The organism is Pantoea sp. CFCC18177 (assembly GCF_059412425.1).
On sequence record NZ_JBNBPL010000017.1, the window covers coordinates 1 to 115,343 of the forward strand.

General features: G+C 54.0%; 105 protein-coding genes, 1 rRNA gene and 1 riboswitch (1 of these 107 running past the window's edge). Of the genes, 68 read left to right on the top strand and 38 right to left on the bottom strand.

Annotated features, from left to right (window positions below; translation table 11 throughout):
* Positions 1-217 precede the first annotated feature (217 nt).
* From rrf to aceK, 5 genes are all read left to right on the top strand, one after another.
* Positions 218-333, top strand: a 5S ribosomal RNA gene (rrf, locus tag ACPUC8_RS16925).
* 353 nt (positions 334-686) lie between these two features.
* A complete protein-coding gene (gene metA / locus ACPUC8_RS16930; RefSeq protein WP_039334212.1) occupies positions 687-1,616 on the top strand; it encodes a homoserine O-acetyltransferase MetA in 930 nt (309 codons plus the stop codon).
* 271 nt (positions 1,617-1,887) lie between these two features.
* A complete protein-coding gene (gene aceB, locus ACPUC8_RS16935; RefSeq protein WP_494926864.1) occupies positions 1,888-3,486 on the top strand; it encodes a malate synthase A in 1,599 nt (532 codons plus the stop codon).
* Between the two features lie 16 nt (positions 3,487-3,502).
* Positions 3,503-4,804, top strand: a complete 1,302-nt coding sequence (gene aceA, locus ACPUC8_RS16940) for an isocitrate lyase (protein WP_494926865.1) — start codon at positions 3,503-3,505, stop codon at positions 4,802-4,804.
* Positions 4,805-4,853: 49 nt separating this feature from the next.
* A complete protein-coding gene (gene aceK / locus ACPUC8_RS16945; RefSeq protein WP_494926866.1) occupies positions 4,854-6,587 on the top strand; it encodes a bifunctional isocitrate dehydrogenase kinase/phosphatase in 1,734 nt (577 codons plus the stop codon).
* On the opposite strand, the gene iclR is transcribed toward aceK, so the two are convergent.
* Positions 6,584-7,414 (bottom strand): glyoxylate bypass operon transcriptional repressor IclR, encoded by an 831-nt coding sequence (gene iclR, locus ACPUC8_RS16950; RefSeq protein WP_058973919.1) that lies wholly within the window; start codon positions 7,412-7,414, stop codon positions 6,584-6,586. The two genes, aceK and iclR, sit on opposite strands and share 4 nt — an antisense overlap.
* Positions 7,415-7,564: 150 nt before the next feature.
* Here iclR and metH point away from each other — a divergent pair, with 150 nt between their 5' ends.
* Complete coding sequence (gene metH, locus ACPUC8_RS16955; protein ID WP_494926867.1) at positions 7,565-11,296, top strand: methionine synthase; 3,732 nt, start codon at positions 7,565-7,567, stop codon at positions 11,294-11,296.
* Between the two features lie 83 nt (positions 11,297-11,379).
* Here the strand turns inward: metH and ACPUC8_RS16960 are convergent, their stop codons facing one another.
* From ACPUC8_RS16960 to pgi, 5 genes are all read right to left on the bottom strand, one after another.
* On the bottom strand, positions 11,380-13,470 hold the full coding sequence (locus ACPUC8_RS16960; RefSeq protein WP_494926868.1) for a YjbH domain-containing protein: 2,091 nt from the start codon (positions 13,468-13,470) through the stop codon (positions 11,380-11,382).
* On the bottom strand, positions 13,470-14,198 hold the full coding sequence (locus ACPUC8_RS16965; protein WP_494926869.1) for a capsule biosynthesis GfcC family protein: 729 nt from the start codon (positions 14,196-14,198) through the stop codon (positions 13,470-13,472). The genes ACPUC8_RS16960 and ACPUC8_RS16965 overlap by 1 nt, the downstream gene beginning before the upstream one ends.
* The gene (locus tag ACPUC8_RS16970) at positions 14,195-14,842 is read right to left on the bottom strand and encodes a YjbF family lipoprotein (RefSeq protein WP_039333988.1); all 648 of its coding nucleotides are present in this window, start codon (positions 14,840-14,842) and stop codon (positions 14,195-14,197) included. The genes ACPUC8_RS16965 and ACPUC8_RS16970 overlap by 4 nt, the downstream gene beginning before the upstream one ends.
* A 77-nt stretch (positions 14,843-14,919) precedes the next feature.
* The gene (gene yjbE / locus ACPUC8_RS16975; protein ID WP_034827112.1) at positions 14,920-15,168 is read right to left on the bottom strand and encodes an exopolysaccharide production protein YjbE; all 249 of its coding nucleotides are present in this window, start codon (positions 15,166-15,168) and stop codon (positions 14,920-14,922) included.
* Positions 15,169-15,684: 516 nt separating this feature from the next.
* Complete coding sequence (pgi, locus tag ACPUC8_RS16980) at positions 15,685-17,331, bottom strand: glucose-6-phosphate isomerase (RefSeq protein ID WP_494926870.1); 1,647 nt, start codon at positions 17,329-17,331, stop codon at positions 15,685-15,687.
* Between the two features lie 388 nt (positions 17,332-17,719).
* A riboswitch (Lysine riboswitch) is annotated at positions 17,720-17,915 on the top strand.
* Between the two features lie 111 nt (positions 17,916-18,026).
* On the opposite strand from pgi, the gene lysC reads away from it, so the two are divergent.
* From lysC to panS, 3 genes are all read left to right on the top strand, one after another.
* Positions 18,027-19,382 carry a lysine-sensitive aspartokinase 3 gene (lysC, locus tag ACPUC8_RS16985; RefSeq protein WP_039333987.1) on the top strand — a complete coding sequence of 452 codons (1,356 nt, stop codon included), beginning with the start codon at positions 18,027-18,029 and terminating at the stop codon, positions 19,380-19,382.
* A 264-nt stretch (positions 19,383-19,646) separates the two neighbouring features.
* Positions 19,647-20,339: an aquaporin Z gene (aqpZ, locus tag ACPUC8_RS16990; protein WP_494926871.1), complete on the top strand. Its 693-nt coding sequence runs from the start codon at positions 19,647-19,649 to the stop codon at positions 20,337-20,339.
* Positions 20,340-20,519: 180 nt separating this feature from the next.
* Positions 20,520-21,443 (top strand): ketopantoate/pantoate/pantothenate transporter PanS, encoded by a 924-nt coding sequence (gene panS, locus ACPUC8_RS16995; RefSeq protein WP_494926872.1) that lies wholly within the window; start codon positions 20,520-20,522, stop codon positions 21,441-21,443.
* 34 nt (positions 21,444-21,477) lie between these two features.
* Here the strand turns inward: panS and ACPUC8_RS17000 are convergent, their stop codons facing one another.
* From ACPUC8_RS17000 to ACPUC8_RS17015, 4 genes are all read right to left on the bottom strand, one after another.
* The gene (locus ACPUC8_RS17000) at positions 21,478-21,804 is read right to left on the bottom strand and encodes a DUF805 domain-containing protein (RefSeq protein WP_324609325.1); all 327 of its coding nucleotides are present in this window, start codon (positions 21,802-21,804) and stop codon (positions 21,478-21,480) included.
* Positions 21,804-22,235, bottom strand: coding sequence for a hypothetical protein (locus ACPUC8_RS17005; protein WP_494926873.1), 432 nt, complete (start codon positions 22,233-22,235; stop codon positions 21,804-21,806). The genes ACPUC8_RS17000 and ACPUC8_RS17005 overlap by 1 nt, the downstream gene beginning before the upstream one ends.
* Positions 22,232-22,819, bottom strand: coding sequence for a hypothetical protein (locus tag ACPUC8_RS17010; RefSeq protein ID WP_039333977.1), 588 nt, complete (start codon positions 22,817-22,819; stop codon positions 22,232-22,234). Before ACPUC8_RS17010 ends, ACPUC8_RS17005 begins: the two co-directional genes overlap by 4 nt.
* A 165-nt stretch (positions 22,820-22,984) precedes the next feature.
* Entirely contained in the window at positions 22,985-23,578 is a 594-nt protein-coding gene (locus ACPUC8_RS17015) for a YhgN family NAAT transporter (protein WP_039333975.1), read from the bottom strand.
* A gap of 207 nt (positions 23,579-23,785) precedes the next feature.
* Here ACPUC8_RS17015 and asd point away from each other — a divergent pair, with 207 nt between their 5' ends.
* Positions 23,786-24,895 carry an aspartate-semialdehyde dehydrogenase gene (gene asd, locus ACPUC8_RS17020; RefSeq protein ID WP_494926874.1) on the top strand — a complete coding sequence of 370 codons (1,110 nt, stop codon included), beginning with the start codon at positions 23,786-23,788 and terminating at the stop codon, positions 24,893-24,895.
* On the opposite strand, the gene ACPUC8_RS17025 is transcribed toward asd, so the two are convergent.
* Complete coding sequence (locus tag ACPUC8_RS17025; RefSeq protein ID WP_494926875.1) at positions 24,892-25,218, bottom strand: hypothetical protein; 327 nt, start codon at positions 25,216-25,218, stop codon at positions 24,892-24,894. The genes asd and ACPUC8_RS17025 overlap by 4 nt on opposite strands.
* A gap of 35 nt (positions 25,219-25,253) precedes the next feature.
* Here ACPUC8_RS17025 and glgB point away from each other — a divergent pair, with 35 nt between their 5' ends.
* From glgB to glgP, 5 genes are all read left to right on the top strand, one after another.
* Positions 25,254-27,440, top strand: coding sequence for a 1,4-alpha-glucan branching enzyme (gene glgB, locus ACPUC8_RS17030; protein WP_494926876.1), 2,187 nt, complete (start codon positions 25,254-25,256; stop codon positions 27,438-27,440).
* Positions 27,440-29,419, top strand: a complete 1,980-nt coding sequence (gene glgX, locus ACPUC8_RS17035) for a glycogen debranching protein GlgX (RefSeq protein ID WP_494926877.1) — start codon at positions 27,440-27,442, stop codon at positions 29,417-29,419. Before glgB ends, glgX begins: the two co-directional genes overlap by 1 nt.
* Positions 29,420-29,429: 10 nt before the next feature.
* Positions 29,430-30,713 (top strand): glucose-1-phosphate adenylyltransferase, encoded by a 1,284-nt coding sequence (glgC, locus tag ACPUC8_RS17040; RefSeq protein ID WP_039333966.1) that lies wholly within the window; start codon positions 29,430-29,432, stop codon positions 30,711-30,713.
* A gap of 74 nt (positions 30,714-30,787) precedes the next feature.
* Complete coding sequence (glgA, locus tag ACPUC8_RS17045; protein ID WP_039333965.1) at positions 30,788-32,221, top strand: glycogen synthase GlgA; 1,434 nt, start codon at positions 30,788-30,790, stop codon at positions 32,219-32,221.
* Between the two features lie 21 nt (positions 32,222-32,242).
* A complete protein-coding gene (gene glgP, locus ACPUC8_RS17050) occupies positions 32,243-34,690 on the top strand; it encodes a glycogen phosphorylase (protein ID WP_039333961.1) in 2,448 nt (815 codons plus the stop codon).
* An 88-nt stretch (positions 34,691-34,778) separates the two neighbouring features.
* Here the strand turns inward: glgP and ACPUC8_RS17055 are convergent, their stop codons facing one another.
* Both ACPUC8_RS17055 and ACPUC8_RS17060 read right to left on the bottom strand, forming a co-directional pair.
* The gene (locus ACPUC8_RS17055; protein ID WP_039337516.1) at positions 34,779-35,336 is read right to left on the bottom strand and encodes a DcrB family lipoprotein; all 558 of its coding nucleotides are present in this window, start codon (positions 35,334-35,336) and stop codon (positions 34,779-34,781) included.
* Positions 35,337-35,461: 125 nt separating this feature from the next.
* Complete coding sequence (locus ACPUC8_RS17060; protein ID WP_058972273.1) at positions 35,462-36,127, bottom strand: 7-cyano-7-deazaguanine/7-aminomethyl-7-deazaguanine transporter; 666 nt, start codon at positions 36,125-36,127, stop codon at positions 35,462-35,464.
* A gap of 190 nt (positions 36,128-36,317) precedes the next feature.
* Between ACPUC8_RS17060 and tusA the strand changes: the two genes are divergently transcribed.
* Positions 36,318-36,560 (top strand): sulfurtransferase TusA, encoded by a 243-nt coding sequence (tusA, locus tag ACPUC8_RS17065; RefSeq protein WP_494926878.1) that lies wholly within the window; start codon positions 36,318-36,320, stop codon positions 36,558-36,560.
* A 2-nt stretch (positions 36,561-36,562) separates the two neighbouring features.
* Here the strand turns inward: tusA and ACPUC8_RS17070 are convergent, their stop codons facing one another.
* A complete protein-coding gene (locus ACPUC8_RS17070) occupies positions 36,563-38,839 on the bottom strand; it encodes a zinc/cadmium/mercury/lead-transporting ATPase (protein ID WP_494926879.1) in 2,277 nt (758 codons plus the stop codon).
* 95 nt (positions 38,840-38,934) lie between these two features.
* Positions 38,935-39,564: a lysoplasmalogenase gene (locus ACPUC8_RS17075; RefSeq protein WP_039331735.1), complete on the bottom strand. Its 630-nt coding sequence runs from the start codon at positions 39,562-39,564 to the stop codon at positions 38,935-38,937.
* Between the two features lie 162 nt (positions 39,565-39,726).
* Between ACPUC8_RS17075 and ACPUC8_RS17080 the strand changes: the two genes are divergently transcribed.
* Positions 39,727-40,083, top strand: coding sequence for a DUF2500 domain-containing protein (locus ACPUC8_RS17080; RefSeq protein WP_039331734.1), 357 nt, complete (start codon positions 39,727-39,729; stop codon positions 40,081-40,083).
* Between the two features lie 27 nt (positions 40,084-40,110).
* Here the strand turns inward: ACPUC8_RS17080 and ACPUC8_RS17085 are convergent, their stop codons facing one another.
* Together ACPUC8_RS17085 and rsmD are read right to left on the bottom strand one after the other, a co-directional pair.
* Positions 40,111-40,380, bottom strand: coding sequence for a DUF1145 family protein (locus tag ACPUC8_RS17085; protein ID WP_039331733.1), 270 nt, complete (start codon positions 40,378-40,380; stop codon positions 40,111-40,113).
* Positions 40,370-40,969: a 16S rRNA (guanine(966)-N(2))-methyltransferase gene (rsmD, locus tag ACPUC8_RS17090; protein WP_494926880.1), complete on the bottom strand. Its 600-nt coding sequence runs from the start codon at positions 40,967-40,969 to the stop codon at positions 40,370-40,372. The genes ACPUC8_RS17085 and rsmD overlap by 11 nt, the downstream gene beginning before the upstream one ends.
* Before the next feature lie 230 nt (positions 40,970-41,199).
* Between rsmD and ftsY the strand changes: the two genes are divergently transcribed.
* From ftsY to rpoH, 4 genes are all read left to right on the top strand, one after another.
* Positions 41,200-42,750: a signal recognition particle-docking protein FtsY gene (ftsY, locus tag ACPUC8_RS17095; RefSeq protein WP_494926881.1), complete on the top strand. Its 1,551-nt coding sequence runs from the start codon at positions 41,200-41,202 to the stop codon at positions 42,748-42,750.
* A gap of 5 nt (positions 42,751-42,755) precedes the next feature.
* Positions 42,756-43,424, top strand: coding sequence for a cell division ATP-binding protein FtsE (ftsE, locus tag ACPUC8_RS17100; protein ID WP_039331726.1), 669 nt, complete (start codon positions 42,756-42,758; stop codon positions 43,422-43,424).
* Complete coding sequence (gene ftsX / locus ACPUC8_RS17105) at positions 43,414-44,400, top strand: permease-like cell division protein FtsX (RefSeq protein WP_039331725.1); 987 nt, start codon at positions 43,414-43,416, stop codon at positions 44,398-44,400. The genes ftsE and ftsX overlap by 11 nt, the downstream gene beginning before the upstream one ends.
* A gap of 239 nt (positions 44,401-44,639) precedes the next feature.
* Positions 44,640-45,497 (top strand): RNA polymerase sigma factor RpoH, encoded by an 858-nt coding sequence (rpoH, locus tag ACPUC8_RS17110; protein ID WP_039331724.1) that lies wholly within the window; start codon positions 44,640-44,642, stop codon positions 45,495-45,497.
* Positions 45,498-45,614: 117 nt separating this feature from the next.
* On the opposite strand, the gene panM is transcribed toward rpoH, so the two are convergent.
* The gene (panM, locus tag ACPUC8_RS17115) at positions 45,615-46,001 is read right to left on the bottom strand and encodes an aspartate 1-decarboxylase autocleavage activator PanM (RefSeq protein WP_494926882.1); all 387 of its coding nucleotides are present in this window, start codon (positions 45,999-46,001) and stop codon (positions 45,615-45,617) included.
* 405 nt (positions 46,002-46,406) lie between these two features.
* On the opposite strand from panM, the gene ACPUC8_RS17120 reads away from it, so the two are divergent.
* The 10 genes from ACPUC8_RS17120 to ugpQ all read left to right on the top strand — a co-directional run bounded on the left by ACPUC8_RS17120 (position 46,407) and on the right by ugpQ (position 56,626).
* Positions 46,407-47,534 carry a branched-chain amino acid ABC transporter substrate-binding protein gene (locus ACPUC8_RS17120; RefSeq protein ID WP_039331722.1) on the top strand — a complete coding sequence of 376 codons (1,128 nt, stop codon included), beginning with the start codon at positions 46,407-46,409 and terminating at the stop codon, positions 47,532-47,534.
* A 152-nt stretch (positions 47,535-47,686) separates the two neighbouring features.
* Positions 47,687-48,613, top strand: coding sequence for a high-affinity branched-chain amino acid ABC transporter permease LivH (gene livH, locus ACPUC8_RS17125; protein WP_034827036.1), 927 nt, complete (start codon positions 47,687-47,689; stop codon positions 48,611-48,613).
* A complete protein-coding gene (locus ACPUC8_RS17130) occupies positions 48,610-49,881 on the top strand; it encodes a high-affinity branched-chain amino acid ABC transporter permease LivM (RefSeq protein ID WP_039331715.1) in 1,272 nt (423 codons plus the stop codon). Before livH ends, ACPUC8_RS17130 begins: the two co-directional genes overlap by 4 nt.
* The gene (gene livG / locus ACPUC8_RS17135; RefSeq protein WP_039331713.1) at positions 49,878-50,645 is read left to right on the top strand and encodes a high-affinity branched-chain amino acid ABC transporter ATP-binding protein LivG; all 768 of its coding nucleotides are present in this window, start codon (positions 49,878-49,880) and stop codon (positions 50,643-50,645) included. Before ACPUC8_RS17130 ends, livG begins: the two co-directional genes overlap by 4 nt.
* 1 nt (position 50,646) lies before the next feature.
* Entirely contained in the window at positions 50,647-51,360 is a 714-nt protein-coding gene (gene livF / locus ACPUC8_RS17140; protein WP_039331711.1) for a high-affinity branched-chain amino acid ABC transporter ATP-binding protein LivF, read from the top strand.
* A gap of 345 nt (positions 51,361-51,705) precedes the next feature.
* A complete protein-coding gene (gene ugpB, locus ACPUC8_RS17145; protein WP_039331707.1) occupies positions 51,706-53,022 on the top strand; it encodes a sn-glycerol-3-phosphate ABC transporter substrate-binding protein UgpB in 1,317 nt (438 codons plus the stop codon).
* 60 nt (positions 53,023-53,082) lie between these two features.
* Positions 53,083-53,970 (top strand): sn-glycerol-3-phosphate ABC transporter permease UgpA, encoded by an 888-nt coding sequence (gene ugpA / locus ACPUC8_RS17150; RefSeq protein WP_039331705.1) that lies wholly within the window; start codon positions 53,083-53,085, stop codon positions 53,968-53,970.
* A complete protein-coding gene (ugpE, locus tag ACPUC8_RS17155) occupies positions 53,967-54,812 on the top strand; it encodes a sn-glycerol-3-phosphate ABC transporter permease UgpE (RefSeq protein WP_039331703.1) in 846 nt (281 codons plus the stop codon). The genes ugpA and ugpE overlap by 4 nt, the downstream gene beginning before the upstream one ends.
* Positions 54,813-55,886, top strand: a complete 1,074-nt coding sequence (locus ACPUC8_RS17160) for a sn-glycerol-3-phosphate import ATP-binding protein UgpC (RefSeq protein ID WP_039331701.1) — start codon at positions 54,813-54,815, stop codon at positions 55,884-55,886.
* Positions 55,883-56,626, top strand: a complete 744-nt coding sequence (gene ugpQ, locus ACPUC8_RS17165; RefSeq protein ID WP_494926883.1) for a glycerophosphodiester phosphodiesterase — start codon at positions 55,883-55,885, stop codon at positions 56,624-56,626. The genes ACPUC8_RS17160 and ugpQ overlap by 4 nt, the downstream gene beginning before the upstream one ends.
* On the opposite strand, the gene ACPUC8_RS17170 is transcribed toward ugpQ, so the two are convergent.
* The gene (locus ACPUC8_RS17170; RefSeq protein ID WP_039331699.1) at positions 56,623-56,898 is read right to left on the bottom strand and encodes a DUF2756 domain-containing protein; all 276 of its coding nucleotides are present in this window, start codon (positions 56,896-56,898) and stop codon (positions 56,623-56,625) included. The two genes, ugpQ and ACPUC8_RS17170, sit on opposite strands and share 4 nt — an antisense overlap.
* A 186-nt stretch (positions 56,899-57,084) precedes the next feature.
* On the opposite strand from ACPUC8_RS17170, the gene ggt reads away from it, so the two are divergent.
* The gene (gene ggt, locus ACPUC8_RS17175; RefSeq protein ID WP_494926884.1) at positions 57,085-58,836 is read left to right on the top strand and encodes a gamma-glutamyltransferase; all 1,752 of its coding nucleotides are present in this window, start codon (positions 57,085-57,087) and stop codon (positions 58,834-58,836) included.
* A 62-nt stretch (positions 58,837-58,898) separates the two neighbouring features.
* Here the strand turns inward: ggt and ACPUC8_RS17180 are convergent, their stop codons facing one another.
* A complete protein-coding gene (locus ACPUC8_RS17180) occupies positions 58,899-59,390 on the bottom strand; it encodes a GNAT family N-acetyltransferase (RefSeq protein WP_039331697.1) in 492 nt (163 codons plus the stop codon).
* A gap of 228 nt (positions 59,391-59,618) precedes the next feature.
* Positions 59,619-61,190 carry an AbgT family transporter gene (locus tag ACPUC8_RS17185; protein ID WP_039331695.1) on the bottom strand — a complete coding sequence of 524 codons (1,572 nt, stop codon included), beginning with the start codon at positions 61,188-61,190 and terminating at the stop codon, positions 59,619-59,621.
* Positions 61,191-61,586: 396 nt separating this feature from the next.
* On the opposite strand from ACPUC8_RS17185, the gene ACPUC8_RS17190 reads away from it, so the two are divergent.
* The 4 genes from ACPUC8_RS17190 (at position 61,587) to gntU (ending at position 65,465) form a co-directional block, all read left to right on the top strand.
* On the top strand, positions 61,587-62,282 hold the full coding sequence (locus ACPUC8_RS17190; RefSeq protein ID WP_058972261.1) for a pirin family protein: 696 nt from the start codon (positions 61,587-61,589) through the stop codon (positions 62,280-62,282).
* A gap of 167 nt (positions 62,283-62,449) precedes the next feature.
* Positions 62,450-63,445: a gluconate operon transcriptional repressor GntR gene (gene gntR, locus ACPUC8_RS17195; protein WP_039331691.1), complete on the top strand. Its 996-nt coding sequence runs from the start codon at positions 62,450-62,452 to the stop codon at positions 63,443-63,445.
* A 140-nt stretch (positions 63,446-63,585) separates the two neighbouring features.
* Positions 63,586-64,122, top strand: a complete 537-nt coding sequence (gene gntK / locus ACPUC8_RS17200) for a gluconokinase (protein ID WP_038649722.1) — start codon at positions 63,586-63,588, stop codon at positions 64,120-64,122.
* A gap of 2 nt (positions 64,123-64,124) precedes the next feature.
* Positions 64,125-65,465: a gluconate transporter gene (gene gntU, locus ACPUC8_RS17205; RefSeq protein ID WP_039331688.1), complete on the top strand. Its 1,341-nt coding sequence runs from the start codon at positions 64,125-64,127 to the stop codon at positions 65,463-65,465.
* Positions 65,466-65,592: 127 nt separating this feature from the next.
* On the opposite strand, the gene ACPUC8_RS17210 is transcribed toward gntU, so the two are convergent.
* The 6 genes from ACPUC8_RS17210 to ACPUC8_RS17235 all read right to left on the bottom strand — a co-directional run bounded on the left by ACPUC8_RS17210 (position 65,593) and on the right by ACPUC8_RS17235 (position 71,941).
* Positions 65,593-67,218 carry a Na/Pi cotransporter family protein gene (locus ACPUC8_RS17210; RefSeq protein WP_058972260.1) on the bottom strand — a complete coding sequence of 542 codons (1,626 nt, stop codon included), beginning with the start codon at positions 67,216-67,218 and terminating at the stop codon, positions 65,593-65,595.
* Between the two features lie 109 nt (positions 67,219-67,327).
* Positions 67,328-68,320, bottom strand: coding sequence for an ABC transporter ATP-binding protein (locus tag ACPUC8_RS17215; protein ID WP_039331684.1), 993 nt, complete (start codon positions 68,318-68,320; stop codon positions 67,328-67,330).
* Positions 68,321-68,322: 2 nt separating this feature from the next.
* On the bottom strand, positions 68,323-69,108 hold the full coding sequence (locus tag ACPUC8_RS17220) for an ABC transporter permease (RefSeq protein WP_039331682.1): 786 nt from the start codon (positions 69,106-69,108) through the stop codon (positions 68,323-68,325).
* A 3-nt stretch (positions 69,109-69,111) separates the two neighbouring features.
* Positions 69,112-69,960, bottom strand: a complete 849-nt coding sequence (locus ACPUC8_RS17225; protein ID WP_058972258.1) for an ABC transporter permease — start codon at positions 69,958-69,960, stop codon at positions 69,112-69,114.
* Positions 69,960-70,769 (bottom strand): alkaline phosphatase family protein, encoded by an 810-nt coding sequence (locus ACPUC8_RS17230; RefSeq protein WP_039331680.1) that lies wholly within the window; start codon positions 70,767-70,769, stop codon positions 69,960-69,962. Before ACPUC8_RS17230 ends, ACPUC8_RS17225 begins: the two co-directional genes overlap by 1 nt.
* Before the next feature lie 110 nt (positions 70,770-70,879).
* Complete coding sequence (locus ACPUC8_RS17235) at positions 70,880-71,941, bottom strand: ABC transporter substrate-binding protein (protein WP_039331679.1); 1,062 nt, start codon at positions 71,939-71,941, stop codon at positions 70,880-70,882.
* A gap of 224 nt (positions 71,942-72,165) precedes the next feature.
* Between ACPUC8_RS17235 and ACPUC8_RS17240 the strand changes: the two genes are divergently transcribed.
* From ACPUC8_RS17240 to ubiA, 4 genes are all read left to right on the top strand, one after another.
* Positions 72,166-72,864 carry a UTRA domain-containing protein gene (locus tag ACPUC8_RS17240; protein WP_494926885.1) on the top strand — a complete coding sequence of 233 codons (699 nt, stop codon included), beginning with the start codon at positions 72,166-72,168 and terminating at the stop codon, positions 72,862-72,864.
* Positions 72,865-72,987: 123 nt separating this feature from the next.
* Positions 72,988-73,344 carry a phosphate-starvation-inducible protein PsiE gene (psiE, locus tag ACPUC8_RS17245; RefSeq protein ID WP_494926901.1) on the top strand — a complete coding sequence of 119 codons (357 nt, stop codon included), beginning with the start codon at positions 72,988-72,990 and terminating at the stop codon, positions 73,342-73,344.
* Positions 73,345-73,432: 88 nt separating this feature from the next.
* Positions 73,433-73,951, top strand: a complete 519-nt coding sequence (gene ubiC, locus ACPUC8_RS17250; protein WP_494926886.1) for a chorismate lyase — start codon at positions 73,433-73,435, stop codon at positions 73,949-73,951.
* 24 nt (positions 73,952-73,975) lie between these two features.
* Positions 73,976-74,842 carry a 4-hydroxybenzoate octaprenyltransferase gene (ubiA, locus tag ACPUC8_RS17255; RefSeq protein WP_201023809.1) on the top strand — a complete coding sequence of 289 codons (867 nt, stop codon included), beginning with the start codon at positions 73,976-73,978 and terminating at the stop codon, positions 74,840-74,842.
* 35 nt (positions 74,843-74,877) lie between these two features.
* Here the strand turns inward: ubiA and plsB are convergent, their stop codons facing one another.
* On the bottom strand, positions 74,878-77,301 hold the full coding sequence (gene plsB / locus ACPUC8_RS17260) for a glycerol-3-phosphate 1-O-acyltransferase PlsB (RefSeq protein WP_494926887.1): 2,424 nt from the start codon (positions 77,299-77,301) through the stop codon (positions 74,878-74,880).
* A gap of 127 nt (positions 77,302-77,428) precedes the next feature.
* On the opposite strand from plsB, the gene ACPUC8_RS17265 reads away from it, so the two are divergent.
* The 4 genes from ACPUC8_RS17265 to ACPUC8_RS17280 all read left to right on the top strand — a co-directional run bounded on the left by ACPUC8_RS17265 (position 77,429) and on the right by ACPUC8_RS17280 (position 80,340).
* On the top strand, positions 77,429-77,797 hold the full coding sequence (locus tag ACPUC8_RS17265; RefSeq protein ID WP_039331667.1) for a diacylglycerol kinase: 369 nt from the start codon (positions 77,429-77,431) through the stop codon (positions 77,795-77,797).
* Positions 77,798-77,902: 105 nt separating this feature from the next.
* Positions 77,903-78,517 carry a transcriptional repressor LexA gene (gene lexA, locus ACPUC8_RS17270; protein ID WP_039331664.1) on the top strand — a complete coding sequence of 205 codons (615 nt, stop codon included), beginning with the start codon at positions 77,903-77,905 and terminating at the stop codon, positions 78,515-78,517.
* A gap of 124 nt (positions 78,518-78,641) precedes the next feature.
* Positions 78,642-79,967, top strand: coding sequence for an MATE family efflux transporter DinF (gene dinF, locus ACPUC8_RS17275; protein WP_494926888.1), 1,326 nt, complete (start codon positions 78,642-78,644; stop codon positions 79,965-79,967).
* A gap of 160 nt (positions 79,968-80,127) precedes the next feature.
* Positions 80,128-80,340, top strand: a complete 213-nt coding sequence (locus tag ACPUC8_RS17280; RefSeq protein WP_494926902.1) for a CsbD family protein — start codon at positions 80,128-80,130, stop codon at positions 80,338-80,340.
* Between the two features lie 68 nt (positions 80,341-80,408).
* On the opposite strand, the gene zur is transcribed toward ACPUC8_RS17280, so the two are convergent.
* Positions 80,409-80,930, bottom strand: a complete 522-nt coding sequence (gene zur / locus ACPUC8_RS17285; protein WP_039331658.1) for a zinc uptake transcriptional repressor Zur — start codon at positions 80,928-80,930, stop codon at positions 80,409-80,411.
* A gap of 453 nt (positions 80,931-81,383) precedes the next feature.
* On the opposite strand from zur, the gene ACPUC8_RS17290 reads away from it, so the two are divergent.
* On the top strand, positions 81,384-82,634 hold the full coding sequence (locus ACPUC8_RS17290; protein ID WP_058969688.1) for a conjugal transfer protein TraF: 1,251 nt from the start codon (positions 81,384-81,386) through the stop codon (positions 82,632-82,634).
* 120 nt (positions 82,635-82,754) lie between these two features.
* Here the strand turns inward: ACPUC8_RS17290 and ACPUC8_RS17295 are convergent, their stop codons facing one another.
* On the bottom strand, positions 82,755-83,648 hold the full coding sequence (locus ACPUC8_RS17295) for a LysR substrate-binding domain-containing protein (RefSeq protein ID WP_058969686.1): 894 nt from the start codon (positions 83,646-83,648) through the stop codon (positions 82,755-82,757).
* A 182-nt stretch (positions 83,649-83,830) separates the two neighbouring features.
* On the opposite strand from ACPUC8_RS17295, the gene ACPUC8_RS17300 reads away from it, so the two are divergent.
* The 6 genes from ACPUC8_RS17300 (at position 83,831) to pspG (ending at position 89,528) form a co-directional block, all read left to right on the top strand.
* Positions 83,831-84,691 (top strand): transketolase, encoded by an 861-nt coding sequence (locus ACPUC8_RS17300; protein ID WP_494926889.1) that lies wholly within the window; start codon positions 83,831-83,833, stop codon positions 84,689-84,691.
* A complete protein-coding gene (locus ACPUC8_RS17305; protein ID WP_494926890.1) occupies positions 84,688-85,692 on the top strand; it encodes a transketolase family protein in 1,005 nt (334 codons plus the stop codon). The genes ACPUC8_RS17300 and ACPUC8_RS17305 overlap by 4 nt, the downstream gene beginning before the upstream one ends.
* A 20-nt stretch (positions 85,693-85,712) precedes the next feature.
* Positions 85,713-86,570 (top strand): NAD(P)-dependent oxidoreductase, encoded by an 858-nt coding sequence (locus ACPUC8_RS17310; RefSeq protein ID WP_494926891.1) that lies wholly within the window; start codon positions 85,713-85,715, stop codon positions 86,568-86,570.
* A gap of 48 nt (positions 86,571-86,618) precedes the next feature.
* Positions 86,619-87,944 carry an MFS transporter gene (locus tag ACPUC8_RS17315; protein WP_058969679.1) on the top strand — a complete coding sequence of 442 codons (1,326 nt, stop codon included), beginning with the start codon at positions 86,619-86,621 and terminating at the stop codon, positions 87,942-87,944.
* Between the two features lie 92 nt (positions 87,945-88,036).
* Complete coding sequence (gene dusA / locus ACPUC8_RS17320) at positions 88,037-89,032, top strand: tRNA dihydrouridine(20/20a) synthase DusA (RefSeq protein ID WP_494926892.1); 996 nt, start codon at positions 88,037-88,039, stop codon at positions 89,030-89,032.
* Positions 89,033-89,261: 229 nt separating this feature from the next.
* Complete coding sequence (gene pspG / locus ACPUC8_RS17325; RefSeq protein ID WP_283228779.1) at positions 89,262-89,528, top strand: envelope stress response protein PspG; 267 nt, start codon at positions 89,262-89,264, stop codon at positions 89,526-89,528.
* A gap of 184 nt (positions 89,529-89,712) precedes the next feature.
* Here pspG and ACPUC8_RS17330 read toward each other — a convergent pair whose 3' ends face one another.
* Positions 89,713-90,696: a quinone oxidoreductase gene (locus tag ACPUC8_RS17330; RefSeq protein ID WP_039331653.1), complete on the bottom strand. Its 984-nt coding sequence runs from the start codon at positions 90,694-90,696 to the stop codon at positions 89,713-89,715.
* A 73-nt stretch (positions 90,697-90,769) separates the two neighbouring features.
* On the opposite strand from ACPUC8_RS17330, the gene dnaB reads away from it, so the two are divergent.
* From dnaB to ACPUC8_RS17355, 5 genes are all read left to right on the top strand, one after another.
* The gene (gene dnaB, locus ACPUC8_RS17335) at positions 90,770-92,176 is read left to right on the top strand and encodes a replicative DNA helicase (protein WP_039331652.1); all 1,407 of its coding nucleotides are present in this window, start codon (positions 90,770-90,772) and stop codon (positions 92,174-92,176) included.
* A gap of 128 nt (positions 92,177-92,304) precedes the next feature.
* Complete coding sequence (locus tag ACPUC8_RS17340) at positions 92,305-92,796, top strand: Lrp/AsnC family transcriptional regulator (protein ID WP_039331651.1); 492 nt, start codon at positions 92,305-92,307, stop codon at positions 92,794-92,796.
* A 229-nt stretch (positions 92,797-93,025) separates the two neighbouring features.
* On the top strand, positions 93,026-93,640 hold the full coding sequence (locus tag ACPUC8_RS17345; protein WP_039331650.1) for a YitT family protein: 615 nt from the start codon (positions 93,026-93,028) through the stop codon (positions 93,638-93,640).
* A 48-nt stretch (positions 93,641-93,688) separates the two neighbouring features.
* The gene (locus tag ACPUC8_RS17350; RefSeq protein ID WP_102136038.1) at positions 93,689-94,882 is read left to right on the top strand and encodes an amino acid aminotransferase; all 1,194 of its coding nucleotides are present in this window, start codon (positions 93,689-93,691) and stop codon (positions 94,880-94,882) included.
* Positions 94,883-95,068: 186 nt separating this feature from the next.
* Positions 95,069-95,425: an MmcQ/YjbR family DNA-binding protein gene (locus ACPUC8_RS17355; RefSeq protein WP_039331739.1), complete on the top strand. Its 357-nt coding sequence runs from the start codon at positions 95,069-95,071 to the stop codon at positions 95,423-95,425.
* Here ACPUC8_RS17355 and ACPUC8_RS17360 read toward each other — a convergent pair whose 3' ends face one another.
* Together ACPUC8_RS17360 and uvrA are read right to left on the bottom strand one after the other, a co-directional pair.
* Positions 95,426-96,490: an NAD(P)-dependent alcohol dehydrogenase gene (locus tag ACPUC8_RS17360; RefSeq protein ID WP_494926893.1), complete on the bottom strand. Its 1,065-nt coding sequence runs from the start codon at positions 96,488-96,490 to the stop codon at positions 95,426-95,428.
* A gap of 281 nt (positions 96,491-96,771) precedes the next feature.
* Entirely contained in the window at positions 96,772-99,600 is a 2,829-nt protein-coding gene (gene uvrA / locus ACPUC8_RS17365) for an excinuclease ABC subunit UvrA (RefSeq protein WP_039331645.1), read from the bottom strand.
* A 222-nt stretch (positions 99,601-99,822) separates the two neighbouring features.
* Between uvrA and ssb1 the strand changes: the two genes are divergently transcribed.
* Positions 99,823-100,374: a single-stranded DNA-binding protein SSB1 gene (gene ssb1 / locus ACPUC8_RS17370; RefSeq protein ID WP_039331643.1), complete on the top strand. Its 552-nt coding sequence runs from the start codon at positions 99,823-99,825 to the stop codon at positions 100,372-100,374.
* A 102-nt stretch (positions 100,375-100,476) separates the two neighbouring features.
* Here the strand turns inward: ssb1 and ACPUC8_RS17375 are convergent, their stop codons facing one another.
* Complete coding sequence (locus tag ACPUC8_RS17375; RefSeq protein ID WP_494926894.1) at positions 100,477-101,004, bottom strand: isochorismatase family protein; 528 nt, start codon at positions 101,002-101,004, stop codon at positions 100,477-100,479.
* Positions 101,005-101,130: 126 nt separating this feature from the next.
* On the opposite strand from ACPUC8_RS17375, the gene ACPUC8_RS17380 reads away from it, so the two are divergent.
* Together ACPUC8_RS17380 and ACPUC8_RS17385 are read left to right on the top strand one after the other, a co-directional pair.
* Entirely contained in the window at positions 101,131-101,961 is an 831-nt protein-coding gene (locus tag ACPUC8_RS17380; protein ID WP_494926895.1) for an AraC family ligand binding domain-containing protein, read from the top strand.
* Between the two features lie 72 nt (positions 101,962-102,033).
* The gene (locus tag ACPUC8_RS17385) at positions 102,034-102,987 is read left to right on the top strand and encodes a DMT family transporter (protein ID WP_039331637.1); all 954 of its coding nucleotides are present in this window, start codon (positions 102,034-102,036) and stop codon (positions 102,985-102,987) included.
* Between the two features lie 903 nt (positions 102,988-103,890).
* Here ACPUC8_RS17385 and ACPUC8_RS17390 read toward each other — a convergent pair.
* Positions 103,891-104,286 carry a transposase gene (locus ACPUC8_RS17390; RefSeq protein WP_039331635.1) on the bottom strand — a complete coding sequence of 132 codons (396 nt, stop codon included), beginning with the start codon at positions 104,284-104,286 and terminating at the stop codon, positions 103,891-103,893.
* Between the two features lie 527 nt (positions 104,287-104,813).
* Here ACPUC8_RS17390 and ACPUC8_RS17395 point away from each other — a divergent pair.
* Positions 104,814-106,070, top strand: a complete 1,257-nt coding sequence (locus tag ACPUC8_RS17395) for an MATE family efflux transporter (protein ID WP_494926896.1) — start codon at positions 104,814-104,816, stop codon at positions 106,068-106,070.
* Positions 106,071-106,078: 8 nt separating this feature from the next.
* Positions 106,079-107,029 carry an ATP-grasp fold amidoligase family protein gene (locus ACPUC8_RS17400; protein WP_039331628.1) on the top strand — a complete coding sequence of 317 codons (951 nt, stop codon included), beginning with the start codon at positions 106,079-106,081 and terminating at the stop codon, positions 107,027-107,029.
* A 55-nt stretch (positions 107,030-107,084) separates the two neighbouring features.
* Here ACPUC8_RS17400 and ACPUC8_RS17405 read toward each other — a convergent pair whose 3' ends face one another.
* The gene (locus ACPUC8_RS17405; protein WP_039331620.1) at positions 107,085-107,366 is read right to left on the bottom strand and encodes a YjcB family protein; all 282 of its coding nucleotides are present in this window, start codon (positions 107,364-107,366) and stop codon (positions 107,085-107,087) included.
* Between the two features lie 258 nt (positions 107,367-107,624).
* On the bottom strand, positions 107,625-108,053 hold the full coding sequence (soxS, locus tag ACPUC8_RS17410; RefSeq protein ID WP_039331615.1) for a superoxide response transcriptional regulator SoxS: 429 nt from the start codon (positions 108,051-108,053) through the stop codon (positions 107,625-107,627).
* A 100-nt stretch (positions 108,054-108,153) separates the two neighbouring features.
* On the opposite strand from soxS, the gene soxR reads away from it, so the two are divergent.
* The 4 genes from soxR (at position 108,154) to ACPUC8_RS17430 (ending at position 112,823) form a co-directional block, all read left to right on the top strand.
* Positions 108,154-108,630 (top strand): redox-sensitive transcriptional activator SoxR, encoded by a 477-nt coding sequence (soxR, locus tag ACPUC8_RS17415; RefSeq protein ID WP_039331614.1) that lies wholly within the window; start codon positions 108,154-108,156, stop codon positions 108,628-108,630.
* Positions 108,631-108,674: 44 nt separating this feature from the next.
* On the top strand, positions 108,675-109,337 hold the full coding sequence (locus tag ACPUC8_RS17420; protein WP_494926897.1) for a glutathione S-transferase family protein: 663 nt from the start codon (positions 108,675-108,677) through the stop codon (positions 109,335-109,337).
* A gap of 347 nt (positions 109,338-109,684) precedes the next feature.
* Entirely contained in the window at positions 109,685-111,034 is a 1,350-nt protein-coding gene (locus ACPUC8_RS17425; RefSeq protein ID WP_494926898.1) for an NCS2 family permease, read from the top strand.
* 139 nt (positions 111,035-111,173) lie between these two features.
* Positions 111,174-112,823 carry a Na+/H+ antiporter gene (locus ACPUC8_RS17430; RefSeq protein WP_039331609.1) on the top strand — a complete coding sequence of 550 codons (1,650 nt, stop codon included), beginning with the start codon at positions 111,174-111,176 and terminating at the stop codon, positions 112,821-112,823.
* 171 nt (positions 112,824-112,994) lie between these two features.
* Here the strand turns inward: ACPUC8_RS17430 and ACPUC8_RS17435 are convergent, their stop codons facing one another.
* The gene (locus tag ACPUC8_RS17435) at positions 112,995-113,897 is read right to left on the bottom strand and encodes a LysR family transcriptional regulator (protein WP_494926899.1); all 903 of its coding nucleotides are present in this window, start codon (positions 113,895-113,897) and stop codon (positions 112,995-112,997) included.
* A gap of 105 nt (positions 113,898-114,002) precedes the next feature.
* Here ACPUC8_RS17435 and ACPUC8_RS17440 point away from each other — a divergent pair, with 105 nt between their 5' ends.
* The 3 genes from ACPUC8_RS17440 to ACPUC8_RS17450 form a co-directional block, all read left to right on the top strand.
* The gene (locus tag ACPUC8_RS17440; RefSeq protein ID WP_039331607.1) at positions 114,003-114,428 is read left to right on the top strand and encodes a CidA/LrgA family protein; all 426 of its coding nucleotides are present in this window, start codon (positions 114,003-114,005) and stop codon (positions 114,426-114,428) included.
* Positions 114,421-115,116, top strand: a complete 696-nt coding sequence (locus ACPUC8_RS17445; RefSeq protein WP_039331603.1) for an LrgB family protein — start codon at positions 114,421-114,423, stop codon at positions 115,114-115,116. Before ACPUC8_RS17440 ends, ACPUC8_RS17445 begins: the two co-directional genes overlap by 8 nt.
* Positions 115,117-115,236: 120 nt before the next feature.
* Positions 115,237-115,343 carry the 5' portion of a YfaZ family outer membrane protein gene (locus tag ACPUC8_RS17450; protein ID WP_039331602.1) on the top strand. 439 nt of this gene lie beyond the right edge of the window, so only the first 107 of its 546 coding nucleotides appear in the window; its start codon is at positions 115,237-115,239; the stop codon falls past the right edge of the window.

The following is a 115,343-nucleotide window of genomic DNA, read 5'->3' on the forward strand; positions in this document are numbered from 1 at the left end:
GGCGTTTTTGAGAAGACGCAAAAGTAGATTTTCAGCTTAGTTCACCGGATTAAAGATTTAGTTTTGTTCTGCGGACATGAGTCCGAAGGATTTTGCGCTGAGGCAAGGCGGCAAGCGAGACGATGTGAAGGAGCATACATCAGTATGTGACTGAGCAGCGCGAACGCAGCCAACGCAGCAGCAGTGCAAAAGACACAGGACAGAACACCAAGATTTGCCTGGCGGCTTTAGCGCGGTGGTCCCACCTGACCCCATGCCGAACTCAGAAGTGAAACGCCGTAGCGCCGATGGTAGTGTGGGGTCTCCCCATGCGAGAGTAGGGAACTGCCAGGCATCAAACAAGTGAAAAAGCCCTGAACAGTAGTTCAGGGCTTTTTTACGTCTGCAGATCGCTGAAAGCAGACTAAATTCGATACGAAAAAGATCAAACCAGCCTAAAAGCCCCAATACCAGTGGCTAAATCTCCTCCAGTACTCCTCCTACATATGCAAAATAAGCATAAAGATCAGCACCCACTTGGTCAAAATGCGGGGCAAAGTGCCGTATTCACCTCTTAAATCTCGCTTTAAGCTGAAACATTTTCATAAACTGCATGAAGACTCGACATTCACCTAATGCCAGGCTAACCTCGGGCATCTGGATGTCTAAACGTTTATACGGTTATAAAAGTAAGAGGTAAGTAGATCATGCCAATCAGGGTCCCCGACGAATTGCCGGCAGTGAATTTTTTACGCAATGAGAACGTCTTTGTCATGGCCTCATCGCGTGCCAGTGTTCAGGAGATTCGTCCGCTCAAAGTGCTGATCCTTAACCTGATGCCGAAGAAAATCGAAACGGAAAATCAGTTCTTACGGCTGCTTTCCAACTCGCCATTGCAAATTGATGTACAGCTGCTGCGCATCGATAGCCGAGAGTCACGCAATACCCCGAGCGAGCATCTGAATAACTTCTACTGCAATTTTGAAGACATCGAGCACGACAACTTCGATGGATTGATTGTGACGGGTGCACCGCTGGGATTGGTGGATTTCAATGATGTGGCATACTGGCCACAGATTCAGCGTGTGCTGCATTGGGCAAAAGAACACGTAACCTCAACGCTATTTGTCTGCTGGGCTGTACAGGCGGCGCTGAACATTCTGTATGGCATTCCAAAACAGACGCGTCAGAACAAGCTTTCTGGTGTCTACGAGCATCAGATTCTGCACCCACACGCATTGTTAACCCGTGGATTTGACGACAATTTCCTCGCGCCACATTCACGCTATGCCGATTTCCCCAGCCAGTTAATTCGTGATTACACCGATCTGGAGTTGTTCGCGGAATCAGAGACCACAGGCGCCTATCTGATGGCGAGCAAAGACAAGCGTCTGGCGTTCGTGACTGGCCATCCGGAGTACGATGCCCTGACGCTCTCTGGCGAATACCATCGCGATTACGATGCTGGCTTGCACCCGGAAGTGCCCTTTAATTACTTCCCGCAAAACAACCCTGAATTGCCGCCACGTGCCACCTGGCGCAGCCATGGCAATCTGCTGTTCTCTAACTGGTTGAACTACTACGTATACCAGATTACACCTTTCGATCTGCGTCATATGAACCCGACGCTCGAATAGACCTGCGAACACATTCTCAAACGATCCTGCCGCGACAGCCTGGTGCTAGCGCGGCTTTTTTTTGCCTGTCATTCAGAAACTGGAATTTATTGCCTTTAATTTGAGAGATTAAATTACATATTAATCAATATGATGAATTCATATAAATTTAAAAATGGAAATAGTTTTTGAAAACAAAATAAAAATCATTATGCTTTGATCTTGCCGGTTATAAAACACCCTACACCCGGATCCGATCGCCCGGAGACGGATCAAAACAGGAGCAGCCCGCATGACAGACTCAGTAATCCACAACACGCTGACTTTCAATCAGCCCTTTACTCACGCGGAAAAGCAGCTGCTTACCCCGGAAGCCATCGATTTCCTGCACACGCTGGTCGCGCGTTTTGCACCGGAACGTGAACGTCTGCTGAAAGCACGCCTGCAGCGTCAGCAACGTTATGACCAAGGAGCGTTGCCAGACTTCGATTCGGAAACGACTTCCATTCGTGAAAGTGAGTGGCAGGTCAGACCTATCCCTCAACTGCTACGCGATCGCCGCGTGGAGATCACCGGGCCACCGGATCGCAAGATGGTGATCAATGCGCTGAATGCCAACGTCAACGTCTTCATGGCCGACTTCGAAGATTCGCTGGCACCGACATGGCAGAAATTGATGGAAGGTCAGCTGACACTGCGTGATGCGGTGAATGGCACGCTGAGTTTCACCAGTGAAGCCGGCAAGATCTATCAACTGAAATCCGATCCCGCGCTGTTGATGTGCAGGGTGCGCGGTCTGCATTTAAGTGAAAAGCATGTTGAATGGCGCGATCGTGCTATTCCAGGCGGGCTATTCGATTTTGCGCTCTATCTGTTCCACAACGTTGATGCGCTGCTGGAAAAAGGCCATGCCCCTTGGTTCTACCTGCCAAAAACCGAGCATGCAGCAGAAGTGGCATGGTGGCGTGAGATCTTCCGCTTCAGCGAAGATCGCTTCGATCTGCCACGAGGCACCATCAAAGCCACGGTATTAATCGAAACGCTGCCAGCCGTGTTCCAGATGGATGAGATCCTGTGGGAACTGCGCGATCACGTCGTCGGCCTGAACTGTGGTCGCTGGGATTACATCTTTAGCTACATCAAAACGCTGGCTCAGCACGGCGATCGCATCCTGCCAGATCGCCAACAAATCAGCATGGATCAGCCTTTCCTTGATGCGTACTCGCGCCTGCTGATCAAAACCTGCCACCGCCGAGGTGCATTGGCGATGGGCGGGATGTCAGCCCTGATCCCAAGCAAAGATGCGGAACGTAATGCGTGGGTGATGCAGAAGGTGCAGGAAGACAAAGCGCGCGAAGCGGGTAACGGTCACGATGGCACCTGGGTGGCGCATCCAGGCCTGGCGGATATCGCGATGGCGGTATTTGACCGTCAGCTCGGTGATCAACCCAATCAATTGTCTGTCAGTCGCGATCAGGATGGCCCCATCACCGCCGAACGGCTGCTGCGCCCTTGCCGTGGCCAGCGTACTGAGGCTGGTATGCGCGCCAACATTCGTGTGGCACTGCAATACCTTGAAGCCTGGATTGGTGGCAATGGCTGCGTACCCATTGACGGATTGATGGAGGATGCGGCCACGGCGGAAATCGCCCGAACCTCAATCTGGCAATGGATCCACCACAAACAGATTCTCAGTGATGGCCAACTGGTGACCACTGCATTGTTTGAGCAACTGCTGGACGAAGAGTTGCAGGCATTGCAGCACACCCTCGGTGAGGAGCGCTTCCGCCAGGGGCGCTTTGCAGATGCCGCTGCGTTGATGGCACAAATCACCACCGCTGACGAATTAGTTTCTTTCCTTACTCTGCCGGGCTACCGCCTGCTGCCTTGAACCTGGAGATAACGCTATGAATCGTAACCAACAGATTAAACAACTGGAATCGAGCTGGAACGACGCGCGCTGGGAGGGGATAACGCGCCCCTACAGCGCGGAAGATGTTATCAACTTACGGGGTTCGGTGAATCCGGCATGTACGCTGGCAGAGCGCGGTGCAACGAAGCTGTGGTCACTGCTTAACGGTGAATCCACTAAAGGTTATATCAATAGTCTGGGCGCTCTAACTGGCGGTCAGGCGATACAGCAAGCAAAAGCAGGCATTGAGGCGATCTACCTTTCGGGCTGGCAAGTGGCGGCAGACGCGAATATGGCCGGGCAGATGTATCCCGATCAATCGCTCTATCCGGCGAACTCGGTGCCGAACGTGGTTGAGCGCATCAACCAAAGTTTCCAGCGTGCTGACCAGATTCAGTGGGCTAACGGTATCTCACCGGAAGATGACGGATTTATCGATTATTTCCTGCCGATTGTGGCCGATGCGGAAGCGGGCTTTGGTGGCGTGCTCAATGCCTTTGAGCTGATGAAGTCGATGATTCAGGCCGGTGCGGGCGCCGTGCACTTTGAAGATCAACTGGCGTCGGTGAAGAAGTGCGGTCATATGGGCGGCAAGGTATTGGTACCCACGCAGGAGGCGATCCAGAAACTGGTGGCCGCGCGCTTGGCTGCCGACGTGATGGGGGTGCCGACCATACTGCTGGCGCGCACCGATGCGGATGCGGCTGACCTCATCACCTCCGATTGCGATGAGCGTGATGCGCCCTTTATCACCGGGCAACGTACCTCTGAAGGCTTCTTCCGCACGAGAGCCGGCATTGAACAGGCGATCAGCCGCGGCTTATCTTATGCACCTTATGCTGACGTGCTGTGGTGTGAAACCTCGACGCCGGATCTGGAGCTGGCACAGCGATTTGCCGATGCGATTCACGCGCAGTATCCGGGCAAATTACTGGCCTACAACTGCTCGCCATCGTTTAACTGGAAGAAGAATCTCGACGACCGCACCATCGCCCGTTTCCAGCAGGCATTGAGCGACATGGGTTATCGCTTCCAGTTCATTACGCTGGCCGGTATTCACAGCATGTGGTTCAACATGTTCGACCTGGCACATGCTTATGCGCAGGGTGAAGGGATGCGGCATTACGTTGAGAAAGTGCAGCAACCCGAGTTCGCCGCACGTGAAAAAGGGTACACCTTCTCCTCACATCAACAGGAAGTGGGCACCGGTTACTTTGACCGCGTCACCAACGTCATTCAGGGCGGCCAGTCATCCGTCACCGCATTGACCGGTTCCACGGAAGCCGCGCAGTTCTAAGTGCCTCACCTCCGCCCATGGATGGGCTCACTTTGCAGGAGCGTCGTCGATGACACCGAGAGAATCTCTGATCGCCCATACCATCCTGCAAGGCTTTGATGCGCAGTATGGCCGCTTTCTGGACATTACCGCAGGAGCTCAGCAGCGCTTTGAACAGGCTGACTGGCATGCCGTGCAGCAGGCGATGAAAGCGCGTATCCACCTTTATGATCACCATGTGGGATTGGTTGCAAACCAGTTGCGTATTCTCAATGATGTGTCGAACTGGGATGACGCTTTTTGGCTGCGGGTGAAAAGTCACTATGAGACGCTTTTGCCTGGCTATCCGCGCCACGAAATTGCCGAAAGCTTTTTTAATTCGGTCTACTGCCGTCTGCAAGGCCACAGCCATCTCGATCCCAACCGGTTGTTTATCTTTCCCTCGCAACCCTATGCGTCAGCGCCGGTGGCACAGCGTCCGCTGTCACGGCTTTATCGCCCACAAGGCAGCTGGCATGAATTACTGCGGCAGGTGCTGAATGACATTCCCCTGCGCTTACCCTGGCAGGATCTCACCCGTGATATCGGCTGGATTGTCCGTCATCTGCACGAGCAGTTCTCGCCAGCCCAGTTAGCAACCGCCACGCTGGATGTTGCCAGTGAGCTGTTTTATCGCAATAAAACGGCATGGATTGTCGCCCGCTTGCAGTTTAGTGATGGCATGGTGCCTTGCCTGTTGCCGATCCAACGCGATGAGGCCGGTCGCTTGTGGATCGACACCTGCTTAACCGACAGTGATGATGCCAGCATCGTGTTTGGTTTTGCTCGTGCTTACTTCATGGTGTACGCCCCGGTGCCTGCGGCGTTGGTGGCCTGGCTGCAACCGATTCTGCCCAGTAAAACCATCGCTGAGCGATATATGGCGATTGGCTGCCAAAAGCACGGTAAAACCGAGTGTTACCGCGAGTACCTGGATTATCTGGCTCACAGCCACGAGGATTTCACCATCGCACCCGGTATTCGCGGCATGGTGATGCTGGTGTTTACGCTGCCAGGTTTTGACCGCGTTTTCAAAGTGATTAAAGACCGCTTTGCGCCACAAAAAGAGGTCACGGATGCGCAGGTGCGCGACTGTTATCGCATGGTCAAAGAGCACGACCGTGTCGGGCGCATGGCGGATACGCAAGAGTTCGAGCACTTCGCCATACCGCTGGCACGCATTCCACACACGTTGATGGTGGAATTTGAGCGCGATATCCCGGAGAAAATTGAGCGGCGGGGTGATGTGCTGATCATCCGCCATTTGTGGCTGGAACGTCGTATGGAGCCGCTCAATCTATGGCTGGCACAGGCGACAGCCGAGCAGCGTCAACATGCGATTGGTGAGTACGGTGATGCGATTCGCCAGCTGGCGGCAGCCAATATTTTCCCCGGCGACATGCTGTTTAAAAACTTCGGCATGACGCGCCATGGTCGGGTGGTGTTTTACGACTACGACGAAATTCGGCCGATGACAGAATTGCAGTTCCGCGATGTGCCAGCTGCGCGCTACGAGGAGGATGAGTTACAGGCTGAACCCTGGTACAGCGTCGGGCCGGATGATGTGTTCCCAGAAACCTTCCGCTATGCACTCTGTAGCGAGCCGAGCACCGGAAAATTACTGCAAGCACTGCATCCACAGTTGTTTGATCCCCGCTGGTGGCGCGCGCTGCAAACGCGCATCGGGGAAGGGCATATTGAAGAGGTGATTGCGTGGCGCGCCTCGCAAAGCTTCAGCACGCGGTTCGCCACGGTGGCCGCTTAACGGCCAGAATAGGTCTGCGTAACCTGTTTGGCGGCACGGATCACCAACGCACCCAGTTCGGTGATGCGATCGTCCGTCATACGTGCTATCGGGCCGGAAATAGAGATTGCGGCGAACGGCTCACCGTGTTCGTCATAAATCGGTGCGGCCACGCAGCGCAGGCCCAACGCGTGCTCTTCATCATCGTGGGAAAAGCCCATTTTGCGGATCAACGCCAGGTTCTCTTTCAGGCTGTGCGGCGACATCAATGTTTTCGGCGTGTAGTGATGCAGCCCTTTTTGATGCAAGAGTGCGGTGACTTGCTCGTCGCTGAGATGAGCCAAAAAGGCTTTGCCCGCGCCCGACGCATGCATTGGCAACTTACCGCCAATCGGCGCTGACATGCGCATCAGTTGCGTACACTGCACCTGATCGACAATCACTGCCTGATAATCGCTGAGATCCAGCACCGCCAGATTGACGGTTTCTCCGGCATCTTCCATCAACTTGCGTAATACCGGATGCACAATCGCCAGCAGATTACGGCTTTGCAGGAAACTGCTGCCGACCACGAAAGCATGGGAGCCAATCGTCCAGAACCCCAGATCCCCAACCTGATTCACAAATCCTTGCTGTTGCATGGTTGAGAGCAGGCGATGAGTGGTTGAATTAGGTAATCCCGCCTGCTGCGCCAGCTCGGTCAGAGCCACGCTGCCATGCGATTCGGCAATCAGTTCAAGTAAACGCAAACCACGCGTCAGTGACTGGACTTGCCCACCGGCTGGCGCGCTGGTGGTTGTGGCGGCACGCGGTTTCTTACCACGCTTCGCTGGTACTGGGGTAGCCATAAGGTCTCCACTGTCGCATCAATGCTGGAAACCATTTTCGTTTTTAAACGGGTGAATGCAAACGCTGGCTTACTGGTCGGATGTGTGATGCTTTCGCGCTGAAAATGTCTCACCTGTACTGACTTTTGCTCATCAGAAAGTTATGCCAGTATGTTTGGCGGGCATATTAGCCAACGCAATGACGTGGACGGGGCAAGAGTGAGCGAGAAAATAGCAAGGCTGCATCAACAGTTGGCACAACGCATCATGATTCTGGATGGCGGCATGGGCACCATGATCCAGAGTTATAAACTCAGTGAAGCCGATTTCCGTGGGAGTCGCTTTGCCGACTGGCCTTCAGATTTGAAAGGCAACAACGATCTGTTGGTGTTAACCAAACCTGAGGTGATCCGCGAAATCCATGATGCTTACCTTGCCGCCGGCGCGGACATTCTGGAAACCAACACCTTTAACTCCACCACCATCGCGATGGCCGACTACCAGATGGAAGCCCTGTCGGCAGAGATCAACCTCGAGGCCGCTAAACTGGCCCGTGCCAGTGCGGATGCATGGACGGCGAAAACCCCCGACCGCCCGCGTTACGTCGCCGGGGTGTTAGGCCCGACCAACCGCACCTGCTCTATTTCGCCGGATGTGAACGATCCCGCCTTCCGTAACGTCACCTTTAATCAGCTGGTGGAGGCTTATCGTGAATCCACCCATGCGCTGATCGCGGGCGGTTCCGACCTCATCATGATTGAAACAGTGTTCGATACCCTGAACGCCAAGGCGGCGATCTATGCCGTGCAGGTCGAGATGGAGGCGATGGGCGTCAACCTGCCGCTGATGATCTCCGGCACCATCACCGATGCGTCTGGTCGCACGCTGTCCGGCCAAACCACCGAAGGTTTCTATAACTCACTGCGCCACGCCGAGCCGCTCTCTTTCGGCCTCAACTGTGCGCTGGGTCCAGACGAACTGCGTCAGTATGTGCAGGAGTTGTCACGTATTGCGGAAGGCTATGTCACCGCACATCCCAACGCCGGTTTGCCTAATGCCTTTGGGGAATACGATCTCGATGCCGCTACTATGGCTGACCAGATTGGCGAATGGGCGCGCGCGGGCTTCCTGAATATTATCGGTGGCTGCTGCGGCACCACGCCGGAACACATCGCAGCGATGGCAGCGGCGGTGGAGGGGGTGGCACCACGCTTACTACCAGAGATTCCCGTGGCCTGCCGTTTGTCCGGCCTGGAGCCGCTGAACATTTACCCCGATTCCCTGTTTGTGAACGTGGGCGAACGCACCAACGTAACCGGTTCTGCCAAGTTCAAGCGTCTGATCAAAGAAGAGAAATACAACGAGGCGCTGGATGTCGCGCGTCAACAGGTGGAAAGTGGCGCACAGATTATTGATATCAACATGGATGAAGGCATGCTGGATGCGGAAGCCGCGATGGTGCGCTTCCTCAACCTGATTGCCGGTGAACCGGATATTGCCCGCGTGCCGATTATGATCGACTCCTCTAAGTGGGAGGTGATCGAGAAAGGCCTGCAATGCATTCAGGGCAAAGGCATTGTTAACTCGATTTCGATGAAAGAGGGCATTGAGCCGTTTATCGAGCACGCGCGCAAAGTGCGTCGTTACGGTGCCGCGATGGTGGTGATGGCGTTCGATGAGGTCGGCCAGGCCGACACCCGCGCACGCAAAATCGAAATCTGTCGTCGCGCCTACCAAATTCTGACTGAAGAGGTGGGTTTCCCGCCAGAAGACATCATTTTTGACCCGAATATCTTCGCAGTGGCCACCGGCATTGAAGAGCATAACAACTATGCGATGGATTTCATCGGTGCCTGTGAAGACATTAAACGCGAACTGCCGCATGCGATGATCTCGGGTGGCGTGTCGAACGTATCCTTCTCGTTCCGCGGCAACGACCCGGTGCGTGAGGCGATCCACGCGGTGTTCCTCTATTACGCGATTCGCAACGGCATGGACATGGGTATCGTCAACGCCGGCCAACTGGCGATCTATGACGATTTACCCGCCGAGTTGCGTGATGCAGTAGAAGACGTGATTCTCAATCGTCGCGACGATGGGACCGAACGTCTGCTGGAGCTGGCCGAGAAGTATCGCAGCAGCAAAGGCGATGGTGAGCAGGAGAAGCAGCAGGCGGAATGGCGCAGCTGGGACGTGGTAAAACGTCTGGAATACTCGCTGGTGAAGGGCATCACCGAATTTATCGAACTGGATACGGAAGAGGCGCGTCAGGCCGCAGCACGTCCTATCGAGGTGATTGAAGGACCGCTGATGTCCGGCATGAACGTGGTCGGTGATCTGTTCGGCGAGGGAAAAATGTTCCTGCCGCAGGTGGTGAAATCGGCGCGCGTAATGAAGCAAGCAGTGGCCTATCTCGAACCTTATATCGAGGCCAGTAAAGAAGCCGGGCGCAGTAACGGCAAAATCGTGCTGGCGACGGTGAAGGGCGATGTGCATGACATCGGCAAAAACATCGTTGGCGTGGTGCTGCAGTGTAATAACTACGAAATCATCGATCTTGGCGTGATGGTGCCCAGTGACAAAATCCTTAAAACCGCGATTGCCGAGAACGCCGATATCATCGGGCTTTCCGGTCTGATCACCCCATCGCTGGATGAAATGGTCAACGTGGCCAAAGAGATGGAGCGTCAGGGCTTCACCATCCCGCTGCTGATTGGTGGCGCCACCACCTCGAAAGCACACACGGCGGTGAAGATTGAACAGAACTACAGTGGCCCAACGGTGTATGTGCAGAACGCCTCGCGCACCGTTGGCGTGGTCTCCTCGCTACTCTCCGAAACCCTGAAAGAAGAGTTTGTGGCACGCACGCGCAAAGAGTACGACACGGTGCGTATTCAGCACGCGCGTAAGAAGCCGCGCACGCCGCCGGTCAGCCTGCAAACCGCACGGGACAACGATTATTCTATCGATTGGGAAAGCTACACGCCGCCGGTGGCACATCGTTTGGGTGTCAGCGCGGTGGAAGCCAGCATCGACACGCTGCGTAACTATATCGACTGGACGCCGTTCTTTATGACCTGGTCGCTGGCGGGTAAATATCCGCGCATCCTGGAGGATGAGGTGGTCGGTGAAGAGGCCAAACGTTTGTTTGCCGATGCCAATGCCATGCTGGATATGTTGAGCGAAACGGGCACGTTGCATCCACGCGGTGTGGTGGGGATCTTCCCAGCCAACCGGGTAGGCGACGATATCGAAGTCTACAGCGATGAAAACCGCGATAAGGTGAAAATTGTTAGCCATCATTTACGCCAGCAAACGGAGAAAACCGACTTTGCTAACTACTGCTTAGCGGACTTTGTGGCACCGAAATCCAGCGGGAAAGCGGACTACCTCGGGGCCTTCGCGGTCACGGGCGGACTGGAAGAGGATGCGCTGGCCGAAGCCTATGAGCAGCAGCACGATGATTACAACAAAATCATGGTGAAGGCGATTTCAGACCGCTTAGCAGAAGCCTTTGCCGAGTATCTGCATGAGCGTGTGCGCAAGGTAATTTGGGGCTTTGCCGCCAATGAAAATCTCAGTAACGAAGAGCTGATTCGCGAGAATTATCAGGGGATTCGTCCGGCACCGGGTTATCCGGCGTGCCCGGAACACACGGAAAAAGCACAGATTTGGCAGCTGCTGGATGTGGAAACGCACACCGGCATGAAGTTAACCGAATCCTTTGCCATGTGGCCGGGTGCAGCGGTATCCGGATGGTACTTCAGCCATCCTGACAGCAAATATTTCGCTGTGGCGCAGATTCAGCGTGACCAGGTGGAAGATTACGCGGTGCGTAAAGGGATGGGCGTGAGTGAAGTTGAGCGTTGGTTGGCACCGAATCTGGGTTACGACGCGGATTGATGAGCCGATAGCGCCATAAATTGCGCCGCTACGGATGTCATGCCATCGGTAGCGGCGCGTTTCATCGCGCGTATTTAAAACGATTAATTAAATCGCGCATCCCGATCTGACGTCATGTCATACAGCTGATATTTACGACCCAGCATCTGGCCGCCATCACGCGTTAGCGGTACCCAATTCACCTGCGCACGACCACGGGTTGGCGTTACGGTAAACAGATCCATTGGAATCGAAATATAGAAGCCTTTGGTGAAATCGCCTTCGCCGTAATCCGCTGCGGAGACGTTGGTTTTGGTGGCATAAAAGCCGACCATCACACCGCTGTCGAAGCGTTTTGACACATCAACCGTGACGCCTTTGTCCTTCGCCAGATATTGCCCTACGCTGGCTTTCACCAACACATCCTGCATAAACCATGGACGCCAGTATGCGGTCAGATTCCCGGTTGGGGCTTTGTAGTCCGTGAACTGCATCATGTTGTCCCAGTCACGCTGCTTCACGTAGTTGGCATCAACCCCGAATGCCCAGTTGCTGTCCACCGGGCGGTAAAGCACTTCTCCGCCCACGCCACCGTACATGGTCTCCAGATAACCGCCGTACACCTGGCCGTAGAAACCGTTGCCGAGGTAGCCCATGTAGTTCGCTTGCAGGTCGTTAACGTAAACGTTGTTTTCGACGTAATCACGAATATGGGTACGCACGCGCGGCAGGGTAGAATCTGCGGGTGCGCCGTTGTAGTTAAATTTGTCATAGTTGTTGGCGAGGTTGCCAAACAGGCTGCCGCTCACCAGCAAGTGATTGGTCAGCGCGTAATCGACGCTCCCCATCACACCCAGTTGGTACATATAGAAGCTTTCGGGCCCGCCAACGGATTGATTGAGCACCGGAGCAAGATTGTAATTGAGGCGATCTTTGCGAATGAAGAAGCCCTGTTCGGTTGCGCCGGGATCGACTGGATTTTCACGCGTTTGCTGCAAGGGTTGTTCATGGCCCAACGGGTAACCGCTCAGCTCATTATGCAAGCTGGCCACATCCGTCCGGGTGGTGACCTGCGGCATATTGAAGCGCGACTCGGTGACATCAATGGTATCAATACCGGCAGGCAGATTGTTCATGATGATACGGTTCGCGCGATCGACGCCTTCACGCGTATCACGATATTTCGTCTGCTCACCAGAGACGTACAGCGTGCTGCCTTTGGTCTGAATACGTGGGCCGTTCAGCCCGGCGTTGTACTTCAGATCGGTCAGCTGGTTGGCCACCACCGTGGGCTGCAGCAGGTCACCCTGAGGCTGAGGGTGATAGTCAGGCTTGGCGCTGTCAATGTGCGACTGATGCAGATCGTTGAAGTTGGTGCGTACCGTCACCCCGAACATAAAGGTGTTGCCACGCTCATAGCTGGCGTTGATATCTGCCCAGTCAGTCAGGCGATAAATCGCGCCGACGTTGACCTTGCTGCGCTGTTCAAGCCGCCCGGCAAAGTCATCCTGATAATCGTTGCCTTCATATTCCAGCTTCAGGCGTAGCGGCTGCCATGGGGTTTGATACTCGACGCCGCCGAACAACGCTGCCGGGCCGTGGAACATTTGAGACCCATTAATCGCCCCCGCCGTGCCTCCGCCGGTGCGGGTACAGAAGCTGTCGCTGTAAGAACAGAACGGGTTTTTAATGCTGCCACTGTTGCCCAAATAGCCCCAGCCGATGCCCATGGTGAAATCAAACGGTCCCCAGGCTTTGGTCGCCACCAGATATTCGCTATCGAACAGCCCGGTGCCGCCCAAATCGCGCGAGCCCACCGCGACTTCTGGCAACCAATAACTCTCCTGCCACAGGCGCAGCTTCACATCGAACGCTTTGTCTTTATAACTCTGGTTGCCACTGAACCCCTCGACCGCGCTGTAACGGCGGGTACGCACATCGGTGTAACGCACGGTGGTTTCCAGCCACGGAAACAGCTGGAGCGAAGCAGAGTAGTAACGATATTGATCGTTATCGCGGAAGTTGAGGCTGAATTCGCCCTCTTTCGCCATACGTGCCGTCGGCGTTTGCATCAAACCGACGCCGCCGAAATCCGATTGTGATGGCCCAATAGGCTCAGGCCAGGTTTCCGCATGCACCTGGCAGGCCGCGGAGACAGAAACAGCCAACAGGCTGAGAAGTATTTGTTTATTCATCAGTCTGGAATCCGCTGTGTCAGAAGAGAAAGCATGCGCGCATTCAAATCAGCCTGGCCCCACGGCAGGCTCCATGAGGTAAAGCCCAGCCAGATGATGCTGCCAGGCTGGACTTCAATGTGGCGTTGATTCCAGTAGGCAATCGGCACCTGCTGGATCTGACCTGACGGAGCAATCACCGAGGCGACACTGCGTTCAGCACCCGACAGGCGATCGTGCCCCTCAAGGTAGTCGCGCACGGTGCGGCCCGGCTGCCAGCTCTCTTTACCCGGATTTTCAAGTGCGCCGAGCACCAGCACCTGCGTTGGCTGTGGCACTGTGTAAAGGTCATAGCTGCCCTGCAGTGTACGGTTAGCCTCAGGACGCAGACGCACCCAGTCAGGATCCAGCGAAGTGAACTGACGCCCGGTAACCTGTAGCGCACTAAGCTGGTGGATCACCGCACCGATGGTGCCCGCTAAAGCTTCGCCACTGTCCGCTTGCCAACGGTGTAAGTCTTCCAGCAATTGCTTCTGTTGTTGCTGCGCCACTGCGGTTGCGCCGCGCTCTGCGATCACCGTACCAGGCCACCAGCTATGCAGTGCCGGGTTCGTTAACAGCTGCGCCAGATTCTGCGCATGATCAATCTGCAGGTTGTTCTGGCCATGCACCGTAACCTGGCTATCAGCCAGCGCACTGCCTGCCGTAAGGAGTGCCACAGCGGCCAGCAAGGAAGGAGTTATTTTCATGATTTCGCCGGCTTCAGAATGGTGGTTTCAACAGGGAAGGCGTCTGCCGCCAGCATTTGATGTGACTGCAATACTGCGCCATCACGGTTATCGATCCAGAAAGTGTTCTGCCATTCCGCGCCCAGGCTCTCCATGCTAACGGTCTCGATCCATACGCGGCACGGCACGCGTTCACCGGCAACATTCAGTACCGTATCGTCACCACGCTGGAAGCGAGAGACTGCCGTGGCAGCGCGCACGTTTTCTTTCTCACGCCATTGCACCACGCGTGTCCAGCTGGCGTTATTTTGCAGATGCAGCGGGTCGGCTAGCGGGTCCTGCGCCAGATTACTCACCGCATCGAGGTTATCCACCAGTCCTAAGGTCTTCACCAGCCGGCCATGCTGCATCACCAGCATCGCTTTATCTTGGGTAACCCATTTCTGCTGGCCCTGTTCGTCATAGCCAAGCACCACGAAAATTCGCGGTCCTTCATTAATTCGGGCATACAAGCTGGCGTAGGGGAGGCTGGCGACCTGTTCATCGGTCACGGTGACGTCATCCGGGCCGTTAACGGCCAGCATGACGGTTTGTTCCAGGCCTTTTTGCGTTTGTGTACAGGCCTGCAGCAGCAGGCAAAGCAGCAGCAGAGGAAGTCGGCGCACTGTGTATATCCCTGTTAAAAATAAAACCAGGCAAAAAATAACCACACAGCTGTGTGGTTATGTTTAAAGGTGCTAGATCAACGAGTAGTGCTCGTTGTCGTGGTCGTTGTTGTACCGGTATTTGCCCCGTCACCGCCGCCAGCAGCAGCGATGCCGAGCCCTACCAACGCACCCAGTGCGCCGATACCCACAGCGGTGGTTGCACCGGTCGAGATTGCTCCCGCCTGTGCACCCGCTGCGGCACCGGCTTCCTCTGGTGCAGCGATCGCAGCAGAAGAAACGGCAACGTAAAGTAAGGCTGCACCGGCAACCATCAGTTTTTTCATAACAACATTTCCTGCATCTAAAAATGAATGAAGGATGTACCCCAATTTCGGGCGCGTTCAGTATAGGGCAACAAATTACCAGAGTTCAGCGACAGAAAAAGAGGGCGGAAAGTATGGGCATTTCTGGTGATAAATAAGGCGAATTGGCGATAGCTGCTTTTTTTAAATGAGGTTTTTTCTGCTGACGGAATAATCGTGGGGTTGCCAGAGTCGTGGCAGGATTTTTCACTTTTTCATTAAAAAATGGCACGGAATAAGAATAATCAGATTTTCCTGAGAGGGGGTAAATATAAATTATCTACCAATCAGTAAGATAGTTATTTATCTTGCTAAATTAGATCCATTTTAAATCGAGTATCGTTTAGGCGCGTTTGGCAAACTTCCGATTTTCCTTAGGTCATTTTAAGAATTATCTAACCCTATCGCGTGCGGAAATTAACAGAAATGGGCGTGTGATGGCATATTTGACAGAAATAAGGCGGCTATAGTGCCGCCTTATTCAGATTGGCAGGGAAATTAACGCCAGGATTTATAGCGATTAATTAAGCCATTGGTGGAGCTGTCATGACTGCTAATGGTCGCGTCATTTTCCAGTTCTGGCAGAATGCGATTTGCCAGCTGTTTGCCCAATTCAACGCCCCACTGGTCAAACGTGAAGATATTGAGAATCGCGCCTTGGGTGAAGATTTTGTGCTCGTACAGTGCAATCAGTGAACCCAGGCTGAATGGTGTGATTTCACGCAACAGGATGGAGTTCGTTGGGCGGTTGCCCTCGAAGACTTTGAACGGCACGATGTGTGCCACTGATTCGGCAGATTTACCGGCATCGGTAAACTCTTTCTCCACCACATCGCGGGATTTACCGAACGCCAGTGCCTCGGTCTGCGCGAAGAAGTTCGACAGCAGCTTAGGATGGTGATCGGTTAACACATTGTGGCTCTGTGCCGGTGCGATAAAGTCGCAAGGGATCAGTTTGGTGCCCTGATGAATCAGCTGGTAGAACGCATGCTGACCATTGGTGCCCGGCTCACCCCAGATGATCGGGCCGGTCTGATAGTCCACTGGATTGCCTTCACGATCGACATACTTACCGTTGGACTCCATATTGCCCTGCTGGAAGTACGCCGCGAAGCGGTGCATGTACTGGTCGTAAGGCAGGATGGCTTCGGTTTCCGCACCAAAGAAGTTGTTGTACCAGATACCAATCAGCGCCAGCAGCACCGGCAGGTTCTGTTCGGCTGGGGTGTTGGCGAAGTGGTTATCCATCGCATGCGCACCGCTCAGCAACTGCTCGAAGTTTTCAAAGCCGATTGACAGGATGATCGACAAACCAATCGCTGACCACAGTGAATAGCGTCCACCCACCCAGTCCCAGAACTCGAACATGTTGTTGGTATCAATGCCGAATTCGCCGACGGCTTTACCGTTGGTGGACAGCGCGGCAAAGTGTTTTGCCACGTGCTGTTGGTCGCCAGCCGTTTTCAGGAACCAGTCACGCGCGCTGTGGGCGTTGGTCATGGTTTCTTGGGTGGTGAAGGTCTTTGAGGCCACCAGGAACAGTGTGGTTTCCGGGCTGAGATCTTTCAGTGTCTCCGCGATGTGGGTGCCATCAACGTTGGAAACAAAGTGCATGTTAAGGTGGTTTTTGTAAGGACGCAGCGCTTCCGTCACCATAAACGGACCGAGATCGGAACCACCGATACCGATGTTCACTACGTCGGTAATGGCTTTGCCGGTATAGCCTTTCCACTCGCCACTGATGATGCGCCCAGAGAAGCCTTTCATCTTCGCCAGCACGGCATTCACTTCTGGCATCACATCTTTGCCATCAACCAAGATTGGCGTGTTGCTGCGGTTACGCAGGGCGACATGCAGAACGGCACGATCTTCGGTGCGGTTGATTTTCTCACCAGAGAACATGGATTTGATCGCGCCCGCCAGATCGGTCTCTTTGGCCAGCGCTTGTAAGGTATCGAGGGTTTCCTGGGTGATGCGGTTTTTTGAGAAATCCACCAGCATCTGATCATCGAAGGTGGCAGAGAATTTCGCAAAACGATCGGCATCCTGTGCAAACAGGTCGGCGATTTGCACCGATTTCATCTGATCAAAATGCTGCTGCAGCGCTTTCCAGGCTGCGGTTTGTTTCGGATTGATATTTTTCATGGCAACACTCTTGTTGAAATAAGAACCGTCATTCCATCCGGGCGCGTCCTGCTGGCCCGGCATGCTAATCTTGTGGCTTATACGCAACCGCGAACGGGTTTCAGTATGACCACAGTTGCAATCGAAGGGAAAAAATTTGTGACTGTGGCCGCACTGTTTCAGTTAAATCCGGCGCAGATTGTCGCTTTTGCGACATAAACATTCCCTGTGCCGCATCAGGATCTGGCCGCATTTTTCGCACCGTTAACTACTTTAGGCGGGCAGCGCGATCGGTGTTTGTTCAGTGATGCGCTGGCGAAAATCTAAAAAAGAATCATCCCGTTGCTACAAGGCTGGACAGCGGAAGAATTAATCAGTATTTTGTGCGCGCGACTTGCACCTCCGGGTGCAAGCCAGAAGAGGCGCGTCGCCCAGGCAGTGTGTTCAAGGAACCGTATCCGTTTGAGAACACATCAGGGGGTGTGACGCCGAGATGGCACAACACGCGGTGTGTTGAGCTGTCGGCTGCAGGGGCTGAATCCTCTGGGTTGTCACCAGAAGCGTCCGCAGTCGGACGTTTCGCAAGGTGAAGTGCTTTTGGTGACTCATCTCCTGATCTTGTCTGTCCAATTCTGCTCTTCTCTTGTGCCAAGGCTGAAATCACCTCTTCCGTTGCTGATAACGGGAGAAAGCTAATCTGACACGAGGTTCGTTACATGTCTCAAACTCTGATCGTGGCGAAATTTGGCGGCACCAGCGTTGCCGATTTTGATGCTATGAACCGCAGTGCCGATGTGGTGCTGTCTGATGCCAATACCCGTTTAGTGGTGCTCTCTGCATCTGCTGGCGTGACCAACCTGCTGGTTGCTTTGGCCGAAGGCCGGGAACTGGAGCAGCGTGCTCACCTGCTGGATGAAATTCGTAACATCCAATACGCCATCATTGATCGTCTGCAGTCGCCTGATGTGATCCGTCAGGAGATTGATCGCATGCTGGAAAACATCCTGATGCTGGCGGAAGCCACCGCTCTGGCGACCTCACACGCACTGACCGACGAACTGGTGAGCCACGGTGAGCTAATGTCGACGCTGCTGTTTGTCGAAGTGCTGCGTGAGCGTCAGGTGAATGCTGAGTGGTTTGACGTGCGTAAAGTGATGCGCACCAGCGATCGTTTCGGTCGTGCCGAACCTGAAATCGCCACCTTAAAAGAGTTGACCACCGCACAACTGGCTCCACGCGTTGCCGAAGCGCTGGTGATCACCCAAGGCTTTATTGGCAGCGAAAGCAAAGGCCGCACCACCACGCTGGGACGTGGCGGCAGCGACTATACAGCGGCACTGCTGGGTGAAGCGTTGCAAGCGGCGCGTGTGGATATCTGGACCGATGTGGCCGGTATCTACACCACCGACCCACGCGTGGTGCCTACCGCGAAGCGTATTGAAGAGATCACCTTTGAAGAAGCGGCTGAAATGGCCATCTTCGGCGCGAAGGTACTGCACCCAGCGACGTTGCTGCCAGCGGTGCGCAGTGATATCCCGGTATTTGTTGGCTCAAGTAAAGATCCAGCGGCGGGTGGGACACGCGTGTGCAACGAAACCAAAAACCCACCGCTGTTCCGTGCACTGGCATTGCGCCGTAAGCAAACGCTGATGACGCTGCACAGCCTGAACATGCTGCACGCACACGGCTTCCTGGCTGAAGTGTTTGCGATTCTGGCGCGCCACAATATCTCGGTTGATCTGGTTACCACTTCCGAAGTGAGCGTGGCACTGACGCTGGACACCACTGGATCTTCCACCACCGGTGAGAGTCTGCTGACGCAAGCGCTGTTGACCGAACTCTCTTCACTGTGCCGTGTAGAGGTGGAAGAGAATCTGGCGCTGGTGGCGATCATCGGTAACAACCTGTCGAAAGCCTGCGGTGTAGGTAAAGAGGTGTTTGGCGCACTTGAGCCCTTCAACCTGCGCATGATTTGCTACGGCGCAAGCAGCTATAACCTGTGCTTCCTGGTGCCAACGCCAGATGCGGAAGAAGTGGTGCGCGCACTGCATAAGAATCTTTTTGGTTCTTAAGGCAAATTTTTAGCGCAATAAATCAAGCCGGACATGGTCCGGCTTTTTTATTTATTAATATCGTTAAACAATTATTTAAGCCAAACGGCAGTCTGTTTTCCGCACCAACTATTGCTTAATAACCTTTTAATTATCAGCGTTATCCCCCTGTTTATGCACTGGAATTGTCTGCATATCGCACTACGATTCTATTCAGCGGTTGCGCCTTAATCGCTCTGAATGATAGTCCCATCGAGAAAACATTAAATTTTTGAGGGAGTGGCTATGCAAAGATTAGTGGCTGAAGGGGTAGGCACATTTGTTCTGGTTTTAGGTGGCTGTGGTAGTGCGGTACTGGCGGCTACCTTTCCGCAAACAGGAATTGGTTTTGCTGGCGTAGCGCTGGCATTTGGTTTGACGGTGTTGGTGATGGCGTTTGCCGTCGGCCCTATCTCGGGCGGTCACTTTAATCCCGCCGTGACCATTGGTTTAACTTTTGGCGGACGTTTCCCGGCAGCGCAGGTTATCCCCTACATCATTGCTCAGCTGATTGGTGCCGTGGCCGCCGCTGGCGTGCTCTATGTCATTGCCAGTGGAAAGCCTGGATTCGATGCCGCAGCCAGCGGTTTTGCTTCCAACGGCTATGGCGAGCACTCACCGGGTGGCTTTAGCCTGCATGCCGGGATGATTTGTGAGACGGTGATGACGGCCATTTTCCTGGTGGTCATCATGGGGGCAACCGATAAGCGCGCGCCAGCAGGTTTCGCACCGATTGCCATTGGTCTGGCGCTGACCTTGATCCATCTGGTGAGTATTCCGGTGACCAATACGTCGGTGAATCCGGCGCGGAGTACCGGTGTCGCGATTTTCCAGGGCGGTTGGGCACTACAGCAGCTATGGATGTTCTGGCTGATGCCCATCATCGGTGCAGCAATCGGTGGTGTGATCTACCGTGTTTTACTGGAAAAAGCAGAGTAATTTCTCCACAAATCGCGGATCGACCGCAGACGATCCGCATTTTATCCTGCCAGCGACTTCCCGCCTTACGTCACGATAATGAAATGTTATGATCCTGCGTCCGTCGCTGTGGTCGTTCCCCGCACGGCATTCATCTGTGGCATATGAAATAAATTAAAAAATATCTAAGGAAGTCTCCTCATGCTCGGCATGTTAACTCGTCTGTTCCCGCTCTGGGCCGTGCTGCTTTCGGTCGCTGCGTATTACTCTCCTGGCACCTTCACCGGTATTGGTCCATGGGTCACTTATCTGCTGATGCTAATCATGTTCGGCATGGGCGTCACTCTCAATATTGACGATTTCAAACGCGTGCTGGTACGTCCGGCACCGGTTATCGCCGGGACATTTTTGCACTATCTGGTGATGCCGCTGGCGGCCTGGGGTCTGGCAAAACTGTTCCAGATGCCACCGGATCTGGCTGCCGGTATGATTCTGGTTGGTAGCGTCGCCAGTGGCACCGCATCCAACGTGATGATCTATCTGGCGAAAGGGGATGTGGCACTGTCAGTGACCATCTCGTCCGTTTCAGCGCTGGTGGGCGTGTTCGCCACGCCGCTGCTGACGCGTTTCTACGTTGATACGCACATTCTGGTGGATGTGGTGGGCATGTTGCTCAGTATCGTTAAAATCGTGGTCATCCCAATTGGTCTGGGCCTGATTATCCACCACTCCATGAACAGCGTGGTGCGCCGCGTTGAGCCGTATCTGCCGGCGTTCTCAATGATCTGTATTTTGCTGATCATCAGCGCTGTGGTGGCAGGCTCTCAAGGCTTTATCGGTTCCGTGGGTCTGGTGGTGATTGCCGCGGTGATCCTGCATAACGCCATTGGTCTGCTGGGCGGCTATTGGGGCGGCAAGCTGTTCGGCTTTGACGAATCCACTTGCCGTACGCTGGCGCTGGAAGTCGGCATGCAGAACTCCGGTCTGGCGGCCACGCTGGGCAAACTCTACTTCTCACCGCTGGCGGCCTTGCCAGGCGCACTGTTCTCGGTGTGGCACAACCTGTCAGGTTCGCTGCTGGCCGGTTACTGGTCGGGTAAACCGATTGAGAAGAAGAAAAAGTAACTCTGCAAGCGGGAGGCCAACGTGCCGCCCGCTTTCATTGCTCCGCCGATGGGCGCGGCACGGAGGGTGGGAAGGCAAGAAAAGGGAACAACAAGAAGGGCGCAATCAGCAGCAACATAAACACGCCGCGCGAATAGCCCGCATCATTTACCCTGCGGCTACCGCATGACAGTGTCGGCAAAATAAACAGCAGTAGCGGCACAAAGCCAATCTCTGCATCCTGCGAGGCAAACTCTTTCAAATACAGGCAAAACCATGCAACCTGAAACATCACGAAAGTGATATACCGTGTACGCGTTTCCAGTCCACGATAATTGAACGAATTCAGGAAACCCCGCTTAATGATCTCAAACAGCGACATCAGCGCCATTTTTTACGAATCACTATAAATAAAATGAACGCAGCCAAGCTGGCGACCACATAAGTTAGTGCAATTTGCTGCGTATCCAGTTCAATGAGTTGGGTGGCACCATTTAATTCGTTACTGGTTTTCCACGAGAAAAATTTGGCGGACAGCAGCAGTAAAAAAACATTAGCGATTAAAAAGAGAGTCTGAAACACCACTTCTTTATTGGTTGCAAAACGTGATAATTTCTTAAAGGTTAAACTGCTGGCAATGTAATAAAGTAAATAGAACAGCGCAGTAAAGAGTGGCGCAATTAATACGCTACGAATATCGGCAACCGTACCCGCAAAGTTGCTAAGAAAAAAACTGACGGTTTCATTGTAAGAGAGATAACCGAAAATTAAAAAAAGTGCGCCGAACACAAGATGTGCAGCAGGAATTCTCATTTTATCGCTCGCAGGGAAGTTAACTGGCGCATCATGCCAGCCAGTTCATTGTTGGGATTGATCAATTTTAACTGCTTAGTCTTGTCGTTGTATTTCGCTGCTGCCGTCGGATCGTCCTTACCGCCGCTGCCCATGACAAACTTTGCATCCGGTCGGCCATACAGCGTGACCGTTGGAATCGGATCTCGGCCATAAGCCATAATTCTTTGCGTCGGCAAAGTATATTCTTTGGTAAGGAAATCCGGAATTTTTTTCGTTTTAAGTCCGCCAATCGAAACCGGTGTGCCCATAAAACGTGAACCGGCATAATCGAGCGCAAAACGCGTGATATTATCTGCCGAGTTCTGCTGCACTAATTGCGCACCGGAAAGAATTTGAATGCGTTGCCACAGCGAAGCGCTTTCCGGCGTAATTCTTTCGCCTTCCAATGAAACATCTTGCTTACGATAGAGTTGATATACCATTCGATGCACTTGCATCAGCGCTGTGCCAATACCGTGCCAGCTGGGGGAATCGCGGCTGTAGAGCCGTTCAACAATAATGAATATTCCCTCACCTTTGTAGGTGTCGATATTATCCGCCACAAATGACTCCCTGTTTGCCAGAGACCTTTTCAACAATTAGAACTATTTAACCCTCTAAGCGTCAGCAGGTTCTATGCGGATAAATCCTAAAGCCAGACAGTTTGCATGAATTATTTATGACGAAGAGTGGCCCTGATTAAGGGCCATCGCTGTTCAGGGAGGGGCTTACAGCTTGAGATACGCGCGTATCCCATCCAGAAACATCTGCGTTGCCAGCATAATCAGAATTAGCCCCATCAGGCGTTCCAGCGCATTGACACCTTTGTCACCGAGCAGGCGTAAAAACACGCCGGACAGCAGCAAAATCACCACCGTCACTCCCCAGGCGATCATCAACGCACCCACCAGATGGGTCATCTGATTGGGATATTGATGCGACAGCAGCATCAGGGTGGCCAATAACGACGGCCCAGCCACTAACGGAATCGCCAGCGGTACCAGAAACGGTTCCTCTCCGGCGGGTAATCCGCTGGTGCTGGTTTCACCGGAGGGGAAAATCATGCGGATGGCGATCAGGAACAAAATGATGCCGCCGGAGATCGACACCGTCTCGGTGCGCAAATTGAGGAACGCCAGAATGCGTTCACCGGCGAATAAAAACAGCAGCATCAGAATCAGCGCGATCAGCATTTCGCGCATCAGTACCACGCGGCGGCGCTTGGGCTCCAGATGCTTAAGCACCGACATAAAGATCGGCAGGTTACCTAACGGGTCCATAATCAACAGCAACAAGATGGTTGCGGATATCATCTCAGTCATTTTTAAAAACCACTCTTATTCGGAATTATTAGTTGTACTGCTGAAAAAGTTGATGCAATCGAATTAATTCACTTGCCAGAAAGCCTGCATTTTGTAGAGTTGGAGGTCGCAGGTAAACCTGATTATTACGCAGATCAACTGGATAATCCGGCTGGTCTTTCCTCGCACCACGAAGGGCACAGTGAAAACGCCCCGGACGGACAGAAAATGAAGAATGTAGGCTTTATTGGTTGGCGTGGCATGGTCGGCTCTGTGCTGATGTCACGCATGAGTGAAGAACGTGATTTTGATGTAATCAATCCGGTCTTCTTCTCCACCTCACAGCTGGGTCAGGCGGCGCCAACCTTTGGCGGTAAGTCGACCGGTGCGCTGCAGGATGCTTTTGATATCGAGGCGCTGAAGGCGCTGGATATTATTATCACCTGCCAGGGCGGTGACTACACCAGTGAAGTCTATCCTAAGCTGCGCGAAAGCGGCTGGCAGGGCTACTGGATTGATGCAGCATCAACGCTGCGCATGAAAGATGACGCCATCATCATTCTCGATCCGGTTAACCACAATGTGATTTGTCAGGGCCTCGACAACGGCATCAAAACCTTCGTTGGCGGCAACTGCACCGTCAGCCTGATGCTGATGTCATTGGGCGGCCTGTTCGCCAACGATTTGGTCGAGTGGGCGTCTGTGGCCACTTACCAGGCGGCATCCGGCGGCGGAGCGCGTCACATGCGTGAACTGCTGACGCAAATGGGCATGCTGCACGACCACGTAGCGAAATCCCTGCAGGATCCGGCTTCCGCGATTCTGGATATCGAACGCAGCGTCACTGATTTCACCCGTTCTGGCACTTTGCCGACCGACAACTTCGGTGTACCGCTGGCGGGCAGCCTGATTCCGTGGATCGACAAACAGCTGGATAACGGCCAGAGCCGCGAAGAGTGGAAAGGCCAGGCAGAAACCAACAAGATCCTGCGTACCAGTAGTGTGATTCCGGTCGATGGTCTGTGTGTCCGTGTGGGCGCGCTGCGCTGCCACAGCCAGGCGTTCACCCTGAAGCTGAAAAAAGATGTGCCGCTGAACGAAATCGAACAGCTGTTGGCTTCCCACAACGAGTGGGTGAAAGTGGTGCCTAACGACCGTGAGATCACCATGCGTGAGCTGACGCCAGCGGCCGTCACCGGCACGCTGACCACGCCAGTAGGACGTCTGCGTAAACTGAACATGGGGCCGGAATACCTTTCCGCGTTCACCGTGGGTGACCAGTTGCTGTGGGGCGCGGCTGAACCGCTGCGTCGCATGCTACGTTTGCTGATCGACTAAGCGCAGCGACAAACCAGACAGGCCGGGGTTTCCCGGCCTTTTTTGTAATCCAGGTTGCAAAACTTAACGCAAATTGCGCCTGACAAGTGATCCGCTTCCCCTTTTTGCTCGTCCGAGAAGATTTTTTTGCTTTCCCCCCTGGCAACTGCCAGCCCCAAGCTATGATTTAACAGTGATGTGCCGGTTGTTAACTGTTTTTGCTTTCGAACTGAATGGTTGTTGTACACGGCAAAGATCTTCCCCCATGGACGGTGTCCTCTCTCTTGCTGGTGTATGTATGGCTCAATGAAAAGCAGCGCACCAGAGGCGGCATTGTTGTCCACTCCGGTCGCCTGCGCAAAATCATAGGAAGAAAGTCATGTCAGAGCTTCCCGATCGCCAGGCGATCAATGCCCTTTTTGCCGGGAATTATGCCGATCCCTTCTCTTTTCTGGGGATGCACCAAACTGTCGAAGGCCTCGAAGTGCGCGCACTGCTGCCTGATGCCTCGGAAGTGTGGGTAATTGAAACCAACACCGGTCGCAAATGCGCTCAGCTTAAATGTCTGGATTCACGTGGTTTCTTCTGTGGTGTGATCCCACGCCGTAAAAACCTGTTTCGCTATCAGTTGGCGGTCACGTGGCATGGTCAGCAGAATCTGATCGATGATGCGTATCGCTTTGGCCCGCTACTGGCGGAGATGGATGCCTGGCTGCTCGGCGAGGGCACGCACTTACGCCCGTATGAAACCCTGGGCGCGCACGGTGCCACCATTGATGGCGTCAGCGGTACGCGTTTTTCCGTCTGGGCTCCTAACGCACGCCGTGTTTCCGTGGTGGGTGAATTCAATTTCTGGGATGGCCGCCGTCATCCGATGCGCTTCCGCCGTGAACTCGGTATCTGGGAATTGTTTGTGCCGGGCGCGGTAAATGGCCAGCTGTATAAATATGAAATCATTGATATTCATGGGCAGTTGCGCATAAAAGCGGACCCGTTTGCTTTTGAAGCGCAAATGCGTCCGCAAACGGCGTCAATGATCTGTGGTCTGCCGCCGAAAGTGGAGATGCTGCCACAGCGTAAAGCCGCGAATGCTTTTGATCAGCCGATCTCGATTTATGAAGTGCACCTGGGTTCATGGCGTCGTCATACCGACAATAACTTTTGGCTGAGCTACAAAGAGCTGGCTGAACAGCTGGTGCCGTACGTCAAAGAAATGGGCTTTACGCACATTGAGTTGCTGCCGATCAACGAGCACCCGTTTGACGGCAGCTGGGGCTATCAGCCGCTAGGGATGTACGCGCCGACCCGCCGTTTCGGCACGCGCGACGAATTTCGTCACTTTATTGCCGCGGCACACGATGCGGGTATCAACGTCCTGCTCGACTGGGTGCCAGGTCACTTTCCTAGCGATGATTTCGGTCTGGCGAAATTCGATGGTACTGAACTGTACGAACACAGCGATCCGCGCGAAGGCTACCATCAGGACTGGAACACGCTGATTTATAACTTCGGTCGGCGTGAAGTCAGTAACTATCTTTCCGGTAACGCGCTCTACTGGATGGAGCGTTTTGGCATTGACGGCTTACGCGTCGATGCAGTGGCTTCGATGATCTATCGCGATTACAGCCGCAAAGAGGGTGAATGGGTCCCCAACCACTTCGGCGGTCGTGAGAATCTTGAAGCGATTTCCTTCCTGCGCCACACCAACCGCACGCTGGGCCGCGCCGCGCCTGGCAGTATCAGCGTGGCGGAAGAGTCGACCGATTATCCCGGCGTGACGCGCCCCTCCGAAGATGGTGGCCTCGGCTTCTGGTTCAAATGGAATCTGGGCTGGATGCACGACACGCTCGACTACATGAAACTCGATCCGGTGCATCGTCGCTATCATCACAACCTGATGACCTTCGGTATGCTTTACAACTACACCGAAAACTTCGTGTTACCGCTGTCTCACGATGAAGTGGTACACGGCAAACGTTCGATACTCGACCGGATGCCGGGTGACGCTTGGCAAAAGTTTGCCAACCTGCGCGCCTATTACGGTTGGATGTGGGGCTTCCCCGGCAAGAAACTGCAGTTTATGGGCAACGAGTTTGCTCAGGGTCGTGAGTGGAATCACGATACCAGCCTTGACTGGCACTTGCTGGAAGGTGAGGACAACTGGCACAACGGCGTGCAGCGTTTAGTGCGCGACCTCAACCACAGCTACAAACACTTTACGCCGCTCCATCAACTGGATTTTGATGCGCAGGGTTTCGAGTGGCTGGTGGTAGACGACCATGAGAATTCGGTGTTTGTGTTTGTACGCCGCGATCGTGAGGGCAATGAAATCATCGTCGCCAGTAACTTCACGCCGGTGGCGCGCCACGATTATCGTTTCGGCGTCAATCAGCAAGGTGGCTGGCGCGAGGTGCTCAACACCGACCAGCATGATTATCACGGCAGCGACGTGCGTAATCACGGCATCGTTCACACGGATGCGATTGAGAGCCACGGTCGTGCACAATCAATCAGCCTGACTTTGCCGCCGCTGGCCACGATTTGGCTGGTGCGGGAGGGCGACTGATGCTGGAGACCGGGCAGCCGATGCCGTTGGGCGCCCACTATGACGGGCGCGGCGTGAACTTCACGCTGTTTTCCCGCCATGCCGAGCAGGTTGAACTGTGCTTATTTGACGCGCACGGCGTAGAGCGGCGCTTTCCCCTTCCGGCGCGTAGCGGCGATATCTGGCACGGCTATTTTCCCGCGCTTAAGCCAGGTCAACGTTATGGTTATCGCGTGCATGGCCCGTGGGCACCCCAGCAAGGTCATCGTTTTAATCCGGCCAAATTGTTGGTCGATCCCTGCGCCAAAGCGGTGGTCGGCGACATTCCCGATGATCCACGCTTTAGCGGCGGCGAGCAGCAGCCTGATAGTCAGGATAACGCCGCCATCGCACCGAAATCGCTGGTGATTGCCGAAGATTTCGACTGGGAAACGGATAAGCCCTTGCGGACGCCGTGGGGTAAAACGGTGATTTATGAGGCGCATGTGCGTGGCCTGACCCAGCAACATCCGGAAATTCCGGAAAGGCTGCGCGGGACTTATGCGGCGCTGGGCCATCCTGCTATGGTGAAGTACTTTCATCACCTTGGCATTACCGCGCTGGAGTTGCTGCCGATCGCCCATTTCGCCAGCGAGCCACGTTTGCTGCGGCTGGGGCTCAGCAATTACTGGGGCTATAACCCGTTTGCACTCTGGGCGGTGGACCCCCGCTATGCATCTGGCGAGCACGGTTTGACACCGTTGCAGGAGTTCCAGCAGGCCGTTAAAACGCTGCATGCGGCAGGTATTGAGGTGATTCTTGATGTGGTGTTCAACCACACCGCCGAACTGGAAGAGATCGGCCCTAACATTTCGCTGCGCGGCGTAGATAACGCCAGCTATTACTGGCTCGACGCGCAGGGTGAATATCAAAACTGGACTGGCTGTGGCAACACGCTCAATCTCAGCGATCCGCAGGTGATGGATTGGGCCTTAGAAGCGCTGCGCTACTGGGTGCGGGACTGTCATATCGATGGTTTCCGCTTTGACCTGGCGAGTGTGTTAGGACGCACGCCGGAATACCGTCAGGATGCGCCGCTGTTTGCTGCCATTAAGGCCTGCCCGCTGCTATCTAAGGTCAAGTTGATTGCTGAACCCTGGGATATCGGCCCCGGCGGTTATCAGGTGGGGAATTTCCCTGCTGATTTCGCTGAGTGGAACGATCACTTCCGTGATGCCGCGCGCCGATACTGGCTGCATGGTCAACTCAACAACGGTGACTTTGCCCGGCGCTTTGCGGCCTCCAGTGACGTATTCCAGCGTGACGGACGTCTGCCGCACGCCAGTATCAATCTGATTACTGCCCACGACGGCTTTACGCTGCGTGATGTGGTGAGCTTCAACAATAAACACAATCAGGCCAACGGCGAAGACAATCGTGACGGCAGTAGCAGCAACTTCAGCCATAACCATGGCAAAGAGGGGCTGCAGGTCAATTTCGATATTGTCGAACGGCGGCGGCGCAGTGTGCATGCGTTATTGACCACGCTCCTGCTGGCGCAGGGCACCCCGATGCTGCTGGCGGGGGATGAACGCGGTCACAGCCAGCACGGCAACAACAATGCGTACTGTCAGGACAACCCGCTGACCTGGCTGGCCTGGCAACAGGATGATTTTGGACTGGTCGACTTCACTGCCGCGTTAATCCGGCTGCGTCAGCGCATCCCTGCACTGACCGCTGATCGCTGGTGGCAGGAGGGCGATGGCAACGTGCGGTGGTTCAATGCCAGCGGCAAACCACTGGAGAATGAGGAGTGGGAACAGGGGGCGCACAGAATGCAGATCCTGCTCTCCGGCCGCTGGTTAATAACAATCAACGCCACGGAATCGGTGAGTGACCTTGCCTTACCAGACGGAGAGTGGCGTGCCATTCCTCCTTTCGCCGGGGAAGATAACCCCATCCTGACAACTGTCTGGCACGGGCCCGCACACGGCGTGTGTGTGTTCCTAAAGCAATCATAAGGAGTCAGACATGGTTAAATTAGATAGAACAGATCATCTGATGCTGGCGCGCCAGCTCCCTACACAAACGGTTGCCCTGATCCTTGCTGGCGGGCGCGGTACGCGCCTGAAAGATCTCACCGCAAAACGCGCCAAACCTGCCGTGCACTTCGGTGGCAAGTTCCGCATCATCGACTTTGCGCTGTCGAACTGCATTAACTCGGGCATTCGGCGCATTGGCGTGATCACGCAATATCAGTCGCATACGTTGACGCAGCATATCCAGCGTGGCTGGTCACTGTTCAACGAAGAGATGAATGAGTTTGTTGATCTGCTGCCCGCACAGCAGCGTGCGTCAACCGAGCACTGGTATCGCGGTACCGCAGACGCGGTGTCGCAAAACCTCGACATCATTCGTCGCTACAACGCCCAATACATCGTCATTCTGGCGGGCGATCACATCTACAAAATGGATTACTCGCGCATGCTGCTCGACCATGCTGACCGTGGCGCGAAGTGCACCATCGCCTGTTTGCCGGTGCCGCTGGCGGAAGCCACGGCGTTTGGTGTGATGGCCGTAGACGCGGAAAACAACGTGGTGGATTTTGTCGAGAAACCGCCTAAACCGCCGTCAATGCCCGGTGATGACAGCAAAGCCTTGGCCAGTATGGGCATCTATGTGTTCAATGCTGACTACCTCTATCAGTTGCTGGAGGAGGATTTGCTGATCCCTGAATCCAGCCACGATTTCGGTAAAGACCTGCTGCCGAAAATTGTGGCCAGCGGTGAGGCTTACGCGCACTCCTTCACCTTATCCTGCGTGCAGAACGACGAAAATGCTGAGCCGTACTGGCGTGACGTCGGGACGCTAGAGGCCTACTGGCGAGCCAATCTCGATCTGGCCTCGGTCACGCCGGAACTGGATATGTACGACCATGAATGGCCGATACGTACCCACATGGAGCCTCTGCCGCCGGCGAAGTTTGTGCAGGATCGCTCGGGCAGCCATGGCATGACGATGAACTCACTGGTGTCGGGCGGCTGCATCATCTCCGGTTCGGTGGTGGTGAATTCAGTGCTGTTCCCGCGTGTGCGCATCAACTCATTTTGCAATATCGACTCCTCGGTGCTGCTGCCTGATGTGGTCATTAACCGTTCCTGCCGTTTACGCCGCTGCGTGATTGATCGCGCCTGCGTGATCCCTGAAGGCATGGTGATTGGTGAAAACCCCGATGAAGACAGCCGCCGTTTTTACCGTTCAGAAGAGGGCATCGTGCTGGTCACGCGCGCCATGCTGGCCAAACTGGCTGGCTGACCGCGAAAGCAACGAGCAAGACACACAGGCAATCGTCGCGGGGAACGCGAGCGATAACATAATAGGGGTCCAGGATGCAGGTTTTACATGTCTGTTCAGAACTTTTCCCGCTGCTGAAAACCGGCGGGTTGGCTGATGTTGTCGGCGCTTTGCCTCAGGCCCAAATTGCAGGTGGAACGGATGCGCGGGTGCTGATTCCCGCGTATCCGGATCTGCGTAAAGGGATCCCTGACACGGAGATTGTTGCGGAATTAAACACTTTTGCCGGGCCGGTCCGTTTATTATTTGGACAATTCAACGGAGTTGGCATTTATTTAATTGATGCACCGGGATTGTATGAGCGCCCCGGCAGCCCGTATCACGATACATCGCAGTTTGCTTATGTGGATAACTATCTGCGTTTTGCGTTGCTTGGCTGGATGGGGGCCGAACTGGCAAGTGGGCTGGATACCTTCTGGCAACCCGATGTGGTGCATGCGCATGACTGGCACGCTGGCTTAACCTGCGCCTATATCGCCGCGCGCGGGCGTCCGGCGAAAACGGTGTTTACCGTGCATAACCTGGCGTATCAAGGGTTGTTCAATGCGCGCCATCTGGATGAGATTCAGATCCCGCGCGCATTCTTTAACATGCATGGGCTGGAGTTCTATGGACAGATTTCCTATCTCAAAGCGGGTTTATTTTATGCCGATCATATTACGGCAGTCAGCCCGACTTATGCTCTGGAAATCACCCGACCCGAATTCGGTTACGGCATGGAATCGCTGCTTGAACAACGTCTGAAAGAGGGGCGGCTGAGTGGCATCCTCAATGGCGTTGACCCCGGAATCTGGGACCCGGCACATGACTTGCTGCTGACGGCGCGTTACGACCGCGACACGCTGGAGAGCAAAGCCGAGAACAAGCGCCAGTTGCAGATTGCCATGGGGCTAAAAATTGATGAGAAAGCGCCGGTGTTCTGTGTCATCAGCCGTCTGACGAAACAAAAGGGGCTGGATCTGGTGCTGGAAGCGTTGCCAGGATTACTGGCGCAGGGCGGCCAACTGGTGCTGCTGGGCCAGGGCGACGCTGAGTTACAACAAGGTTTTCTGGCCGCCGCGGCTGAGCATCCTGGCAGCGTGGGGGTGCAGATTGGCTATCATGAAGCGTTTTCGCACCGCATTGTCGGCGGTGCCGATGTGATCATGGTGCCGAGCCGTTTTGAGCCGTGTGGACTCACACAGCTCTACGGTCTGAAATATGGCACGTTGCCGTTAGTACGCCGCACCGGTGGGCTGGCGGATACCGTGCAGGACAGTTCGCTGGAGAACCTCGCTGACGGGGTCGCAAGCGGTTTCAGTTTTGAAGACAGTAACGCCTGGTCGCTGCTGCGGGCGATTCGACGTGCTTTTGTTCTGTGGTCCCGTCCTTCGCTCTGGCGTTATGTTCAGCGCCAGGCAATGGGGATGGATTTTAGTTGGCAGGTGGCCGCACAAGCCTACCGCGATCTTTATCAACGTTTGCTGTAATCAGAGATTGGGATACTGGATATGAATGCACCTTTCACCTATGCCTCACCCACGCTAACGGTTGACGCACTGAAGCACTCAATCGCCTATAAACTGATGTTTACTATTGGTAAAGACCCCTCGATCGCCAATCAGCATGAGTGGCTGAACGCCGCACTGTTGGCGGTTCGCGACCGCATGGTGGAACGCTGGTTGCGCTCCAGTCGTGCACAGCTGTCACAGGATGTGCGTCAGGTCTATTACCTGTCGATGGAATTCCTCATGGGGCGCACGTTGGGCAATGCGTTGCTGGCGATGGGCATCTATGACGATCTCAATCAGGCGCTGGATGAGATGGGGCTCGACCTCAGCGAACTGATGGATGAGGAGAACGATCCCGGGCTGGGTAACGGCGGTCTGGGCCGTTTGGCCGCTTGCTTCCTGGATTCACTGGCGACGCTCGGCCTGCCAGGGCGCGGCTACGGCATCCGATATGACTACGGCATGTTCAAACAAAACATCGTTGACGGCCAGCAGCGTGAATCGCCGGATTACTGGCTGGAATACGGCAATCCTTGGGAGTTTCAGCGCTTTAACACGCGCTACAAAGTGCGTTTTGGTGGCCGTTTGCAGCATGAAGGGGCGCGCGTGCGCTGGCTGGAAACCGAAGAGATTATCGCGGCTGCTTACGATCAGATCATCCCCGGATACGACACCGACGCCACCAATACTTTGCGCTTGTGGAGCGCCCAGGCCAGCAACGAGATCAACCTGGGTAAATTCAACCAAGGTGATTACTTTGCGGCGGTGGAGGACAAAAACCACTCGGAGAACGTGTCGCGCGTGCTCTATCCCGATGACTCCACCGATTCAGGCCGTGAACTACGCCTGCGTCAGGAGTATTTCCTCGTGTCGGCCACGGTGCAGGACATCCTTAACCGCCACTGGCAGATGCATGAAACCTGGGACAATCTGGCAGATAAAATCGCCATCCACCTGAATGATACGCATCCGGTGCTGGCAATCCCCGAGTTGATGCGCTTGTTGATCGATGATCACAAGTTTACCTGGGACGATGCCTTTGAAGTGACCTGCCAGGTGTTCTCCTACACCAACCACACGCTAATGAGTGAAGCGCTGGAAACCTGGCCGGTGGATATGTTTGGCAAGATTCTGCCGCGTCACCTTAGCATCGTGTTTGAAATCAACGATTACTTCCTGAAAACCATCCAGGAGTATTACCCGGATGACTGGGATCTGATGGCGCGTATCTCGATTATTGATGAGAACAACGGCCGTAAGATCCGCATGGCCTGGCTGGCGGTGGTGGTGAGCCACAAAGTGAATGGCGTGTCAGAGTTGCACTCCAATCTAATGGTGCAGTCACTGTTTGCCGATTTTGCGCGCCTGTTCCCCGGGCGTTTCTGCAATAAAACCAACGGTGTAACGCCACGACGCTGGCTGGCCTTGGCTAACCCGGCGCTGTCGGAGGTGCTGGATGACACCATCGGCCGCAACTGGCGTACCGATCTCAGCCAACTCAGCGAACTGACCCCGCACGTTGATTACCCGGCATTTATTGAGCAGATTAGTGATGCCAAGTTCGCCAACAAAAAGCGGTTAGCGGATTGGGTAGCGAAGAACATGGATATTGTGCTGGATCCGCACGCTTTGTTTGACGTGCAGATCAAACGTATTCACGAATACAAACGTCAACTGCTTAACGTGTTGCACGTTATCACTCGTTACAACCGTATCAAGGCCGATCCCACCGCAGACTGGGTGCCACGCGTCAATATCTTTGCCGGCAAAGCGGCTTCCGCCTATTACGTAGCGAAGCACATCATTCATCTGATCAACGATGTCGCCAATGTGATCAACAACGATCCGCAGGTGAAGAACAAGCTGAAAGTGGTGTTTATTCCCAATTACAGCGTGAGCCTGGCGCAGATCATTATTCCGGCGGCGGATCTCTCTGAACAGATCTCCACGGCAGGTACGGAAGCTTCCGGCACCAGTAATATGAAGTTCGCGCTCAATGGCGCATTAACCATTGGTACGCTGGATGGTGCTAACGTCGAGATGCGCGAGCACGTGGGTGCGGAGAATATCTTTATCTTTGGCAACACCACGCCGCAGGTTGAGAAACTTCGTCAGGATGGCTACAACCCGCGTAAGTACTACGAGGAAGATGCCGAACTGCATCAGGCACTGACACAAATCGCCAGCGGCGTGTTCAGTCCTGGGGATTTAGGGCGCTATCGCAATCTGTTTGATGCGCTGGTGAACTTCGGTGACCACTATCAATTGTTGGCCGATTACCGCAGCTATGTGGATACTCAGGATAAGGTGGACAAGCTTTATCGTCAGCCAGATGAGTGGCAGCGGTGTGCGGCGTTGAACATCGCTAATATGGGGTACTTCTCAGCGGACAGAACGATTCAGGAATACGCTGATGAGATTTGGCATATTTCGCCGGTGAGGTTGTAAGGAGCACATTCTGTAGCGGCGCAATTCATTGCGCGTCCCTTTGTAAGAATACGCGCGATAAATCGCGCCGCTACGGTTGATGCGTGCTCTATTTCAATGTGATGCTTTTCACAATGGCATCAGCATCGCTCTGCGCCTGCTGCTGATTGTCTGCTGGCAGGGTGATCTGCAGGGTCAGCAGTTTGCCATCCACTTTTGCCAGAATCACGGAAGACCATGAGGTCTGATTGTTGGCAGAAATCACCGTATCCAACTGCTGAGCTGGCTGGTCTTTCAGCGTAATGGCTTTGTTAGACACCACTTGCAGCTGCGGGTCGCGATTGCGTTGCTGCTGCTCCAGGCGCTGAGAGAGTGCATCCAGCGCTTCGTTGGTGGGATCGCCGGCAATCACGATAATCGCGCGCTGGCCGGTTTCATCGGCGTAAACGTGCATATTAGTGGATTCCGAGCCGAGTTTGCCGCTCTTATCAGACATGCCCGCAGGCAGATTGAAGCTTAGCTTGCCGTCCATCAGGTTGACGGTCTGAGCGGACTGACTGGCGCTGGCACCGTTACTGCCTGCTGCCGCATCATCTTTCTTCTGGTCACAGGCCGCGAGACCCAACACCAACAGACCAATACCCGCATATTTCACTAAATTACGCATTCTTTTCCCTTTATTGATTCCAGTCTGGTGCTTTCCATCCGCTATAAAAACGGAATCGGCGGTTAAAAGCAACCGCCGTACTGTCAGGAAATCTTAGCGCGCTGCGGCGTTTCGTCTATGTGCAATTAGCCGAAATTCATCTGGCGCTGTGCAGAACGTTCAGCCAGGCGTTTCAACATGCTGTTAAGCAGTACACCGTACGCGGGCAGGAAGAAAATCATGCAGATCAGCACTTTGAAGCTGTAATCCACCATGGCAATCTCCACCCAGTGGGCTGCCATAAACGGGTCTGGACTCTTATAAAAAGCGATGAAGAAGAAGGCCAGCGTATCGCTGATATTACCGAGGAACATGGCGGCTGCCGGGGCGATCCACCACTGGGGTAAACGACGCAAACGGTTAAAAACGTGGACATCCAGAATCTGACCCAGCGCATAAGCCATAAAGCTGGCGCTGGCGATACGGGCGACAAACAGGTTCACCTGTTCCAGTGAAGCCCAACCCTGCCATTCTCCCTGATAAAACACACAGGAGACCACATAGGAGATAAACAGTGCCGGGATCATCACCGCCAGAATAATGCGACGGGCTAAAGGCGCGCCAAAAATGCGCACGGTGAGGTCGGTAGCGAGGAAAATAAACGGAAAGCTAAACGCGCCCCAGGTGGTGTGGAAGCCGAAAATCGAGACCGGCAGCTGTACCAGGTAGTTACTGGAGGTGATCACCAGCAGATGGAATAGCGATAGCCAAAACAGCGCATGCATGCGCTGACGTGCAGAAAAATCAATCATTGTGAGCCTTTTTAATGTAGGGGTGAGGGAACCCATAGAGCCGAGCTGTACAGCCATAAAATGAAAACGGCGGCATCTTAGCGCGTTGCGCAATTTAAGCAATGGTTAATTTTAACGCAATCGTTATCGCCTTGCGCTGGAGATTGAGCGCGCTAGAATGAGCGCCCACCACGAACAAAGACAGAGAATCATGAGCGATCCCTTTTCTGCGCCGGACCACACGCTTGATGCTTTGGGGTTACGCTGCCCTGAGCCGGTGATGATGGTGCGCAAAACCGTACGCACCATGCAGGCGGGTGAAACCCTGCTGATCATCGCTGACGATCCCGCTACCACACGCGATATACCGGGATTTTGCCGCTTTATGGAACACCAGTTGCTGGCACAGCAAACGGAAACGCTGCCGTACCAGTATCTGATTCAGAAAGGCTAGGCTTAACGCTGACGCAGCAGCCGCAGTGCGTTAGCCGTGACTAACGCCGTGGCGCCGGAGTCTGCCAGCACCGCTAACCACAAACCGGTGAAGCCGAGCAGTGTGGTGATCAGGAAAATCCCCTTCAAGCCGAGCGCAATCGCAATGTTCTGACGAATAATGGCGCGCGTGCGGCGTGCCAGTAATACCGTGCGCGGTAACAACGTCAGACGGTTTTGTGTTAAGGCGGCATCGGCGGCTTCCAGTGCCACATCGGTGCCGCTGCCCATCGCGATGCCCAACGTTGCCGCTTTCATCGCGGGTGCGTCGTTAATGCCATCGCCGACCATCGCCAATGACTGCGCTCCACCTAACTTGCGTACCGCCTCGACTTTATCGGCGGGCAGCAGCCCAGCGCGATAATCGATGCTGAGTTCAGCCGCAATCGCCGCCGCGGCTCGCGGGTTATCGCCGGTCAGCATCAGGCTTTTGATACCTAACGCTTTCAACTGCGACACTGCCGTCATCGCCTCTTCTCGCAGTTGATCCTGCAAGGCCAATGCGCCGAGCACTGTCTGTTCTTGCAACAGCACCACCACCGTCTGGCCTTGCGCTTCTCGTTGCGCAATCAGTTGTTGCTGATCGTCAGTGAGAACATTGACATCGCGCGGGGCCAGAAGCTGATAACTCACTCCATCAACCCGGGCGCGGATACCGCTTCCGGCCAATGCTTGTTGATGTTGTGCTTGCGGTAACGCCAGTTGGCGACGTTCGGCTTCACGCACAATCGCCAGCGCCAAAGGATGGCTGGAGCCTTGTTCAACGGCAGCCGCCAGGCTGAGCAGCGCGTTCTCTTGCTGTGTGCCGAAGACATCTATCTGTGTGACCTGTGGTTTGCCTGCAGTTAAGGTGCCGGTTTTATCGAAGGCCATGGTCTGGATGCGGCTCAGTCGCTCCAGTGCCGCACCGCCCTTAATCAGCGCACCCTGTCGTGCCGCGGCGGCTAAACCAGAGGTGATCGCCGCCGGTGTTGAAATCACCAGGGCACAGGGGCAGCCAATCAGTAGCAACGTCAAACCTTTATAAATCCACGGCAGCCATGCAGCACCCGCCACCAATGGCGGCAAAAGCATCACCATGAGTGCCAGCAGCATAATGGCGGGGGTATAAATGCGGCTGAAGCGATCGATAAAGCGTTCAACCGGGGCGCGATGGGTTTCGGCCTCTTCAATCAGTTGCAGAATGCGGTCAATGGCACTTTGGCCCGGCTGGGAGATGACTTTCAGGGTCACCAGACGATCTACGCTGGTGGCACCAGCCATCACCGTTTCACCAGGCTGGCGCACAACTGGCACAGATTCACCAGTTAGCGCGCTTTCGTCAAAGCTGGCGCTGAGGTTCAGTAGCTCAGCATCGGCCGGTAAACGCCCACCAGCGGCGACTTCAATCTTGTCGCCGGGGTGTAAGTCTTCCAGCGCCACCTGCTCACGCTGCGCGCCATTCACACGGGTGGCGGTAGCAGGGCGCAGGGCCATCAAGGCGGTTACGCCCCGACGCGCACGGGTGGCGGCATAAGATTCCAGACGTTCACCCAGTTGGAACAGCATCAGCACCATGGCCGCTTCAGCGTGGGCGCCGATCAACAGCGCACCGGCGGCAGCGAAAGTCATCAGGGTTTCGATGCTAAAGGGCGAGCCACCGCGCAGCAGTTTCCAGGCGCTGCGGGCAATCGGTGCCAGGCCAATCAGCGTGGTCACCACGAACAGGCGATCGCCCCACAGCGGTGAAATCTGGCTGAGCAGCCAACTGGCCAGCATCAGCAGCGCCAGCACGACGAGGGCAGCATTTTCGCGCCAGCGGTTAGGTGCAGCGGTCTGCGCTTGCGGATCGTTTGAAGTGAGCGTAAAGCCGACATTTTTCACGGCTTGCTCTACGGCTGAGCGAATATCCTGGTCGGCATCCACGACCAGTTTTTCACTGGCGAAAATAACGCGGGCTGCGCTGACCTGCGGGATCTGTTGTACCGCGCTTTCAATTTTGCGCGCACAGCTGGGGCAATCCATGCCGGCGATTTGCCAGCGGAACTGATGGGAAGAGGAGCCGGGCCTGTCGCTTTCGGCGTCGCTTTCACCGCCAGGGCTGGCGCTGTCGTTGTCGCAGCAGCCGCAACCATTTTCCGGTGTGGCGGGCAGGGCGGCAGAGATTTTCAGCGTGGTGGGCGATGCGCTGCGAATGGCGCACAGCGGTTGAGGCTTGCTATGGGATTTCCCACAGCGGCAAGAATGAGTATGTGCGTGCATGTGACCTCCGGTATCAGGTGCGGGCCACTGCCCGCAACCTGAATGCTACACTTTGGAGTCCACTCCAGAGTCAAGCGTTAAAGGTCATTATTTCTTCAGTAGAGCCACAGTGAGCGCACAATCATAAAGTGACCGGCAAAGTAGCAGGCAGCCACAATGGCGCTATCAGCACTGAAACGGCGGCGATAATGACTGATAAACCAGACAATATTGGCCAACAGCAATAGTCCTGCACCCACCAGCAGCGAAAAGCTGAAGTCAGTCGGGCGGAAGAAGTAGTTTTCCGCTGCCATCCAGTTCATCACCAGCGTCATGCCAATCAGCGTACAGATCGGCCAACGCAAATCTTCGAGTTTTGACCAGATGATGCCCATCACCACGGCACCTATCACCAGCAGGGTCACCGGGATCGGCCAGAAGAAGCTCATGGTCATGTGGGCGGCAAAGCTGATGGTATACAGCAGGTGTGACAGGAAGAATGCGCCCAGCGCATAGAGCATTTGCTGACGTGGCAATAACGTCAGCGCATCGCCAACCAATGTGGCAACCAGCCCAGCGAGGATCAAATAGTCGGTGGTGTTGAGCGTTGGTGCCTGCCAGGCCCAAGCCACCAACAGCAGTAAGGTGACGGGTTTGAACAGCCAGCGCTGCCATTGCGGGCCACGGTACGAAGCATCAACGTAGAGCCAACCGGAAAAAAGTACGGCAAGAAAAGACCAAAGCATGTTTTCTCCCTTTTCTGAACACGCAGCTCAGAGTATTGAATTTTCCCAAAATCGCGATCCCAGTGTAAGTTACCGGCGGCGAATGTGACAATCGGTCAACTCTGGTTGTATGCTTTGTCGTCTTTATTTGTTCTATTATCAACGCAAAGCACGAGAGAAAACATGAGCAAACCACCGCTACTCTTTTTTATCGTTCTGGCGATTATTGCCGTTTTGGCGACCCGTCAGTTTATCAAGCAACGCCGTGAAACTGCGGTCAATGACGCTTCCCCGGTTCGTTCTCTCAGCGTGGAAGTCAAAACCAAACGTGAGTATCCGTCGCCCAATCGCCGTTCACGCCAGCGTGAAGAGATTGTGGCTGAAGACATGAAGTATGAAGCCCTGTTTCATCCGCTGAATGGTGCAAGTGACATCAAAGTGGTGGTCAGCGCCAACGATTATCATCAAATCGATAAGGGTGCGAAGGGGGAGTTGAAGATGAAGGGCAGTCGCTTTGTCAGCTTTACCCCCGCGCAATAAAATCGGCCGCGATGGCGGCCGATTTCTCTACATCTTTGGATAATGCTTCTTCTGCCACGCCAGCAGTTCAAACACGCCGAAAAAGAAAATCTTCGCCTGCGTTGCGCCACTGAGCTTTGGTGCTTCTTTAGGCTGGGTCGCGCGCAGTAATACCAGCTGCAAGCCATGCATAATCACCATGAAGAACAAGGCAACATGGACAAAGTAACGCAGCGGCGTCGGGAAAGGGTGCACCAGATTCAACAGTAAAAAAGCCCAGACGCAAATCATCAGTAAACGTCCCAGATTAAGCCACATCGTGCGTCTCCTGTTGGCGTTGATAAAGGCGATAGGCGACCTGTCCGGCAATCTTCTCGCGGTATAAATCCCAGTTGGCGGGTGCCACCGGCGTGCCATGCTCGACTTCACTCTCTACGTAAATTAGCGCGTTCTCTGCCAGCCAGCCGTTTTTTTCAAGCAGCGTCAATGTTTCCAGCAATAGTCCTTTACGGAACGGCGGGTCCACAAACACCACATCAAACGGCTCGCCCGGCTGATTTAGCCACAGCAAAGTGTTGGTCTGCACCACGGTACCTTGGGTTGCACGCAGTGTTTGCAGGTTCTGCGACAGCTGTTGCGCCACCGCTCGTTCCATTTCAAGCAGCGTGGCTGAAGCGGCATAGCGTGACAGCGCTTCCAACCCGAGCGCGCCGCTACCGGCGAAGCAGTCGAGGCAGCGTGCTTCCTGAATATCGGGGGCCAGCCAGTTGAACAGGGTTTCGCGTACGCGATCGGTGGTCGGGCGTAAGCCAGCGCTGTCAGGCACCGGTAATTTGCGACCGCGCCACTGCCCGCCGATGATGCGGATTTGGCCAGCAGCGCCACTGCTGCGGGGTGATTTACTCATTTCGCTCACAACTCGTCATAATTTGTTGCGTAGTTTAACGGGCGCAGCAAGGAGAAGAAACGTAAAAAAGGGTGCTGTGGTGCGCTGGCTGGAAAGTGTTAGACTACTGAGTTGATATGGCGCGCGTAATTGCCTGATTTTTACGCGGCTCGTGCGTCAATAATTGAATTTTTTATCCCCTGGGAACAGCGTGCAACCGGGAATAAGCCATCGAGGAGTGTGGTTACACAATGGCAAAAGAGAAAAAACGCGGCTTTTTTTCCTGGCTAGGCTTTGGCAAAGAAGAAGAGACGCAACAGCCTGCGGAAGCGCAGCAGCAACCGACCGATGTCGCGCATGAGCCCATCGCTGAAGAGAGCGCATTAGCAAGCGCCGAAGCGCAGGCCGAAGAGACGGTTGCCGTCACTGAGCAGGTTGCCGAAGCGCAGCAGGCGCCAGTGGAAGAGCCTGTTGCCGAGCCGGTTGTCGCGATTGAAGAAGCGGTGCTGCCTGAAGCGGAAGTGCAACCCGACGTTGTGCCTGTCGAAGAAGAACCGCAGGCCGAAACGCTGATTGTTGAAGCACCCGTTGAGCCTGTGATTGAACCGCAACAGCCTGTTATCGAAGCACCCGTTGAGCCGGTGATTGAACCGCAACAGCATGTTATCGAAGCGCCGGTTGAGCCGGTGATTGAGCCGCAACAGCCCGTTATCGAAGCACCGGTTGAGCCAGAAGACGACGCGTTAAGCGACGAGGAGCTGGAAGCACTGGCATTAGCGGAAACCTATGCCGAAGATGCGGAAGCCGAAGCGCAGGACACCGTCAGCGATCTGCCGCTGGCCGCGGCGCCGATTGTCACGCAGGAGCAAGAGCGCCCAACCAAAGAAGGCTTCTTTGCCCGCCTGAAACGCAGTCTGGTGAAAACCCGTGAAAACCTGGGCTCTGGGTTTATCGGTCTGTTCCGTGGCAAAAAAATCGATGACGACCTGTTTGAAGAGCTGGAAGAACAGCTGTTGATCGCTGATGTCGGTGTGGAAACGACGCGCCGCATCATCGCCAATTTGACGCAGCAGGCGAATCGTAAGCAGCTGCGCGATGCAGAAGCCTTGTACGGCCTGCTGAAAGCCGAAATGGCCGGCATTCTGGAAAAAGTTGACGAGCCGCTGGATGTCAGTGGCAAAACGCCGTTTGTTATCCTGATGGTCGGCGTTAACGGCGTAGGTAAAACCACCACCATTGGTAAGCTGGCGCGTCAGTACCAGGCGCAAGGCAAATCAGTGATGCTGGCGGCAGGTGATACCTTCCGTGCAGCTGCTGTTGAGCAGTTGCAGGTGTGGGGTCAGCGTAACAACATTCCGGTAGTGGCACAGCACACGGGCGCGGACTCCGCCTCGGTGATTTTTGATGCCATTCAGGCAGCTAAATCACGTCAGGTGGATGTGCTGATCGCCGATACCGCAGGTCGCTTGCAGAACAAAGCGCACCTGATGGAAGAACTGAAGAAAATCACCCGCGTGATGAAGAAGTTGGATGAGGATGCGCCACACGAAGTGATGCTGACCCTCGACGCCAGCACCGGGCAAAATGCGGTAAGCCAGGCCAAACTGTTCCATGAAGCGGTGGGCTTAACCGGCATTACCCTGACCAAGCTTGACGGCACCGCGAAAGGTGGCGTGATCTTCTCGGTTGCCGATCAGTTCGGTATTCCGATTCGCTATATCGGTGTCGGGGAAGGCATCGAGGATTTACGGCCGTTCAAGGCCGAGGACTTTATTGAGGCACTGTTTGCCCGAGAGGAATGATTGGGATGATTCGCTTTGAAGAGGTCAGTAAGGCTTACCTGGGAGGACGTCAGGCGCTGCAGGGGGTGGATTTTCATCTGCGTCCCGGTGAAATGGCGTTCCTGACCGGCCATTCCGGCGCGGGGAAAAGTACCTTACTGAAGCTGATTTGTGGCATTGAGCGCCCGAGCGCCGGGCAGATCTGGTTTAGCGGCCACGATATTTCGCGTCTGCGTCACAGTGAAGTCCCTTTCCTGCGACGTCAGATCGGCATGATTTTCCAGGATCACCACTTGCTGATGGATCGTTCGGTCTATGACAACGTGGCTATCCCGCTGATTATCTCCGGTGCCAGCGGTGAGGACATTCGTCGTCGCGTGTCGGCGGCGCTGGATAAAGTTGGCCTGCTCGACAAAGCGAAAAGTTATCCGATCCAGCTCTCAGGCGGTGAACAGCAACGTGTTGGCATTGCGCGTGCGGTGGTGAATAAGCCGGCGGTTTTGCTGGCGGATGAACCGACCGGTAACCTCGACAATGCGCTGTCAGAAGACATTCTGCGACTGTTTGAAGAGTTTAACCGCGTAGGTGTCACGGTGCTGATGGCAACGCATGACACCGGGCTGATTGCACGGCGGAATTACCGCCTGATGACGCTGAATCAGGGACGTCTGCACGGAGGCCACGATGGTCAATAAACGCAATAAGCGCCCAGCAGCGCCAAAAGCGACGAAGCAACCTTCGAAAAGCAAGGCGTTAAAAGGTGGCTGGCAGGAGCAGTGGCGTTATGCGTGGCGCGGTACGTTATCGGATATGTATCGCCAGCCGCTGGCCACGCTGCTGACGGTGATGGTGATCGCCATCTCGCTAACGCTGCCGAGCGTCTGCTACATGGTGTGGAAAAACGTCAGCCAGGCGGCCACGCAATGGTATCCCGCGCCGCAGCTTACCGTGTATCTCGACAAAGCGCTGGACGATAGCGCCGCCGAGAATGTCACCGCTGAACTGAAAAAGTTAGATGGCGTGGATAATGTCAATTATCTGACGCGTGAAGAAGCGCTGAATGAGTTCCGTAACTGGTCCGGCTTTGGCGGCTCAATGGACATGCTGGAGCAGAATCCGCTGCCTGCTGTCGCCATTATCACGCCGAAGCTCAATTTCCAGAATTCAGACACCATGGCCAATCTGCGCGATCGAGTCGCGAAAGTGCAGGGCGTTGATGAAGTGCGTATGGATGACAGCTGGTTTGCTCGCTTAGCCGCTTTAACCGGGCTGGTGGGGCAAATCGCCTCGATGATTGGCTTGCTGATGGTGGTCGCGGTGTTCCTGGTGATCGGCAACAGTGTGCGACTCAGCATTTTCGCCCGCCGCGATACCATCAACGTGCAAAAACTGATCGGTGCCACCGACGGCTTTATTCTTCGTCCGTTCTTGTATGGCGGTGCGCTGCTCGGTTTCAGTGGCGCGGTGTTGTCACTGATCCTCTCCGAGGTATTGGTATTGCGCTTGCAGTCCGTGGTGGCGCAGGTCGCCTCGGTGTTCGGCACCACCTTTGTTTTGGAAGGTTTTTCCTGGGACGAAGGACTGCTGCTGCTGCTGATCGCCGCCATTATCGGCTGGATTGCCGCGTGGTTAGCGACTGTACAACATTTACGCCGATTTACGCCGCAGTAACCAACAGCAACGTTTTTTGATATACTCTTCCTCTGCTGCCGACGATCTGGGAGCAGAGGACTCTTCCTGTTTCTTCCGCCGTCATCTGTGTGTAAAATATTCACTGCTAATATTGAACTTGTGGATAACTTTGTCGTCCAAGTAGCACAGATTGCTTTTGGTTTTTTCGCGACGTTGACATAATGTAACGTCTGCGCAAGGAACTGTGCAGCAAGTCCATTGAATTTGTGAGGGTTTGAATGACCAAAGAAATGCAAACTTTAGCGATTGCGCCTCTGGGTAACCTGGAATCATACGTCCGGGCTGCCAATAACTGGCCGGTATTAACGGCAGAAGAGGAGAAGGCATTAGCGGAGAAACTGCATTACCAGGGCGATCTGGATGCAGCTAAGACGCTGATCCTGTCTCACCTGCGCTTTGTTGTTCATATTGCTCGTAACTACTCCGGTTACGGCCTGCCACAGGCTGACCTGATTCAGGAAGGTAACATCGGCCTGATGAAGGCGGTGCGTCGCTTCAATCCTGAAGTGGGCGTGCGCCTGGTGTCGTTTGCCGTGCACTGGATTAAAGCAGAAATTCACGAATACGTACTGCGTAACTGGCGTATCGTGAAAGTCGCGACTACGAAAGCACAGCGTAAGCTGTTCTTTAACTTGCGTAAAAGCAAGCAGCGTCTGGGCTGGTTTAACCAAGACGAAGTGGAAATGGTCGCGCGCGAGCTTGGCGTGAGCAGTAAAGACGTGCTCGAGATGGAATCTCGTATGGCCGCGCAGGATATGACCTTCGATATGTCTTCAGATGACGAAGCAGGCGAAGGCAAGCCGATGGCTCCGGTGCTGTATCTGCAGGATAAAACCTCTGACTTTGCTGATGGCATTGAAGAGGACAACTGGGATGCACATGCCGCAGATAAACTGAGCGATGCGATGCTGAGCCTCGATGAGCGTAGCCAGCACATCATCCGTGCCCGTTGGCTGGATGAAGAGAACAAAACCACGCTGCAGGAACTGGCCGATCAATACGGCGTCTCTGCTGAGCGCGTACGTCAGTTGGAAAAGAACGCCATGAAGAAACTGCGTATGGCGATTGAAGCCTGATAAGCGTCAGGTGCAAAACGGGGCGACCAGCGGGTCGCCCTTTTTTTTGCTCGACAGTCGCCATAAATGGCGACCCTACACTCATCCCCCGTAGGATGCGCATTAATGCGCACCAGGTTAACGCACCCAACCGTCCACTTGCGCACGAAAACCACAGGCCTGCATAAACGCAGCGCGGATCTCCTGATCGCTCTCGCCATCATTGGCAATCCACCAATTCGCGACTTCGCTGTTCTGCGCGATAGTGTCTTCCAGCAGATATTGCCCCACGCCACGACGGCGTGTGACTTCACGCACATTCAGCTGCGAAATCTTCCCCTGCGTCCCACGCATCTCCAGCTGTAACGCCGCTAGCAGGCGATCGTTAAAGCGGGCGGCGTACAAACGCTGCGTCTCGCTTAATGCGACTTCCAGTTGCGCAATATCGATCTGCGGCCAGACTTTAGCTAAATCCAACCGATCCTGTGGCGTCAGTGCGGTGATCCGCTGAATAGTGAGCTTCATTACCCATACCTGTACTGGCAGAAAGGCCATAGTGTAGCGAATTTAGACAGTCAGCGTGCTGTCACTTTTTTGCGATGAAAATAGGTCAAATGCCAGCCTGTTTGCCAGGATTGTGGAGTAAGCCATCAATGATCGTTGAAAAAGCCAGCATAACACGCTGGGTAGCTGGCTAAAAACCGGCCATAACAACCAGATGATTCTGCTGTTCAACGCGACTAATTCTAAATATGTCAGTTGATTTACAGAAGAAAGTTCCTGTTTAATAACCTGAAAAATAAAGCCTTATTACCAATAAATGCCAGAAAAGAGCGCTAACTCATTATTCTAAAATCAGTTTTCCTCTTTGACTGGCAGAAAATAAACCAATCACAACAGACACACGACACAACAGATGGGGAAGTACGCATGAAAATGAGTAAAGGACGCGCATTACTGGCGGGTTGCGTTGCGCTGGCGTTGAGCCACGCGGCACTGGCTAAAGACATCAAAATTGCCATCGTTGGCGCAGCAACCGGCCCGGTTGCCCAGTACGGTGACATGCAGTTCACCGGTGCAGCGCAGGCGATCAAGGACATTAACGCCAAAGGCGGTGTTAATGGTGACAAACTGGTTGGCGTGGAATATGACGATGCCTGTGACCCGAAACAAGCGGTTGCAGTGGCCAACAAAGTGGTTAACGACGGCATCAAATACGTTATCGGCCACCTTTGCTCTTCTTCGACTCAGCCTGCTTCTGACATCTACAATGATGAAGGCATTCTGATGATCACCCCAGCCGCCACCGCTCCTGAGCTGACGGCGCGTGGCTATGCTGACGTACTGCGCACCACTGGTCTGGATTCGGATCAGGGGCCAACCGCAGCGACTTACATCCTGAATGAAATCAAACCAAAACGTATCGCTGTGGTGCACGACAAGCAGCAGTACGGTCAGGGTCTGGCGGAATCCGTGCAGAAAACCCTGAAAGCCAAAGGCGGTAACGTGGTGTTGTTTGAAGGTATCACCGCCGGTGACAAAGATTTCTCTACGCTGATTGCGCGTCTGAAGAAAGAGAACGTCGATTTCGTTTACTACGGCGGCTACTACCCAGAGCTGGGACAGATTCTGCGCCAGGCGAAATCAGCAGGTCTGAACGCGGGCTTTATGGGGCCAGAAGGTGTGGGCAACGCATCACTGTCTAACATCGCGGGTGATGCCTCTGAAGGCCTGTATGTCACCTTGCCGAAGCGTTATGACCAGTTGCCAGAGAACAAGGCGATTGTTGAGGCGATCAAAGCCAACACTGCATCTAACCGCAAAGATCCAACCGGTCCGTTCGTCTGGACTACTTATGCCGCGATTCAGTCACTGGTGGCCGGTATCGAGCGCAGCAAGAGCGACGAGCCAGATGCGATTGCTAAAAACCTGAAAGAGGGCGCTGCGGTTCCAACCGTGATGGGTAACCTGAACTGGGATCAGAAAGGCGATCTGAAGGGCTTCGAATTTGGTGTCTTCAAATGGCATAAAGACGGTTCTTCTACCGCCGTTAAGTAATTCCCAACCTTAAACAGATTGGCCCTCTCTTTTACCGGAGAGGGCTGGGAGAGGGACAGCGCGCACGGTTTTGATGGCTACCGCGTTTCTCCCTCACCCTAACCCTCTCCCAAAAGGAGAGGGGATTTTTAGTCCACATGCAGGTCCTCACTATGTCCGAGCAGTTTCTCTATTTCATTCAGCAGATGTTCAACGGGGTGACCCTCGGGAGCACCTACGCGCTGATCGCCATTGGTTACACCATGGTTTACGGCATCATCGGCATGATCAACTTCGCCCACGGCGAGGTGTATATGATCGGCAGCTATGTCTCCTTTATCGTGATTGCCGCCCTGATGATGATGGGTATCGATACCACGTGGCTGATGATTGCCGCCGGTTTCGTGATGGCGGTCATTATCTCCAGCGCCTACGGCTGGAGCATCGAGCGCGTGGCCTATAAACCCGTGCGATCCTCGAAACGCTTGATCGCCTTAATCTCGGCTATCGGGATGTCGATCTTCCTGCAGAACTACGTCAGCCTGACGCAAGGCTCACGCGATCTGGCGCTGCCAAGCCTGATCACCGGCCAGTGGACGCTGGGCGAAAGCAACGGCTTTGCGGCGACACTCTCCACCATGCAACTGGTGATCTGGGTGGTGACGTTCCTGTCGATGCTGGCACTGACGTTGTTCATCCGCTATTCGCGCATGGGGCGCGCCTGTCGTGCCTGCGCAGAAGATTTGAAAATGGCCAGCCTGCTGGGTATCAACACTGACCGTGTTATCTCACTGACCTTTATCATTGGTGCCGCGATGGCAGCGGTAGCCGGCGTGTTGCTGGGCCAGTTCTATGGCTCCATCAACCCATTTATCGGCTTTATGGCCGGGATGAAAGCCTTCACCGCAGCGGTACTTGGTGGTATCGGCAGTATTCCGGGTGCGATGATTGGCGGTCTGGTGCTGGGTATTGCTGAAGCACTGACCTCAGCTTATCTGTCAACGGAATACAAAGACGTGGTGTCGTTCGCCCTGTTGATTGTGGTGCTGTTGGTGATGCCAACCGGGATTCTGGGCCGTCCGGAGGTGGAAAAAGTATGAAGCGCCTCGGTCTGGTTAACGCCGTTATCTCCACGGTGATGTTGTTAGTGCTCGCCACCTTCTTTATGGGAGTTCGCCTCGATCTGGATGGCACCAAACTGGTGGTGGCCAACGCTGGCGCCGCGCGCTGGAACTGGATTTTCATCGGTTGTGCGGTGGTGTTTGTCTTTCAGTTATTGCGTCCACTGTTGCAGGGCAAGTTTAAACGCAGCGGCAAAGGCTTTGTTTTACCCAGTTTTGATGGCTCCAACGCCAAACAAAAAGGGCTGATGGCGTTGATCATTGCCGCAGCGGTGATTTGGCCGTTCCTCGTCTCACGCGGCAGTGTGGATATCGCCACGCTGACGCTGATCTACGTGATGCTCGGTTTGGGCCTCAACGTGGTGGTCGGGCTTTCCGGTTTGCTGGTGCTGGGTTACGGCGGCTTTTACGCCATCGGTGCCTACACCTTTGCCTTGCTGAATCACTATTACGGTTTCGGTTTTTGGGAAAGCCTGCCGCTGGCAGGAATAGTGGCGGGTGCCTTTGGTCTGATGCTGGGCTTCCCGGTGCTGCGCCTGCGCGGGGACTATCTGGCGATTGTGACGCTCGGTTTCGGCGAGATCGTCCGTATTCTGCTGCTGAACAGCACCTCGCTCACTGGCGGGCCAAACGGTATCGCGCAGATTCCCAAGCCCAGCCTGTTTGGCATTGAATTTGGTCGTCGCGTCAGTGAAGGCGGCTGGACCACCTTCCATGAGCTGACAGGGCTGCAATACGATCCCAACCATCGTGTGATTTTCCTCTATCTGGTGGCGCTGCTGCTGGTGGTGGTGACGCTGTTTGTGATTAACCGCTTACTGCGTATGCCGCTGGGTCGTGCCTGGGAAGCACTGCGTGAAGATGAAATTGCCTGTCGCTCGCTGGGCCTCAGCCCAACGCGTATCAAGCTGACGGCATTCACCATCAGCGCGGTGTTCGCTGGTTTTGCCGGTACGCTGTTCGCCGCGCGCCAGGGCTTTGTCAGTCCGGAATCTTTCACCTTTGTTGAATCGGCCTTTGTACTGGCGATTGTGGTATTGGGCGGCATGGGCTCTCAGTTTGCGGTGATCCTCGCGGCTGTACTGCTGGTGGTGTCGCGCGAGCTGATGCGTGATTTGAACGAGTACAGCATGCTGGTGCTCGGTGGTTTGATGGTGCTGATGATGATCTGGCGTCCGCAAGGATTACTGCCGATGAAGCGTCCACACCTGAAGTTAAAAAGCAGTAAACAAGGAGAGCAGGCATGAGTCAGCCTTTATTAGCCGTTGAAGGCTTGATGATGCGCTTTGGCGGCCTGTTGGCCGTCAACAATGTGGCGCTGGAACTGCACCCTCAGGAAATCGTGTCACTGATTGGCCCAAACGGTGCCGGTAAAACCACGGTGTTTAACTGCCTGACCGGTTTTTACAAGCCGACCGGCGGCACCATCAAACTGCGCGACCAGCCATTACAGGGCCTGCCGGGCCAGAAGATTGCGCGCATGGGCATCGTGCGTACTTTTCAGCACGTGCGTCTGTTCCGTGAAATGACGGTGATCGAAAACCTGCTGGTGGCGCAGCATCAGCATCTGAAAAGCGGCGTATTCTCCGGTCTGTTCAAGACGCCAGCGTTTCGCCGTGGCGAAAGTGAAGCCCTGGATCGTGCCGCGACCTGGCTGGAGCGCATTGGTTTACTGGATCTGGCTAACCGCCAGGCGGGTAATCTCGCTTACGGTCAACAGCGCCGTCTGGAGATTGCGCGCTGCATGGTGACACGTCCTGAAATCCTGATGCTGGATGAACCGGCTGCAGGACTTAACCCACGTGAAACGCATGAGCTGGATGAACTGATTGCCGAACTGCGTGGCGAGCACAAGGTCTCGGTGCTGTTGATTGAACATGATATGAAGCTGGTAATGGGAATTTCTGACCGCATTTATGTGGTCAATCAGGGCACACCGCTGGCTAACGGCACGCCGGAAGAAGTGCGCAACAATCCGGATGTGATCCGTGCTTATTTAGGTGAGGCGTAATATGGCAAACCCAATTTTAACTTTGCAGGGTGTCAGTGCCCATTACGGCCCGATTCAGGCGCTGCATAACATTAATCTGCACATCAATCAGGGGGAAATTGTCACCCTGATTGGTGCTAACGGTGCGGGTAAAACCACGCTGCTCGGCACGCTGTGCGGTGAGCCACGCGCCACCAGCGGCACCGTGGTGTTTGATGGTAAAGAGATTACTGACTGGCAAACCGCCAAAATCATGCGTGAAGCGATTGCGATTGTGCCAGAAGGCCGCCGCGTGTTTTCGCGTATGACAGTGGAAGAGAACCTGGCGATGGGCGGTTTTTTTGCCACGCGTCAGCAGTATCAGGAGCGCATTGAACGCGTTTACCAACTGTTCCCCCGGTTGGCAGAGCGTAAAGTGCAGCGTGCGGGCACCATGTCCGGTGGTGAGCAACAGATGCTGGCCATTGGCCGCGCGTTGATGAGCCAGCCGCGTTTACTGTTGTTGGACGAACCTTCTTTGGGCTTAGCGCCGATTATCATTCAGCAGATTTTCGACACTATTGAGCAACTGCGTAAAGAGGGCATGACCATCTTTCTGGTGGAGCAAAACGCCAACCAGGCACTGAAGTTGGCCGATCGTGGCTACGTACTGGAAAACGGCCATGTAGTGCTGGAAGACAGCGGAGAAGCGTTGTTGTCCAACGAAGCGGTACGTAGCGCTTACCTGGGTGCCTGAAATACTATCATGGCTGCATAGATCCGTAGCGGCGCAATTCATTGCGCTTCCTGCAAACGCGCGATGAATCGCGCCGCTACAATAATGTGCGCGCTGTCCGCCCGCAATCTGACTGTGCCGCCGGCGGTCTGATTGAAGGTGCGGTTTGAATGTAACGCCGACGGTCCGAACACAGTGCACGAATTTGAGATAATTCGTGCCACTTAAAACTTTCTTATGCGCTTTTACCTCGTCACATTCCCGTCATAATCCTGTTATTTTTCCGTCATTTCCTCGTGTCATGTTACTTCGCGAACAAAAAAATGCGTGATATCGCGCGTACCTAACAAGCACAGGAAAAAACTTATGTCCGCTTTTACGCTTCGTCCCCGCCTGATGAGTGTGTTGCTCGGTCTGGCGCTCAGCGGTAATGCGCTGGCTGCTACAGACATTCCTTTCTGGCACTCAATGGAAGGCGAGTTAGGCAAAGAAGTCGATTCTCTGGCACAACGTTTTAACCAGGCTCACCCAGAATACAAAATCGTACCGACTTACAAAGGTAACTATGAGCAGAGCCTGGCAGCGGGTATCGCTGCTGTGCGTACTGGTAAAGCCCCGGCTATTCTGCAGGTTTACGAAGTGGGTACGGCAACCATGATGGCGTCTAAAGCCATCGTTCCGGTGCATGACGTGTTCAAAGACGCGGGCGTGCAGATGGATCCAAAACAGTTCGTGCCAGCCGTTGCGGGTTACTACAGCGACAGCAAAGGCCAGCTGATCTCTCAGCCGTTTAACAGCTCGACCCCAGTGCTGTACTACAACAAAGACGCCTTCAAGAAAGCAGGTCTGAACCCAGACCAGCCACCGAAAACCTGGCAGGAGCTGGCGAAAGATGCCGATGCCCTGCGCAAAGCCGGCATGACCTGTGGCTACGCCAGTGGCTGGCAGGGCTGGATTCAGATCGAAAACTTCAGCGCCTGGCATGCACTGCCGGTTGCCACCAAGAACAACGGCTTCGACGGTACCGATGCGGTGCTGGAGTTCAACAAGCCGGTGCAGGTGCGTCACATCCAAATGCTTGAAGACATGAACAAGAAGGGTGATTTCACCTACTTCGGCCGTAAAGATGAGTCTACAGCCAAGTTCTATAACGGCGATTGCGGTATCACCACCGCATCTTCAGGTTCTCTGGCGGATATCAAACACTACGCCAAGTTCAACTTCGGCGTAGGCATGATGCCATACGACTCAACCGTGCCAGACGCACCGCAGAACGCCATTATCGGCGGCGCGAGCCTGTGGGTGATGAAAGGCAAAGATGCCAACACCTACAAAGGTGTAGCAGAGTTCATGAAGTTCCTGGCACAGCCAGAGATCGCAGCGGAATGGCACCAAAAGACCGGTTATCTGCCGATCACCACTGCAGCGTATGAGCTGACCAAACAGCAGGGCTTCTACGACAAGAACCCAGGTGCAGACATTGCCACGCGTCAGATGCTGAACAAAGATCCACTGCCGTTCACCAAAGGCATGCGTCTGGGCAACATGCCACAGATTCGTACCATCGTGGACGAGGAACTGGAAGGCGTGTGGACGGGTAAACAGGCACCACAAGCTGCACTGGATAACGCAGTGAAGCGCGGAAATGAACTGCTGCGTCGTTTTGAACAGCAAGTGAAGTAATTCCGTTGTCTCGGGGCTGGCGCGTGGCGTCAGCCCCGATTTCTCTTTGGCGAGTCTGTTATGTCCTCATCACGCCCCGTTTTTCGATCCCGTTTTCTGCCCTATTTGCTGGTCGCACCGCAGCTGGTGATCACCGCCATTTTCTTCCTGTGGCCTGCCGGGGAAGCGCTGTGGTATTCGTTGCAAAGCATCGATCCCTTTGGCATATCCAGCACCTTTGTCGGTCTGGACAACTTCAAGCGCTTGTTTAATGACAGCTATTATCTCGACTCTTTCTGGACCACCATTGAGTTCAGCGCACTGGTCACGGTGTGCGGCATGACCTTCTCGCTGCTGCTGGCGGCGCTGGTTGATTACGTGGTGCGTCTGAAAAAGCTGTATCAAACCTTATTGCTGCTGCCTTACGCCGTTGCGCCCGTGGTGGCGGCCGTACTGTGGATGTTCCTGTTCAATCCCGGCCTTGGCCTGTTCAGCCACCTGTTGAACCAGATTGGCTACAACTGGAACTACGCGCAAAACAGTGGTCAGGCGATGTTCCTGATCGTGTTGGCCTCTATCTGGCAGCAGATGAGCTACAACTTCCTGTTCTTCTTCGCCGCGCTGCAGTCGATTCCAAAATCGCTGGTGGAAGCGGCGGCGATTGACGGCGCCGGACCGGTGCGCCGTTTCTTCAACCTGTCACTGCCGCTGATTACGCCAGTGAGTTTCTTCCTGCTGGTGGTTAACCTGGTGTATGCCTTCTTCGATACCTTCCCGGTGATCGATGCCGCCACGGGCGGTGGTCCGGTGCAGGCCACCACCACGCTGATTTACAAAATCTACCGTGAAGGCTTTACCGGGTTGGATCTCTCATCCTCTGCCGCCCAGTCGGTGGTGCTGATGCTGCTGGTGATTGGCCTGACCATCCTGCAATTCCGCTTTGTCGAGCGTAAGGTGCAATACCAATGATTGAAAATCGACGCGGGCTGGATATCTTCAGCCATACCTTGCTGGTGCTCGGCGTGCTGACCATTCTCTTCCCGCTGTACGTGGCGATTGTGGCGGCAACGCTGGATAACGAAGCGGTGTATCAGGTGCCGATGACGCTGGTGCCAGGTACGCACCTGTGGGACAACATCTCACGCATCTGGACGCAGGGCGTTAACGGCAGTGGTCCGGCATTTGGCATGATGATGATGAACAGCCTGATCATGGCGCTTGGCATCACCGTGGGCAAAATTGCGGTGTCGATGCTCTCCGCGTTCGCGCTGGTGTGGTTCCGCTTCCCGCTGCGCACGCTGTTCTTCTGGTTGATTTTCATCACGCTGATGCTGCCGGTTGAAGTGCGTATCTTCCCCACGGTAGAAGTGATTTCAAACCTGCACATGCTCGACAGCTACAGTGGCTTAACGCTGCCGTTGATGGCCTCTGCCACCGCCACCTTCCTGTTCCGCCAGTTCTTTATGTCACTGCCGGACGAACTGATTGAGGCGGCACGTATTGATGGCGCCAGCCCGATGCGTTTCTTCTGGGACATCGTGTTACCGCTGTCCAAAACCAATCTCGCCGCCCTGTTCGTGATCACCTTTATCTACGGCTGGAACCAGTATCTGTGGCCGCTGTTGATCATCAACGACCCTTCACTCAGCACCGCAGTGGCCGGGGTGAAAAGTATGATCAACACCAGCGGCGGCCCTACGCAGTGGAATGAAGTGATGGCGGCAATGTTATTAACCCTGATCCCACCGGTGGTGGTGGTACTCGTGATGCAACGTGCCTTTGTACGTGGCCTGGTGGAGAGTGATAAATAAATGGCAGGCGTAACCCTTCAGACCGTCACGAAATCGTATGACGGCAAAAATCAGATCATCCAGCCACTCAACATCACCATCAACGATGGCGAATTTATGGTGATGGTCGGCCCTTCTGGCTGCGGTAAATCAACGCTGCTGCGCATGGTGGCAGGCCTGGAACGTGTGACCTCGGGCGATATCTATATCGACGACAAACGCGTGACCAACATGGAACCGAAAGATCGTGGTATTGCCATGGTGTTCCAGAACTACGCGCTCTATCCGCACATGACGGTGGGCGAAAACATGGCGTATGGCCTGAAAATTCGCGGCATGGGCAAAGAGCAAATTGATCAGCGTGTCATGGAAGCGGCACGCAGCCTGGAGCTGGATCACCTGCTGGCGCGTCGTCCGCGTGAGCTTTCCGGTGGCCAGCGTCAGCGTGTGGCGATGGGCCGCGCCATCGTGCGTGAACCGGCGGTGTTCCTGTTTGATGAACCGCTGTCGAACCTTGATGCGCGCCTGCGTGTACAGATGCGCCTTGAGTTGCAACAGCTGCATCGTCGTCTGAAAACCACCAGCCTGTACGTGACGCACGATCAGGTGGAAGCGATGACGCTGGCACAGCGCGTCATGGTGATGAACAAAGGCGTCGTGGAGCAAGTTGGCACGCCAGTCGAAGTGTATGAACGCCCCGCCAGCCAGTTTGTCGCTTCCTTCATTGGTGCGCCAGCGATGAACCTGCTGCCAGGCCAGATCAACAGCGATGGCACCCGCTTTACCCTGGATGCGCTCAACAGTTTGCCGCTGGGCGAAAGCAAAGCCAAATGGGCAAACCGCCCGCTGACGCTGGGTATTCGTCCTGAACATCTGGTGCTCAGCTCGCAAGCCGCTGGGGGAATTCCGCTGGTGGTGGATACACTGGAGATGTTAGGTGCGGATAACCTCGCACACGGTCGCATTGGCAATACACGACTGGTGGTGCGTTTGCCACACAGCGAGCGTCCGGCATCGGGCAGCTCCTTGTGGCTACATCTGCCGCCAGATGCGTTACACTTCTTCGATTCTACCCATGGAAAGCGTCTGGAATGAGTGCAGAAAACTGGCCCTACCCACAGATTGTCGCCCATCGCGGCGGCGGTAAACTGGCCCCGGAAAATACCCTTGCGGCGATTGATGTCGGCGCGCAGTACGGTCATACCATGATCGAGTTTGATGCCAAGCTGTCAGAGGATAAGCAGGTATTCCTGCTGCATGACGACACGCTGGACCGCACCAGCAACGGCTGGGGAGTAGCAGGCGATCTGTCATGGAGTAAGTTGTCGCAGCTCGATGCGGGGAGCTGGTACAGCCGCGAGTATGAGGGCGAACCCCTGGCACTGCTGCGTGACGTAGCTGAACGCTGTCGCCAGCATCAGATGATGGCGAACATCGAGATCAAACCCACCACGGGCAAAGAGCAGGAAACCGGACGTGATGTGGCGCTAGCTGCCCGCGAACTCTGGCAGGGGCAAACGGCACCGCTGTTGTCTTCCTTCTCTTATGACGCACTGGAAGCGGCGATGCAGGCGGTACCTGAACTGCCTCGCGGATTGCTGTTGGATGAATGGCACGATGACTGGTTAACGCTGACGTCGGCGCTGGGCTGTGTTTCCATCCATCTGAATCACAAATTGTTGGATGCTGAGCGCACCGCGCAGCTGAAAGCCGCCGGATTACACATTCTGGTGTACACCGTGAATCAGCCCGCGCGAGCGCTCGAGCTGTTAAGCTGGGGTGTCGACGCCATCTGCACCGATCGCATCGACATTATCGGCCCGGACTTCCGTTAATTCCCGCTCTGCTGGCCCGGCTGCTGCTGAATCACGCGCTGCTGGGCACTGTCCCGCCGTTCCTGCATTTTGCGCTGCAATTCCTGATTTTGCTGTTGCTGATCCTGACGCAATTTTTGCTGCTGTTGCTGCTGCTGGACCTGCATTTGCGTCTGCATCCGTTGCTGGCTCGGGTTGTAGCCGGGTTTGTAGGGCTCGCTGGTGTTATTCAGCATATTCGCCATGCCGCTCAGTGGCAGCAACGCGGCAATCACAATTAGCCATTTTTTCATGGTATTCCTCCATTAATGCAGCCTGCTGTGTGAGGGAGTGGCTGCATCTATAAGTTTATGCGATGTCACAAAGTCCATCACCAGGAGTGCACCGAATTTGGCTTACTGCTACAGTTTTCTATCGTGTTTGCAAACACTTGCATCAGTTCATAACAAATGTAAACAACTGAAAAGGATGATAGCAGGATGAGAAAACAGGGCAGCATGCGCCAGATTGGCTGGGCGTTACTCATGAGTTTTACCGTGGTGCAGGGCGCACAGGCCGCGCCTGCCAGCGCTCCGCCGGTCTCCTATGGCGTAGATAGCGATACCTTCCACCCGGTGAAGGCGAAGCACGGCATGGTGGCGTCCGTGGATGCGATAGCAACGGAAGTGGGCGTCAATATTCTTAAGCAGGGCGGTAACGCCGTGGATGCGGCGGTAGCGGTTGGATTTGCGCTGGCCGTGACGCATCCACAGGCCGGCAACCTGGGCGGCGGCGGATTTATGATGCTGCGTACCGCATCTGGCCGCACGACCGCCATCGACTTCCGTGAAATGGCTCCGGCCCGTGCCTCGCGCGATATGTTCCTCGATAAACAGGGCAACGCCGATCCGAAGTTATCGCTGACTTCGCACTTAGCCTCTGGCACGCCGGGCACCGTGGCGGGATTTGCGCTCGCCGCACAGAAATATGGCACCTTGCCATTGAGCAAACTGCTGGCTCCGGCAATCAAGCTGGCGCGTGACGGCATTATCGTCAACGATGCGCTGGCTGATGACCTGGCGACCTACGGTAAAGAGACTCTTATCAACCACGACAACAGCCGTGCGATCTTCTACAAAGCGGATGGTCAGCCTTATCAGAAAGGCGATCGTCTGGTGCAGAAGAACCTCGCGCACAGCCTGCAACTGATCGCTCAGCAGGGGCCAGATGCCTTCTACAAAGGCAAAATCGCCGATGAGATCGCGGGCGAAATGGCGCAGCACGGTGGTTTGATCGGTAAGCCGGATCTGGCCGCCTATCGCGCGGTGGAGCGCAAACCCGTGAGTGGCACCTATCGTGGCTATGAGGTGTTCTCCATGCCACCGCCATCTTCTGGCGGTATTCATATCGTGCAGATCCTCAATATCCTGGAAAACTTCGATCTGGCGAAGTGGGGCTTTGGCAGCGCCGATGCGATGCAGGTGATGGCGGAAGCGGAGAAATACGCCTATGCCGATCGCTCGGAGTATTTGGGTGACCCTGATTTTGTCAAAGTGCCGCAGCAGGCGTTGACCAGCAAAGCCTACGCCAAAACCCTGGCGCAGCAGATCGACGTCAACAAAGCGCGTCCTTCCAGTGAAATCAAACCGGGTAAACTGGAACCTTACGAAAGCAACCAAACCACGCACTTCTCGGTGGTGGATAAAGACGGCAATGCGGTAGCGGTGACTTATACGCTGAATACCTACTTCGGTAGCGGCATTGTTGCCGGGCAGAGCGGCATCCTGATGAACAACGAAATGGATGATTTCTCCGCCAAACCGGGTACGCCAAACGTGTATGGCTTAGTGGGCGGTGAGGCCAATGCGGTGCAACCGGCCAAGCGTCCGCTGTCATCGATGTCACCGACGATTGTGGCGAAAGACGGAAAAACCTGGCTGGTGACCGGCAGCCCAGGCGGTAGCCGAATTATTACCACCGTGCTGCAAATGGTGGTGAACAGCATCGATTTCGGTATGAACGTAGCGGAAGCCACTAACGCGCCGCGCTTCCATCATCAGTGGTTGCCAGATCAGCTCCGCGTGGAGAAAGGCTTCAGCCCGGATACGCTGCGCTTGCTGGAGGCCAAAGGTCAGCATGTGAAAGTCCTGCCGGCGATGGGTAGCACACAGAGCATTATGATCGGGCCGGATGGTATGCGTTATGGCGCATCCGATCCGCGTTCGGTGGATGATTTGAGTGCGGGGTATTAGAAAAGTGGGGTCGCCACTAATGGCGACCCTTTTATAGGGTGCGCATTGATGCGCACCTGGATTTATTTCAATCGTGCCATGTAATGCGTATCAATCATTTCGCCATCGCGTATGGCAAAACGCTTCGCGGTGCCTTCAATCTCGAAGCCAAACTTCTGATACAAGCCAATCGCTTTGTGGTTATCGGCAAACACCGTTAACTCAATACGCGTTACCTGCAGCCAGTTGTCGCACAGGTCAATCATCGCCGCCATCAGCGCGGAGCCCACGCCACGACGGTGAAAAGCCGGATCAACACCCATGCCAATCGATGCCACGTGTCGACGACGCGCCACGGTGATCCCATCCAGCGTGAGTTGCCCTACCACTTGTTCATCAATGCAGGCCACCAGGCGGTGCTGACCAGGGCGCAGATCATTTAGGCGCTCCTGCCACAGCACAGGTGACTGATAAGGAAGATGCAGTGTGCCAGCCTGGGTCTCTGGCTGGCTATAAAGGCGGGTTAAGGCCGCAGCATCTTCGGGGGTGGCATGACGAACAGTGACTTGACTCATAAGGCGACTCCTTGTGCAAAGTGAATAAAATCCCCTTTAACATCAAGGAATTCTCGCAACGCGTCAATCAAAAATAAATCGCAAAAAGGGTTTACAGACGCGAATGATAATGATTATTATTGTCATGCGGACTCGGGAACGTCTCCTGACAACCGGGTAAGCACGACATTGCTCACATTGCTTCCAGTGTTTCTTAGCCAGCTCGGGTGCTGGCTTTTTTTTTGCCTCTTAAATGGTGTACCAGGTTGCCGCCCCCGGCCCGACCGGGAGATTGAACACAAATACCCACACCACGAACAGCAACGTCCAGCCAATCATAAACACCACGGAATAGGGCAGCATCATGGCCACTAAGGTGCCGATGCCCATATTACGACGATAGCGCGCCGCCACGGCCATAATTAAGCCGAAATAGCTCATCATTGGTGTGATCAAATTGGTGACGGAATCACCAATGCGATAAGCCGCCTGGATCACTTCCGGTGCGAAACCGACCAGCATTAACATCGGAACGAAGATCGGCGCGGTGACTGCCCACTGCGCAGAGGCGGAGCCAATCATCAGGTTGATGAAACCGCATATCATAATGAAGCACACAAACAGCAACGGTGCGCTCATATCCAGCGAAGAGAGCAGGTTGGCGCCTTTCACCGCCACCACGGTACCGAAGTTGCTCCAGTTAAAGAAGGCGACAAACTGGGCGGCAAAAAATACCAGCACGATATACATGCCCATGCTGCTCATGCTGGTGGACATGGCATTGATCACATCTCGGTCGCTGCGCATATTTCCCATCATGCGGCCGTAGACGTAACCGGGAATGGCGAAGAACACGAAGATAAATACCACAATGCCTTTGAGGAAAGGCGAGCCCGCCAGCGTACCCGTTTTAGGGTTCAATAATACGCCATAACCCGGTATAACCGTCAGCGCCAGTATCAGCGTAACCCCTAAGACGGTCCAGCCTGCGCCTTTCAGTGCGCGGCGTTCAGCGGAAGAGAGTTCACCCATCTCACCGCGTACGGCGTCACCTTCGCTATCCTGATATTGCCCCAACTTGGGCTCGACAATGCTGTTGGTGATCCAGGTGCCTAATATTGAGATGAAGAAGGTGCTGGCGAACATAAAGTACCAGTTGACCTCTGGCCCAACGCTGTAAGTGGGGTCGATAATTTGCGCGGCGCTTTGGGTAATTCCTGACAGCAGTGGATCAATGGTACCCAGCAATAAGTTTGCACTGTAGCCTCCGGAAACCCCGGCGAAAGCGGCTGCCAGCCCGGCCAGCGGATGTCGTCCCAGTGAGTGGAAAATCATCGCTGCCAAGGGGATCAGCACCACGTAGCCAAGCTCAGCAGCAGTGTTAGAGACGATACCCGCGAACACCACCGTGAACGTGATCAGCTTTTTCGGCGCGTTGAACACCAAAGTGCGCATTGCGGCTGACAGCAGGCCTGATTGCTCGGCAATGCCGACGCCCAGCAGCGCGACCAGTACCGTGCCCAAAGGAGCAAAGCCAGTGAAATTGGTCACCAGATTGCTCACGATACGTTGCAGGCCCTCAGCGTTCATCAGGCTGACCACATGAATCATGCCATCTGCAGTGCGCCCTGCCGCACCTGCTGGCCGGGGATCAAGTACGCTCACGCCTAAGGAGGCCGCAATCGCCGATGTGACAACGATGATCAGTGAAAACAGGGCAAATAAGGTGATGGGGTGAGGGAGTAAATTGCCGAGCCATTCAACAGCATTTAAGAATCGCTCAATGGGACGTGGTGGCGTTGTATTGACTTGATCCGTCATGATCCTATCCTTTTTTATTCTTAAAGTCGTGCATGATAATGAAAGGATAAAAAACGCAAAGACGATAAAACCGAGTAATCATGACGTTAAAATCGAGTATTTAATTTATATTATTGTTAAGTATTAATATTTATTAAGAGTTAATATGTTATTTAAAGATTTTATAAGTCTTTTTATCGCTAATAATGTGACTTAAAGCATGGCTTGCATGAATTTTGTTCTGAAGTCGATATAAGTTAATTTTTTGACAGCATATCACTCATTTTCGTACCGGATTATTCGCCTGCAGGGTGCACAAATCATTTTCATATTATTTGAACAGAGGCGTGAAGTTTTTCAGCTATCAATAGATTCACCTCAGGTCCACACTGTAAAAAACATTGAGGAGAATTGAACATGATCTACGTACGCAAAGCTGAAGAACGCGGTCACGCCAATCACGGTTGGCTGGATAGCTGGCACACTTTTTCCTTCGCGGATTATTACGATGCCAACTTTATGGGCTTCTCCGCCCTGCGCGTTATCAATGAAGATGTGATTGATGGCGGTCAGGGTTTTGGTACCCATCCGCATAAAGACATGGAAATTCTAACCTATGTGCTCTCGGGTACGGTTGAGCATCAGGACAGCATGGGCAACAAAGAGCAGATCCCGGCAGGTGAGTTCCAGATCATGAGTGCGGGCACCGGCGTGCGTCACTCGGAATATAACGCCAGCGCCAGCGATCCGCTGCATTTGTATCAGATCTGGATCATTCCAGAGCGCAAAGGGATTGAGCCACGCTATGCGCAGCGCCGCTTTGCTGATGTCAAAGGCCGCCAGTTTGTGCTGTCACCGGATGAGCGTGAAGGTTCACTGAAAGTGTTCCAGGATATGACCTTATCGCGCTGGGTGTTTGCTGAAGGTGAAACGGATGATGTGGCTATCGAAGCCGGCCGCCGCGTATGGATTCAGGTGGTGAAAGGTCTGGTGAGCGTGAATGGCGAGCAAGTCGGCACCAGCGATGCGTTGGCGATCTGGGATGAAAGCGCGCTGACGCTGACAGCCGACAGCGATGCCGAGATTCTGTTGTTTGATTTGCCGCCAGTGTAAGAGCTTGCCAGTGAAACCTGTTCGGTCGCCATAAATGGCGACCCTACGTTTTGGTGGCGTGCGCATTGATGCGCACCGGGTTGTGCGGGAATCTACGATTTTCCGCACAGCCTGAAAATGACAAAAAAATGATAGACTCATCGTATCTCTGACCTCAGGCGCATACGATGAAGAAGAAAAGACCGGTATTACAGGACGTTGCCGATCGCGTCGGCATCACAAAAATGACTGTCAGCCGCTACCTGCGTAACCCCGATCAGGTCTCTGCGGCACTGCGCGATAAGATCGCCGTGGCGCTTGATGAGCTGGGTTACATCCCTAACCGCGCCCCCGATATGCTCTCTAACGCTACCAGCCGGGCGATTGGTGTGTTACTGCCTTCACTTACCAACCAGGTTTTCGCCGACGTACTACGCGGTATCGAAACCGTCACCGATGAAGCCGGTTATCAAACGCTGGTGGCGCACTTCGGCTATAACCCACAGAAAGAAGAGCTACAGCTACGTTCACTGCTGGGTTGGAACATTGATGGCGTGATCCTCACTGAGCGCACCCACACACCAGGCACGCTGCGCATGCTGGAAGTGGCGGGCATCCCGGTGATTGAAATGATGGATTGCGTCACGCCATGCCTCGATATGGCGGTGGGTTTTGATAACGTCGAAGCCGCGCGTCAGATGACGCATGCTATCCTGAAAAAAGGCCATTCTCACACCGTTTACCTCGGTGCTCGTCTTGATGAACGTACCCTGCAAAAACAGCAGGGTTACGAGCAAGCGATGCGTGAAGCGGGATTAACCCCGCACAGTGTGATGATGGAAGATGCCTCTTCATTTAGCGCCGGTGCACAGTTGCTGCGTGAAGCGCAGAAGCGCCATCCCAAAACCGACAGTCTGTTCTGTACCAATGATGACCTGGCCGTGGGTGCGATGTTTGAGTGCCAGCGCCAGGGATTACGCGTGCCTGAGCAGATGGCGATTGCCGGTTTCCACGGCCACGATATTACGCAAGTGGTCACGCCGCGGCTTGCCACGGTGTTGACGCCGCGTGAGCGTATGGGGCGTGAATCAGCAGCGATGCTGCTGGCGCGGATTGGCGGTGATACCAGCGTGACTGAGCCACTGGATGTTGGGTTTGAAATTGCTGAAGGTGGCAGCATCTGATTTTGGCGATTATTTGAGTCAGTTCACACTTTCGTGCTTTTCCGCCTAACAAGGGTTGCCAGTCCTGCAGTGGGCTCCGACAATGATAATCAAATTTGTTATCGGTAACATTGGCAGGGCAACTGCCGGAGCGCAAAACAATGACTACGCCATCTCCATCGCACCACGTCTTTATCCTGATGGGCGTTTCCGGCAGCGGAAAGTCTGCTGTCGCCAATCAGGTTTCTCATCAACTGAGCACCGCCTTCCTTGATGGAGATTTCCTCCATCCGCGCAGCAACATCATGAAAATGGCCGACGGTCATCCGCTGGACGATAACGATCGTCAGCCGTGGTTGCAGGCACTGAATGATGCCGCGTTCGCCATGCAGCGTACCCAGGCCATTTCCATTATTGTTTGCTCGGCGCTGAAAAAGTCCTATCGCGACATCCTGCGCCAGGGCAATCAGAATCTGAAATTCATCTATCTGAAAGGTGATTTTGAGACCATCGAATCCCGTCTGAAAGCGCGTAAAGGTCACTTCTTTAAGCCGCAGATGCTGGTCACGCAGTTTGAAACCTTGCAAGAACCTGGGGCCGACGAGCCCGATGTACTGGTGGTTGATATTAATCATTCACTGGATGAAGTCGTTGCGGCCACGGTTGCGACCATTGAGGAAGCAATCAACAAGGGTTAGTGATGAGTACCGCAACGCTGGTGTTAACCGCAGCAGGCTCTGTCCTGCTGCTGCTGTTTTTGGTGATGAAAGCGCGTATGCACGCCTTTGTCGCCCTGATGTTAGTCTCGATTGGTGCCGGTCTGTTCTCTGGCATGCCGCTGGATAAAATTGCCGACACCATGCAAAAAGGCATGGGGGGAACGCTCGGGTTTCTCGCCATTGTGGTGGCGCTGGGCGCGATGTTTGGCAAAATCCTGCATGAAACCGGCGCGGTCGATCAGATTGCTATCCGTATGCTGAAAGCCTTTGGTGAAAACCGTGCTCACTACGCGATGGGGATCGCCGGATTGATCTGTGCGCTGCCGCTGTTCTTTGAGGTGGCGGTGGTGTTGCTGATTAGCATCGCTTTTGCGGTGGCTCGGCGTACTCAAGGCAATCTGGTCAAGCTGGTGATTCCGCTGTTTGCCGGGGTAGCGGCCTCGGCGGCTTTTCTCCTGCCAGGACCTGCGCCGATGCTGCTGGCTTCACAGATGCACGCGGATTTTGGCTGGATGATACTGCTCGGTCTGTGTGCGGCGATTCCGGGCATGCTGATCGCGGGGCCGCTGTTCGGTAACTTCATTGCCCGCCATGTCAGCTTCAGTGCGCCGCCCGAAGATCATCAACCAGAAGTGGAAGAGGGCAAGTTGCCGTCGTTTGGCTTCAGTCTGGCACTGATTCTGTTCCCGTTGCTGTTGGTCGGCCTGAAAACCATTGGTGCGCGCTTTACCACGCCGGATTCACGCTTGTATGAGTGGCTGGAGTTTATCGGCCATCCGTTCACCGCCATCCTGCTGGCGTGCCTGGTGGCGATTTATGGCCTGGCCTATCGTCAGGGCATGGATAAAGAGAAGGTGATGCAAGTGTGCGGCAGCGCACTGCAACCGGCGGGGATTATTCTGCTGGTGATCGGTGCGGGCGGCGTGTTTAAGCAGGTGCTGGTGGATTCTGGCGTGGGCCCGGTATTGGGCCACGCGCTGACCGGTGCCGGGATGCCGATTGCGCTGGCGTGCTTTATTCTCTCTGGCGCGATCCGCGTGATTCAGGGTTCAGCAACCGTTGCCTGTTTAACCACTGTCGGTTTAGTGATGCCGGTGATTGAGCCGCTGCACTACAGCGGCGCGCAGCTGGCGGCACTGTCGATCTGTATCGGCGGCGGTTCAATCATTATCAGCCACGTGAACGATGCCGGGTTCTGGCTGTTTGGCCGCTTTACCGGTGCGACCGAAGGTGAAACGCTGAAGACCTGGACGCTGATGGAAACCATCCTGGGCACCACCGGTGCGATTGTCGGGATGATCGCGTTTAGCTTGTTGTCGTAATTTATCCAGGTGCGCATGAATGCGCACCCTACAAAACCCACATATTTCCGCCCGTAGGGTCGCCATTTATGGCGACCTTGCCGAACACCGCAACCAGCTGATGGCGCCATTAATGGCGACCTGGCCGTCAATCCTCTTCCCGCTCATCATCCGGCTGGTCCAGCACCGTATACGCCACCGCGCAGAACAGCGAATTCAGGCGCTTCATATCCCCTAATAACCCCAGATGCAGCGAACTGGTTTCAATGCTCTGCACGTTCTGTTGATGCAAGCGCTCAACGTGCGCATGTGAGAAGCGGCGAATCAGAATGCGAAAACGGTGCTTGGAGCGACGCAGACGTTTCGCGCTGGTGATGTCTTTAGATAAAAACACCGACAAGCTGAGGCGAAGGTTATTCACCACCTGCTCTTGTAGGGTATTCAATTCCTCCAGTCCTTCCGTCGAGAAGGCGCGGCGGGCGTGCAGAGATTTATCCGCCACGTCCGCGCACATGCGTTCAATGATATCGCCTGCCTGTTCAAGGTTTAACGCCATCTCAATGATTTCTGCCCAGCGGCGAGAGTCTTCCTCTGCGAGATCTTCTTTTGGCATGCGCGCCAGATAAAGTTTGATCGCGGTATACAGCACATCGACATCATCATCCAGTCGCCGCACGGCGCGCTCTTCACGCAATTCGCCGTGTACCACCTTATTGAACGATTCCATCATCTGTTCCACCACATCACCAATACGCAGCGTTTCGCGTGAGGCATTAGCCAGCGCCAGCGCGGGGGTATCCAGGGCGCTGCTGTCGAGGTGTTTCGGTTTTAAATGGGTCTCATTGTCTGGGTCGTCTGCGATCATCCGTCGGCACAGTCGCGCCATCGGTTCGGCAAAGGGCACCATAATCAGACAGCGAATCAGGTTGTAGAAGACGTGGAAGAAGATCACCAACTCTTCATCGTTCACCGGCAGTTTATCCAGCACATCGGCAACGTAATTCACCAACGGCAGAATCGCCAGGCTGCCAATCAACTTAAACAGTAGGCTGCCGAGCGCGACACGCTTGCCTGCGGCATTTGAGCCACTGGCATTGATCATCGCCAGTAAGCCGCTGCCGAGGTTAGCCCCGATCACCAGACAGAGTGCGACTTTAAAAGAGATCACGCCTGCCGCCGTGAGTGTCGCGGTAATCAGGACTGCAGCGAGGCTGGAATAACTGATGATGGCAAACACCGCACCGATCAGTGCATCCAGCATGATGTCGCCGGTCAATGTTGAGAACAGCACCTGTACGCCAGCCGCTTGGGTGATGGGCTTGGCAGCGGCGACAATCAGTTGCAGCGCCAGCAATATCAGCCCCAGGCCAATCGCTGCGCGGCCCATTTGTCCGGCACGCGTCTGCTTACGACTGAGGAAAAACACCACGCCAAAGAAGATAAACAGCGGCGAAAGCCAAGAGAGATCGAAGGTCAGTATGCGCGCCATAATAGCGGTACCGACATCAGCGCCGAGCACCACCACCAGCGCGGGGGTGAGACTCACCAGATTCTGCGCCACAAACGAGGTGACGAGTAAGGTGGTGGCATTGCTGCTTTGCACCAGCGCGGTGACGCCAATGCCCGCGAGGAACGCCATCGGCTTCCGTTCCACGCTGCGGCTGAGCACGCGCCGTAAATCGGCACCGTAAACGCGCATAATGCCGGTACGCACAATGTGCGTGCCCCATACCAGCAGGGCCACGGCAGACAAGAGATTGAGTAGGGTTAACACGTTGGCTGGCTCCTCTTCCGTCAGGCTGTAATCATGCGGTTAGCCGCCTGACGGTGAGCGCAACCGGGACAAATTTCTGCCGCGTTGCGTTGCCAATTTTTCGTTAAATTTAAGCGACCTGGCGCAACGTCGACATTTCTAACTGTAGACCAATTTGCATGCCAGCAGGGTGCAAATCTGCCACGCTGCGGTTCAGTACATCAACCGATAACTCGACATTGTTCGCTAATACACGGTAACGGATCACGTTACCCAGCAGACTGTGGCTGATGATGGTGGCTGGAATCCCCTCCTGTGGTGCACTCAAGCGGATCGATTCAGGGCGAATCGCCACCTGGCCGCTAAAGGTCTGTCCGGTGAGTTGCGTCGCCTGTTCGGCACTCAGCAGGTTGTAGTTGCCGATAAAACCGGCGGCAAACAGGTCGGCAGGCTGAGTGTAGAGCGCTTCAGCATTGCCGTTTTGCACGATTTTGCCACGGTTCATCAACACGATACGGTCCGACAGCGTCAGCGCTTCTTCCTGATCGTGGGTGACGAAAATGGTGGTGAGCTTCAGCTCCTGCTGAATGTGGCGAATCTGTTCGCGCAGATGGCGGCGAATACGGGCATCGAGTGCCGAAAGCGGTTCATCCAGCAACAGCAGACGCGGGCGCGTCACCAGCGAACGCGCCAGGGCCACGCGCTGGCATTGACCACCGGAAAGTTGATGGGGATAGCGGCGGGCGAAATCGGTGAGTTCCACCAGCGCCAGCGCTTCCATCACACGCTTTTGAATATCGCTGCTGCCCAGCTTTTGCATTTTCAGGCCGAACGCCACGTTCTTCTCGACCGTCATATTGGGGAATAGGGCGTAGCTCTGGAACACCATACCGATGGTGCGCTTCTGCGGCGGCAACGGCACGATATCCTGACCCTGCAACAGAATTTTCCCGCTATCCACATCAGTTAACCCGGCGATGCAGCGCAGTAGCGTGGATTTGCCGCAGCCGCTGGGGCCGAGCAGGGTCACAAACTCGCCTTCCTCGGCGCTGAAATCGATATTTTCAAAGATGCTGGTAGGGCCGTAGCTTTTGTTCAGCTGGGTGACGTTCAGATAACTCATGGTCAGCCTCGTTCAGGATTGAGGGCATTCGCCAGCCAGGTGACCAGCAGGACGACAGCAAAATAGGAGATCACTAAAGCACTGGTGAAGTGGCCGCTGCCATTGCGCATGTTGTAGAGATACACCTGCAAGGTTTCATAGCGGGTGCCGACCAGCAGGTTAGCGAATACAAACTCACCTATCAGGAAAGAGAACGACAGCAACACGGCAATGAACACCCCTTTGCGCAGGTTAGGCAGCACCACAAACAGGGCTGCCTGCCAGGTGCTGGCACCCAGCAGGTGTGAGGCATCAATCAGCTCTTTTAGGTTGATGGCCTGCATGTTGTTGGCGATTGCGCGATAGATAAACGGCAGGGCAATGGTGAAGTAGCAGCCAATTAGAATCCACGGCGTGCCGGTGATCATTAACGGCGACGATGAATAAAGCTGCAGTAAACCTACTGACGACACCACCGGCGGCACGGCAAACGGCATCAGAATCAGCACGTTCATCACTGCATCCAGTCTTGGGTAATAGTAAGCGATTACAAACATCGCAGGCAGCACCAGTACTAAGGAGAACAGCAAAGCGCCGAAGCAAATCAGCAGCGAATGGCCGAGTGCCGTCAGGAAGCGAGGATCGCTCCACAGCGCCGTTAGCCACTTCAGGGTAAAGCCCTGCGGCAGAATGGTGTCGCTCCAGTCCGTGGATATGCCATACAGCAGCGTCGCCAGCAGCGGCGCGGCCAGGATGATCAGCAGTAGCCAGATAATCAGGCGATGGTAAATTTTTTCCGCGCGAGACACGTTCTACTCCTGTGATTTCGCGTTGAGATAACTGCGGCGCACCAGATACTGCTGCACCACGGTAATCAGCGCCATGATCAGCACCAGTAGCATTGCCAGCGCCCCGCCGGTATTTGGGTCGAGTGAGATATCACCTGACACCAGCGCGGCAATACGGACCGGTACTACGTTAAAGTTGCCGGTGGTCAACGCATAAATGGTGGCGTAGGCACCCAGCGCGTTGGCCAGCAGAATGACGAAAGTACCCAGTAGTGCCGGGAACAGAATCGGTAAACCGATATGCCACCAGTAGCGCCAGCGGCTGGCACCGAGCAACGCAGCCGACTCTTCCCAGTCTTTGCGCAATCCATCAAAGGCGGGATAGAGCAGCAGAATGCCGAGTGGGATCTGGAACCAGGTATACACCAGCACCATGCCGTCACGGGAAAACAGTTTAAACCCCTCCAGCATGCCGTAATGGCGCAGCAGCAGCGTCAGGCAGCCGTTCATCCCCAGCAAAATGACAAAGGCAAACGCCAGCGGTACGCCGGCGAAGTTGCTGGTCATGTTGGTGAAAGACATCAGGAAACGTTGAAAACGGCCTTCGCCCAGTTGATGCAGCGAATACCCGGCAATCAATGAAATCAGCAGGCCGTAAATGCTCGACCAGATGGAGATGTCGAGTGACAGGCGAAACGCCTGCAGATAAAACGGCGAGGTGAGGATATCGCTATAGTTATCAATGCCCCAGCGCTCATTCATGTCGCTCCAGAAGCTGTTGATGGCAATCCATAACAACGGGGCTAGCTGGAATGCGACCCAAAAAATCGCGAACGGGATGAGCAACAGCGAGGCGAGGGTTTTGCCCTTCATTATTGCGGCTCCGCCAGCAGGCCACGGCATACCGGTTTATCGTGTGGGACGCCAAGCAAAGAGCAGACGATACCGCACAATTCGGTCTGCTGCGGTTCAAGGTCGGGCTGGCGTGAGAAGCCTGCGCCGAACACAAACAGCGGCACCTGCGTCTCTTCCGGTAGAATCCCGCCATGCGATCGGTCATCGTTCATGCCGTGATCGGCGGTGACAATCACCTGATAGCCCGCAGCCAGCCAGCCCGGCATCCATTGCGATAAGTAACCATCAGCCATGCGTGCGCGGTTGCGATATTGCGGCGATGACAGGCTGTGCTTATGGCCGGCATCGTCAATATTCATCGGGTGAATCAGTAAAAAGTCGGGATCGTGATTAAGACGCAAACTCTCGGCATCTTCAAACAGGTGGGAGTCGGGATAACCGTCGTCCCAGTAGAAATGGCCGTACTGAATCGGCAGTTCAGGCGCTAGGGTGTGGCGATCGCGCGCGGCATTAAACGGAGATTGATTGTAAAGCTCACTCACCCAGTGATACGCCGCTGCGGCCGTGGTTAATCCGGCTGCACGTGCATAGTGGAAGATGCTGCGCTGGTTACTTAAGCGGTTAACGCCGTTATGAATAATCCCGCTCTGCACCGGCGGAATCCCGGTAAGTATGCATTCATACAGCGGGCGCGACAGCGAAGGCAGCTCGCAGGTTAAGGTGTAATATTGGCCGTTACCCTGTTTGCATTCCGCGAACAGATAGCCCATCGCATGCTGCGCCACCTGATTGCTCAGCCCATCCAGTACCACCAGGATTGTTTTCATTCCCGTTCCTTACATCATTCAAATTGCCGGCACTATGCGTAGCGGCGCAATTCATTGCGCATTGATTAACGATATGCGCGATAAATCGCGCCGCTACGGCGTGTGCAAAATTACTGCTTCATATTAATGATGACGTTCTCTTGCCACAGACGCGGCAGCATTTTGGAGGTCTTATCCCATGCAGCCTGGTCTTTGATCGGACGGGCATTTTTATACTCAGACTGCGGCAGCAGTTTGGCCTGCACATCGGCTGGCAGGGTTAAATGCTCGGCACGAATCGGACGTGCATAGCCTTTTGCCAGGTTAATCTGACCTTCATCGGACAGGATATATTCACGCGTCAGCTTGGCGGCGTTCGGGTGTTTGGCGTATTTGTTGATGATGGTGGTATAGCCGGAAATCACCGAACCATCAGATGGGATCACCACTTCGTAGCGATTTTTGTCAATCTGATCGCGGTAGTTCAGACCGTTAAAGTCCCATACCACGGCAACCTGAATCTCGCCTTTCTCAATGTTGGCAATCACCGGATCGGTCACGCCCAAACGGCCTTCTTTTGCCAGCTCACCGAAGAAATTCAGCGCCGGTTTCAGGTTCTTCTCATCACCGCCCATCGCATAGTTAGCGGCCAGTACGCCGTTAGCCGCCTGAGCAGCCACGCCGACGTCACCGATAGTAACCACATACTTACCTTTCTTCAGATCGGCCCAGCTGTGCGGTGCATCTTTCACCTGCTGCTTGTCGATCAGGAAAGCGATGGTGCCGGTGTAAGCCAGCATCCAGTTGCCTTCGCTGTCTTTCGCCCAGCTCGGGATCTGATCCCAGTGCGTAGGTTTATAAGGCTGTGCCAAACCTTTGGTGACCGCGATAGGGCCAAAGGCCGCGCCCACATCACCGATATCGGCGCTGGCGTTCTCTTTCTCTGCATCAAATTTCGCCAACTCCTGCGCAGACGACATATCAGTGTCGCTGTGCTTCAGGCCATATTTGCTGCTGATGTCATTCCATGTGTCTTTCCAGTTTGCCCAGCTGTCTGGCATACCCACGCTATTGACTTGTCCTTCAGCACGCGCGGCTTTTTCCAGCGCGGCAAGGTCGTTATCGGCGGCGTGCGCGGCGGGCAGCGCAAGCAGTACGGCACTGGCTACTACAGAGGAGATAAACGCTTTCATCTCAGTGGCTCCGGGTGTAAGTTGTGGGACGTCTTGGTCTAGTCCAGCAAGAACCGAGCCAATTTAGCCCGATCAGATGAAGGTTTTATGACCATGGTGGTGAAATGTGGTGTGGCACGCAGCTCCACATGCGGATACGGCGCGCTAAAGCGTGGGATATGCTTGTCATATTGTAGTCATCGAACTGTCATAGTGCAGATATTGCACTAATAAGAGGCTGTAAAATGTCGTCGAAAACGGCGGACGTGATTGCCGCAGCATTGTGCGAACGCATTGAAAACGGTGAATTTGCCAGCGGACGCCTGCCAGCAGAGCGGAACCTGAGCGAACACTACTCCACCACGCGCATTACGCTGCGTGAAGCGCTTGGCTTGCTGGAAGTGCAGGGGATTATTTATCGCGAACTGCGTCGCGGTTGGTTTCTGGCGCCCCCGCGGCTGGTCTATAACCCGGCTCATCACAGCCATTTTCATGCGATGGCCGCTGAGCAGGGACGGGTGGCGACCACCGAAGTGATTGAAGCGCGGGAAGTGCCTGTACAGCTGGCTATCGCGCGGCATTTAAATCTGCTGGAGGGTGACAAGGTTTACCGCATCCGCCGCTTGAGACGCATTGATGGCCGTGCGGTGTTGTATGTTGAGCACTACCTCAACCCGGCATTTTTCCCCGGTCTATTAGATGAAGACCTCACGCGTTCCATCACAGACCTTTACGATCAGCGTTACGGCATTCGTTACGGTGGCGCGCGTTTCACCATTCTTCCCGGACCGCTACCCGCAAGAGCCGCACCCGCGCTGAATGTGGCCAGCGGGACGCCAGGTTTGCTGATCACCCGCATCAACCGCGATCGGCAGCGCAGGGTGATCGATTGCGATTGTGAGTACTGGCGCTACGACGCGCTCTGTGTGGATGTTGATGTGTAGCATATTGTGATTTCGATCACACTACAGCATGATAGCGCCAGAGAGTTCTCGTACGATAAGGCGCAAAAAATGACAACAAAATCAGCACCGGGGCAGCTTATTGCTTCGGTATAGCAGTGGGTTCTGAATATTGGCCTGGTGATTCTGGCCATCATCCTCGTGGTGTTTTTGGGGAAAGAGACGATTCATTTAGCCACGGTACTGTTCAGCACCGGTGAGCAGGCCTCTTCTTACCTGCTGATTGAAGGGATCGTCATCTACTTTCTCTATTTCGAATTTATCGCGCTGATCGTGAAGTATTTCCAGTCGGGCTATCACTTCCCGCTGCGTTATTTTATTTATATCGGTATCACCGCGATTATCCGCCTGATCATCGTTGACCATAAAAATCCGTTCGATACGCTCTATTATTCGGCGGCGATCTTGATTCTGGTCATCACGTTGTGGCTGGCGAACAGCAATCGCTTAAAGCGCGAATAACATCTTCTTCCTGACGTGGCACAACCAACAGTGCCACGTCGGTTTCTCTGCGCTAAACTAGGGCAACTTTTTTTCCGGAGATGTCCTGATGTCGCATCAAGCGCTGCGCCAGTTACGCGCACTGCACTGGCTGCCAGCCTCTTCCCCCTTACTCTCGCCCCCATTACTTGACTGGTTGCTGGAAGAAGACTCGATGACGCGTCGTTTCGAGCAACATTGCCAGAAAGTCACGGTTGAACTGATCCGCGAAAGCTTTATCCGTGCCGACGAAATGGCGCAAGAAGCGGAGTTCCTGCCTGCTGACGAACGATTTTGGCTGCGTGAGATCGTGCTCTGCGGTGATGGTGAGCCTTGGTTAATTGGCCGTACGGTGGTGCCTGAAAGCACGCTGAATGGCCCCGAGCTGATGCTGCAAAATCTCGGCACCCGTCCGCTGGGTCGCTATTTGTTTGCTTCCTCAACCCTTAGCCGTGATTTTATCGATCCCGGTCAGGTCGAGGATTTATGGGGACGCCGTTCTCGCCTGCGTTTGTCGGGCAAGCCGCTGATGTTAACTGAACTGTTTTTACCGGCGTCGCCGCTGTATCGCGCGCTGGAGCAAGGATAAAGACCTGTGGAAAAAACCTTAACCATGACCAAATGGCAGGCCTATCGCCGCCTGATGCGCATTGATAAGCCGATTGGCACCCTGCTGCTGATGTGGCCAACGATGTGGGCACTGTGGCTGTCAGGCATGGCCGTGCCGCCGTTGTCCGTGCTGGTGGTGTTTGTGCTGGGTGTGTTTGTCATGCGTGCCGCGGGATGTGTCATCAATGACTACGCGGATCGCAAAGTTGACGGCCACGTTAAGCGCACGGCTTCGAGGCCGCTGGCGAGTGGCGCGGTGACGGAGAAAGAGGCCAAGATACTGTTCGTGGTGCTCGGTCTGTTGGCGTTTGCGCTGGTACTGACCATGAATCGCATGACGATTCTGCTGTCATTTGGCGGCCTGGCGCTGGCGTGGGTTTACCCGTTTATGAAGCGCTTTACCCATTTGCCGCAGGTGGTTTTGGGCGCAGCCTTTGGCTGGGCAATTCCGATGGGATGGGCGGCAGTTAGTGAGTCCTTACCACTTGTTTGTTGGCTGGTGTTCTTTGCGAACATCTGCTGGACAGTGGCCTATGACACCCAATACGCGATGGTCGATCGTGATGATGACCTGAAGATTGGCGTGAAATCTACGGCGATTCTGTTTGGGCGTTACGACAAGCTGATCATTGGCTTGTTGCAGCTGGCGACGCTGGGCCTGATGGCGCTGGTGGGTTGGATGCTGAGTCTGAATGGCGCGTTTTACTGGTCATTGTTGCTGGCGGGTGCTTTATTTGTGCATCAGCAAAAGCTGATTGCCCAGCGCGAGCGCGATCCCTGCTTCCAGGCGTTCCTGAATAACAACTATGTGGGTTTGGTGATGTTTATCGGGGTGTTGCTGAATACCCAGCCGTTTATTGATCTGTTTTGATGTAGAGGCGCACCCAGGTGCGCCTCTAACAGGCATTACTCGTGAGTAACCGCGCTTTCAATGGTCAGACGCACATCGCTGGTAACCAGCTCTGCCAGCATCTGCCACATGATATGAGTACGCTCTGCATCGGCATCACCCGAATCACTGATGTACCCTTCGTCACGCAGTGACAGCACTAAGGTCGTGAAGACAGCTTTATCGAAGAACTCCGGTGCGTTAATGCCGTGCAACACCGATAGACGTTGAGCCAAAGTACGGCTCTCTTTCTCCAGCGTACCGCGGTTAATCGTTGGCTTGGCACTCAGAATGGCAAAGGTAATAGCAAAACGTTGTAAGGTTTCGCGGATACCGGCTGCCAGCAACTGCAGTGAACGATGACGCGCAGGGTTCATGCGCAGCTGACCTTCCTGCAAAGTAATCAGCCCTTGTCGCGCCATCTCAGCACTGAGTGCGTTCAACAACGCAGGCAGCTCGGCGTTATCCCAGCGCAGGAACAGTTCACTCTTCAGCATCGGATAGACCAGGCTAACCTGACGCAGCAGTTCCGCTTCATCGACTTCACGATGCTGCTGCACGATGGCGGCAATCAGCGACGGCATCACCAGCATGTGGTGGATGTTGTTGCGATAGTAGGTCATCAACACCGCTTGTTCGCGCGGCAGGATAATGATGTCGCCGATGCTGTCCTTTTCGGTCTCAAACTTGTTCATGCCCATGGCATGGTCAAGCAGCGCTTCGGCGCTCATATCCGGAACCGTTGCTTCTGGCGAATACGGCACATTACGCAGCAGCTGGGTATAGCACTCGAGCTGTTCAATCAACTGTTCGCGGGTGAGCGAGCGCTGACGCGATGCCAGCAGTGCCGTAACACACAGGTTCATGGCATTAGCGGCGCCGGCTTCATTGATGCGCACCATTAAACGCGCCGCGATATCATTCACGGTGGGTGTCATCCAGGCTGGACGCAGTGGCTCAATCGGATCGATTGCATCACGCCATTCCGGCACGTTTTTGTTCAGGTAGTTCATCAGCGGCAAAGGTTCGCCGAAGTTGACATAGCCCTGACCAAGATTGCGCAATTTACGCAAGCCGCGCACCATCTGCAGGAAGCTCTCTTTTTCCTTAGCCGCACCGCGCAGCTCTTTCGCGTAAGTGCCCACCTCCATCACGTGTTCATAACCGATGTAGATCGGCACAAACGTGATAGGGCGGCTACCACCGCGCAGCATGGCCTGCAAGGTCATCGACAGCGTGCCGGTTTTAGGATCGAGTAAGCGACCGGTGCGTGAACGCCCACCTTCCACGAAATACTCAACCGAATATCCGCGGCTGAACAGTTCGCCCAGATATTCGCGGAACACCGTGGAGTAGAGCTTGTTGCCTTTGAAGGTACGGCGAATGAAGAAAGCGCCAAGACGACGGAAAATCGGACCCGCAGGCCAGAAATTCAGGTTAATACCGGCTGCAATGTGCGGGGGCACCAGGCCCTGGTGATACAGCACATAAGAGAGCAGCAAGTAGTCCATGTGGCTGCGGTGGCAGGGCACATAGACAATCTCATGGCCGTCTTGCGCCAGCTGACGCACACGTTCGCCACCATTGACATTGATGCCCTGATAGAGACGACTCCACAGCCAGCCCATCACACGGTCAGTGACGCGAATGGCTTCATAGGAGAAGTCCGCAGCCACTTCTTCCATCATCTCGATGGCGTTCTGTTGAGCTTTCTCATGGGAAATCTTTTTGCTGCGCGCTTCGTCTTCCACTGCTTTCTCAATCGCTTTGGATTGCAGCAGTTTGTTGAACAGATCCTGACGTGCGGGCAAGCGCGGGCCCACCGCCGCCAGGCGTTGACGCGCAAAGTGAATGCGGGCCACGCGCGCCAGTTTCTGTGCAATAGACTTATCGGTACCGTGTTCCGTCGCCATCTGGCGCAGGGAAACGGTCGGCGAGAAGCGCACAAAACTGTCACGGCCGTGCCACAGAATGGCGAAGAACTTCTCTATACCATTCATCATGCGCAGATGTGGCGTGGCTTCACCCTGGATTTCGCGTCCTGGTGCGCGACCAAACATCACCGAAACCGGCAACATTTGAACGTCGAGATCAGGGTTACTGCGGTGCAAATCGAGGTAATCGTGAAACAGCTTCACGGATTCTGGATTGGCCACGAAATAGGGGATAACGCGCGGACCATCGTGAATAAACACGTGGCGCGGCAGTAGAGTACCATCGATCTCTAAGGGGGCCAGGGGATCCGGCAGATCATGTTTCAGACATTGCGCCCGCAGTGTCAGTAAGTCTGCCTTTGAATCATAAGGCAAAACGTACATCACCGGACGTGTCGGATCGATCCCATGTTCGGAGACAGGATCGGTCGGAATGACCTTACCTTTTACCAAAATAGAGAGTGGTAAATTCAATAATTTGTAATAAAGTTTACGCCAACCTGACATAGACAACTTAAAGCCTCTTGTTAGCAAAGCGCGGCAAGCATACCAGAAAGTGCAGCGAAGATCTGTGGTGACACCACCTCAGGCTGCCGAGAAATTGACGTCAAAATCAATCAAGGGTTCCACCAGCATGGCAAATAATGTCACCGGTTTTCAAAGAATAGTGAATGCAGCCGGTTATTCCTGGCAGGGGTTACGCGCTGCCTGGCAGAATGAAGCGGCATTTCGTCAGGAAGCGATCGCCGCAGTGATCGCCGTTATCGTGGCCTGCTGGCTGGATATCGATGTCATTTCTCGTGTGCTGATGATTGGCTCAGTGGTGCTGGTGATCATTATTGAAATAATTAACAGCGCCATCGAAGCGGTGGTGGATCGCATCGGCGAAGAGCGGCATCCGCTGGCAGGACGCGCAAAAGATATGGGTTCAGCGGCGGTATTACTGGCTATCTTGCTGGCCCTGTTTGTCTGGATCACACTGCTCTGGTCCCATTTGCGATAGCCATTCCAGATTCACCGCGCTGCGCTAATTCGCCGCTGTTTTGGTTTTCATTTCGCCAATACCTGTATATACTCACAGCGACTGTATAAACAACCAGGGGGCGGGATGAAAGCGTTAACAGCAAGGCAGCAACAGGTCTATGATCTGATTCGCGACCATATTAACCAGACGGGCATGCCGCCAACGCGTGCGGAAATTGCTTCGCAACTGGGATTTCGCTCGCCCAATGCTGCTGAAGAGCATCTGAAAGCGCTGGCGCGTAAAGGTGTTATCGAAATTGTTTCGGGTGCTTCACGCGGTATTCGTCTGCTGATGGAAGAAGAAGTCAGCGAAGGTTTACCGCTGATTGGCCGCGTAGCCGCCGGTGAGCCGCTGCTCGCGCAGGAACACATCGAAGCGCACTATCAGGTTGATGCCAATCTGTTCAAACCTAACGCTGATTTCCTGTTACGCGTAAGCGGAATGTCGATGAAAGATATCGGGATTATGGATGGCGATCTGCTCGCGGTGCATAAGACTCAGGAAGTGCGTAATGGCCAGGTCGTGGTGGCGCGTATTGATGATGAAGTCACCGTAAAACGCTGGAAAAAGCAGGGCGCTATTGTACATCTGCTGCCCGAAAATACCGATTTCCAGCCGATCGTGGTCGATACGCGTGAACAGTCTCTGACCGTTGAAGGTCTGGCTGTGGGCATCGTGCGTAACGGAGAATGGCTCTAATCTCTTTTTGAACTCCCCCGCTGCGGTAGCGCTTATCGCAGTATGAAGTACTGATTCTTTGCGTCGGACTTTTGTGGTTCAGCGTGAGGAATCAGGCTGATCTTCGCAACAACGGAACGGGCGGATGCGGCTGTTTTCCTCTTCAGATAAAGCACTCTGGCGGCTGGCGCTGCCGATGATTCTCTCCAATATTACTGTCCCGCTGCTCGGCGTGGTTGATACGGCGGTGATTGGTCATCTCGATAGTCCTATTTATCTGGGCGGCGTGGCTGTCGGTACTACAGCGACCAGCTTCATCTTTATGCTGCTGCTATTCCTGCGCATGAGCACCACCGGGCTGACGGCCCAGGCCTTTGGTGCCAATGATAAAACCGCACTGGCGCGCGCGTTGATACAACCCTTATTGATTGCTTTGGTTGCAGGCTTGTCGTTTGCGCTGCTGCGAACGCCTGCGAGCACTCTCGCGGCAACGTTGATGGGCGGTAGCCCAGAAGTGCAGCAGCAGGCGCAAATATTTATCGAAATTCGCTGGCTGAGCGCGCCGGCCACACTGGCCAATCTGGTGATTCTTGGCTGGCTGCTAGGCGTGCAGTATGCCAGGGCGCCCATGGTGCTGCTGATCGTTGGGAACCTGGCCAATATTCTGCTCGATTTACTCTTCGTACTGAAACTGCACTGGGGCGTGGCGGGGGCTGCGGCGGCAACCGCATTGGCAGAATATGTGACGCTGGGAGTCGGTTTATGGATGGTAGCGCGCGTGCTCAGGCTGCGCGGTATCCATTTTACGCTGCTCAAGCAAAGCTGGCGCGGTGATGCTGCGCGCCTGTTCCGGCTCAATCGCGACATTATGCTGCGTTCGCTGATGGTGCAGATTTGCTTTGCCTCTCTCACTCTGTTGGGCGCGCGCATCGGGCCAGACGTGGTGGCAGTCAACGCGGTATTGCTGATGTTCCTCACCTTTACCGCCTACGCGCTGGATGGCTTTGCCTATGCGGTCGAAGCATGCTCAGGGGAGGCTGTCGGGGCAAAAGATCGCAGCCGATTATTACTTATCTGGCATGCAGCCTGCCGTCAGGCGGGGATTGTCGCGTTAATGTTTGCCCTGATATACGCCTTTACCGGTCCATATATCGTGGCGCTGCTCACTTCGCTGGAGACACTGCGTGAAATAGCCGATCGCTATTTAGTCTGGCAGGTGATTCTGCCATTGGTCGGCGTATGGTGCTATCTGCTGGATGGCATGTTTATTGGTGCCACGCGCGGACGCGAAATGCGCAACAGCATGGTGATGGCAGCGGTGGGTTATGGCGTTGCTCTGCTATCACTCCCCTGGTTGGGAAACCATGGCTTATGGCTGGCGGTAACGGTGTTTCTTACGTTGCGAGGCGTAACGCTGTGGTGGGTGTGGCGTCGTCACTGGCAGCGTGACACCTGGTTCAGTGCGGGATAAGCGAAGCGTAACCTACAGATTATTCTGTATTTTTTTGCGCAATCCACGCTGGGTACTATAATTATCTCAAACGGCGCAAATGAGTAGCGCGTTGTGTAGATGTTTCCTTGCTTTTATAGGGGATCATCTTATCTCACTCAGGATGACGTGGAGGATTATGATGAACAAAGACGAAGCGAGCGGTAACTGGAAGCAATTCAAAGGGAAGATGAAAGAGAAATGGGGCAAGCTGACGGATGACGATATGACCGTCATTGAAGGTAAACGCGATCAGCTTGTCGGCAAAATTCAGGAACGTTATGGCTATGCGAAAGAGCAAGCCGAAGCGGAAGTCAAAGACTGGGAAAGTCACAATAATGACTACCGTTGGTAAGCAGCCGCTTTAAGGATGATGCTCCTACCCCGCCGATCACCCGTCGGCACGGCACAAGGAAGTGCCAACTACCCTTTTCTTACCTTCTTTTTACTCTCAATTTCATGGTCATGATCGCAGCTGTCATGGTGCTTACACGCGGCGACTTCTGCACAATTTTCACACAACCCATGCGCTTCAATGACGGTATGACGCAGTGAAAAACCTGCCTGATCGGCCAAACCCGCGATGATTTTTTCCACCCCATGAGCATGTTTCTCACTGACAGCCGCACAGCCGTCACACACCAGCATGACTGAGGTATGGGCTGGTTCGTCAAAATGATGGCACACCACGTAGCTGTTGTTAGATTCAACGCGGTGAATAAACCCTTGTTCTAACAGGAAATCCAGTGCACGGTAAATCGTTGGCGGTTTAGCCTGCGGTTCACTGATGCGCAGTTGATCCAACAGGTCATAGGCACTGATCGAACCATTTTGCTCGGCCATCAGACGCAGCACTTCAGCGCGTTGAGTGGTCAGGCGCACGCCGCGATCAAGGCAAAGTGATTCTGCTTGAGTCAGCAGTTGTGCGGGCGTGAGGTTTGACATAAACATTCTCCAGGTTGCAGGCGATGTTATTTTATCACACAAACTTTTACCCTGCTGTGATTGCTTTTTGTTCTTATGTTGTCTAAGAAAACCCACGATAATCAATGAATTAACTTTCCCATTCTGCAACTCTTATCCATTCCAGCAATTTCATACTCTCTATTAGATCAGCCAGATAGCATAAAAACCGTCCTGATTTTGCTTTGCAACTCACCGGGTTAGCGTCTAAGGTTCAAAAGGTCTTAAGTAATTTCTGGTATCAATTTACGTATTGTTCATTTTTCTGCATAACAAAACAGCAGAATGGTGTCTGCGCAGCCAATTCTGTGAATAGCAGTGCTATTTCCTTTTAGTTCACAGCAATGATGCGTTAGCCAGGGTTCAGAATAGCGGCTAACTAAACTGTTTCGTTTCTGAGTGATTCAGCGACATTTCAAAGGTGATGGCAGGCTCATGGTGAAGACAATATTCAGGCACAAAAAAGTTGCTTATCTTGTTGGTTTGAATGCGGTATTTCTTTCTTCTTCAGCTCTGGCAGCGGGTACATGGTATGACGCACGCAACGATGCAATGGGGGGGACGGGCGTCGCCTCATCCACCTGGAGTTCGGCGGTGCTGGCCAACCCGGCATTGATGACCAAAGCCAAACCTGAAGATAACGTCAGCATTATTTTCCCTTCGGCGGGTGTTCAGGTTACGGACGCCGATAAATTAATTAACAAAGTCGATGACATCAGCGACAGCGTCGATCGCTACAAAGACGTGATTGATAATCTGACGTTTGCCGATTATCTGCGAGGCTATCCAGAACTCAAGGCTGCCGCCGGGGATATGGCTAATCAGCTGGAAGGTTTAAAGGGTGATAAAGCCCATGGCACTGCGGGTGTAGCCTTTGCGGTTACCGTGCCAAATGAAACGCTGCCCTTTGCATTTATCACCAAAGCCTACGGTACAGCACATGTGCAGGCCAATGTTGCCCAGAGTGATATCACTTATCTGCGCGGTGTCGCAGACGGCACGGTGATTCCTTTGCCAGGCGACCAGGATAAATTAACGTCCAGCGGTAACGGTTTGGCAGCATTAGTCACCGACTACGGCGTTGCACTGGCCCATGAGTTCAACGTTGCCGGTCATCCGGTTTCAGTAGGCGTTACCCCGAAATTGCAGAAAACCTGGTTGTACAACTACACCGCCAGTATTTATAACTTCGATAAAAGTAACATCAACAACAGTCAGTACCGCAGCTCTGACACTGGCTTCAACATTGATGCCGGTGTCGCAACCGATTTTGGCGACCACTGGACAGTGGGTGTCACCGGTCAGAACCTGATTTCACGTGATATTGATACGAAAACGGTGGAAGGCTATCGCGATACCTACCAAATCCGTCCGTTGGTCACGTCGGGCGTGGCATGGAATTACGGTGCGTTCACGCTGGCTGGTGATGTTGATCTGACTGAAACCAAACGCTTTAAGTCTGAAGAGAGCAGCCAGTATGCGGGCGTGGGTGCTGAATATCGCGTGCTGGAGTGGTTGGCCTTACGTGCGGGTTATCGTGCGGATATGAAATCTAACGACACTAACGTCTTTACCGCTGGTCTGGGTGTGTCACCGTTTAACAACACGGTTCATCTGGATCTCGCCGGTTCGGTGGGTGATGACAATACCTGGGGCGGTATGTTGCAGCTCGGATTTAACTTCTAATCCACTTAATTCACATCTGGGTAACATCTTCACTATTCAGACGTGAACAATCTCACAAAAATCAGGTCCCAATGTGCGGCCTGTTTTTTTTCATCGCCGGGAATATGTGATCGTAATCAATCAGCGCAGTTGGGCCAGATTGAGCTGGGAAAGTAGCCAGTCTTTAAAACTGTCGAGAGCATAATGGCGATGTTGATGACGAGGGAACACCAGATAGTGGCCGATATAGTGGATTTCCTGAGTCGTCTCAATCAGGGGACACACCAAACGACCACTTGCCAGCTCTCGTTCTGCCAGTAACTTCGATTCCAGCACCACGCCAAGCCCATCCACAGCAGCCGCAATCGCCATAAAACTGCGGTCAAAGCGCAGACCGTAGTGACGTGGAGGGATCAGGTTATTGGCTTCAAACCATCCTTTCCACTGGTAAAGCTGCACATCGCATTGGATCAAGGGCTGATGATAAAGATCTTCTGGCTTTTGAATCTGCGCGGCAATGGCGGGTGAACAGAGCGGTGTCAGCTCTTCTACCGCCAGCGGGATCTTCTCGTAAGGTGAGGGCCGCGGCTCACCATAAACAATATCCAAATCAAAATCATCTTGCTCAAACCGGGCATATTCTGTGCTGGCTGATAAGCGCAAATCAATATGCGGATGGGCCTGAATAAAGCGACCCAAGCGTGGCAGCAGCCATTGATGGGCAAAGCTGGGTGCCGTATGCAGTCGTAAAGGACGCGATTCATCAGCGGTGACCAACGCAAGTCCACGTTGCATCTCATCAAAGCCTCGCTGGATGTGTTCCAGCAACACGCCGCCCTCTTTTGTCAGGATGATTTCACGCGTACTGCGTTGAAACAGGCGTGTTTCCAGCGTTTCTTCGAGCTTGCGTATCGCATGGCTGATCGCGCTGGGGGATAAATCCAACTCCTTTGCCGCAGCGGTAAAAGCGCCGGTTCGACCAGCCGCCTCAAAGGCGCGTAACAACGAAAGAGGCGCTTTTCTCAGTAATGTCATTGGTGAATCCTATTCAACAGTTGATGCATTTTTTGCTTTTGTCCCGGCTTTATCAGGCTGGTTAATCTGCTGCTAAACGGCAAGTAGGTGAAAATGACACGTGAATAGGCCGCACCTTTCACCATGACAGATTGCTCCATTGCTTGCCAACTTTGTTGCTCTCACCTCATTCAGGAACAGATATGACGACTCTTGCAGAACCTGAAGTCACCGCCACAGAGCGCCTGGCACAGCATGCGTACCGTATCCGTCGCTATGCGTTGCAAATGGGCGAAGTACAGGGCCAGGGCTATATCGGCCAGGCGTTGGGACTGGCCGATATGTTGGCCGTCGCCTGGTGTCATGCGATGAATTACCGTGCCGACGAACCGGAGTGGGAAGGACGCGATCGCTTTTTGCTGTCACATGGTCACTATGCCATTGCGGTTTATGCCGCGTTGATTGAAGCGGGTGTCATCCCTGAAGAGGAACTGGAAACCTATGGTGCGGACGACAGTCGTCTGCCGATGTCGGGGATGGCGACCTACACACCCGGCATGGAAATTTCCGGAGGTTCACTCGGACAAGGGCTGACTATCGGCGTTGGCATGGCGCTGGCGCTTCGCCATAAAGGCAACCCTGCATTTGTCTACAACTCCATGTCTGACGGTGAGTTGGACGAAGGCGCGACCTGGGAAGCGGCGATGGGGGCAGCACATCATCAACTCAGCAACCTGATTGTGCTGGTAGACATTAATCAGCAGCAGGCGGATGGTCCTTCCGGCAAGGTGATGGGATTTGAACCTCTGGCAGATAAGTGGCAGGCATTTGGCTGGCATGTGCAGCGTGTCGATGGCAATGACATTGCGGCGGTAAAAACGGCTTTTGACCAGGCGCGTGCGCTGAAAGAGCCAAAACCACGCGTCATTTTACTGGATACCTTAATGGGCAAAGGCGTGCCGTTCTTAGAGGCGCGTGAAAAAAATCACTTTATTCGGGTTGATGCTGAAGAGTGGCAGCAAGCCATTGCCATCCTCGACCAGGCGCAGGAGAACGCACAATGAGCAGCGAAACCGTAGAGAAAAAGCCGCGTTTAACCACTTCAGCCATGATTGCATCGATTGCGGCTGAAGGGCAACCGACGATTGCCGCGCCTTTTGGGCATGCGTTGGTCAAAGCGGCCGCATCCCGACCAGAGATTGTAGGCTTGACTGCGGACCTGTCGAAATACACCGACTTGCACATTTTCGCGCAGGCATATCCGGAGCGCCATTTCCAGATGGGGATGGCGGAGCAACTGTTGATGGGCGCGGCGGGCGGCATGGCAAAAGAAGGCATGACGGCTTTCGCCACGACCTATGCCGTGTTCGCCACTCGCCGTGCTTATGATTTTATTCATCAGGTGATTGCAGAAGAGCAGCTCAACGTGAAGATTTGTGCGGCGTTACCCGGTTTAACCACGGGCTATGGCCCAAGCCATCAGGCAACAGAAGACATTGCGTTGATGCGAGGCATTCCAGGTTTGACCATTGTCGATCCTTGCGATGCGCTGGATACCGAACAGGCGGTTGCCGCCATCGCCGACCATCAAGGGCCGGTGTATATGCGCCTGCTGCGCGGCAAAGTGCCGCTGGTGCTGGATGAATACGATTACCAATTTGAATTGGGCAAAGCCAAATTGCTGCGCGAGGGCCGCGATGTCCTGCTGATCGCCAGCGGCATTATGACCATGCGTGCACTGGAAACGGCTAAAGCACTGGCGGCAGATAATGTGGACGTGGCAGTGCTGCATGTGCCGACCATTAAGCCGCTGGACGTTGATACGATTGTCTCCCAGTGCCGCCGTGCTGGACGGCTGGTGGTGGTGGTCGAAAATCACAGCGTAGTGGGTGGGTTAGGTGAGGCCGTTGCAACCACATTAATGCACGCCCAGGTGATGCCTGCATTTCGTCATATCGGCTTGCCGGATCGTTTCCTGGATGCTGGTGCGCTGCCGACATTGCACGATCGCTACGGAATTTCCACTGAATCCATGGTCAGCGCGATCCGCGTCTGGCTGGCATAACGGTGCGTAAGGAGAAAAGTATGAAGGTGATTTTTGTTGGCACCGGGGCGATTGGCGTCCCGATGGCTTGCCAGATTCAACGTGCAGGACATGCGGTCATCGGGGTGGATGTTTTCGAAGCGTCGCGTCAACGTGCACAGGCGCAAGGCATTGAAGCTGTAAGCCGCATCACCGAAGCGCCCGAAGCGGATGTGGTGGTCGTGATGGTTGCTACACCACAACAGCTGCAGGCCTTGGTGGCTGAAGCGTTACCACAGGTCGCCGGGCAGCACTGGGTGATTATGTCCACCGTGGGGCCGCAGGCAGTGCGTGAGGCCGCATCCGCACTGATTTCCGCCGGTGCACAGGTGATTGATGCCCCGGTGACGGGCGGGACGGCTCGCGCCAGCACCGGGGAGTTAGTGATTTTTGCCTCGGGGGCCCCCGCCGCGATTGCGACTGTTGAACCGGTGCTCACCGCCATGGGATCGGTGTCGATCGTCGGGGCTGAGGTGGGAGAAGGTCAGGGGATCAAAGTGATCAATCAGCATCTGTGTTCGGTGCATATCGTGGCGGCAGCGGAAGCATTAAGCCTTGCACAGTCGCTGGGGTTAGAACCGGCGCAAGTACTCAAGCTGGTTGAACGCGGCGCTGCGGGGTCATGGATGTTGTCAGATCGCGGCCCGCGCATGTTGGAAGGTACGGACGTCGCGGTGTCCAGCGCCATCAATATCTTTGTGAAAGATAGCGGGTTAGTGGCAGAGGCGGCGACCGCCTGTCACGCTGAGGTTCCGCTGTTACAGGTCGCTCATGCTCGTTATCTGGCGGCAGCAGATGCCGGATTGGGGCAACGTGATGACAGCAGAGTGATCGAAACCTGGAGTAAACCTGCAAATTAACCACTCCTTCACTGCTGCCCGATAAATACGATAATACCGGGGTAACACATGAACACGACTTCTGTACCTACTAACACCCGTGATAACGCTGCAAAGGTCTCTTTTGCTTCCATGATTGGCTCAGCGGTAGAGAGCTATGATTTCTTCATCTACGGCACGGCGGCTGCGGCCTGGTTCGGCAAAATCTTTTTCCACACGCAAGAGCCGATCGTTGGCATTCTCGCGGCCTTTGCGACTCTGGCGGTTGGCTTCCTGATGCGTCCGTTCGGCGGCTATCTGGCAGGGCATTTTGGCGATCGTTATGGCCGTAAGACCGTACTGTTTTGGTCGCTGTTAGCCATGGGCGGAGCCACCGTATTAATAGGTGCATTGCCGACCTATGAGCAGGCCGGCGTACTGGCGCCGATCTTGTTGATCTTATTACGTATGATCCAGGGGATCGGATTTGGCGCAGAGTGGGGCGGTGCCGTTTTGATGGCGTTCGAACATGCGCCAGCCAAAAAACGCGGTTTTTATGGTGCGGTGCCGCAACTCGGCATTCCGCTGGGTCTGCTGTTGGCGAATGGCTCGTTCTTACTCTCTGCTGCGTTATTTGAAGGTGACTGGGTCTGGCGCATGCCGTTCCTGATCTCGTTTGTAATGGTCGCCATCGGCATCTTTATTCGTATGCAGGTGGCGGAATCACCCGAGTTTGAAAAAGCCAAAGCAGACAAACAGATTGTTCAGCAACCGGCGCTGGAAGTGATCCGCCGTGACTGGCGCACCATTGTAAAAATTATGGGGCTGCGTTTGGCGGAGACCGGCGGCTACTACATCACCACCAGTTTTATGCTCTCTTATGTTGTGCTGGCGGAAATCACCGATACACGCCATGTGTTGTGGGGCACGTTGATTGGCTCGGCGCTCGGTTTGGGCAGTCACCTGTTGTATGGCGCTCTCAGTGACAAGGTTGGTCGTCGTCCTGTCTTCCTCATCGGGGCCATATTCACCATTTTGTTTGGTATCCCGATGTTTATGCTGATTAATACGGGTGCTGTGATGATGGTGATTGTTGCCGTGGCGATGTCACTGCTGTTTAGCCATGACCCTATCTTTGCGGTGGAATCAAGCTGGTTTTCTGAACAATTCCCGGCCAATGTGCGATCTTCCGGCATTTCACTGGGGTACAACGGCGCTTCGGTCGTGGCGGGATTGTTGCCCTTTATCGCCACGGGTGTTTACGGCATGGTTGGCTGGATTGGTCCTGCGGTGATGTTCTCACTGCTGGGTGTCATCTCGACGTGGGTCGCGTTCCACACCCGTGAAACCGCACCGGTCAAAGTGGGCGAACGATCCCAGTCCGCTTCATCTACCTCCACCGCACCAACGGTGTAATCTGAGTAACGGGCGGCTGTGTCGCCCGTTATTACTGTGGTATCATTGCGCAGATTGTCATCACTTAACTCACTCCGGATTTGCTGCGCTTCATGACCGATACTTTCTCTTCGCAACGTTTTTCCATCGCCCCGATGCTGGACTGGACCGACCGCCACTGTCGTTATTTTCACCGCAAGTTAAGCGGCGATACACTGCTGTACACCGAAATGGTGACCACGGGCGCTATCATTCACGGCAAAGGTGATTATCTCGCTTACAGTGAAGAGGAACATCCGCTCGCGTTGCAGTTAGGTGGCAGCGATCCTGCAGCATTGGCGCAGTGCGCAAAACTCGCGGAGGAACGGGGTTACGATGAGATCAATCTCAACGTCGGTTGCCCTTCCGATCGCGTCCAGAACGGCCGTTTTGGTGCCTGCCTGATGGCTGATGCGGCATTGGTCGCTGATTGCATTAAGGCCATGCGCGATGTGGTGAGCATTCCGGTGACGGTCAAAACGCGCATCGGTATTGATGAGCAAGACAGTTATGAATTCCTGTGTGATTTCGTTGGCACCGTGGCGGATAAGGGAAATTGTGGCACCTTTATTATTCATGCCCGCAAAGCCTGGCTTTCGGGTTTGAGCCCGAAAGAGAACCGTGAAATCCCACCGCTCGACTATCCACGCGTTTACCAACTGAAGCGTGATTTCCCCGGGCTGACCATGGCCATCAATGGCGGCATTAAAACCCTGGAAGAAGCAAAAGCGCATTTGCAGCATATGGATGGCGTGATGATGGGCCGCGAAGCCTATCAAAACCCCGGCATTCTGGCGCAGGTGGATCGTGAGCTGTTTGGTCGCGACAGTGCGCTGGTGGATCCGGTTGCCGTGGTGCGTTCGATGTATCCTTATATCGAAGCAGAACTCAGCAAGGGAACCTATCTTGGTCACGTCACTCGTCATATGCTGGGTCTGTTCCAGGGCATTCCGGGCGCACGTCAGTGGCGCCGTCATTTAAGTGAAAATGCGCATAAACCGGGTGCGGATGTTCGTGTGCTGGAAGCGGCACTAGCCTTAGTGGCAGATAGAATTCCACAAGAAGCGTGATCTCACGTTATCTGACGTCGTAGGGGCGGCCTTCAGGCCGCCCTTGAACATTATCAGGAATCATTAAGCTGTTAAGATGTGGTTTTTATCACGCCACAACTTAGTGAATCTCATCACTGCATTTAGCTTAACCCTCAATCTTTTCCTTGATTTTCAACACATTACCTAAATTTCTAATTTGGCACGCATCTTGTAATGCACACTGTGTTACTTACACAGGAGAGCCTTCGTGGAAATTTTATTTGTTATCGGCTTTTTTCTGATGCTGCTGTTGACCGGCGTCTCATTGCTGGGTGTCATTGCGGCATTGATCGTCGCCACCGTCGTTATGTTCCTGGGCGGATTGTTTGCACTTGTTATCAAGTTGTTGCCATGGTTGGTGCTGGCAGTGGTCGCCGTCTGGCTTTACCGCGCATTTACCACACCAAGTGGTGAAGCTAAATTGAACAGACTGAAAAGAAAAATCAGTCACTTAGACAGGAATGGCTGGCGCTAAATGCGGGGGCGATCACAGAGTGAATAATTGCTTAGTACAAATCTGCATTTAAACATATTTTTTACTTATGTTTTCTGTCAGGATGCGTAAAGTAATTCAAACGAATTCATCGCCGCTGACCCTACACCAGCGCGAACTATAAAAAGAAAGAAAAAAAGGGCTTCCTTCGGGAAGCCCTTAACTTTTAGGGGATCAGTAAACTTGAGCCCTGTGTGGCGCGGCTTTCCAGTACCTGATGCGCGCGTACGGCATCGCTCAAGGCAAACTTCTGCTCTTCTGGCACTTTCAACTGAATGGCGCGGCTGGCAATCAGTGAGAAAAGTTCATTGCTGGCGCTGTCGAGCTCCTGACGGTTGGTGATGTATCCAAACAGCGAAGGGCGCGTAACAAACAGCGATCCCTTCTTGTTCAGAATGCCGAGATCGACACCGGTTACCGGCCCTGACGCATTACCAAAACTCACCATCAAGCCATGACGGCGCAGGCTATCGAGCGACGGTTCCCAGGTATCTTTCCCGACGGAGTCATACACCACGCCCACTTTCTCGCCGTTGGTCAATTCGCTGACGCGTTGGGCAATATTCTCCTCCCGGTAGTTAATCGTCGCCCATGCGCCTGCATCTTTGGCAATTTTCGCTTTTTCAGCCGACCCGACGGTGCCAATCAAATGCGCACCCAGCGCTTTCGCCCACTGGCAGGCAATCAAACCCACCCCACCGGCCGCCGCGTGGAACAGAAAGATCTCGTCCGCTTTCACTTTATAGGTCTGGCGCAGCAGATATTGCACGGTTAACCCTTTCAGGAATGAGGCGGCGCCCTGCTCGAAGCTGATGCTGTCTGGCAAGATCACCAGGCGATCTTCCGCCACATTATGCAGCTCGCTATAGGCCCCCAGCGTGGCCTGGCAATACACCACCCGGTCGCCGGGCTTAAAACGTGTCACGGCAGAGCCCACGCGTTTGACCACGCCCGCCGCTTCGGTGCCAAGGCCAGAGGGAAACGCGCCCACCGGATAGAGTCCGCTGCGTACATAGGTGTCTATGTAGTTGATGCCAATCGCCTTATTCTCGACCTGAACTTCATGCTCGCTGGGATCGGCCAGCTCAAAATCGACCCATTGCAACACCTCCGGGCCACCGTGTTGGTTGAACTGAATACGCTTTGCCATTCTGACTCCTGTGATTGTTCATCCTGGGACGGTATACTTGCGCGTCCCTTTCACGATCGGTAATGCATTCACTATGGCAGGAAATAAACCCACCAACAAATCCAACGAAACCCGCGATCGGCAGCTGGAAGGCGTGAAAATGCCGCCGCATTCCATTGAAGCGGAGCAGTCGGTGCTCGGTGGGTTGATGCTGGATAACGAGCGCTGGGATAACGTCTCTGAGCGCGTCGTCGCGGAAGATTTCTTCAACCGCTCGCACCGCATGATCTTCTCTGAAATGCAGCGCCTGCTGGAAATGGGCCAGCCGATTGACTTGATTACCTTATCCGAATCGCTGGAAACGTTAGGTGAGCTGGAGATGGCGGGTGGCTTTGCCTATCTGGCAGAGTTAGCGAAAAACACCCCAAGTGCCGCGAACATCGGTGCCTATGCGGATATCGTACGTGAACGTGCGGTGGTGCGCGAAATGATCTCGGTGGCGAATCAAATTGCCGATGCGGGTTATGATCCTCAAGGCCGCAGCAGCGAAGATCTACTCGATTTCGCCGAATCCAACGTCTTCAAAATCGCCGAACAGCGCGCGAATAAAGATGAAGGCCCGCAGAACATTGAGCAGATTCTGGAAGCCACGGTATCGCGTATTGAGGCGCTGGTGTCGACGCCGCACGATGGTGTCACAGGAGTCGATACTGGCTATCAGGACCTGAATAAAAAAACCGCCGGTCTACAGGGCTCGGATCTGATTATCGTTGCCGCGCGTCCATCGATGGGTAAAACCACCTTCGCCATGAACCTGTGTGAAAACGCGGCAATGCTGCAAGATAAGCCGGTATTAATCTTCAGCCTTGAGATGCCCAGCGAACAATTGATGATGCGTATGCTGGCTTCACTGTCACGTGTGGATCAGACCCGTATTCGAACCGGTCAGTTGGAAGATGAAGACTGGGCGCGTATCTCCGCTACCATGGGGATCCTGCTGGAGAAGAAGAACATGTATATCGATGATTCTTCTGGTTTGACGCCAACGGAGGTCCGCTCACGCGCACGCCGTGTATTCCGTGAAAATGGCGGTCTGAGCTTGATCATGATCGACTACCTGCAATTGATGCGCGTGCCGTCGCTGTCGGATAACCGTACGCTGGAGATTGCCGAGATATCGCGTTCGTTGAAAGCCCTGGCGAAAGAGCTCAATGTGCCGGTGGTGGCACTGTCGCAGCTCAACCGCTCTCTGGAGCAGCGAGCGGACAAACGTCCAGTGAACTCAGATCTGCGTGAATCCGGATCGATCGAACAGGATGCCGACTTGATCATGTTCATCTATCGCGACGAGGTTTATCACGAAAACAGCGATCTGAAAGGCATCGCGGAGATCATTCTCGGTAAACAGCGAAACGGGCCGATCGGCACCGTACGATTGACCTTTAACGGTCAGTGGTCACGATTTGATAACTACGCTGGACCCTCTTACGACGACGAATAATCCTTTCATGCCCGTTGCATGCACGATTTGTGCATGCAATTCACGTCATCAGAAAATAGTGTTGGACAACCCCGGCTTTAATCAGGTTATCTGTACCAAAGCGCCCCTTAATACGCTGTGGAAACAGAATGACCCAGGTAGACGATTACGACCTTAAGATATTGACACTATTACAATCTAACGGCCGCCTCACCAATCAGGAACTCAGTGATTTAGTCGGTCTTTCGGCGTCCCAATGTTCACGCCGCCGCATCAACCTTGAACAGGCAAACCTCATTTTGGGTTATCACGCACGGCTCTCGCCGGACGCCGTGGGTCTCGGAATGGTGGGCTTGATTGAAGTGCGTTTGAAAAATCACACACCTGATTATGAAGCGAGTTTCCATCGCATGGTGGAGGAGGAAGCCGCCATTGTTGATGCTTTCAAAACCACCGGAGATGCCGATTATCTGCTGAAAGTTGCCGTCGCCGATCTGGCGTCACTCAGCGCGTTGATCAGCCAATTAGTGGCGGGGCATCAGAGCGTGGCGCATGTGAAGACTTCCGTAGTTTTAAACCGATTAAAAGAGAACGGTTTGATGATGATCCCTGAGCACAAAACGCGCCAAAAAAGTGCATGATGTGCTAATCTGGCGCAATATTTGGCTGAAAAATGCGAAAAACGCGCACCAGAAACAGATTTGTGCATGAATTGATTGCTGGTTCATTAATTGATGCACAAAAATCTGCAATAAAAGCGCCTTAGTTATCAATTGGATAATCGCTGGCACCACATGGGTGGCGACTAGACGTCGCCTATGTGGTGCGTTTTTTGCATTTGAACCGCATCATTTGCACTGAGATTAATCCATGGATAACGTCGTTCAACCTACCAAAGTTCCTCATTCGCTGATTGAAGATGCGCTGGCCATTGTGCTCGGCACATTAATGGTCTCATTTGGCGTGATTATGCTGAAACAGGCGGGCGCGCTGACGGGCAGCTCCGCAGGCATTGCCTTCTTAATCAGCTATCTGACACCGCTCTCCTTCGGCAGCGCATTTTTCCTGATCAACCTGCCGTTTTACTGGCTGGCGGTGCGCCGTATGGGATGGGAATTCACCATTAAAACCTTCTGCGCCGTTGGACTGGTTTCGCTGTTTACGCATTTACATCCGTTATTCATTCATTTTTCTGCGCTAAATCCCTTTTATGCGGCATTGTTCGGTAACGTGGTGATGGGTATTGGGTTTATAGTGTTGTTTCGTCACAAAGCCAGCCTGGGTGGTATCAATATTTTGGCGCTCTGGCTGCAAGACCGCATCGGTCTGCGCGCGGGCAAACTGCAAATGGCGGTGGATACCTGCGTGGTACTCGCATCACTGTTTGTGGTGTCGCTGCCGATGCTGGTGGCCTCTATCGCAGGTGCGGTGATACTTAATCTCATCATCGCAATGAATCACCGTCCTGGCCGTTATATGGTTTGATGACGCCTCTTTACCGACTTTTTATGACCAATCATGGAGATCTGCACCGTGTTTCAAAACGTTGATGCTTATGCTGGCGATCCGATTCTGTCGCTGATGGAAACCTTCAAACAGGATCCGCGTGACAACAAAGTGAATCTGAGCATCGGCCTCTATTACAACGAGGCGGGCATCATTCCTCAGCTACAGGCCGTTGCTGCAGCCGAAGAGCGCCTGCAGGCGCAGCCGCATCAGGCTTCGCTCTATCTGCCGATGGAAGGCCTGGGACCTTACCGTAACGCCATTGCCCCGTTGCTGTTTGGTAAAGAACATCCAATGCTGAAAGCGGGACGTATTGCTTCTATTCAGACGCTCGGCGGTTCTGGTGCGTTAAAAGTGGGGGCAGATTTCCTGAAGCGTTATTTCCCGCATTCCAACGTGTGGGTGAGTGACCCAACGTGGGAAAACCACGTCGCGATCTTCAACGGTGCCGGTTTCGAGGTGAACACCTATCCGTGGTACGACGCGGAAACCAACGGTGTGAAGTTCGATGCCTTCATTGCCAAACTGAAGACACTGCCAAAGCAGTCCATCGTGTTGCTGCACCCATGCTGCCACAACCCGACGGGCGCAGATTTGACTGACGCGCAGTGGGATGAGACCACTGAAGTGTTGAAGGCGCAGGAGCTGATTCCATTCCTCGATATCGCCTACCAGGGCTTTGGTGCCGGTATGGAACAAGATGCATATGCCATCCGCGCGATTGCCGCTGCGGGCCTGCCTGCACTGGTCAGCAACTCGTTCTCGAAAATCTTCTCGCTGTACGGCGAACGTGTTGGCGGCTTGTCGATTGTGTGCGAAAGCGCAGAAGAGTCTGCACGCGTGCTGGGTCAGCTGAAAGCCACTGTGCGTCGTAACTACTCCAGTCCACCAAACTTCGGTGCTCAGGTGGTTTCCTGCGTGCTGAACGACGAAGCTCTGCTGAACAACTGGCTGGCAGAAGTGGAAGCGATGCGTCTGCGTATCATCGAAATGCGTCAGGCACTGGTTAACGTGCTGAGCACCAAGCTGCCGGGAAAAAACTTCGATTACCTGCTGAAGCAGCGCGGTATGTTCAGCTACACCGGTCTGAGTGCGCAGCAGGTTGATCGCCTGCGTGATGAGTTCGGCGTCTACCTGATCGCCAGCGGCCGTATGTGCGTTGCCGGCCTTAATAGCCGTAACGTGAATCAGGTCGCTGAAGCCTTTGCTGCCGTGATGTAAATACACCTCGCAGCAAGATAAAAACCGCCATGCCTTCGGGCTGGCGGTTTTTTTATCGCCCTAATCTGCCGAGCTGGCCTTTACCTTTTGGCGACATGCTGCACACTTAAACGGTGTGATGACGTTATGATTCTGGCAGGCGGAATGCCGCGCAGTTATCTGCCCATCGATGAAAGGGAGTACAGCATGAACACTTCGGATTTACTGACTTTTTGTATGAGCAAACCGGGCGCGGAGCAAACCTATAAAAATGAATGGGATGCCACGCAAATCAAAAGCGAGGGTGTGCTATTTGCCATGGTGCATGATGCAAAAGGGCGTCCGGCGCTGTCGTTAAAAACCTCGCCTGCTCTTGCGGATTTACTACGAGAGGAGCACAGCGATGTGTTTCCGAGCGAGCACCTCAATAAGACGCACTGGAGTACATTGTGGCTGGATGGTTCACTAAAGGATTCGCAGATCTATTATCTGGTGGATGCTTCCTGGCAACAGGCTGACGCCACACGCGCGGCGGGCATCAGCCATGATGAAGATTCGCGCTAATTAAGCCGCAGACTCTTCACGCAGGGTGTTGATATCAATCACGAAGCGGTATTTCACGTCGCTTTTCAGCATACGTTCGTAGGCTTCGTTGATCTGGTTCATGGCGATCAGCTCGATGTCTGAAGTGATACCGTGCTTGCCGCAGAAATCCAGCATCTCCTGAGTTTCAGCGATGCCACCAATCAGTGAACCGGCAATGCTGCGACGTTTGAAGATCAGGTTGAACACCTGTGGTGCTGGGTGATCGTGCTCTGGCGCGCCAACCAATGTCATGTTGCCATCGCGTTTCAGCAGGGCAATAAACGGGTTAAGATCGTGCTGAGCAGCAACGGTGTTGAGGATGAAATCAAAGCTGTTGGTATGCTGTGCCATCTGATCGGCATCTTTTGAAATCACCACTTCATCGGCGCCGAGACGTTTACCATCCTCAATTTTTGATGGAGAGGTGGTGAACAGCACCACATGTGCGCCCATGGCATGGGCAAGTTTCACACCCATATGGCCGAGGCCGCCAAGACCGACGATACCGACTTTCTGCCCTGGGCCTACATTCCAGTGGCGCAGCGGAGAATAGGTGGTGATACCGGCGCACAGCAGGGGCGCAACACCGGCCAGGTCGAGGTTTTCCGGTATACGCAGAACGAAACTCTCGTCAACGACCATGCTGGTGGAGTAGCCGCCGTAAGTGATGGCTCGGGTTTCACGGTCTTCACCATTGTAGGTGCCAACAAAACCATTTTCGCAATACTGCTCCAGTCCTTCCTGGCAGCTCGGACAGCTGCGGCAGGAGTCAACCATACAGCCAACACCGACCAAATCGCCCACTTTATATTTGTGGGTGTGCGCGCCAACTGCGGTCACGCGTCCAACAATTTCATGGCCTGGCACTACAGGGAAAATGGTGTTTTTCCATTCATTGCGCGCAGTATGCAGGTCGGAGTGGCAAACGCCACAGTACAACACTTCAATCTGCACATCATGAGCGCGCAGCTCGCGCGGCTTATAGTCGAACGGGGCGAGTTTAGATTTCGCGTCCTGTGCGGCATAGGCATGCGTAATATTCATGGTGTCTCCAATCGGGTGTGTCGTGAGTTTATTGCGGGATCCCGTTCAGTGAGCTGAAGGGATAAAGGCGCGTTGGGTTGCGCTAAAAAGGAACGGTATAAGGATAGTCAGCGGGGGAGAAAGCGTATATGCCTGAAGTTGTCTGATTCTTGCCTGTTTCTGCATTTTGCTGCGGAATCTGGCTGAAAGGAATGTCTGAAACAGCGGTCGCCATTAATGGCGACCCTACGGATAAACAGTATACAAAATGTAGGGTGCGCATTGATGCGCACCTGGTAAAATCACTTCTTTAACATCGGCTTCAGGAAGCGCGCGGTGTGGGATTTCTCACATTCGGCAACCGTTTCAGGTGTGCCCGAAACCAGAATTTCCCCGCCGCCACTGCCGCCTTCAGGACCGAGATCAACAATCCAGTCAGCGGTTTTGATCACATCAAGGTTGTGCTCAATCACCACAATGGTATTGCCCTGATCGCGCAACTGATGCAGCACTTCCAGTAGCTGTTGGATATCGGCGAAGTGCAGACCGGTAGTCGGTTCATCCAGGATGTAAAGTGTCTGCCCGGTGCCGCGCTTCGACAGCTCACGCGCCAGCTTCACGCGCTGGGCTTCACCACCGGAGAGCGTGGTAGCCGACTGACCGAGGCGAATATATGACAGACCTACATCCATCAGCGTTTGCAGCTTACGTGCCAGCGCTGGCACCGCATCGAAGAACTCACGTGCTTCTTCGATGGTCATATCCAGCACTTCGTGAATGCCTTTGCCTTTATATTTAATCTCCAGCGTTTCACGGTTATAGCGTTTGCCCTTGCACTGATCGCAAGGCACGTAAACGTCTGGCAGGAAGTGCATCTCGACTTTGATTACGCCATCGCCCTGACAGGCTTCACAGCGTCCGCCACGCACGTTAAAGCTGAAACGACCCGGATTGTAACCACGCGAACGCGCTTCCGGCACGCCGGCAAACAGTTCACGTACCGGCGTGAAAATGCCGGTGTAGGTGGCCGGGTTAGAGCGCGGTGTACGACCGATTGGGCTCTGATCGATATCGATGACTTTATCGAAGTGCTCCAGACCAGCAATCTCGCGATACGGGGCAACTTCAGTGGTAGTGGCACCATTGAGCTGACGCTGAGCAATCGGAAACAAGGTATCGTTGATCAGCGTTGATTTACCCGAGCCCGACACGCCAGTGATACAGGTAAACAGGCCTACCGGGATCGTCAGCGTCACATCTTTCAGGTTATTGCCACGTGCGCCGGTCAGTTTAAGGACTTTGGCGGGATCACCCTTCACGCGTTGTTGGGGAATCGCGATTTCGCGTTTGCCACTCAAATATTGGCCGGTCAATGAGGCTTCGTTTGCCATAATGGCATTCACATCACCCTCGGCCACCACCTGACCACCGTGGACGCCCGCGCCAGGGCCGATATCAATTACATGGTCTGCCGCGCGGATTGCATCCTCATCATGCTCCACCACAATCACAGTGTTACCCAGATCGCGCAGGTGAATCAGCGTCCCGAGCAGACGCTCGTTATCACGCTGATGCAGACCAATCGATGGCTCATCCAGCACGTACATCACGCCCACCAGGCCCGCACCGATTTGGCTTGCCAGACGAATACGCTGTGCCTCACCACCGGATAAGGTCTCCGCGGAACGTGACATTGAGAGGTAATTCAGACCGACGTTGACCAGGAAACTCAGGCGATCGCCGATCTCTTTCAAAATTTTCTCAGCGATTTGCGCGCGTTGGCCGCTGAGCTTGAGGTTACGGAAGAAGTCCGTAGCATGACCGATGCTCATCTCTGAGATGGTCGGCAAGTTGGTGTTCTCGACAAACACATGACGCGCTTCACGACGCAGACGTGTGCCTTCGCAGCTGGTGCAGGAGCGGTTGCTGATGAATTTCGCCAGCTCTTCACGCACAGCATTGGATTCCGTCTCTTTGTAGCGGCGCTCCATGTTGTGCAACACACCTTCAAACGGATGACGACGCACTGAGGTGTCGCCGCGATCGTTGATGTATTTAAATTCGATATTCTCTTTGCCGGAACCGTATAAAATCACCTCGCGCGCTTTGTCGCTCAGGCTGTTAAACGGGGCTTCGACATCAAAATCGAGGTGCTCTGCTAATGAACGCAGCATCTGGAAGTAATAGAAGTTGCGGCGGTCCCAGCCACGAATCGCGCCTCCCGCCAGTGACAGCTCGCCGTTTTGCACCACACGATCGGGATCGAAATATTGCTGTACACCCAAACCATCACAGGTTGGGCACGCACCGGCCGGGTTGTTGAACGAGAACAGGCGCGGTTCCAGTTCACTCATGCTGTAGCCACAAATCGGGCAGGCAAAGTTAGCGGAGAACAGCATCTCTTCAGCGCTACTGTCGTCCATATCCGCCACAATGGCGGTGCCGCCACTCAGCGCCAGCGTGGTCTCAAAGGATTCCGCCAGACGTGTCGCCAGATCGTCACGCACGCGGAAGCGATCAATCACGACTTCAATGGTGTGTTTCTTCTGCAGTTCCAGCTTCGGTGGATCAGACAGATCGCAAACCTCACCGTCGATACGGGCACGGATATAACCTTGAGCCGCAAGGTTTTCCAGCGTTTTGGTGTGCTCGCCTTTGCGATCTTTTACCACTGGCGCCAACAGCATCAGGCGGCGGCCCTCTTCTTGCGCCAACACCTGGTCCACCATCTGGCTCACGGTTTGTGCCGCCAGCGTCACATCATGATCGGGGCAACGCGGTTCACCGACACGGGCAAACAACAGACGCAGATAGTCATGGATTTCGGTAATGGTACCGACCGTTGAACGCGGGTTGTGCGAAGTCGATTTCTGTTCAATAGAAATGGCGGGCGAAAGACCTTCAATATGGTCAACGTCCGGTTTCTCCATTAATGAAAGAAACTGACGTGCATAGGCCGAGAGCGATTCAACATAGCGGCGCTGACCTTCGGCATATAGCGTATCAAACGCCAGCGACGACTTCCCGGAACCCGACAGACCGGTGACCACAATCAGCTTATCGCGAGGGATGATCAGGTTGATATTCTTCAAATTATGGGTGCGCGCACCGCGGACTTCGATCTTATCCATTCACCTTTCCCGGATTGAACAACACTCGCCATGCCTTGCCAGCACGACCAGCAGAAACGCATCATTATGGCACAAAAAATAAACTGAATAAATATCCAGTGTTTTTGCTATTCTGTGTGACGAAGAAAAATTGGGAGCCTGCTCTGAAGTGGGCACCGTCATTGTGACGTGATACAATTTTTGGCTTAGACTTTTAGCATCAACTCATCGGGAGACAGCAACATGGCCAGTCGTGGCGTAAACAAAGTGATTCTAGTCGGGAATCTGGGTCAGGATCCGGAAGTGCGCTACATGCCAAATGGTGGCGCGGTAGCCAACATTACGCTGGCCACGTCGGAAAGCTGGCGCGACAAGACCACCGGTGAAAACAAAGAGATTACCGAGTGGCACCGTGTTGTGCTGTTCGGCAAGCTTGCCGAAGTCGCAGGCGAGTACCTGCGTAAAGGTTCTCAGGTTTACATTGAAGGCCAGTTGCGTACCCGTAAATGGCAGGATCAGAGCGGCCAGGAAAAGTACACCACTGAAGTGGTCGTCAACGTTGGCGGCACCATGCAGATGCTGGGTGGACGTCAGCAGGGCGCGAACGCCGGTGGCGCACCAATGGGTGGCCAGGGCGGCGGCAATAACAACGGTTGGGGCCAGCCACAACAACCTCAACAGCAGCCTCAGGGCGGCAACCAGTTCAGCGGCGGCGCACAGCAGCGTCCGCAGCAGCAGAGTGCACCGGCGAACAATGAACCGCCAATGGACTTTGACGACGACATTCCTTTCTGATTGGGCCCTGTGTAAACAGGTAACCTGATGTTGAATTGAAAAGGCCATTCTTCATGAATGGCCTTTTTTATGTTCGCAGGATCTTAATCCGTATATTAAGAACTAGTGCGGTCGCCACTCGCGCAGCAGATCATCGGTATCACGCACCAGCACCGGGTTGCCCGGCAGGATGAGATCGGCCCAGACTTCATTGTGCTGATTGATTTGCTGTTGCGCGGTCACGTAAGTGCGGTCAGCGGTGGTGTGGGCATCGGCGGCAACGGTGATGCGATAGCCCAGGCTCGCGCCCACTTTAATGGTGGTATCGACACAATAATCGGTGGCGCAGCCGCAAATCACGAAGCTCTTAATGTCATGCTGATCAAGCACAGCGGCAAAGTCGGTTTGCCAGAAACTGTCACAGGCGGTTTTGTTCACATAGCGCGCATTGGCGGGCTGCTGTAACTCCGGAATAATCTGCCAGCCATCTGTGTCTACTTCCATGCCAGGCCCAACGTGTTGGATAAAAATGACCTGGTCGGCTGCAGCCGTTAATTGATTGATGCGGACACTGCGCCCTTCACGATCGAAACGCGGCGTTTCCAGTACGCCGTTTTGCATATCCACCACCACAACCACTCGATTTGCCATCACGTCCTCCTTTATATGCAGGGCTCCAGTATCGCGATCAATCCGTGTACAGGTAAAGCAAAACTGCTTTGCATTTCCCCTCCCAGCCGCGCATGCTTATTGAGCTGTTTTTACCGGAGGTGTGGCGTGAAGGTGGTTCCCGAATTTTTTCCTGATAAGTGCGACCAGGCACAATTTCAGCAATTTGCTGAATTGCCTGGCATTGAACTGTATCAGGCTCACATCTCACGTTATGCCTTTGAGCCGCATACCCATGAAGCCTTTGGCATTGGCACCATTGAGTCCGGCGCACAGCGCTTCCGCTATCGCGGAACGCATTACACGGCACCGCAACACTCGCTGGTGATGATGAATCCAGATGAGTTACACACGGGGGAATCGGCCTGCGAAGAGGGCTGGCGCTATCGCATGATTTACATCGATCCGCAGGAGATGGATCGGCTGACCGGCGATCGTGACTGGTGGTTCAGTGAAGCATTGCGCACGGATGTGCGTCTGGCGCAGCCCTTTTCACAGCGGCTGTCGCAGATGTGGCAGGCGACCAGCGCGCTGGAGCGTGAAAGCCTGTTACTGGAACTGCTTGAGCTGCTGCGTCCACTGGCACATCAAGGCAAAGCCAGGCCCGCAGAAGGTGCGCATCGTTTCGATGTGGTGAAAGCATATCTGCGAGAAAATCTGGCGGAGCCGGTGCGTCTGGAAGAGCTGGCCACGCTGGCTGCCTTGTCGCCCTGGCACTTCCTGCGTAGTTTTAAACAGCACTTCCATGTCACGCCCCATCAAATGCTGATGGCATTTCGTTTGTTCGAGGCTAAACAGCGACTGGCTCAAGGCGAAAGCGCTGCCTCCGTGGCAGCGACGGTAGGATTGACCGACCAGGCGCATCTCACGCGAGCCTTCGCCCATCGCTACGGCATTACGCCTGGGCGTTTTCAAAAGCAAGTCTTCCCCTCACGCTAACCGCAATCTGCTACAAGCCTTTATTATCGGTTTGCGCCACACTGCTGTCGCATTGTGATAAAGGAAGAACGTATGTTGGCTGGGATTGTATTTGCTTTAGCGGCTGGACTGATGTGGGGGCTGATTTTCGTTGGCCCTCTGCTGATACCGGACTATCCAGGAACCTTACAGTCAGCCGGGCGCTATGTGGCGTTTGGCCTGGTGGTGCTGCCGCTGGCGTGGCTGGACCGTCGTCGTTTGCGCCTGCTGGCGCGCAAAGACTGGCTGGAAGCGCTCAAACTGTCGCTAATCGGCAATTTGCTCTATTACGCATTTCTCGCCAGTGCGATTCAGCGCACCGGTGCACCTATATCGACCATGATCATCGGCACGCTGCCGGTGGTGATCACCGTGACGGCCAATCTCTGTTATGGCCATCTTGAGGGACGACTTTCCTGGCGTAAGCTCTTACCGGCCTTATTGATTATCGCTGCGGGTTTAGCGTGCGTGAATGCTGCAGAACTGCAGATGCAGGGGCCGAACTTTGATTGGTCACGTTATCTCACCGGTCTGCTGTTGGCCGTATTAGCGGTGGCGTGCTGGACCTGGTATCCGTTGCGTAATGGTATCTGGCTGCGCGCTCACCCGCAGCATAAGCCCGGTAGCTGGGCGACTGCGCAGGGACTGGTCACCTTACCCTTGGCGTTGGTGTTCTATTTATTGGTTTGTGGTCAGCTTTACTGGCAGCAACCGGACTTCGCGCTGCCGTTTGGGCCACAGCCAACGCGCTATCTGTTGCTGATGCTAGCGATTGGCCTGATTTGCTCCTGGCTCGGCACGCTGTGCTGGAATGCGGCGAGCCAGCGTGTGCCCACCGTGATCATGGGGCCGCTTATCGTATTCGAAACCTTAGCCGGATTACTGTGGACCTTCCTGTGGCGACAAAGCTGGCCGCCGCTGTTGACCGGTATTGGCATTGGTTGTCTGATTGTCGGCGTGATTTACGCGATGCGCATTAAACCGCAGCCGGTGGTCAAACCGATCTGAAACGAATGATTTCCGCTGCTGAAATGATTGCTCAGCAGCGCTTTCTTTAGTGTTTTTAAGAATTTGACCAGTCGGTTTTGTGCGCTGAAATGGCGTTTATCACCTCTCATATCGTCGTCTTATAACAATTCCCCTCAATTTCACCGCTGTTTGACCTCTGGTTTGACATAACAAAGCGTTGCTTCAAGCACTCGCGCCGCGTATCTATCGCAGGCTTCCGCGATGATTTACCTCCTGGAGGTGGGCTAAAAGGCCCTAATGAGCGGGATAAAAGTGTCTCTGGGATGCATTTTAATTGCATTTTGGCACTGAAAATCCCTTGGAAAAGCCACTGTTTGCTCAAGGGATAACATCAGAGTTCAGAAACACCCGCTAGAAGCCTGATAAAAATTGATTAAACACAGCGATGAATTATGGGGTGATATTTCACGCGAGTTGCCATTTTTTAATGTAATTGTTTAGGCATGATAACGTTTTCGATCTGGATGAATCCTGGTACTGATGCATGGGATAAGGTATGGCGATAATCGAGAAGATGATCATTGCGTAAGGCAATAGATCCAATTTAAAGAAGAGGTGATGTGCGAGCGGTTACACTCTGTTGTTCATGAATGCTTAACAGAATTATCTGCATTCAGGGCTGAGTATTAATATTGATAAAGTAATATTCGAAGGGCCAATCTCACCGAAATGAGATTGGCCCTCGTCTAAATGGCTTGAATAGCGAGACTTTTGCTGATGTGAATCAATTTTACCGCAAAAAAGGAAGCAATTCCGCGATGATAATCATCAGGAAAAAATGGTGCGAATTGTTATGTTGCGAACGCCGAATTAAATGATCTTCATCTCTTCTGGTAAGAACAAATCTCAGCATTAAGTCAAATAACAGCGGCCTTAATGTCGTTAGTGATTATCGGAACCTGAAGGATAGTGGTAAACGCTACGGCTAATATCCAGCAAGCGACAGCTGCGACGGGTGCCAATGTCGAAGGTAGTTTGCAGGAAGTTAACGGCCTGACGTTTTTCATTTGTGGTGAAGAAGTTTTTCAATACGCTTTGCAGCATCTCCTTGTCGGAACTCAACGACTGCAACTCGCGGGAAAGGTTCTGCAGCTTATCCTCCAATTCTTTGATTTTTCTACCTTCTTCGGAAGAAAGTCCGGAGAACTTTTTCTTCCAACTATAGAAGGTTGCCTCTGAGATGCCTAGCTCCTCACAAATCTCCCTGACTTTCACTCCTGTTTCAGAAGCTTTAATGGCATTTGTGATTTGCTCTTCGCTATATCGTGACTTTCTCATAAATGCTCTTACCTTTCTTATCAATTAGTGGATGAGAATAACTGTATTAATATCTGGTACTGCAAAAAGAGTATTAATGCAGTATTAAAGTGCGCGATTAGAATTGCGAGGGTTAAATTAAGTTATTTAGAATAAATATCATCATGGGATAAATCTTATTTTATTATGAATGCCGTTGAACGCCTTCCTGGCTTTGGGTTTTTGATATAGATTCATTCCATCCCAAATGCAGAAAAATACTACAATCATTGGAAATTCGGCATAACCTGTTTGTCAAAATCACAGGGTGTGCTAGTAAACTTTTTCTTCGAATTGAGGTTGAAATCGTTTACATCCGCAGAGATTCGCACCAGGTTTAATCGGAATTATCCTGAATTCATTCAAAGAATCCTGACGCGAATCTCATTTTTCGGACCAGTTTGGTTTGAAGTTCTTAATTTAGGTCAGGCCCACTGAGCGCTTGTTAATTCATTTCAAGGACGTTGTACCGAAAGGCAGTTGCTGTAAGTAATACTAAGGATCAGTCAATGAAATTGAGCGTAATGTCTAATGCCGCCTGGATGATGTCTGAGAAGCTCGTCTCGGTGTTTGGCGTCATATTTGTGACCTCCTACGTGGCAAAATCCTTTGGCCCAACCATCTTCGGCCAAATGGCGTTTTCTACTTCGTTATTCTCGATGGTGCAAACCGTGGCGATTTTTGGCACGGAAACCATCCTCTTTAAACGCATCAGCAAAAGTGCGCCCAAAGGCCTGCGCCTGATGACCGTTGCGCGCAATATGCGGTTAGTGTTGTTACTGCTGACATCGATCCCGGTGTTGATTTGGGTGTGGTACAACATGCAGGAAAACTTCCTCGCGTTTGCCCTGGCCTCGTTTATTTCATCGGTGTTTGTCACTCAGGATACGTTCAGCGTGTATAACAACGCGCGACTGGCTTCACGGTTAAATACCGTGGCCAACTCAATTGGCCTGCTGCTGGGCTTTACCTTGAGTTTCACCATCGCCTGGCTACATCTCAATCCGTTGTGGCTGACCCTGTCTATTGTGGCCGTTACGCTGGTGCCCTACGTCATTAAGCGTTTCAACTTCTATCGGGAAAACCAGGACCTGGCACCCCCTCAGGAGAAGCGCAATACCTATCTGCGCTATCTGCTGTATGCCGGATTGCCGCTGGCTATCTCCAGCATCTTTATTTCTGTACAGGTAAAAGCGGCACAGATGTTCCTTGCGGGGATTGCCTCAGCGCGCGATCTCGGCCTGTTTGCTGCGGCAAATACAATCTCGGCGTCCTGGATTTTTATTCCGGTAGCCATCATCACTTCCTGTTTCTCGGAGATATTCCGGGAGCGCGGAGCTGCCGCCATCAAGCTCACTGCGCGGCTGAACGGCTATGTTATGGGTGTTTCATTGTTGTTGTTAGCGGTGATCGCGCTGTATGGCGAAAAAATCATCATCGCTTTGTATGGTCACGAGTACACACAGTCAGGAAGTCTCATTACGTTACTGTCGTTAGCAACCTGCTTTTCGGCAATGGGAACCGTGGCGTATCGCTACATGGTGAAAGAGGGCGGGTTCAACTATCTGCTGAAGAAGATTGTCTGCCTGATGGTGATTAGCCTGCCATTGTCTTGGTGGCTGATCCAGAGCTACGGCATCATGGGTGCCGCCTGGAGCGTCTTCATCTCTGAACTCCTGTCCCTCACCGTAATGAATTACTTCTTCAATAACGGCGTCATTCAGAAGATTCAAGTTTCCTCACTCAACTACAAAACCTACAAATGAGGTCCGATATGCTCAAGTTGAAAGATGAACTCAGAAGAAGTGTGCAGTATTTCATCAAGAAGATGCCCTGGGCTTACCAGGATCGCATCTACTATTTTCACAAGTTCCGCAAACTGCCGAACCTGCGCCAGCCTAAAGTCTTCAATGAAAAAGTGCTGTACCGTAAATTCGTGTTTGGTGACTACCAGATTTACGGGCGTTTATCGGATAAATACTCCGTACGCGAGTACATCGCCGAGAAGGTGGGCAGCGAATACTTGATCCCGCTGGTGTATGAGACCAGCGATCCTCACTCGCTGCATACGCTGCCGAGCTGGAAGAACACGGTCATCAAACCCAATCATGCCTCCAACATGGTAGAGATTCTGTTGGAAGAGCCGGATGCGTTGAAGAAGCAGCAGATTATCAGTGACTGCCATCGTTGGTTGAAAACCGATTTTGCCAATGAGGCGCGTGAAATCCACTATCGCTACATTAAGCCGCGAATTTTGGTGGAGAAGTACATTGGTGATGGTAAAACGGCGCCGATTGATTATAAGTTCCACATGTTCAACAAGCGTGACGGCAACTTTGAGTATGTGTTGCAGGTGATCTACAACCGATGTAACCCCTTACTGTCGATGAACTTTTACGTTAACAACCTCAATGAGGCGTATCACAAAATCCGTGATACCGGCCTGGATGTGTCTCCACAGATGGCACAGCTTCAGCATGCTTTAGCGTTAAGTAAAACGCTGGCAAGTGACTTCGATTACGTGCGCGTGGACTGGTACATCGACGGGGAACAGATTTACTTCGGTGAGCTGACGTTCACACCGGGGGCGGGATTGGTCACTGGGCTGGATCGTGGGTTAAACCAGATGATGGGTGATATGTGGATTCAAGATCGCCGCGGTACGCAGAGACCGGGTGTCACGGTTCCGGAAGTGGCTCTTCCCGCCGTTTTGAAGAAAATTTGAGAATCACACAGCAAAATAAAAAACCCCGCTTAGCGGGGTTTTTTATGGGCAGCGATTAAGGCATCGGCCAATCAGCAGGCGTCTGGCTCATCACCTGAATAAAGGCGTTCTTCGAGATTTCCATGAAGTTGTGCAGATTTTCCATGCTCAGGGTAATGCCCAGTAAGCCTGTAACGAACCAGCAGGACATGCCAACACCAATACCGCCGCACATCAATGCCATCACGTGGTGACTGTTTTGGCGCAATCTAATTTTCATGGTGCTCGCGAAGAACATCATAACGGCGCTAAGCAGCTCCCAACGCATGACGATTAAGCTGGTAGTTAAAGTAGCCATCTGCAACAAACCTCTTCAAATCAGTAATATCCCTGACATTCTTGGACATCACTGGCGGCAAAGAAGGAAGGTCAGGGAGGCCCTTCTGGCCGTCTTACTACGCGTAGAAACTGTGACTTGGCTCACATTATATCACTCGATTTGAAAGTTTGAACAAAATTTATACCTGGTATGGTAGAAAGATTTTTATCGAAGCGGGGGAATGAGTGAAAACAAGGAGATGGGGGAAGGTGCGCCCGCAAAGGGCGCTCAGAGAGGTTAGCGGACCGGGCAACACTCGCCAGTAGTACGCTGGGCAAAACTGTTCATGCTTTCACTGCAATCAAAACTCAGCAGGCGTGGGCGCTGGATCATCGCCTGACGGCGCATATTGTGGCGATAAGCGGTTGGCGTTTGCGAAAACTGACGGCGAAACACACGCGAGAAAGTCTGCTGTGAGTCGTAACCGTACTGCATCGCAATATCGAACACCGGACGTTGCGTCTGGCGCAGGGCTTCAGCTGCCAGCGTCAAACGACGCTCGCGAATATAGCCACCCAGCGTTTGTTTCGTCACGGTACGGAACATACGCTGCAGGTGCCATTTTGAGTAGCCTGATTTTGCCGCGACTTCATCGATCGACAGCGCCTTATCCAGATTCTCATCGATCCAGTGAGTCAGTGAATGAATGATTTCCTGTTGCATCATAGTCTCATCCTTCTGAAGGTTGTTTTACCTGGTTTGAAATTCGAACTTTTGTTGGGGTGCGAGTATAATTCCTCAAGTTAACTTGAGGTAAAGGCCCTAAATGAAAAAAGAACGCAATTACCCAAAGCCCGTTTTGACACCCGGAGAAGTGGCGAAACGCAGTGGCGTGGCGGTGTCAGCGCTGCATTTCTATGAAACCAAAGGGTTAATTTTTAGCTCACGCAATGGCGGTAATCAGCGGCGCTACAGTCGTGATGTGCTGAGGCGCGTGGCGATTATCAAGATCGCGCAGCGCATTGGCATTCCACTGGCGACAGTGAGTGACAGTTTGATGCACGTGCCGGCGAATAAACGCATGTCAACGCAGGAGTGGGATGCGTTGACGCAGCACTGGCGCGAAGAGCTGGATAAGCGCATTGAGACGCTGACGCGCCTGCGCAACGATCTTGACGGCTGCATTGGCTGTGGCTGTTTGTCGATGCGGGATTGTCCGCTGCGCAACCCCGGAGACCGTCTGGCGCAGCAAGGGTCCGGTGCGGTGTTACTCGATCCCGAACAGGATGAGCCCAAAAGTTGATCCGCTATACTTGCCGAAACACTTTCGTCGGCAAGGAAAAGCGCATGATCACCGTACACCATCTGGAAAATTCCCGTTCGCACCGTGTGTTATGGCTGCTGGAAGAGCTGTCGGTGCCCTATCAAATCAAGCGCTATCAACGTGAAAAGAACTTGCTGGCACCGGAAGCGTTGAAGAAAGTGCACCCGCTGGGTAAGTCGCCGGTGATCACAGACGGTAATCGCGTGATTGCGGAATCAGGTGCGATTCTGGAGTACCTGCAGCAAAAATATGACAGTGAGCATCTGTTGGTACTGACCGACGAGAATGAGCAGATCCAGGCACGCTACTGGCTGCATTATGCCGAAGGTTCACTGATGCCGTTGTTGCTGATGAAACTGGTTTTTGGGCAGTTAGGGAAAAAGCCGGTGCCGTGGCTGTTACGTCCCGCAGGTGCCGCGCTGAGCAAGGGCATCCAGAAAGCCTGGCTGAATAAACAGCTGCAACTGCATGGTAGCGTCATTGAGCAGCATCTCAGTCAACATCGCTATTTCGCGGGCTCGCGCTTCAGCATCGCGGATGTACAAATGAGCTTCCCGCTGCTGGCCCTGCAGACGCGAGGATCACAACAAGAGATGCCCGCTATCACACGCTGGTTGGAGGAGATGCAGCAGCGCGCCGCTTGGCAACGTGCGGTTGAGCAGGGCGGCCCGATCGCATTGGCGTAGCCACCCTACAACATAACTGTAGCGGCGCAATTTATTGCGCATTGACCCGCCGCAGCACGGCTCTACCTATGCGCGATAAATCTCGCCGCTACGTTTTCGCGTCGCATTCTCTCATATCACCCGATCAAAACCGGACGCTTTATCCTGCCTTGTCATCGATTAGTAGTTGAAAACCCCATAGCAAACGCCAGATAATCGTTTGCCTTTTTCCGTGTCCCCCTTAACGACCTGGAATACGCGGCCACGTAAACGTTTGCCTCTTTTCTCACTGAGAAGCCTTCACCAGGGTGATGTGCAAACGCGGGCCGTGGGGCTTATTACATCTTAAAAAACGCAGAGGATTGACTATGTCTGGCGAATCACGCCCGGCCAGTGGAAAACTGGACGCTTGGTTTAACATTTCAGCACGTGGCAGCAGCGTGCGCCAGGAAGTACTGGCAGGATTGACCACCTTTTTAGCCATGGTCTACTCCGTCATCGTGGTGCCTGGCATGCTCGGCAAAGCGGGTTTCTCGCCGACGGCTGTGTTTGTTGCCACCTGTCTGGTCGCCAGTTTTGGATCGATCATTATGGGGTTATGGGCCAATCTGCCAATGGCGATTGGTTGCGCTATCTCGCTCACCGCTTTTACTGCGTTCAGCCTTGTGCTGGGGCAGCATATCAGCGTGCCGGTTGCGTTGGGCGCTGTGTTCCTGATGGGCTTGTTGTTCACTTTGATTTCGGTGACGGGCATTCGTGCATGGATTTTACGTAACCTGCCGATGGGCGTTGCGCACGGTACGGGTGTTGGTATCGGCTTGTTCCTGCTGTTGATCGCCGCCGACGGGATTGGTTTAGTGGTGAAAAACCCGGCACCGGGCTTACCGGTTGCGCTTGGCCACTTCACTTCGTTTCCGGTGATCATGGCGTTGATTGGTCTGGCCGCGATCTTTGGTCTGGAAAAACGTCGTGTTCCCGGCGGCATTTTGCTGACTATCATTGCGATTTCCGTGGTGGGTTTGATTTTTGATCCCGCTGTGACCTATCAAGGGCTGTTTGCCATGCCAAGCCTGAAAGATGCCAATGGCCAATCCGCCATGTTTAGCCTTGATATCATGGGAGCGCTGCAACCGGTGGTGCTGCCGAGTGTATTGGCACTGGTGATGACGGCAGTATTCGACGCCACCGGCACTATTCGCGCGGTCGCGGGCCAGGCCAATCTGCTGGACAAAGATGGGCAGATCATTAACGGCGGTCGCGCATTAACGACTGACTCCGTCAGCAGCCTGTTTGCAGGGTTAGTCGGTGCTTCGCCAGCGGCGGTGTACATCGAATCTGCCGCAGGTACCGCCGCCGGGGGCAAAACCGGCCTGACGGCGATTGTGGTTGGCCTGCTGTTCCTGCTGATTCTGTTTATGTCTCCACTGGCCTATCTGGTGCCAGCCTATGCAACGGCACCCGCATTGATGTACGTAGGTCTGTTGATGCTGAGCAACGTGGCAAAAATCGACTTCAATGATTTTGTCGATGCGATGTCGGGTTTGGTGACGGCGGTCTTCATCGTGCTGACCTGCAACATCGTCACCGGCATTATGCTGGGCTTCGGTTCCCTGGTGATTGGTCGCGTGTTTGCCGGTGAGTGGCGCAAACTGAATGTTGGCACGGTAGTGATTGCCATTGCGCTGGTGGCATTCTACGCCGGTGGCTGGGCCATCTGACTTTTAAATACGCTTAATTCCAGATAAGTCTCTTTCTGGTCCACGCCGCACGCAGGGTTGCCCCTTCGGGCGGCGTTTTGTTTTACACTTTCCTTCGCAACAACATCGCTTGAATAAATACGATTCGCCTAAGGAAAGCATGGAAATCTTCTTTACCATTCTCATTATGACGCTGGTGGTGTCACTCTCCGGCGTTGCGGCACGCATACTGCCGTTCCAAATCCCGCTGCCACTGGTACAAATTGCTGCAGGTGCACTGCTGGCTGTACCGAGCTTTGGTCTGCACGTGGATTTTGACCCTGAACTGTTCCTCGTGCTGTTCATTCCGCCGTTGCTGTTTGCCGATGGCTGGAAAACGCCGATTAATGAATTTCTTCATCACGGACGCGAAATCATCGGCCTCGCGCTGGTGTTAGTGCTGATTACCGTAGTAGGGATCGGTTACCTGATTTACTGGCTGGTGCCGGGTATCCCGCTGATCCCGGCGTTCGCGCTGGCGGCGGTCCTGTCACCCACCGATGCCGTGGCGCTCTCCGGCATTGTGGGGGAAGGGCGCATCCCGAAAAAAATCATGTCGATTGTGCAGGGCGAAGCCTTGATGAACGACGCATCGGGCCTGGTCTCGCTGAAGTTTGCTGTCGCCGTAGCAATGGGCACCATGGTATTTACCTGGGGCGGGGCCAGCATTGAGTTTCTTAAGGTGGCCGTCGGCGGCCTGATTGCGGGTGTGGCCGTCTGTTGGCTGTATGGCCGTTCGCTGCGCTTACTGAGCCGCTGGAGCGGAGACGATCCGGCTACGCAAACGGTACTGCTGCTGTTACTGCCGTTCGCCTCTTATCTGATCGCTGAACACCTTGGCGTATCAGGTATCCTTGCTGCAGTGGCGGCGGGTATGACCATCACCCGTTCTGGCATTATCCGTCAGGCACCGTTAGCCATGCGTCTGCGCGCCAACAGCGTATGGCAGATGCTGGAGTTCGTGTTCAACGGCATGGTGTTCCTGATGCTGGGCTTGCAATTGCCCGACATCCTTGAAACTTCGGTGGCGCAGGCGAATGCCGATCCAAATGTTGAACTCTGGATGCTGTTCACCGACGTAGCGCTGGTGTATGTCGCATTGATGTTAGTGCGCTTTGGCTGGTTGTGGATCATGCAGCGCACCAGCTTGCGTTTCCTGAAGAAGAAGCCGCTGGAGTTCTCTAACTACTCGCTGCGTGAGTTGTTGATTGCCTCCTTCGCGGGCGTGCGCGGAGCAATTACGCTGGCCGGTGTGTTGTCAATTCCGCTGTTCCTCAGCAATGGTGAACCTTTCCCAGCGCGCTATGAGTTGGTGTTTATCGCCACAGGCGTAATCCTGTTCTCGCTGTTTGTTGGCGTCATTCTATTGCCGATCCTGCTGCGCGGAATGGAAAGCACCGACAAATCCGGGCACCGTCGTGAAATCCAGTTTGCGCGGGCAGCGATGGCGAATGTGGCCATTGAAAGCCTGCACAAAATGGAACAGCGACTGGAAAACGATACCGAAGAGAATATCGATCCTGAATTGCTGAAAGAGGTCAGTCTGCGGGTGATCGGCAACTTACGCCGTAGGGTGGTGGGTAAGGATGAGGTTGAACAGGCCCTGTTTGCTGAGAACCTGGAGCGCCGCTTCCGCCTGAACGCGCTGCGTGCTGAGCGCGCCGAAGTTTACCACTTGCGTGCCACGCAGGAGATCTCGAATGAGACGATGCAGAAACTGCTGCGCGATCTCGACCTGCTGGAAGCACTGCTGATAGAGAAAGAAGAGTAGCCTCGCGAGTGGCCGCCATTAAGGCGTCCTCTCGCGTGTGCGGTGATGGAACTCGGTCGCCATAAATGGCGACCCTACAGTCCTCTGTAGGGTGCGCATTTATGCGTACCTGGCCAAACACCGCGCAATCGTGATGACGCATTTATGCGCGCCTGGCCGAGAATCTGGTGGTTATACCGATAACCTCGGCGGATTATCCGGCCAATGCTCGCGGCAGCACTCAATCCACGCCTGCGCACTGCGCGACAGATAACTGCCTTCACGCCAAATCAATCCCAGACTCCACTGTAACTCCGATTCCAGCGGCAGCCACAGCAGCGACTGCTTATCCAGTCGCTGGCAAATCGGTTCCGGCAGAATCGCCAGCCCCATCTCTGCCTGTACCATCGCGGCGAGGAAATCCCACTGCGCGCTGCGCACCGCAATCTGCGGCGTCAGTCCCTGGCGCTGAAACGCCTTCATCAGCTGGCGATTGAGCGAGAACTCTTCGTTGAGGATCAACAGCGGATGAGCCGCCAGTTCCGCCAGACCCAGACTGCTGCGATTCAGCCATTGCGCATTACACGGCAGTAGCACGCAAAGCGGGTGGCGCATCAACTCCAGTGTCTTCAGCGGTAAATCGGTATCCACTGGCAGCGCCGTGAGTGCAATATCCAGTCCACCATTCAGTACCGCTTGCTGTACGGTTAATCCACCAGACTCCACAATTTTAAGTTGTACGCCGGGATAGCGGCGGCGAAAAGCGGAAATTGAACCGGCGATTTGCATACCGACCATCGGTGGGATGCCTAAGCGCAGTTCACCGGTTTTCAGCTCATTGATGTCACCAATTTGCGCTTCAAGCTGATGAAACTCCTGCAGAATGGCGAGCCCACGTTGATAGACCGCCTGACCACTATCGGTCAGATGCAGCTTCCGCCCGTCACGCAGCAGCAGTGTGCAACCGAGTTCCTCTTCCAACTGGCGCAGCATTTTGCTGATAGTGGGCTGTGTGACATACAGCTTTTCCGCTGCACGGGTGAAGCTTTGCTGGCGTACCACTTCGGTGAAATAGCGCAGGGCACGGACGTCCATAAAGCATTCCTTTTTGGCATAGTTTGAATAATTTTAATTCATTTTATTCACAGTTTTGTGCGGATTTATACTACGTCCAACATTTAAACCCGTGGAGAAAGAGAAATGGCGCTTGCATTGAGTCCGCGCAGAACGGACATCCTGCAACGTGTGTTCGTGCCATTGCAGTTGGTGCTGTATATCGGCCTGTTTATCGCCAGCGACAAACTGGTGAGTTGGCTGCATCTGCCACTGCCCGCTAACGTGGTGGGCATGGTGTTATTGCTGCTGCTGATCATGACACGCATCGTGCCGCTGCGGTGGGTGAAAGCCGGGTCGAACTGGCTATTGGCGGAAATGCTGCTGTTCTTTATTCCTGCGGTGGTGGCGGTGGTGAATTACAGTGATTTGTTGCGCACTGAAGGCTGGCGTATCTGCGTGGTGATTGCAGTCAGTACCCTGCTGGTGCTGGCGGCCACGTCGCTGGTGGTGGATCGCTTATATCGATTTGAACTGGCGCGTGCAGCGCGTAAGCAGGCGCATCATGGCTGATTTCATGATTAGCGTGCTGTGTCTGGTGTTGACGCTGCTGGTCTATTTCCTCAACAAACGACTCTATCGCCGCAAACAGACCTTATTGCTGATGCCATTGGTGATGACGCCGGTGGTGCTGGTGGCGCTGCTGCTGCTCACGCATGTCAGCTGGAAGGATTACATCGCTGAGAGCCACTGGCTGATCTGGCTGTTGGGCCCCGCAACCCTGGCATTTGCGGTGCCGGTGTATGAAAACCTGGAGATCATTAAGCGCCACTGGCTGTCATTAAGTGTTGGCGTACTGACCGCGACGCTGGTGGCGGTGTGCAGTTCGGTGTGGCTGGCGCGTTTGCTGATGCTACCGGAAACCATCCAGCGTAGCCTGGCGGTACGCTCGATAACCACGCCGTTTGCGCTGGCAGCAGCCTTGCCGATTGGCGGTCAACCGGACTTGGTGGCGCTGTTTGTGGTGATCACCGGGGTGTTTGGTATGGCGGTGGGTGATGTGCTGTTTCTGCGCATCGCGATCAAGCAAGGTGTGGCGAAAGGCGCCGGCTTTGGTGCCGCCTCACACGGTGCGGGCACCGCACGCGCTTATCAATTAGGTCAGCAAGAGGGCGTGGTTTCAAGCCTGGTGATGATGCTGTCCGGTGTTGTGACGGTGATTCTGGCTCCGCTGTTGAGCCATCTGCTGTGGGCGGCATAATGGCGATTTTTTGCGCACTGTCATTGATTTTTACGTAAAGCTTTCCAAATAAAGTTGTCTCCTGCTCTCAGGCTGCTACCCTTTGCGCCGACTTATTTGTCCTTCATGGAGTGGAATCATATGTTTAAGCAACTTGTTACTGGAAGCGTATTGGGTCTGGCACTGCTGAGCAGCGGCGCGCAGGCCATCGAGGGCAGTGTTGACGTGGGTGAGCACAGCACCAACCT

Coding starts and splice junctions, on each gene's coding strand:
- metA (WP_039334212.1), top strand. CDS start 687: ATGCCAATCAGGGTCCCCGACGAATTGCCGGCAGTGAATTTTTTACGC.
- aceB (WP_494926864.1), top strand. CDS start 1,888: ATGACAGACTCAGTAATCCACAACACGCTGACTTTCAATCAGCCCTTT.
- aceA (WP_494926865.1), top strand. CDS start 3,503: ATGAATCGTAACCAACAGATTAAACAACTGGAATCGAGCTGGAACGAC.
- aceK (WP_494926866.1), top strand. CDS start 4,854: ATGACACCGAGAGAATCTCTGATCGCCCATACCATCCTGCAAGGCTTT.
- iclR (WP_058973919.1), bottom strand. CDS start 7,414: ATGGCTACCCCAGTACCAGCGAAGCGTGGTAAGAAACCGCGTGCCGCC.
- metH (WP_494926867.1), top strand. CDS start 7,565: ATGTTTGGCGGGCATATTAGCCAACGCAATGACGTGGACGGGGCAAGA.
- ACPUC8_RS16960 (WP_494926868.1), bottom strand. CDS start 13,470: ATGAATAAACAAATACTTCTCAGCCTGTTGGCTGTTTCTGTCTCCGCG.
- ACPUC8_RS16965 (WP_494926869.1), bottom strand. CDS start 14,198: ATGAAAATAACTCCTTCCTTGCTGGCCGCTGTGGCACTCCTTACGGCA.
- yjbE (WP_034827112.1), bottom strand. CDS start 15,168: ATGAAAAAACTGATGGTTGCCGGTGCAGCCTTACTTTACGTTGCCGTT.
- pgi (WP_494926870.1), bottom strand. CDS start 17,331: ATGAAAAATATCAATCCGAAACAAACCGCAGCCTGGAAAGCGCTGCAG.
- lysC (WP_039333987.1), top strand. CDS start 18,027: ATGTCTCAAACTCTGATCGTGGCGAAATTTGGCGGCACCAGCGTTGCC.
- aqpZ (WP_494926871.1), top strand. CDS start 19,647: ATGCAAAGATTAGTGGCTGAAGGGGTAGGCACATTTGTTCTGGTTTTA.
- panS (WP_494926872.1), top strand. CDS start 20,520: ATGCTCGGCATGTTAACTCGTCTGTTCCCGCTCTGGGCCGTGCTGCTT.
- ACPUC8_RS17000 (WP_324609325.1), bottom strand. CDS start 21,804: ATGTCGCTGTTTGAGATCATTAAGCGGGGTTTCCTGAATTCGTTCAAT.
- ACPUC8_RS17005 (WP_494926873.1), bottom strand. CDS start 22,235: ATGAGAATTCCTGCTGCACATCTTGTGTTCGGCGCACTTTTTTTAATT.
- ACPUC8_RS17015 (WP_039333975.1), bottom strand. CDS start 23,578: ATGACTGAGATGATATCCGCAACCATCTTGTTGCTGTTGATTATGGAC.
- asd (WP_494926874.1), top strand. CDS start 23,786: ATGAAGAATGTAGGCTTTATTGGTTGGCGTGGCATGGTCGGCTCTGTG.
- glgB (WP_494926876.1), top strand. CDS start 25,254: ATGTCAGAGCTTCCCGATCGCCAGGCGATCAATGCCCTTTTTGCCGGG.
- glgX (WP_494926877.1), top strand. CDS start 27,440: ATGCTGGAGACCGGGCAGCCGATGCCGTTGGGCGCCCACTATGACGGG.
- glgC (WP_039333966.1), top strand. CDS start 29,430: ATGGTTAAATTAGATAGAACAGATCATCTGATGCTGGCGCGCCAGCTC.
- glgA (WP_039333965.1), top strand. CDS start 30,788: ATGCAGGTTTTACATGTCTGTTCAGAACTTTTCCCGCTGCTGAAAACC.
- glgP (WP_039333961.1), top strand. CDS start 32,243: ATGAATGCACCTTTCACCTATGCCTCACCCACGCTAACGGTTGACGCA.
- ACPUC8_RS17055 (WP_039337516.1), bottom strand. CDS start 35,336: ATGCGTAATTTAGTGAAATATGCGGGTATTGGTCTGTTGGTGTTGGGT.
- ACPUC8_RS17060 (WP_058972273.1), bottom strand. CDS start 36,127: ATGATTGATTTTTCTGCACGTCAGCGCATGCATGCGCTGTTTTGGCTA.
- tusA (WP_494926878.1), top strand. CDS start 36,318: ATGAGCGATCCCTTTTCTGCGCCGGACCACACGCTTGATGCTTTGGGG.
- ACPUC8_RS17070 (WP_494926879.1), bottom strand. CDS start 38,839: ATGCACGCACATACTCATTCTTGCCGCTGTGGGAAATCCCATAGCAAG.
- ACPUC8_RS17075 (WP_039331735.1), bottom strand. CDS start 39,564: ATGCTTTGGTCTTTTCTTGCCGTACTTTTTTCCGGTTGGCTCTACGTT.
- ACPUC8_RS17080 (WP_039331734.1), top strand. CDS start 39,727: ATGAGCAAACCACCGCTACTCTTTTTTATCGTTCTGGCGATTATTGCC.
- ACPUC8_RS17085 (WP_039331733.1), bottom strand. CDS start 40,380: ATGTGGCTTAATCTGGGACGTTTACTGATGATTTGCGTCTGGGCTTTT.
- rsmD (WP_494926880.1), bottom strand. CDS start 40,969: ATGAGTAAATCACCCCGCAGCAGTGGCGCTGCTGGCCAAATCCGCATC.
- ftsY (WP_494926881.1), top strand. CDS start 41,200: ATGGCAAAAGAGAAAAAACGCGGCTTTTTTTCCTGGCTAGGCTTTGGC.
- ftsE (WP_039331726.1), top strand. CDS start 42,756: ATGATTCGCTTTGAAGAGGTCAGTAAGGCTTACCTGGGAGGACGTCAG.
- ftsX (WP_039331725.1), top strand. CDS start 43,414: ATGGTCAATAAACGCAATAAGCGCCCAGCAGCGCCAAAAGCGACGAAG.
- rpoH (WP_039331724.1), top strand. CDS start 44,640: ATGACCAAAGAAATGCAAACTTTAGCGATTGCGCCTCTGGGTAACCTG.
- panM (WP_494926882.1), bottom strand. CDS start 46,001: ATGAAGCTCACTATTCAGCGGATCACCGCACTGACGCCACAGGATCGG.
- ACPUC8_RS17120 (WP_039331722.1), top strand. CDS start 46,407: ATGAAAATGAGTAAAGGACGCGCATTACTGGCGGGTTGCGTTGCGCTG.
- livH (WP_034827036.1), top strand. CDS start 47,687: ATGTCCGAGCAGTTTCTCTATTTCATTCAGCAGATGTTCAACGGGGTG.
- ACPUC8_RS17130 (WP_039331715.1), top strand. CDS start 48,610: ATGAAGCGCCTCGGTCTGGTTAACGCCGTTATCTCCACGGTGATGTTG.
- livG (WP_039331713.1), top strand. CDS start 49,878: ATGAGTCAGCCTTTATTAGCCGTTGAAGGCTTGATGATGCGCTTTGGC.
- livF (WP_039331711.1), top strand. CDS start 50,647: ATGGCAAACCCAATTTTAACTTTGCAGGGTGTCAGTGCCCATTACGGC.
- ugpB (WP_039331707.1), top strand. CDS start 51,706: ATGTCCGCTTTTACGCTTCGTCCCCGCCTGATGAGTGTGTTGCTCGGT.
- ugpA (WP_039331705.1), top strand. CDS start 53,083: ATGTCCTCATCACGCCCCGTTTTTCGATCCCGTTTTCTGCCCTATTTG.
- ugpE (WP_039331703.1), top strand. CDS start 53,967: ATGATTGAAAATCGACGCGGGCTGGATATCTTCAGCCATACCTTGCTG.
- ACPUC8_RS17160 (WP_039331701.1), top strand. CDS start 54,813: ATGGCAGGCGTAACCCTTCAGACCGTCACGAAATCGTATGACGGCAAA.
- ugpQ (WP_494926883.1), top strand. CDS start 55,883: ATGAGTGCAGAAAACTGGCCCTACCCACAGATTGTCGCCCATCGCGGC.
- ACPUC8_RS17170 (WP_039331699.1), bottom strand. CDS start 56,898: ATGAAAAAATGGCTAATTGTGATTGCCGCGTTGCTGCCACTGAGCGGC.
- ggt (WP_494926884.1), top strand. CDS start 57,085: ATGAGAAAACAGGGCAGCATGCGCCAGATTGGCTGGGCGTTACTCATG.
- ACPUC8_RS17180 (WP_039331697.1), bottom strand. CDS start 59,390: ATGAGTCAAGTCACTGTTCGTCATGCCACCCCCGAAGATGCTGCGGCC.
- ACPUC8_RS17185 (WP_039331695.1), bottom strand. CDS start 61,190: ATGACGGATCAAGTCAATACAACGCCACCACGTCCCATTGAGCGATTC.
- ACPUC8_RS17190 (WP_058972261.1), top strand. CDS start 61,587: ATGATCTACGTACGCAAAGCTGAAGAACGCGGTCACGCCAATCACGGT.
- gntR (WP_039331691.1), top strand. CDS start 62,450: ATGAAGAAGAAAAGACCGGTATTACAGGACGTTGCCGATCGCGTCGGC.
- gntK (WP_038649722.1), top strand. CDS start 63,586: ATGACTACGCCATCTCCATCGCACCACGTCTTTATCCTGATGGGCGTT.
- gntU (WP_039331688.1), top strand. CDS start 64,125: ATGAGTACCGCAACGCTGGTGTTAACCGCAGCAGGCTCTGTCCTGCTG.
- ACPUC8_RS17215 (WP_039331684.1), bottom strand. CDS start 68,320: ATGAGTTATCTGAACGTCACCCAGCTGAACAAAAGCTACGGCCCTACC.
- ACPUC8_RS17225 (WP_058972258.1), bottom strand. CDS start 69,960: ATGAAGGGCAAAACCCTCGCCTCGCTGTTGCTCATCCCGTTCGCGATT.
- ACPUC8_RS17230 (WP_039331680.1), bottom strand. CDS start 70,769: ATGAAAACAATCCTGGTGGTACTGGATGGGCTGAGCAATCAGGTGGCG.
- ACPUC8_RS17235 (WP_039331679.1), bottom strand. CDS start 71,941: ATGAAAGCGTTTATCTCCTCTGTAGTAGCCAGTGCCGTACTGCTTGCG.
- ACPUC8_RS17240 (WP_494926885.1), top strand. CDS start 72,166: ATGTCGTCGAAAACGGCGGACGTGATTGCCGCAGCATTGTGCGAACGC.
- ubiC (WP_494926886.1), top strand. CDS start 73,433: ATGTCGCATCAAGCGCTGCGCCAGTTACGCGCACTGCACTGGCTGCCA.
- ubiA (WP_201023809.1), top strand. CDS start 73,976: ATGACCAAATGGCAGGCCTATCGCCGCCTGATGCGCATTGATAAGCCG.
- plsB (WP_494926887.1), bottom strand. CDS start 77,301: ATGTCAGGTTGGCGTAAACTTTATTACAAATTATTGAATTTACCACTC.
- ACPUC8_RS17265 (WP_039331667.1), top strand. CDS start 77,429: ATGGCAAATAATGTCACCGGTTTTCAAAGAATAGTGAATGCAGCCGGT.
- lexA (WP_039331664.1), top strand. CDS start 77,903: ATGAAAGCGTTAACAGCAAGGCAGCAACAGGTCTATGATCTGATTCGC.
- dinF (WP_494926888.1), top strand. CDS start 78,642: ATGCGGCTGTTTTCCTCTTCAGATAAAGCACTCTGGCGGCTGGCGCTG.
- ACPUC8_RS17280 (WP_494926902.1), top strand. CDS start 80,128: ATGAACAAAGACGAAGCGAGCGGTAACTGGAAGCAATTCAAAGGGAAG.
- zur (WP_039331658.1), bottom strand. CDS start 80,930: ATGTCAAACCTCACGCCCGCACAACTGCTGACTCAAGCAGAATCACTT.
- ACPUC8_RS17290 (WP_058969688.1), top strand. CDS start 81,384: ATGGTGAAGACAATATTCAGGCACAAAAAAGTTGCTTATCTTGTTGGT.
- ACPUC8_RS17295 (WP_058969686.1), bottom strand. CDS start 83,648: ATGACATTACTGAGAAAAGCGCCTCTTTCGTTGTTACGCGCCTTTGAG.
- ACPUC8_RS17300 (WP_494926889.1), top strand. CDS start 83,831: ATGACGACTCTTGCAGAACCTGAAGTCACCGCCACAGAGCGCCTGGCA.
- ACPUC8_RS17305 (WP_494926890.1), top strand. CDS start 84,688: ATGAGCAGCGAAACCGTAGAGAAAAAGCCGCGTTTAACCACTTCAGCC.
- ACPUC8_RS17310 (WP_494926891.1), top strand. CDS start 85,713: ATGAAGGTGATTTTTGTTGGCACCGGGGCGATTGGCGTCCCGATGGCT.
- ACPUC8_RS17315 (WP_058969679.1), top strand. CDS start 86,619: ATGAACACGACTTCTGTACCTACTAACACCCGTGATAACGCTGCAAAG.
- dusA (WP_494926892.1), top strand. CDS start 88,037: ATGACCGATACTTTCTCTTCGCAACGTTTTTCCATCGCCCCGATGCTG.
- ACPUC8_RS17330 (WP_039331653.1), bottom strand. CDS start 90,696: ATGGCAAAGCGTATTCAGTTCAACCAACACGGTGGCCCGGAGGTGTTG.
- dnaB (WP_039331652.1), top strand. CDS start 90,770: ATGGCAGGAAATAAACCCACCAACAAATCCAACGAAACCCGCGATCGG.
- ACPUC8_RS17340 (WP_039331651.1), top strand. CDS start 92,305: ATGACCCAGGTAGACGATTACGACCTTAAGATATTGACACTATTACAA.
- ACPUC8_RS17345 (WP_039331650.1), top strand. CDS start 93,026: ATGGATAACGTCGTTCAACCTACCAAAGTTCCTCATTCGCTGATTGAA.
- ACPUC8_RS17355 (WP_039331739.1), top strand. CDS start 95,069: ATGAACACTTCGGATTTACTGACTTTTTGTATGAGCAAACCGGGCGCG.
- ACPUC8_RS17360 (WP_494926893.1), bottom strand. CDS start 96,490: ATGAATATTACGCATGCCTATGCCGCACAGGACGCGAAATCTAAACTC.
- uvrA (WP_039331645.1), bottom strand. CDS start 99,600: ATGGATAAGATCGAAGTCCGCGGTGCGCGCACCCATAATTTGAAGAAT.
- ssb1 (WP_039331643.1), top strand. CDS start 99,823: ATGGCCAGTCGTGGCGTAAACAAAGTGATTCTAGTCGGGAATCTGGGT.
- ACPUC8_RS17375 (WP_494926894.1), bottom strand. CDS start 101,004: ATGGCAAATCGAGTGGTTGTGGTGGTGGATATGCAAAACGGCGTACTG.
- ACPUC8_RS17385 (WP_039331637.1), top strand. CDS start 102,034: ATGTTGGCTGGGATTGTATTTGCTTTAGCGGCTGGACTGATGTGGGGG.
- ACPUC8_RS17390 (WP_039331635.1), bottom strand. CDS start 104,286: ATGAGAAAGTCACGATATAGCGAAGAGCAAATCACAAATGCCATTAAA.
- ACPUC8_RS17395 (WP_494926896.1), top strand. CDS start 104,814: ATGAAATTGAGCGTAATGTCTAATGCCGCCTGGATGATGTCTGAGAAG.
- ACPUC8_RS17400 (WP_039331628.1), top strand. CDS start 106,079: ATGCTCAAGTTGAAAGATGAACTCAGAAGAAGTGTGCAGTATTTCATC.
- ACPUC8_RS17405 (WP_039331620.1), bottom strand. CDS start 107,366: ATGGCTACTTTAACTACCAGCTTAATCGTCATGCGTTGGGAGCTGCTT.
- soxS (WP_039331615.1), bottom strand. CDS start 108,053: ATGATGCAACAGGAAATCATTCATTCACTGACTCACTGGATCGATGAG.
- soxR (WP_039331614.1), top strand. CDS start 108,154: ATGAAAAAAGAACGCAATTACCCAAAGCCCGTTTTGACACCCGGAGAA.
- ACPUC8_RS17420 (WP_494926897.1), top strand. CDS start 108,675: ATGATCACCGTACACCATCTGGAAAATTCCCGTTCGCACCGTGTGTTA.
- ACPUC8_RS17425 (WP_494926898.1), top strand. CDS start 109,685: ATGTCTGGCGAATCACGCCCGGCCAGTGGAAAACTGGACGCTTGGTTT.
- ACPUC8_RS17430 (WP_039331609.1), top strand. CDS start 111,174: ATGGAAATCTTCTTTACCATTCTCATTATGACGCTGGTGGTGTCACTC.
- ACPUC8_RS17435 (WP_494926899.1), bottom strand. CDS start 113,897: ATGGACGTCCGTGCCCTGCGCTATTTCACCGAAGTGGTACGCCAGCAA.
- ACPUC8_RS17440 (WP_039331607.1), top strand. CDS start 114,003: ATGGCGCTTGCATTGAGTCCGCGCAGAACGGACATCCTGCAACGTGTG.
- ACPUC8_RS17445 (WP_039331603.1), top strand. CDS start 114,421: ATGGCTGATTTCATGATTAGCGTGCTGTGTCTGGTGTTGACGCTGCTG.